Raw genomic sequence first — 114,221 nt, forward strand, 5'->3', positions numbered from 1 at the left:
CGGCAAGGACCGCCACGTCAAGTACACGCGGAGTTCGCTCTACATGGTGGTCGAGCAGCTCACGAGGGTGGGCTTCATCGTCGAGCGGGAGACGGTGCGCGATGGCCAGCGGCCGGAACGCACGGTGTACGAGATCACCGACGAGGGTAGCCAGGAGTTCCATGACTGGCTGCGTGCGCTGCTGGCGCAGCCGCGGGAGGAGTATCCGCACTTCGCCGTCGCGCTGTCGCTGCTGAGTCTGCTTCCGCCCGACGATGCCGTCGAGGTGCTCCGGAAGAGGCTGGCGGCGCTGGCCATCAAGATCGACGAGAGTCGCGTCGCCACCGACGACGCCCTTGCCCAGGGTGTCGACTGGTACTTCCTCGTCGAGGAGCGGTACGCGCTCGCGGTGATGGAGGCGGAGAGTGCCTTCGTCGCCGACCTGATCCAGTCGCTCGCCGCGCCGGGCTACGTGAAGTCGTGGCAGGAGGCCATGGCGAGTCGGATGGGACGACCGTGACGAGGGCGGCACGTCGGGAGGCGGCTCCGTCCTGACGTGCGAGATTTCGACGTCATGATGACGTCTAGCCTGCTTGACTGACGTCAGTGATGACGTCAATATGGAGTCACGCACCTGATCCAGTTGCCCACCACGCCGGGTTGTGTGAAGTCCTGGCCGGAGACCATTGGGAGTCGTACATGACAGCCGCAAAGAGGGCGCTGGTCGTCGGGGGTGGCGTTGCCGGCCCGGTGGCCGCGATGGCGCTGCGCAAGGCCGGCATCGAGGCGACGCTGTACGAGGCATATCCATCGATGGCCGACGGCATCGGTGTCACCCTGACGCTCGCGCCCAACGGGGTTGCGGCCATGCGCCTGGTGGGTGCCGACGATGCCGTCCGGGGCATCGGCCTGCCGATGAACCGCACCGTGGTCAGTGACGGCTACGGCGTGCGCATCGGCGAGTTCCCGCACGTCTCGGTCCAGCCGACCACGCTCGGGCTGTGGCGTGACGAGCTGTCCCGGGTGCTGCACGAGCAGGCCGAGGCGCAGGGCCTGCGCATCGAGTACGGCAAGCGTCTGGTGGACGCCGAGGAGACCGCGGACGGCGTCGTCGCCCGTTTCGAGGACGGCACCACCGCCACCGGGGACGTGCTGGTCGGGTGTGACGGCGTGCGCTCACGGGTGCGGACGCTGGTCGACCCGGACGCGCCGCGGCCCGCGGTGATGCCGTTGCTCAACTTCGGTGCGGCCGCGGAATACGCGGTACCGGAGGCGGATGCGGACTCGATGTACTTCGTCTTCGGCAAGAAGGCCTTCTTCGGCTACTGGGTGCAGCCTGACGGCCGGACGGCCTGGTTTGCCAACGTGCCGGACAACCGCCCGATGACGTACGCCAAGGCCAACGAGATCTCGGCGGCCCAGTGGCTGCGCGAGTTGCGCACCACCTTCGCCGACGACGTGCCGGCCCGGCAGGTGGTGGAGCACACCAACCCGGACGCCCTGGTCGCGATCGGATCGATCGAGAGCATGCCGCCTGTCCCGCGCTGGTACCGGGGTCGGATGGTGTTGGTCGGCGACGCGGTCCACGCCCCGTCGCCCTCCTCCGGGCAGGGTGCCTCGATGGCCGCCGAGAGTGCCATCCAGGTGGCCCGCTGCCTGCGGGACTTCGACGACCTGCCGGGCGCGTTCGCCGCATACGAGAAGCTGCGCCGGGAGCGGGTGGAGAAGATCATTCTGCGCGGGAAACGGACCACGAACAGCAAGACGGTCGGCCCGTTCGCCAAGACGATGATGCGGATCATGATGCCGCTCGCGCTGAGGACCTTCCTCAACCCGGAGAAGACCCTCGGCCCCGAGCAGCGGTACCGCATCGACTGGGACGCTCCGGTCACGTCGGAGCTGCAGACTCCCGTCCGAGCCTGAGCGCGCCAGGACGTGGGGAGGCGGTCGGACCGGCGACGGTCCGACCGCCTCCCCACGTCGAGTGGAGTCACCAGTGACGTCATTATGACGTCAGAAATCCTTGACTGAAAGATGGCATGACGTCATCATGGTGTCATGAACCTCGCTCCATACCTCGCCGACCTCGACACCGCCCTGAACCGCGCGGCGGGGGTCGGGGACGACGAGACCCGCCGCATCGCCGCACTGCTGGCCGCCGCGCTCGAGCCCGCCGCCCGGCTGGCGCTGCTCACTGCCCTGTCCGACCTTGCCGCCGAGGTCACCGATCGGCTGGCGGGGCCGGTCGTGGAGGTTCGGCTCGACGGCCGCGACGTCTCGGCCGTCGTCACCGAACTGGCCGCGGTCGAGGAACCCGCCCCCGAGCCCCCGGCGCCGGACGCGCCGGGGAGAGCAGCCGGGTGACCCTCCGGCTGCCGGAGGCGCTGAAAAGTCGGGCGGAGGCGGCCGCCTCCGCCCAGGGGGTCTCGCTCAACACCTGGCTCGTCCGGTCCGTGCAGGAGTCGCTGGCGCCGCCGGGCCGGCGGTCCGGTCTGATCCGCAGCCGGGTCAGCGGCTGGATCGTCGGCTGACCGCAGAACACCGTCCCACCGACACGCGGTGCCCGTGCGCCGCCCCGATCGAAGGAAGGGTCCGCCATGGCCGACATCGACTCCACCGTCCGCACCGAATCGTTCAACTGTCCCGACCCGGCCGACATTCAGGTCCATCTCGGTGCCGGTGAGGCGCTGGTAGAGCTGGTGGACACCGTCGCGGTGTCCGTCGCGGTGTCACCGCTGTCCGCAGACGCCCCAGCCGACGCCGTCGCCGATCTGCTGCGTGGCACGACCGTCCACTTCACCCGCGGGCGACTGGTCGTGCAGCCGCCTCGCCGGCGGCCGGTGCCGGTGCGGGTCGTCGTCCAGGCCCGACCCGGCTCGACGGTCCAGCTGACCGGCGGTGACGCCCATTTCACCGTCAGCGGGCGGGCTGGCTCGCTCGAGGTTCAGTCGAGCGGCGGCGGCCTGACCGCCGACCAGGTCGACGGCAAGGTCAAGATTCGGTGCGGGGACGGGCCGCTGCGGCTTGCCGAGAGCGCCGGTCGGCTCGACGCCCGGATCGGGCAGGGCAACGTCGAGATCGGCCGCGTCGCCGGCGGCGGCGCCCGGCTCACGACCGGCAGTGGCACGGTGAACATCGGCACCGTCGAGGCGGACCTCACCCTGACCACCGGGGCCAACCGGATCGCCATCGCCGAGGCGGCCGCCGGTCGGATCCAGGTCCGGACCGGGCCGGGTTCCATCCGCGTCGGTGTTCGCGCGGGGGTCACCGCCCGCGTCGAGTTGTCCAGCCGTAGCGGTGCGGCCCGCAGTGACCTGCCGGTCAGTCAGACCGCGGGCGGCAACTCCGCCCTGCGGATCGAGGCGGCGAGCACCAGCGGCGACATCTTCGTCACCACGGCCTCCTGACGGGTAGCGCCCGCGCGTCGTCGCGACGGCTCGGCGGGCGGCCGCCCGGCGCGGATGTGCCGGCCACCCGCCGGCGGGTGGCCGGCACATCCGGCATGGCGTGGGAAACCGGTCAGAGCGCCGGGATACCCACGACAGCCTCCTTCGTCGGATGTGGTGTGCTGTCGACCGTGCTCTGTACCCCACCGGCTCGCTGCGCAACCCACCGTGAGTGGGGTGCCCGGCCGGGCGATCTTGTCGTCGGGTAGGGTGATGTCGTTGCCGGAGCGGTCCGGTGGCACGCGGACGTAGCGCAGCTGGTAGCGCATCACCTTGCCAAGGTGAGGGTCGCGGGTTCGAATCCCGTCGTCCGCTCGCGACCATCCCACCTCATCCCCGGGCAGGGTGGCTATCCCGGGCGATTGGCGCAGTGGGAGCGCGCTTCCTTGACACGGAAGAGGTCACTGGTTCAAACCCAGTATCGCCCACCACAACGGCTACACGTGCCAGTGCTGGGCCGCCGTCCCCCGTCGCAGCCACGCTCCGGCCGCAGATCCTCGCCTGGTACGACGACCTCGTCGTGCTGATCGGAAACCCGGTGCGCCAAGACCCGCCGTGGTGCTCGGTCGCGCGGTCGCGGTCGGCCACGTCTTCGGTGCCGCCGCCGGACTACGCGAGACGGACCGGCTGCGCGAGGTGGTCGGCGGGCGGCACCGGTGGTACGCCGTGCGCGGGTACCTGCATGGGTTCGACGGCGACCTGCCCGCCGCCGCCACGGCGTACGCCGAGGCCGCCGACCGTGCCACGAACCTGGTCGAGCGCGACCACCTGATCCGTCAGGCCGCTCGCGTGCGGGCCGCCTAGTACTGCAACGGCGGGTCGTGGCTTCGGGTGCTGATCATTCGTTGGTTGGTTGTGGTGGATGCGCGGGTGGTCGGGTCGTGGGATGCCGGGTTGGAGGAGTTGTTCTTCCGGTTCGCGCATCGGTTTGAGCGGGTGGAGCCGCGGCGGCGGGCATGGGCGTATGTGCGGGGGCTACTGGCACCGTTGGAGCGGCGTAACGGCTGGACCCTCGCGGAGCAGGCTGGGCATGTGTCGCCGGACGGGTTGCAGGGCATGTTGTGCAGCGCGGCGTGGGATCGGGACGCGGTCCGCGATGACGTGCGCGATTACGTGGTGGACCAGATCGGCGATGCGGCCGGGGTGCTCATCGCTGACGAGACGGGGTTCGTCAAGAAGGGCCGTGCGTCGGCGGGGGTCCAACGGCAGTATTCGGGTACGGCGGGCAAGACCGAGAACTGCCAGATCGGCACGTTCCTGTGCTACGCCACGCCGCGGGGTCGGGCGTTGATCGATCGGGAGTTGTACCTGCCCAAGTCGTGGACCGGTGATCGGGACCGGTGCCGGCGCTCGGCGATCCCGGACGCCGTCGGGTTCGCGACCAAGCCGCAGCAGGCGCAGGCCATGCTGGAGCGGGCGGTCACCGCGGGGGTGCCGTTTTCGTGGTTCACGGCCGATGAGGCCTACGGGCAGAACCCTGGCCTGCGGGGCTGGTTGGAGGATCGGGACATCGCGTACGTGATGGCCACCCGACGCGACGATCGGGTGCCCTCCGGGCTGCACACCACCACCGGTGTCGACGAGCTGATCGGCAGGGTGCGTGCGGGCGCGTGGCAACGACTGTCGTGTGGTGACGGCGCGCACGGGCCGCGCCGCTACGACTGGGCTCGGCTGCCGATCCGCCGCACCTTTGCCCACGGCCGCCGCGGCTGGGTCCTGGCCCGACGCTCGATCACGGATCCCGGCGACATCGCCTACTACGTCTGCTTCGGCCCCCGCGGCACCCGACTACGCGACCTGGTGCGGGTCGCCGGTAGCCGTTGGTCGGTGGAGGAATCGTTCCAGACCGCGAAGAACGAGGTCGGCCTGGACCAGTACCAGGTCCGCCGCTACGACGCCTGGTACGCCCACATCACCCTCGCGATGGCCGCCGCCGCGTTCCTCGTCGTCACCCGCGCCCTCGAAGCCGCAAAGGGGGCACCACCGCAAACGAGCGCAGCCAGATCCCGCTGAGCAGCAACGAAATCCGCCGCCTGTTCGCCCACCTCGTCCTGACCACCCGCCGTCGAGCCGACCACATCCTGCGCTGGTCCGACTTCCGCCGTCGCCGCCAGGAACAAGCCCGAGCCGCCCACTACCGCAAACGACTCAAACCGCCATAAGTCACGACCCGCCGTTGCAGTACTAGGCCTTTTCGTCAGCGGATCGGCTTGCGGAGCGGTCCAACCTGGTGAGTGCCCCGAAGCCGGCGACGAAGCGCGGCAACAGGTGGGCCAGCGCCGCGCGGTCGTCGTCGCTCCAGTCGTTGGTCACCTCGGCGACAACCCGTCTGCGAAAGTCGTGGATGCGGGCGATCACGTCCTCGCCGCCGGCGGTGAGGACGAGCAACGAACGGCGTCCGTCACGTTGGTCGGCGGCGCGGCGGATCAGCGCGGCCCGCAGCGCCAGGCCGGCGAGTCGGCTGGCGCGTGGCTGGTCCACGTCGAGTTGGGTGGCGACGTCGGTGACGGTGAGGTTGTCACCGCGTTCGGTGGCCGCCGCCAGCACGTCGAGGAACTCGAACACGGCGTCAGGCAGGTTCGTGAGGTCGTCGGCCCGCCCGCCGCGGCGGCGCGACAGGCCCGCCAGGGCGCGGCGCCGCTGTGCCCTCCTGAGCGCCACGAGCGCGGCCTCGATGGCGGCTATCTGGGTGGCCTTGTCCGTCACGATCACCTCATGCATAATCTTCGACAAGTTCATGTCATAGTACATGTAGTTGGGGGTCTGATGGGCACGCCCAAGCCGCTCGGATACTGGCTCCAGCATCTTCACAACCTGCTCGAGACCCACGTCGCCCTGGTCCTGTCCGACCTGGCCACCGAACGTAGGGGCTGGCAAGTGCTCAACACGCTGGCGCGGGGCTCGTGCACCCGCTCCGAGCTGGAGCGGGCCCTGACCCCGTTCTGGGCCGACGGCCAGCCGGGCCCGGGGCGCGTCCTGACGAGCCTCGCCGCGCGGGGCTGGGTCGAGGATTCCGGCGGCGCGGTGGCGCTGTCTCCGGCCGGCGCGGCGATCCACGTCGAACTCTCGCGACGGGTGGAGCGCGCTCGAGCCGTCGTCCTCAACGGTCTGACCCCGGAGCGGTACCAGGAAACCATCCGGGTCTTGACCCAGATGGCGGGCAATGTCGAAGCCGCCATCGCCCACCTGCGACAGGATGGCACGCCGCCACCCGAGTGACGCGGGCCGTCGACGTGAGCCCGGCCGGCGGCACCGAAAGGTTGATCGAGTTCGGCACCGGAGACGCCGGCACCATCCAGCTGCACCCCGCTCCGCCGGGTGCTACCGGAGCTGCCGCCCGGCTCCGCCCGGCTCGGACCGGTCGGTGCCGTCAACGAGGTCGTCAACGAGTGAATCCGGGGCGCGCATGCGCCACGCGTCAGTGACGAGTTCCGTCAGGCGATCGACGTCGACCTGCGCCAACCGCAGCATGACCAGGGGAAGTCCGTCGTACGCGGGTGTGGTGAAGAAGACCTCGGGCTCGCCGAGGAGCAGCGCCTGCTTCTCCGCCTCGTCGCCGACGTACAGCACGGCGACGTCGGTCCGGATACGGCGAGGCGAGCCCGGTCCGCGCTCCGGGTAGGACCAGACGAACCCCTTGTCGGCGCCCCGGAAGTCGAAGCCGTCACTGTCGACTTCGACCACGTGCGGCAGCGCCAGCACCAGGCGGCGGACGTCGTCTGCGTCAGCCATCGTGGTCGCTCCAGGACACCGCCGCCGTCATGTACACAGGCTAGCCGCCGCGGCGAACGAACTCACCCTCGTCTCGAGCGGCTCCGTCTACGCCGAGCCGGTGGAGCCCGGATCGGCCGAGGACGCGCCCGTCGTCGACGCCGCGCCGGACGCGGACGACGCCGACTACCCGGCCAACAAGGCCGGCGCCGAGCGGGCGGTACGGGAGGTGTACGGGGAGCGCACCCTGATCGCCCGTGCCGGTTTGATCCTCGGCCCCGGCGAGGACATCGGCCGGCGGCCCTGGTGGCTGCACCGGGTCGCACGTGCTGGCGCCGGGCCCGACCGACCTGCCCGTGCAGTACGTCGACGCGCGCGACCTCGCCGGCTTCCTGCTCGATCCGGCAGTACCCGGCGGGACGTACAACGTGGTCAGCCGCACCGGACACACCGCCATGGGCGGTCTGCTGGCCGCCTGCGTCGCCGTCACCAGGGCCGACGCCCGGCTGTGTTGGACCGACCCCGAGGCGATTCTCGCCGCCGGTGTGGAACCCTGGATAGCCTGCCGATCTGGATTCCGGTCGGGCACCCGTACCGCTGGCTACAGGAGCGCGACGTCGGCCGCGCGTACGCCACCGGCCTGACCTGCTGCCCGGTGGCTGACACCGTCACCGACACGTGGACCTGGCTGCGGGCGGTCGGCGCGGTGCCGCCCCCGGGCCGGTCGCCCGCGACGTGCCCCGGTCGGCATCGACCCGGCCCGCGAGGCGGCGCTGCTGGCCGCGTGCTGACCGCGCCGGCCAAGGCCGGCACCGGGCCCCGGTCGTTGGCCTGAGGCCCGGCCGCCCCGGGGGCTCCCGATCGTCGGCCCGGCCCGGTCCCCGACCGTCGGCCCGCCCCGGGATGCGTCGTCACGCCAGTGAGACGGGTAGATCGAGCACGTCGTCGACCGGACGGCGCGGGGTGGGCCAGCCGGGCTGGCCGAAACCGATCCGCATCACCATCTGCGGGGTGCCGAACCGGCCCAGCGACAGCCGCAACTGCTCGCGGGCGGTCGGTACCTCGATCGGCTGGGACAGCATCGACACCGCGAGGCCCGCGTCGGTGGCGGTGAGCAGCACCCGCTGCAGTGCCTGCCCGGCAACCACCTGGTCGACAGCGGTGTTACCGGTCGAGCCGAGCACCGCGACAAGTGGCTCCGGCTCGAAGTCCCGCCCGGGAGCCCGGTCCCGACCGCCGAAACCGCGCGACGGCAGCAGGTCCTGCGGCTCGTTCTGCGGTCCGCCGGCCGCCGCCGGTATCCCGTCCGGCGCGTGCTCGGTCGTCCGGACCCACTCCTCGCGCTCGGCGCGGTAGGCCGGGTCGCGCTCCAGCACCCGGTGTGCACTGTGAGCGATCTCGGCGAACGCGTTCACCGCGCTCACCCCGATCAGCAGCTCCAGCCAGCACGCCTCGGCCCGGGCCGCCTCAGCCAGCCGCCACCGGGCGTCCGCCGGGACCGGGTCGGGCCAGAACGGGGCGCGGTTGCTGAACCGGCGGGGGATGGCCCCGTACAGGGCCTGCTCGGCGGGGGTGGGGCGGCGCGGTACGTCCGGGACCAGCCGGGCGACCACGTCGGGCTCGGCCGGGTACGGGCGTAGCCGTACCGTCGCCGGCGTACCGGCCGTGGCCAGGGCGAGCCGCAGGTTGAACAGGGCCGCCCCACAGGCGACGCGGAGACCCCACCCGCTCGGGTCGGTGGCGGGCAGCCGCCGGGTCGGGTCGACCTGCACCTCGATCCCACCGCCGCGCAAACGGAATCGCCACGGCTGGGTGTTGTGCAGCGAGGGCGCCCGTACGGCGTCGGTCGCGGCGGTCCGCAGGTGCTCGACGGTGTAGCCGGCGTCCATGGCGTCGCTCCTTCCGCGGCGGTTCGTGCCGCCCTCGGTGGGGTCTATCCACCACGGTGCGGCACCTCAGCTGTCCGCGAGCAGGGCCGGACGTCCCGTCCCGCCGGGCAGACCGCCCCTGCCGCAGCTCAGCGGTCCGGGACCTTCGGCCCGTGTTGGCGGGGGCCGGGGGAGGGTAGAAAGAAGGGATGATTCGCGTGTTCCTGCTCGACGACCACGAGGTCGTTCGTCGTGGCCTCGCCGACCTGCTCACCGCCAGCGGTGACATCGAGGTGGTCGGCGAGTCCGGCCTGGCCCAGGAGGCGGCGCGGCGCATCCCGGCGCTGCGCCCTGACGTGGCGATCCTCGACGCGCGACTGCCCGACGGCAACGGCATCGACGTGTGCCGTGACGTCCGGGCCGTGGACTCGTCGATCAAGGGGCTGATCCTCACCTCGTACGAGGACGACGAGGCACTCTTCGCGGCGATCATGGCCGGCGCGGCCGGGTACGTGCTCAAGCAGATCCGCGGCACCGACCTGGTCGACGCGGTCCGGCGGGTGGCCGCGGGGCAGTCGCTGCTCGACCCGGCGATCACCACGCGGGTGCTGGAGCGGATCCGCAGCGGCGTCGAGCAGCCGCGCGAGCTGCAGTCGCTGACTGATCAGGAGCGGCGGATCCTGGAGTACGTGGCCGAGGGCCTCACCAACCGTGAGATCGCCAGCAAGATGTTCCTCGCCGAAAAGACCGTGAAGAACTATGTCTCCAGCGTGCTGGCCAAGCTCGGCCTGGAGCGCCGCACCCAGGCTGCTGTACTCGCCACCCGCCTGCTCGGCAAGACCCACTGACCGGCCCGGGGTCCCCGGGGCCCACTGCTTCCAGTGACCCGGCAACCACTGCGTGTCAGCGCCTCGGCGCTCGGGGCTGAGTCCACCTCCGCGGGCTGAGTCCACCTCCGCGCTGACCCGGCACAGCCGCGCCGCCACCGGGTGTGCGTCCCACGCCTCCGACTTCTCGTAGCGGGGCGACCGGTGCGTGGTTCTGGTTTGGGGTGCAATGGTTTTGGGCGGGGTGCAGGGTTCTCGGGCTGGCCGGTATGTCGGTGAGGCATATTTATGCCTGCCAGGAATACCGTTCGCGGGCGGACCGTGCCTCGGCGCGGGGCGCGGCGTCAGCTCCTCAACGGCACACACCAGTGTAGGCGGGTGCCGTGCGGGGCGACCGGCTGCACCTCGAAGGTGCCGCCGTGGCGTTCGGCGCGTTCACGCAGGTTGACCAGACCACTCCGGGCGGCGGCCGGGTCGCAGCCCACCCCGTTGTCGGTAACAGTCGCCGTGACCTGACCGGCGTCGACGCGGACGGCCACCGCGACTCGGTGGGCCCGCGCGTGGCGTACCGCGTTGGACAGCGCCTCCCGCAGCACCGCCGTCAGATCGGAGCGGACCTCGTCCGGGACGGCGCTGTCGATCGGGCCGGCCAACTCCAGCGCGGGCCGGAAGCCGAGCGACTCGGTCACCACCTCCACCGCCTCCCGGATCTCGGTGCGCAGCGCCGCGCTCATCGGCGTGCGCAGCTCGAAGATGGTGCGTCGGATGTCCTTGATCGTGGCATCCAGGTCATCGACCGCGGCGTTGATCCGCTTCCCGACCTCCGAGCGCGCGGTCAGCGGCACCGTGCTCTGCAACTGCAGGCCGGTGGCGAACAACCGCTGGATCACCACGTCGTGTAGGTCGCGGGCGATGCGTTCGCGATCCTCCAGGACCACCAGCAGCTCGCGCTCCTCCTGGCCGCGGGCCCGCTCCATGGCCAGCGCGGCCTGCCCGGCGAAACTGCCCAACAACGCCAGGTCGTCCTCGCTGGTGCCGACGTGGTCGGCGTGGTGCGCCACCACCAGCACACCGTGCAGGGTTTCGGCGGTGGCCAGCGGGGACACCACGGCCGGCCCGGTATGCAGCAGCGCCGGCCAGGGGGCGGCGTGCGCCAGGTCGGCCACCCGGTCCTGCCGGCCCTCGGTGACAACGGTCGCGAAGCTCGTCGCCGCGGCGGGTAGGACCGTGCCGACCAGTGCGTCGGCCTGCTCACCTGCCCCGTCGACCACCTCGACGGTGAACTGGTCGGCGTCGTGGTCGTACAGCAGCACCAGCGCCAGCGCGGCCTCCGCGACCTCCCGGGCGCGCCGCGCCACCAGCGTCAGCGCGTCGGTACGGTGGACCTCGCCGAGCAGCAGTGTGGTGATCTCCGCGGTGGCGGCGAGCCACCGTTCCCGTCGGTGCGCCAGCGCGTAGAGGCGCGCGTTCTCGATTGCGACGCCGGCCGCCGCGGCGAGCGCCACCACGATCTCCTCGTCATCCTCGCTGAACTCGGTGGCTCCCCGCTTCTCGGCGAGGTACAGGTTGCCGAAGACCTGGTCGCGGATCCGCACCGGCACGCCGAGGAAGCTGTGCATCGGCGGGTGGTGCGGCGGGAAGCCGTACGACTTCGGGTGCTGGGTGATGTCCGGCATCCGCACCGGACGTGGATCGTCGATGAGGAGGCCGAGCGCGCCGCGGCCGTGCGGCAGGTCGCCGATCCTCGTGTGCGTCTCGGCGTCGACGCCGTGGGTGACGAAGTCGTGCAACGTCCGGTCGCGACCGATCACCCCCAGCGCGCCGTACCGGGCGTCGGCCAACTCGCAGGCCGACTCCACGATTCGTTGCAGCGTGCTGCGCAGGTCGAGGTCGGTGCCGATACCGACCACCGCGTCGAGCAGCGCACGCAGTCGTTCCCGGCTGGTGACCACCTCGCCGACCCGGTCCAGCATCTCGTGGAGCAACTCGTCGAGGCGCACCCGGGACAGCGGGGTCAACCCGAGTGAAGGGGGCGTCTGCGGTTCGTGTCGGGGGATGGGTGCGGTGCTGGCCACCGGCCGATGTTATCCGGCGGGTCTGGGACGGCCCCGGCGGCCGCGGCTGCCGTCCGGCCTGGCACCCCACGGAGCGGGTCCACCCCCGTCAGGCGCCGTGGACGGCCGAGGTGTCGACCACCTGCGCGACGTCCAGGCGGGGGGTGTGCGGTGGGCCGGCGTGTGCCGGGTCCGCGATCCCCAGACGCAGGACGAGGTACGGGTGCCCCATGCCAGCCAGCAGCCCGCGCAGCGTCTGGCGGGTACCGGGGACCTCCACCACACCGCTCAACGGCACCACCGACACCCCGAGCCGGGTCGCGGTGAGCCAGCCCGCCGACAGCGCCTCGCCGGCGCGCACCCAGTCGATCGGCTCGTCCTCGTCGCCGTAGAGCATCGCGTACCCGGCGGCGCGGTCGTGACCGGGGCCGACCGGTAGGGTCCCGGGGCGGCCGAAGTCGCGGGCCGGCACGGTCGTCTGCGGCGCCGACTCCGGCAGCACCGCCGGCGGTAGGCCGGCGGCGCCGGACCGGCTCGTCCAGTACGCCAGCTCCTCGCTCAGCTGCGGATCCTCCGCTGCCACGGCGGCGGCGTGCGAGGCCGCAGCCGCCAGCTCCAGCACCTGGTCATGATCGAGTAGCTGGAGCTGGGCACCCTCTTCGACGACCGCCTTGGTGATCTCGTCGATCGCGGCGGTCGGGACGGGTTCCTCGCTGACCGGCCGCCGGTCGGTGTGGCGGACCCGCATGCACTGCACCAGGTGCATCGCGCCCGGATCCGCCCCGATGTGGGTCGGCTCGGTGAGACGCGCCACTAGGTCCGGCTCGGCGGGCTCGGGCATCCGCTCGACAACCGTCCGCCAGCCCTCGGCGGCCAGCGCCACCCGGGCGTGGTGCAGCGCCGCTCCGCAGCTCAGGGCGAGCAGCCGACCCTCCGGGTCGGTGGCCGCGAGTTGCCGGTCCCGGACGACGCGTAGCTCCAGCGTGTCCGGCAGCACCCGCCAGCGCCACGGCTGCGTGTTGTGCACCGAGGGGGCATCACCGGCGGTCGCGGCGGCCTCCGCGAGCGCGGTGGTCAGCGGTCGGTTCGTCGCCGGCGTCTCCTGGCCCATCCTCACGACCTTTCCGTCTCGTGCCCATCGTGCCCCATGCCGACGGTGACCCGGGCTGGGTTGCCGCTCCATCCTGCGACATCACCGGTACCGTCGCACGGAGCGCAGGTCCCGACCGGGGCGGGTCCTTCGTCCCGCCCGATTCCCGGATGCGGACCACCCGGCCCGGGCGCGCTGAGACGATCCGCAGGTGGGGGCGGAGCCGCGGGAGTGCGCACCGGAGCAGCCGGCGCGTCCCGGGCGTGGGCGCCGCTTGCTGCTGTGGGCGCCGCTGACCGGCCTCACCGCGCTGGTGCTCGTCGGGGCCGCGCTGCGGCTCGCCGGCCGGCCCGGCGCCGGCGACCTGCTCTGGGTGGCCGCCACGGTGGCCGCTCTGGTGCCGGCGGTCGTGGCGATGCTGCGTGACCTGCGCCACCGGCGGTACGGCGTGGACGTCATCGCGGTCCTCGCGCTGGCCGGCTCCCTCGCCGTCGGCGAGTACCTCGCCGGGGCGGTGATCGCGGTGATGGTGGCGACCGGACGGGCGCTGGAGACGTACGCCCAGGGCAGGGCGACCCGCGACCTACGTGCGCTGCTCGCCCGCGCTCCGCGTACCGCGCGCCGGCGGGCTCGGGACGGGACCATCGAAATGGTTCCGATGGACCGGGTGGCGGTGGGGGACGAGCTGCTGGTCGGCCCCGGTGACGTGGTGCCGGTCGACGGTCGGCTCGACGACCCGGCCACGCTCGACGAGTCGGTGGTGACCGGCGAGTCGCGCCTGGTCCAGCGTGCGGCGGGCGAACCGGTCGCGAGCGGCGTGGTCAACGCCGGTGCCGCCGTGGGGATACACGCGACGCGGGACGCGGCGGCCAGCACGTACGCCGGGATCGTCCGGCTGGCGCGGGAGGCCACCGCCCGCAAGGCGCCGACGGTGCGGTTGGCGGACCGGTACGCCGTCGCGTTCGTCCCGTTCACCCTCGGGCTCGCCGGCCTGGGTTGGCTGCTCTCTGGCGACGTCGTCCGGGCGGTGGCCGTGCTGGTGGTCGCCACGCCCTGCCCGCTGCTGCTGGCCACCCCGATCGCGATCGTCTCCGGACTGTCCCGGACCGCCCGGCGCGGCGTGTTGGTCCGCGACGGCGGTTCCCTCGAAATGCTGGGCCGCGCCGCCACGCTGCTGCTGGACAAGACCGGCACGCTCACCGTGGGTCGGCCCCGCGCCGCCGAGACGCTCACCGCGCCCGGAGTCGACGGGAAGGAGGTGCTCCGGCTCGCCGCATCGGTGGAGCAGCTCTCGCCGCACGTGCTCGCCCGGGCCCTGGTGGAGCAGGCCCGGGAGCGTGGGCTGGCGCTCGCCGAACCGGTGGACGTCACCGAGGAGCCAGGTCGGGGGGTGCGGGGTCGGGTCGACGGACGGGAGGTCCGGGTCGGTCAGCTCGACGGCCCGTTGCCCGGTTGGGCGGAGACCGCGCGGTCCCGCGCCGAGCGGACCGGCAGGTCGGTGGTCTGGGTCGGCGGTGAGGCCGGACCGCTCGCCGCGATCCTGCTGGAGGATCCGGTACGCCCGGACGCTCCGACGACCGTGCGTCGGCTGCGGGCGGCGGGACTGCGCCGGATCGTCATGGTCACCGGCGACCGTCCCGAGACCGCCCGCCACGTCGCGCGGGCCGTCGGCGTGGACGACGTGCTGGCCCGCTGCTCACCCGCCGAGAAGGTGGCGCGGGTCCGCGCGGAGGCGGACCGGGCGGTGACCGTGATGGTCGGCGACGGGGTGAACGACGCGCCCGCCCTGGCCACCGCGCACGTCGGGGTTGCGATGGGTGCCACCGGGGCGACCGCGTCGGCCGACGTCGCGGACGCGGTGCTCACCGTCGATCGGCTCGACCGACTCGCCGACGCCGTGGAGATCGCCCGGTACGCGCGCCGCATCGCGGTGCAGAGTGCCCTGGTCGGGATGGGCCTCGCCGTGCTCGCGATGGCTGTGGCCGCGCTCGGTCGGCTCCCTCCGATCGCCGGCGCCTTCCTGCAGGAGGGCATCGACGTGCTGGTGATCCTCAACGCCCTTCGTGCCCTCGTCGGACCGGGGCCCGGTGACGCGCGCGACAACGGAGATCGTGGATGATCCAGGCCCCTTCCGGGCTCGTGTTCCGCCAGGATCTCCCGTATGACCGTCGACCCCGCGGGCCGGGCGGTCAGCGCTCGCGGACGACCGCGACCGGGCAATACGCGTGGTGCAGCAGCTGCTGGCTGACCGACCCGAGCAGCATCCCCGCCAGTCCGCCCCGGCCACGCGTGCCAACCACGACGAGCTGGGCGTTGCGGCTCGCCGCCACCATCAGGGCGCCCGAACTCCCTTCGGCCACCTCCACCGTCACGTCGACGTTCGGGAACGCCCGCTCCCAGCGGGCCAGCGGATCGGCCAGCTCGGCCCGATCGGCCCGGGCAGCCGCCCGGGCGTCCGGGCCGGCCGGCGGGCGTTGCCCCGGCGGCAGGTGCCAGGCGCGGACCACGTGCAGCGGTACCTTCCGGGCTGCGGCCTGCTCGAACGCGAAGCCCAGCGCCAACAGCGACTGTTCCGAAGCGTCCACGCCGACCGCGATGTGCCGGCCCCGCGCGGCGGTGTTGCCGCGCACCACCACCACCGGGCAGTGCGCGTGCGCGGTGACCGACACCGTGGTGGAGCCGGCGAGCAGCCCGCCGAACCCGCCGTGTCCCCGTGTTCCGAGCACCACCAGGCCGGCCCGGGCAGACTGTTCCTGGAGCACCAGGGCCGGCGGGCCGTCGTACACGACGCCGGTGACGGTGAGACCCGGGCGGGCGGCGTCCGCAGCCGCCCGCCGGACCAGTTCCTCCACCCGCTGCCGGGCCCCGTCGTCCGGCCAGACGCCGGGCGCCACCCCAGGCCCGATCCAGTGGGCCACGGTCAGCCATTCGAAGACGTACGCCAGCCGCACCGTCCGCCCGCTGCGGCCAGCCTCGTCCAGCGCCCAGTCCAACGCCCGCCCGGCGTCGGGGGAGCCGTCGTAGCCAACCAGGATCTCCGTGCCGCTCACTGGGCTGGCCTTTGGTTCGCGGCTGCGGGGCTCGCAAGCTCGCTCCTCGCGCTCACTGGGCTGGCCTTTGGTTCGCGGCTGCGGGGCTCGCAAGCTCGCTCCTCGCGCTCACTGGGCTGGCCTTTGGTTCGCGGCTGCGGGGCTCGCAAGCTCGCTCCTCGCGCTCACTGGGAGCTGCTTGGGACTGCGGGATTGGTCTCGCGGATCCAGCGCCACTCCGACACCCGGGGTCGTCCGCACCGTGCTCGCGGGTGTAGTCGCGGCAGGACTGGCGGAGGTCGACCATCTGTTGACGCAGCGCCGCGGCCCGGGCGGCGAGCCCCGGAACCCGGTCGATCACGTCGATGACCAAGTGGAACCGGTCCAGGTCGTTGAGCATCACCATGTCGAACGGCGTCGTGGTGGTGCCCTCCTCCTTGTACCCGCGAACGTGCAGGTTGTCGTGGTTGGTGCGTCGGTAGGTCAGCCGGTGGATCAGCCACGGGTAGCCGTGGTACGCGAAGATGACCGGCTTGTCCTCGGTGAAGATGGTGTCGAACTCGGATTCGGAGAGTCCGTGCGGGTGCTCCGACGCCGGCTGAAGGCGCATCAGGTCGACCACGTTGACCACCCGCACCTTCAGTTCGGGCAGGTGCCGGCCCAGCAGGTCGGCCGCGGCGAGGGTCTCCAGCGTCGGCACGTCACCGGCGCAGGCGAGCACCACGTCCGGCTCGGAGCCGGTGTCGGTGCTGGCCCACTCCCAGACGCCGATGCCGCGCCGGCAGTGCTGGATCGCCTCCTGCATCGACAGCCAGTTCGGGGCCGGCTGCTTGCCGGCGACCACCACGTTGATGTACTGCCGGCTGCGCAGGCAGTGGTCCATCGTGGAGAGCAGGGTGTTCGCGTCCGGCGGCAGGTAGACCCGGACCACCTCCGCCTTCTTGTTCATCACGTGGTCGATGAAGCCCGGGTCCTGGTGCGAGAAGCCGTTGTGGTCCTGTCGCCAAACGTGGCTGGAGAGCAGGTAGTTGAGCGAGGCGACCGGCTGCCGCCACGGGATGTCCCGGGTCACCTTCAGCCACTTGGCGTGCTGGTTGACCATCGAGTCAACGATGTGGATGAACGCCTCGTAGCTGGTGAAGATGCCGTGTCGGCCGGTCAGCAGGTACCCCTCCAGCCAGCCCTGGCACAGGTGCTCGGAGAGCACCTCCATCACCCGCCCGTCGGGGGAGAGATGGTCGTCGCCGGGAACGGTGCCGGCCACCCAGGCGCGGTCGGTGACCTCGAACGCGGCGCCGAGCCGATTGGAGGCGACCTCGTCCGGGCCGAAGAGCCGGAACGTCTGCGGGTTGGCGGCGATCACGTCCCGGACCCACTTGCCCAGTTCGCCGGTGGAGCCGGTGACCGTCTGCCCGGGGCTTGGCACGTCGACCGCGTAGTCGCGGAAGTCCGGCAGCGTCAGATCGTGCAGCACCAACCCGCCGTTGGTGACCGGGTTGGCGCTCATCCGACGGTCCCCGGTCGGCGGCAGCGCCGCCAGCTCGGCCACCGGCGCGCCGGTGGCGTCGAACAGCTCTTCCGGCCGGTAGCTGCGCAGCCACCGCTCCAACTCGGCCAGGTGCTCCGGGTTGGAGCGAACCTCCGACAGGGGCACCTGGTGCGACCGGTAGGTCCCCTCCACCTGCCTGCCGTCGACGTCCCGAGGGCCGGTCCAGCCCTTCGGCGTCCGGAGGACGATCATCGGCCAGCGGGGACGCTCGACCGGTCCGCCGGAGCGGGCCCGTCGCTGGATCGCGGAGATCTCGTCCAGCGCCCGGTCCAGCGTGCCGGCGAGCGCCTGGTGCACGGTCGCCGGGTCGTCACCGGCGACCACGTGTGGCTGGTACCCGTATCCGCGCATCAGTTCGAGTAGGTCGGACTCGGGGATCCGGTCGAGTACCGTCGGGTTGGCGATCTTGTAGCCGTTGAGGTGCAGGATGGGTAGTACCGCCCCGTCCCGGGCCGGGTTGAGGAACACGTTGGACAGCCAGCTCCCGGCCAGTGGTCCGGTCTCGGCCTCGCCGTCGCCGATGACGCAGGCGACCAGCAAGTCGGGGTTGTCGAACGCCGCACCGTAGGCGTGGCTGAGGGCATACCCCAGCTCACCGCCCTCGTGGATCGAACCCGGCACCTCCGCCGCCACGTGGCTGGGGATGCCGCCTGGGAAGGAGAACTGGCGGAACAACTGGGTCATGCCGGCCTCGTCGCGACCGGTGTTGTGGTAACGCTCGCTCCAGGTGCCCTCCAGCCAGGTGTTCGCGACGATCGCCGGACCACCGTGGCCGGGACCGGTGATGAACATGGCGGACAGGTCACGGGCGACGATGACCCGGTTGAGGTGCGCGTAGAGCAGGTTCAGGCCGGGGCTCGTGCCCCAGTGCCCGAGCAGCCGGGGCTTGACGTGCTCCGGCGCGAGGGGCTCGCGGAGCAGTGGATTGTCCAGCAGGTAGATCTGCCCGACGGTGAGGTAGTTCGTCGCACGCCAGTACGCGTCCAGCCGGCGCAGCTCTTCTTCGGTCAGCGGGCTGTGCAGGTCGGTTGCGGTGTCCATCTGCCTGAGCCTCTCGCGGGTCGGGGAGTGGCGTATCCGGGAAGGAGTGTCTCGGGTCATCAGCGTCGCCGAAGCGGCCGTGCCGGATCAGGGTCCTTGGTCCCTTACGTCCGGGGCCTCCGTCGCGGCGAGGCCCCTTACCACGATCACCGGCGCCGGTGAGTGGTAGAGCACCGACTGGCTCACCGAGCCGAGCATGCCTCGCCCGGGCTGGTCGCCTCGCGTGGCCACCACCGACACCTGCGACGAGCGCGACTGCTCGACGAGGACGGTGCCCGGGTCGCCGCGGACGGTGTGGCACTCCACCGGCACGTCCGGGTGCCGCCCGCCGATCCGGGCGACGATCCCGGCGAGCACCGCCGGGTCGGCGTCCGCGCGGTCCGGCTCCACGACGCGGACGGCGACCAGCCGCGCCCCGCGGCGGGCGGCGCAGCCGAACGCCCATGCCAGCGCCTGCCGGGAGTCGGCGGAGCCGTCCACGCCGACCAGCACCGGGCCCTCCGGCGGCGGCCCACGGCGGGTCACCAGCACCGGGCACCCGGCCCGGGCGGCGACCTGCACGGTCGGTGTTTCGGCGGACACCCAGCCCGGGGCGGTGCTCATCCCGCCGTCGCCGACGACGACCAGGTACGCCGACCCGGAGCGGCGGATCAGCGCCTCCACCACCGGGCCCTCGGCGATCTCACCGTTGATTGTCAGGGTCTCGTCGACATCCCGGGCCACCTCCTCGGCTCGGGTGAGGAGTTCCTCCGCCGCGTCGTGCGGCCCGACCACCGACGGCGCCGCCAGCGCCGCCGCCCAGTCGAACGCGTGCAGCAGGCACAGCGGCCTGTCGTGCGCGGCGGCCTCCTGAGCCGCCAACCGGACCAGCGGCAGACTCCACCGCGAGCCGACCCCGGCGAGCACCGGCGCGTCGGTGGCCACGGCCATCCGGCATCACCTCCGCAGGCGTCGCGCCGGCCCTCCACCCAGGCTAGTCCCAGTGACACGGTGGCGGGGCGGCTCAGTGGAATCCCACACCACGTGCAGGACGTCGTCTCCGCGGTGCGGGTGGTGTCGAGCGGGGTGCGATGGCCTGGGTCTGGGTCTGGGCCGGCGGAGCCGGTGCCGGGGCGTGCGGGTGGTTCGGCCAGCCCCGCCGGACCGCGGGGACCGCGGCGCGGGTACTGCCCGCTGAGGCGCGTAGCCAGGTCGGTGAGTTGATGGTCGTCGACTCGATCGCGATCTGACCGTGCGACGGAATCAGCCGGGCCGGTCGGGGCGTCGGTACCCACCGTTGATGGCGGTTCACCCAACCAAGCATCGCAGCACCCGCATGGCAGCTGGTGGCTGACGTGGCATCGGTGGAACACTTTCAGCGACCTCACAGCGGCATTCGATACCGTGCACCCGTAACCCGTCCCGCTCCCCGGAGCGCGGGCACCAGACCCAGCGGGAGTTCCGATGGTCTTCAAGAAGATGTTGAGCGCGTTCGGTGTGGGTGGTCCCAGCGTCGACACCGTCCTGGCGAATCCGAACACCCGACCCGGCCTGGCCCTGGACGGTCAGGTAAACCTGCTCGGGGGTGAGGCGCCGGCCAACATCGAGCAGATCGTCGTCGGCCTGGTCACCCGGGTCGAGATCGAAGGGCACGACACCGAGTACGCGGGCGTCATGGAGTTCCACCGGATGCCGGTCTCCGGGCCGCTCCAGCTCGCCCCGAAGCAGCAGCTGTCGATCCCCTTCCAGCTGCCGGTACCGTGGGAGACGCCGATCACCGACGTGTACGGCCAGCGCCTGCACGGCATGACCATGGGCCTGCGCACCGAGTTGGCGATCGCGCGTGCCGTCGACAAGAGCGATCTGGACCAGGTCAACGTGCACCCGCTGCCGGTGCACGAGCGGATCCTGGAGGCGTTCCAGCGGCTCGGTTTCCGGTTCAAGCACGCCGACCTGGAGCGCGGCCACATCCACGGCACGCAGCAGACGCTGCCTTTCTACCAGGAGATCGAGTTTTTCGCCGCCCCGCAGTACGCGCAGACGATCAGCGAGGTGGAGCTGACCTTCGTCACCAGCCCGCACGGGGTCGACGTGATCCTGGAGTGTGACAAGCGCGGCGGCTTCTTCACCTCGGGGCACGACGTGTTCGGCCGCTACCAGGTCTCGCACGCCGACGCTGACCGGGTCGACTGGACCCAGGTGGTCGACGGCTGGCTGCGGGAGACCACCTCCCGGTACGGGAGCCTGCGGGCGCAGGGCTTCGGCATGCCACACCAGCACGGCCGCGGCCACGGCCACCGCGGGATGGGCATCGGCGGTGTCGTGGCCGGTGCCGCGCTCGGCGTGGCCGGCGGCATGATCGCCGGCGAGATGATCGAGGACGCGTTCGAGGGCGACGTCGCCGAGGACTTCGGCTTCGACGGGTAGCCCCGGAGACGTAACGGTGCCCTCCGGGAGGAACATCCCGGAGGGCACCGGTCGTAGCGGGGCGGTTAGCGTCGGGTCATCCGCCGCTCCTCACCGGAGCGCCGTGCCGTGCCGGCCTTCGCCAGCCCTCGGCTGACCAGGTACGCAGCGGTCAGGACGGACAGGTACCACCACGCCAGGGTCGGGTTGTTGATGTTCAGCCCGTCGATGGCAGAACCACGCCAGAAGGCGGCGATGACGACGACCACGACCGCGGCGGCGTAGATCCAGAACTCGGTGGTCAGGAACGACTGCTTCGTCTCCGTACCCGGGACGGCATCTGCTCCCGGTGTCCGTCGCCCGCCGTCGGCATCTGCCGGGTGGGCGCCTCCTGCATGGCCGCGCGTTTCTGGATGTCCGCCGCGGGACGGTTCATCGGCCTGGTGGATGCAGCCTGCGTGCTCATCTGGTCCTCCCTCAAGGATTTGATGAGTGCCGCGACCCCTCGCCCCGCTACCGCGTATCGGCCACGGCACGGTTCGTGTACTTGGCGGGGGCACCCCGCGTCTACCCGATCGGCCGGGGGCAGTAACCCCGCCCCCGGCCGGGAATTGGGGTCTCCGCTCAGCGCAGGCCGTTGCGGATCGCCACACCGACCAGCTGGTCCGGGTCGTCGGTGAGAACGCCGTCCACGCCGAGGTCTATGACCCGCTGCAGCACCGCCGGGTCGTTGACGACGTATGGGATCACGTCCAGCCCGTACCGCCGCTGAAGGGTGCGGACGTCCGGTCCGTGGAAGTACGCCGGGTTCTCCCGCAGGTACCAGTCGGCGGACGCGACCACGCCCTGCTTCGGGTCGTGGACCTGCCAGTTCGACGACACCGTCGTCGCCCCGGCGGCCCGGACCAGTTTGCCCAGGTCGCGGTGCTTCCACCAGTTCAGTCCGCCGAGCCACGGGCTCGGCACGGCCGGGTCGTCGTAGACGGTCCGCAGCGAGCACTCGTCGGCGAGGCCGGCGCACTCGGCCGGGCCGTACTGCCAGACCAGGGCGACGGTGTCGATGCGCCGGTCCAGCTTCCGGGCGTACCGGATCGTCCGCCAGTCGAACGACTGGATCGTGGCGCGGTCGGTGAAGCGTGCCCGCTGGAGCGCGGTGACCAGTTTGCGGGTGAACACGTCGTACGGGGCGGTGTCGGCCACCAGCGGGCTGATCTTCGTCTCGATGTTCATTCGGACGTCGCTTCGGCCACTGGCCCGCACCAGGGCGAAGACCTCGTCCAGAGTGGGGATCCGGGCGCCCGGCACGGCGACCTGATCAGGCGCGTCGGCCGGGGTCTTCGAACCGCAGTCCAGCGTTCTCAGCTGGGCCAGGGTCAGGTCGTGCACCCGCTTGCCGACGTACGGGAACGTCGGGTCACCCGGCCACGCCGGAGCGGTGTCAGCGCAGTTCGAGCCGTTGACGGTGCGGTCGTGCAGCACGACCAGGTGCCCGTCGGCGCTCACCCCGGTGTCGAACTCCAGCGTGGAGATCGCCGGGTTCGCCAGGGCGTGCGCGAACGCGGGCAGGGTGTTCTCCGGCCGGGCGGCCCGACCACCCCGGTGCGCCTGAACGTCGAACGGCGACGCGTACACCCTCGGCAGGCGCATCCCACGCTGCGCGAGCAGGCCGCGTAGCCGGTCCGGGTAGTCGGTGATGATGCCGTCCACCCCGTCGTCGAGGAGCTTGGCCATGGTCGGCACGTCGTTGACGGTCCACGGGATCACCGTGATGCCGCTGCGGTGGGCGTGCGCGACCATCTGCCTCGTCACGTACGGCCGGTAGTCGGGGTCGGTGACCGTGCCGTTCTGCGGGAACCCGTGCACCGGTGAGAAGGTCTTCACGCCGAAGCTGCGGATCGCGGCGATCGGGTCGCCGTCGAAGTCGTCGATGTCCAGCCCACCCAGCCACGGCGAGGCGCCTGGCTGTCCGGTCTGGAGGAAGTCGTAGTTGGTCAGTGCCACCAGTGGCAGCCGTGGCTCGACCTGGCGCATCCGCATCAGCGCGCCCCAGTCGAAGCTCTGGATCGTCACCCGCTTCAGCATCCCGGCGGAGCGGATCTCCGCCGCGGTAACCTGCACGAACTGCTCGCGCGGGGCGGTCTCGGCCGGGGCGCCGGCCTCCACCTTGGTCTCGATGTTCAGCATCACGTCGTCCGCGCGGTACCTCTTGACCAGGTCGAACACCTCGCGCAGCAGCGGCATCCGGGCGCCCGGCACGGCGAGCTGGCCGGGTCGGTCGGGCAGGGTCCGCGCCCCGCAGTCCAGCGTCCGCACCTGCGCCAGGGTCAGCGTGTTGACGTACTTCCCGACGTACGGGAACTCCGGGTCGCCGGGCGTCGGGGGTGCGGTGTCGACGCACTTCGCCCCGTTCACCCGACGGTCGTGGGTGACGACCGCCTGGCCGTCCTCGGTGATCTGCACGTCCAGTTCCAGGGTGTCCACACCCAACTGCAGGGCATTGCCGAAGGACGCGAGGGTGCTCTCCACCCGCAACCCCAGGCCGCCGCGGTGGGCCTGTAGGTCGATCGTCCGGTCTGGACGTGGCCGCGCCTGGGCGGGTGCGGTGAGACCGACTGTCGCGGTCGCCGCCACCAGGGCGGCGACGGCGGTACGCCGTACGGTGCGCAATCTCCTTCTCCCCTCCCGCCGGGTTTCCCGCAGGTCCGTCGTTCAGCATCGGCAGCGGGGACGGCGGGCGGGCGAGCACCGGGCGACGTCCGGGTGAACCGGCCGTGCGGGTTTGACCGGCCGGGTGCCGGGCACGCGGGGGAGACCGACGAATTCTGCGAGGTGAGACAGCATGCGTGAGGACGACATGCGGAACGAGGCCGCCCGGCGGGCCGAGGAGCGGATCGCCGGTGGCAGGTACGGCGAGGGCGTCCTGGACGAGGTGACCGTGCCCCGCACCGACGTGCAGCGGGTCATCCAGGACGAGGACCCGGACGATCCGGCGCACGTGCGCGTCGATCCCCGGGTGCTGCGCGACGGTGGCCCCACCCGCGGTCAGGGCGCGGTCACGACCACCGGCGGTACCGCCGGCCCGGCCAGCGTCCGCCGGGTGGCCAGGCAGCCAGAACGGCACCCCGGCAGGGTCGCTCCCACCACCACGGGCGATGCCACCACCGGTGGCCTCAGCACCCCGACGGCCGGCTCCACCAGCGACCAGTCGGGTCCGGCGGTCCACACGGCCAACCTGTCCAACGACTGACCCGACGCCTGTTGATCATGAGGTTGGCGGCGAAGCGGGCACGCCAACCGCCGCCAAACCTCAAGATCAGTCCTGCTCAGGTAGTGGGCCGGAGGACCGTGAGACGTTGGGTGGCGCGGGTCAGCGCCACGTAGAGGTCGTTGCGGCCGCGGGCGGACTCACCCGTTATGCCCTGCGGGTCGACCACCAGCACCGAGTCGAACTCCAGGCCCTTGGCCTGGGCGACCGTGAGGACCACGACGCGGCTCTCCAGGTCCGGGTCGGCGCCGACGGCCGCCTCCGGAAGCGCGGACGTCAGGGCGGCACCCAACTCGTCGACCCGGGCCGCCGGCACGATGATGCCGAGGCGGCCGTCGGTGAGGGCGGCGGCTGCCCGCGCTGCCGCGTCGACCACCTCCGCCGTCAGCCGCCGTGACGGCACCGCCCGGTCGACGGGCGGCACGCCGGTGGCGCGGACCGAACGCGGCGGGCGCAGAGTCGGGTCGATCCCGGCGAGCACCTCGGCCGCCACGGACATGATCTCGGCGGGGGTTCGGTAGCTCACGGTCAGCTCCGCCAGCCGCCAGCGCTGCGCCACGTACGGCTCCAGCGCGTCCGCCCAGGACGCGGTGCCGGCCAACGCGCCGGTCTGTGCCACGTCCCCGACGATCGTCATCGACCGGCCCGGGCAACGCCGCATCAGCAGTCGCCACGCCATTGAGGACAGCTCCTGCGCCTCGTCGACGATGACGTGGCCGAACGCCCAGGCCCGGTCGGCAGCGGCCCGTTGGGCGGTGGTCAGCCGGTCCGCCTCCTCCTGCCGTTCCAGCAGGCGGTCGGCGTCGAGTAGGTCGGTCACGCCGAGGATCTCGCCGCCGTCAGCCTCGTCCTCGACGTCGATCGAGCGGGAGCCCCGCGCGATCTCCAGCACCCCCTCGGCGTACTCCCGTTGCAGCGCCCGGAGTCGCTCCCGGCGGGCCGCGGCGGCGCGATCGTCCTCACCCAGCAGTTCGGCCGCCTCGTCCAGCAGCGGCACGTCGGCCGGCGTCCACCCGCCTGGTTCGCGGTGCAGCAAGGCCCGATCGACCTCGGTCAGCATCGGCGCGGCGGTGGCGATCCGGTCCGGGTCCGCGTACAGGTCGGTGAGCAGGTGTTGCGGGGTGAGCAGCGGCCAGAGCTGGTCCAGCGTCGCCCGGACCTCCGGATCCTCCCGCAGCTCGCGGCGGATCTCGGCCACGTCGGCCTCGTCGAGCAGGTTCTCCCCGCCCAACGGGTCCGCGCCGATACGCTCGGCCACCTGGGTGGCGAGCGCGTGCACGATCTCGACATCGAACAGCGCCCGGGCCAGGTTGTGCGGCCGGCCGGAGCGGCGGACCCGGTCCCGGGCCACCCGGATGGTCGCCGGGTCGAGCACCAGGATCTCCCGCTGCGGTTGCTCGATCTCCACCGGCTCGTCGGGCACCCACTGCCGGTCGCGGACGGCGGCGGCGAGCACGTCGACCATCACCTCACGGCCCTTCAGCGCCGCCACCTCGGCGGACTCGGTACGCCGGGCGCTCACCCCGGGGAAGAGGTCAGCCTGGGTGCGCAGCAGCACCCCGGTCTCGGCCAGCGCGGGCAGCACCTGGGAGATGTAGCGCAGGAACGTGGCGTTCGGCCCGACCAACAGCACGCCCCGGGTGGAGAGCTCGCGCCGGTGGGTGTAGAGCAGGTACGCCGCGCGGTGCAGCGCCACCGCGGTCTTCCCGGTGCCCGGCCCGCCCTGTACCACCAGGACGCCCGGCAACTCCGCACGGATGATCTGGTCCTGCTCGGCCTGGATCGTCTCCACGATGTCCCGCATCCGGCCGGTCCGGCCGGCACCGAGCGCGGCGAGCAGGGCCGCCTCACCGGTCACCTCCTCGTGCGCGGTGGGCGAGGCGGCGGCCAGGTCCAGCACCTCGTCGTTGAGCCCGACCACCTTCCGGTGCCGGGTGCGCAGGTGCCGCCGGCGGCGGACGCCCTGCGGGTTGGCGGCGGTGGCCAGGTAGAACGCCCGGGCCGCCGGCGCCCGCCAGTCGATGAGCAGCGGGTCGTAGCCGCCGCTGGTGTCGAAGATGCCGATCCGGCCGATGTAGTGCCGCGCGTCGTCGTCGGTGTCCAACCGGCCGAAACACAGCCCGTTCTCCACCGCGGAGAACTGCTCCACCTGTTCGTCGTACATCCGCACCGCGCCGTCGCGCTGGGAGCGGGCCTGGAGGGTGCCGCCCGGGTTTCGCAGCTCCTCGGCCAGCCGCCGGGACGCCTGCTCGCGCAGCCCGTCCAGCCGGTCGTACAGCATCGAGACGTACTCCTGCTCGTGCCCGATCTCGTCGTCCGTGGGCAGAGCACCGAAATCGCCGGAGTGCCTTGACAAGCCGTCTCCCAATTGGCTAGTATTCTTTTCAGAGCGGCCATTGAGCCGTTCTTTTTTGTTGCTCTCGAACTGAGAAAGATACCGCGCAGCGACCCGCCGACCCAATCACATCGGCTCGCCTGGTGAGTCCTTGGCGGATCAGCGGCGCGGCGAGCAGGCGCGTCGCGGGCGCCCGGGCCCGGTCACCCGCGACGAGTCGGGGCCCGCGCGACGCGCGGGCCCCGACTCGTCGCGGGTGAAACTCAGTCTTGGGCCACCTCGTAAAGCCGCTCCGGGGTCACCGCCCCGGCGATCAGGCGGCCGTCGTCGGTCAGCAGCGCGGTCACCAAGTCGCTGCGGAACAGCCGGCCGCTGCCCCAGTCACCGCTGACCGCCGGCAACTGTCCGGCCAGCCCGCCCAGGTCCGGCCGGTCCGCCGAGGCGTCACTGCGAGCCGCGTCGTCGACCCGCACGACCACCACCGTGGTCCAGCCCTCGCCGACCGTACGAACGTCCGGGCGCTCGCCGTCCGCCGGCTTCTCCAGTGTCTCCGGGCGGGCCCGCCCGGCCCCCTCCTCGGTGATCTTCACCCCCGGCGGCGGGTTGAAGGTGAACTGGTCGGCGTCCGGCCGGGCGTAGTCGACCTGGGTGAACGCCACCTCGAACGCGGGCCGGTCGCCGCCGTCGGCGAACACCTCGAACCGCAACGGCAGGTGCTCGGTCGCGTCGATGGCGATCCGTACCTGGTGCACCAGGGAAGCGGCGTCGCGCGGCGTGAGCACCAGCTCGTACGCGTTCCGCCCGGCCACCGTGGCGGCCCGACCGACGCTCACCTCGGTGGTCGGGTCGATGGCCTTGAGAGCGGCGTCGGCGGCCTCCTGCGGGGTCGCCGGCACCTCCGGCGGGGCGTCGTGTCCCCGCTGCTCGGGCAGCGTGCGGTGGGTAGCCGTGTTGGTCCCGCTGCGCCACGTCCACAGGTCACGCCCGTTGCGGACGATGTCCCGCTCGCCGAGCGTGTCGACCAGCGCGACCCGCTGCCGGTCCGGCCCCGAGTGCCAGACCCGCAGGGTGTGGGTGCCGGTCAGCAGATCGGCCGGGCCATCACCGGCGACCAGCCCGGCGATCGGCGGCAGACCCAGCTCGGCGCGCTGCACGACGGTGCCGGAGAAGCCGTCGTGACGGGCGGTTTGCAGGTCGACCAGGAGTTGGGCGACGGTGCGGGGCGGCAGGCTGGGCTCGGCCTGGGCGGCGAACCTGCCGATCGCGGCACCCCCGCCGACGACGATCACAACGGCGGTCACCGGGACCAGCCAGCGCAGGGCGGGACGGCTTGTCAGGACAGACATGGTGTGGCACCTCCTGCCGACCATCCTGCCCGCACCACCCTGTGAGCGTGCTGAGGACAGCGGACCGGGCACGGGCGCCGGGGTGGCACCCTTGACCTGTGCGGTTGCTGGTGGTGGAGGACGAGGCCCGGTTGGCGTCCGCCCTGCGGCGCGGGCTCCAGGCGGAGGGGTTCGCCGTCGACGTGGCGGCGACCGGCCCGGCGGGCCTGGACGCCGCCCGCCACGGCGACTACGACGCGATGATCCTCGACGTGATGCTGCCCGGCCTCTCCGGCTACGAGTTGGTGCGCCGGCTGCGGGCCGAGCGTCGGTGGCTGCCGGTGCTCATGCTGTCGGCCAAGGACGGCGAATACGACCAGGCCGACGGGCTGGACTGCGGCGCAGACGACTATCTGACCAAGCCCTTCTCGTACGTGGTTCTGCTGGCCCGGCTGCGCGCGCTGCTGCGCCGCGGTGCCCCGCAGCGGCCGACCGTGCTGGCCGTCGGCGACCTACGACTGGACCCGGCACGGCGGCGGGTGACCAGGGACGGCGCGGAGGTGGCGCTGACCGCCCGGGAGTTCGCGGTGCTCGACTACCTGATGCGCCGCCCAGGCCAGGTGGTCTCCAAGACCGAACTGCTCGACCACGTGTGGGACGCCGCCGTGGACACCGCCCCGAACACGGTGGAGGTCTACGTGGGCTACCTGCGCCGCAAGCTCGGTCGGGAACGCCTGGAGACGGTCCGCGGCGTCGGCTACCGGCTCGCCACGTGACCCGGGAGGGAAGGGCCCCCGCCCGTCGCCTCCGGCCGGGGAAGGGCCCCGGTGGACCCGGCTTGACCCGGGCGCTCGTCTGGCACCGGCGACCGTGGGCCGCCCTCGGCCTGCGCGGCCGGCTGATGGTGATCGGGGTGCTCGGCGTGTCCGCGGGCCTCGCGGTCGGCGGCCTGGTGTTGCTCGTGGTGCTCAACTGGGCCCTGCACCGCAACGTGGACACCGAGGCGCTGCGTACCGCCGACGCGATCGCACTGCTCGCCGCGGAGGACGCCCTGCCCGACCCGCTGCCCGTGGCGGGCGGGCAGACCCGGGTCCAGGTGGTCGACGCGGCGGGGCGGGTCCGGGCTGCCTCGATCGACGCCGATCGACTCGTGCCAATGGTCCGGCCCGAGCGCCTCGACCCGGGCGCGCGGCAACGACTCACCGTTGCGGGCGAGCGGATCGGCCTGACCGGGCCGGTCCGGATGGTGGCCGTGCCCGCCGGCACCGACACCGACCCGCTCACCGTGCTGGTGGCCCGGTCGCTGGCGGACGTACGGCAGAGCGCGCACGTCCTGCGGACCGTCCTGCTGGTCAGCTTCCCGCTGCTGGTGGCGGTGCTTGCCGCCGTGGCCTGGCGGGTGGTCGGCGCCACCCTACGACCGGTGGAGGCGCTGCGTCGGGGCGCCGAGGAGATCACCGGGCGGAACGGGGGCGGGAGGCTACCGGTACCGGCGTCCCGGGACGAGATCCACCGGCTCGCGGCCACGCTCAACGACATGCTGGGCCGGCTGGAGTCGGCCCGTGCCCGCCAGCGGGCGTTTGTCGCCGACGCCGCGCACGAGCTGCGTAGCCCGCTGACCAACATCCGCACCGAGTTGGAGGTCGCGCGGCGGCTGGGGGACCGGACCGACTGGCCGGCGGTGTCGGCGGACCTGCTCACCGACACCGAGCGGCTCGGTCGGCTCGTCGACAATCTGCTGCTGCTCGCCCGCCTCGACGAGGCACCGCCTCGACGCGCCACCGGTCCGGTCGAACTGGGTGGGTTGCTCACCGCGGTGGCCGCCCGGTATCCGACACCCCCGGTCGAGGTGCTGACACCCCGGGAACCGTTGTGGGCCGACGGTGATCCGGACCAGCTGCACCGGGTGCTGACCAACCTGGTCGACAACGCCGTTCGGCACGCACGTACCCGGGTCGTGCTCGCCACCGAGCCGGACGGGACCGCGTACCACCGGGTGACGGTGACCGACGACGGGCCGGGCATCCCGGTCGTGGACCGGGAGCGGGTCTTCGGCCGGTTCACCCGACTGGACCCGGCGCGCGACCGGGACGCCGGCGGAGCCGGCCTGGGCCTGGCCATCGTGCGTGAGCTGGTCCACCGGGCCGGTGGGCGGATCGAGCTCGGCGACGCGGACCCGTGGCCGGGGCTGCGGGTCCGGCTGCTGCTGCCGGCCCTTCTCGAGGAGGCCGATCCGGGCTGACCGCTCGGGGCGCCCGGCGGGACGCCCCAGGCCGGCGCCAGCATCACCCCGGCCGTCGTTCGGGGCACTGACCTGGCCCGGACACCGGCGATGTCCCTGGCCGACCCCCCTAGCCGCGGTCCGTGCAGACTAGCCGCGGTCCGTGCAGACTAGCCGCGGTCCGTGCAGACCTGCTTCGACCGGGCGATCGTGTCGGTCGACCAGACCACCGCCACCGTGAAGCAGTAGTCGGTGCTGCGGTTCAGGCCGTACACGACGAAATCGGTGGTGCCGGCGGGCAGGTTCGCGAAAGCGGTCTGCTGCTGCCCGGCCCGGCCACCGGAGATGACCACCGGTCCCTCGCCGCCGGCCGGGTAGGTCCAACGCAACGTCACGTTGTCGCTGCCGTCTCGCAAGATCAACGCCCCGGGCGGGGTGCCGGGTGAGGCCGCCACCGTGGTCGCGGGCGTACTCCGGCCCGTGGTCGGGGCCGGCGTGCCGGTGGCGTGCCCCGAACTGTTGGTGACCGCTGGCGGCGCGCCGTCGAACCGGGACACTCCGGCGATCACCGCGGCCGTGCCGAGCAGCACCACCGCGACTCCGCCCACGACGAGCGGCAACAGCCGGTTGGCCGGTGGGGGTGCTGGACGGTGCACCGGTACGGGCAGCAGCCGGGACGGCTGGTACGGCGGGTCGTCGGGCACCGCGTGGTGCGCTACCCGGTGCACGCCGGCGGCCTCCTCCGCGCCGGTGAGGGGTAGCACCGACGGGGGAACGGCGGTGGCCCGTTCCGCGGCCGGCGTGCCGGGTCGCCAAAGCTCGTCGGTGTCGGGTTCGCCGGCCCAACCGTGGCTGGTTGCGGGCGGCCAACCGTGGCTGGTTGCGGGCGGCCAACCGTCGTTGGTGTCGGTGCCGGTCCACGAGTGGTCGGCGGCGTCGCCGCCGGGTGGCCGGTAGCCTCCGCTGTCCTGCTCGGGACGCCAGGTATCGCCACCGGGTTCCTGCTCGGGTCGCCAGGTCTCGTCGGTGATGTCGGGCCCGGTGTCCCATGCCTCGCCGGCGACCGGCGTACCTCCGGCCGCTCCGTCCAGCGGCTGACGGGGCGTCGGGACCGACGGTGGCGGCGCGTACCCGGCCGCGGGGTGCTCCACCACGTCGGGCCCGTCCAGGCCCGGCTCAGCCGGGGCGTACGGGCCGGCAGGCCGGTAGCCGGGCTGCGACGGGTGGTACGGGGAGTGCTGCGGCTCGTCGCCGGGTGGGGGCGTGCGGGCGGTCGGCACGATCGGCGTCTCCCGGCCGACGGGCATTGTGTCGGTGCAGGTGTGGTCCGGGCTTGCCGCTGCCCGCGTGAGCGCGGTCACCTGCCCGGTGAGCGGGTCGTCCGGGGGTAGGTGCCGGTGGCACAGCTCCTCGGCGAGGGCGAGATCGTCGTGGGCCTCAGCGAACCGGCCGCAGTCGCGCCGCATCGCGCCGAGCCGGGCGAGCATCTTGATGCCGCTGGGGTACCCGTCGCCGTACACCTCGCGGTGCAGCTCCCAGGCGTCGGCCAGCCGATCGCGGGCGACCTGGCACTGGCCGCGCGCGTATTCCACAGTGGCGAGGTCGGCGTGCGCGGCGAGGACACGTCGGGACTCGGGACCGTCCAGGGCGGTCAGCTCGAGGATGACCATCTGGTAGAGCCGTGCCGCGCGGGACCAACTGCCGACCCGGTGCAGCACCGCGGCGAGAGCGGCGGCGGCGGCCACGGTGCGCTCGTCGGAGCGGCCGTGCAGCCGGGTGGTGGCCGCGTACGCGTAGGCGGCCCAGCCCCGGGCGGCCTGCGGGTCGCCGAGCGCCACCAGCACCCTGGCCTGCAGGCTCGCCGCCTCGGCCAGCTCCGGGGTGGCATTGGCGGGGCGTGGATCGACGTCGGTAAGCGCGTCGGCGAGCAGCCGCCGGGCGCCGGCGAGGTCGCCGGTGGACACCAGGTGGTGCGCATGGTCAGCGAGGTCACCGAAGCCGGAGGGCACGCCCCATCGTGCTCATCCGACAACGGTATGTACAAGTCCCGCGCCGGTCAGGTTTCCTGGAGATGGTCCACCTGGGCTCGCCGATCAGGCGCAGCCGCGGTCCGTCTGTCACCAACCCGAACTTCCGGTCGACGGAGTGGGGTAGAAAGCGGGTGTGGTTGACGCGGTGTTGCGGGAGATGCTGGTCCGGTACGCCGAGGTGTGGTTGCCTCGGGTGTTGGGGCGAGGACGGCGGGGTGTGATCGCGCTCGCCTACGGAGACGGGCCATCCGCGTCCGTCTTTCCCCCGTCCCCGGCTTCGACCCCGGCCCCGACCCCGACCCCGACCCCGGCCGCAGCCGCGGCGGCTGCGGCGGCTGCGGCTGAGGCGGTGCTGGGAGTGGTGGCCGAGCATGCCGACCGGTTGCGCGGGCGGCAGCTGAGCCTGCTTGTGCTCGTCGACGGCACCGAGGAACTGCCGGCCCGGCTCGGTGCCGTCGAGGCGACGCTGCCGCCCGAGGTCGCCGTCCACCTGGTGCCCGGCGGTCCCGCCCGGCTGCCCGTCGCGCTGAAAGCGGTCGGGGCCGCCCGGGCGCCGCTGCTGGCGTACGTGGACGGTTCGGGTGCGGCGGACCCTGCGGTACTTGCGGCCACCGTGTCCGGGCACCCCGCCGAGGTGCTCCTCGTCACCGACGCCGCCGTCCACACCGGGCCGAACGCGTCGCCCCGACCCGCGCGCGACGCGGCGGTGCCGCCCCCGCCCACGGGCGGTGCGGGCGCGTCCCTGCGGGCGGTACTCACCGGCGCGGGGTTCCCGCTGGTGGCCGAGGTCGACCTCGTCCCGACCGACGGGTCGCCGGCCCGTCGGCTGGCCTTCGGCACCGGGTACGACCGGAGCCTCGAGGCGTTCAAGGACCTGCTCTGGGCGGTCGACGAGCACGCCGGGGCGCGCTACCGCGACCCGGCCGACCCGGCCGGCCGGCTGCTGGACATCGCGCTCGACCCCGAGCCCGGACCGCTACGCCGAGAACTGCTCGCCGAGCTCGTCCGCTCCGGTTCGCGTACGGTGACCGAGCTGCGCCGGCACGCACTGACCGCGACCGTGTACCGCTCCGCCGACGTGCCACGGGCGTTGACCGGTCTGCTGCAGGCCGGCGCGGTCAGCCGTGACCCCGAGCACGGCCGCCTCGGCGGGGACGTGGTCATCGCGGCGGCGTCGCCAGGACCGGCGTAGGACCGCTGTCCTCCCACGACCACTTCAACCGCGGCCGGTTCTCTTCAACCGGGCTCGACTCAACCAGGCCGGACGCGGCGTCCGGTCAGGCTCACCGTGCCGGATCGAGCCGGCGTTGGTTCAACGCCGTCCGGACCGCGCAGTTGCCGCCCGACATCTGTACTAGGCCATCATGCCCGGGGCCGGTTCGTCGGCGACGTCGGCGGGTGGGCGTGGCCGGACGACCCGTGCCGCGGGTGGGCGGTGGGCGGGTGCGTCCGCGGGTCCGTCGGTGGGCCGACCGGGGAGGGGCTGCTCCCGGGCGGCACGGAAGGCCCCCGGACTCATGCCGACCTCGCGGGCGAAGAACCGCCCGAAGTTGGTCGGCTCGGAGAAGCCGAGCCGGCGGCCGATCGCGGCGACCGGCTCGTCGGTCGCCGCGAGCAGCCGCCGGGCCTGCAGGGCCACCCGGTCGTCGACGACCTGCTTGGCGCTGCGTCCGGTGACTGCCAGACATGCCCGGGTCAGGGTCCGCACCGAGCAGTCCAGGTTGGCGGCGTAGTCCTCCACTCGGCGGGTGTGTCGGTAGCCGCGCTCGACCTCTAGGCAGAGCCGCTGGAAGGTCACCGTCTCGGCGCGCGGCACGGATGTGGCGGCATCGGGCAGCAGGGAAACCCGCAGCAGCAGCACGGCCAGCTGATGACGGAGCAGGCCGGCGGCGCGGGCCACCCCGCGTTGCCGTTCGCAGTCCACCGCGAGTTGGCTGATCTCGGCGCTGAACACGTCCTCGTCCGCGCCGGCCAGTTGTCGCCAGGCCGGGACGGCGGCCGGGTCGACGTCGAACCCGCGCAGCGCCTCCGGCGCCCAACGCACCACGGTCGCGTTCAGCTCGGAAACCGAACACCGGAGCACCTGGCCGGTCCGGGCCCGCAGCAGTGTGCCGGGCCGGCACGGCTGGGCGGCGAAGTCCAGCTCCAGGCCCCCGTGCCCGTCGGTGACCAGGACGAGCAGGTCCCGGTCCAGCAGCGCCGGACGCCGCCACTCAGGATCAGGTACGAGGTCATCCAGAGCGAGTGTCTCGATCTCGGGCGGCGCGCAGATCGGACCGGCGGAGGGCTGACCAGGAGGAACCATCACCTGCGACGGTAGCCCGCGGCGACGACTGCCGCACCCCGGGCCACGCGCCGCGCCCTCGCGCGGATGATCCGGGCACATATCCGGGGAAGCGCGGGCACGCGCGCTCGGAGACGTCCCACCTCTCGGGAAGGGGCGGGCCCCCGGGACTGGTGCGGGTGGGGTTGTGGGGGCGGGTGGGGGCGGTTATGTTACCGGACGGTAGGCGTGAACTGCGAGGGGATGGGCATGACTGATCTGTTCTCGGTCGACGGAAAGACGGTCCTGGTCACCGGCGGTTCGCGGGGGATCGGTCGGATGATCGCCCAAGGCTTCGTCCGGGCCGGCGCCCGCGTGATTATCTCCTCTCGCAAGGCAGACGTCTGCGAGGCGGTCGCCAGGGAGCTGGCGGCCCACGGCCACTGCGAGGCAATCCCCGCCGACCTGAGCGCCGACGCCGGGGCGGAAGCGCTCGCCGCCGCCGTGCGGGAGCGATACGACCAGCTCCACGTGTTGGTCAACAACGCCGGTGCCACCTGGGGCGCCCCGCTGGAGGCGTACCCGGAGAGCGCGTTCGACAAGCTGTGGGCGGTCAACGTGAAGGCTGTCTTCCGGCTCACCACCGCGCTGCTGCCGTCGCTGCGGGTCGCCGGCACGGCCGATGACCCAGCCCGGGTGATCAATATCGGCTCGGTCGACGGCAGCCGGGTGCCCTGGATGGAGGTGTACGCCTACTCCGCCACGAAGGCGGCCGTGCACATGTTGACCCGCAGCCTCGCCCACCGGCTCGCCGGCGAGCACGTCACCGTCAACGCGATCGCGCCCGGCCCGTTCGAGAGCAAAATGATGGCGTTCGCGCTCGGCGACCCGTCGTCCCGGGCCGCCGTCGAGAAGCAGGTGCCGCTGGGGCGGATCGGCCGCCCGGAGGACATGGCGGGCACGGCGATCTATCTGTCCTCGCGCGCCGGGGCCTACCTCACCGGGGCGGTCATCCCGGTCGACGGCGGCATCACCACGCATGGCTGAACTCGACCGGCTGAGCTCGACGTATGTCTGGAAGGCCGTCCCGTACCCCTGACACGCCGGGGCCGCGCGGACTCGGCAGTTCCGCGCGGCCCCGAAGTGACCGTTTCCTCCGGCTTAGCGACCGGCGAGCAGCCGGTTCACCGCCGTGTCGACGTCCAGGTGCTCGGCCTCGCGACCGCGCGGAACGACGACGTAGGTTCGCCGCAGAAAGCGCACCAGGACGCTCCGAGGCACCTCGAACAGGGCATTGCCGTCCGGGGACGACAACGCCAGCGCGACGAAGTCCCCGCGTGGGGTGGCCCAGGGCCAGACCCGCACGTCGCCGATGCCGGCCGGCTCGTCGAGGCCGGTCACCAGCAATTCCCGCGCAAACGACCAGCTAACCGCCTCGCCACCTGCCGATTCGGCATGGAACAGGACATGGACGGCATACGGGTCAGCAGGGTCGTAACGCAGACTGGCACGCACCGGCAAGGCCGTGGCGTCAGGTGCGACGAGCCTTAGCGACGTCTCGACCTCGACGGTCGTCGGTCGGATGACACTCATGGACGTTCTCCCCCCGGCACCGCTGCGGAACGCGCGTGTCCCGCTTTTCCCATACTCAGGTGCTGCTCCTAGCTGCGCTCCGCCATACGCTGACTTCACCCGGTGGTGGGATGGGGGTCGGAACGTCCTTGAGAATTTGAATGATCCTGTAGGATTTCCGGTTCTGCCCAGTACGCGTTCCCGCCCGGCATCGGGTGGTTCAGTCGTCGACTTACTCCGGTAACGTCCAGTCCACGCTTGCAGTGACGGGCGCGCGCCACACTGGGGGAGGAATTGGTGACGAAGCGATCCGCTATGGATCCGGTCACGCTGCCTGGCACGCCGAACGTCGTGGTCCGGGCAGCCGAACAGCGGGGGTACGGGGTGCCGAACGAGCAGCGTGACCGACCCGGACGACCGGCACCGGACGGGCATGGACCGGTCGGGGGCACGGCGCTGGCCGCGCGCCGGGAACGGCCGCGCTGGCGACAGCGGGTGTCCACCACCCTCGCGCTCATCCGGGCCAACCCCACCGGCCGGGTCGCCCTCAAGATCTTCGTCGCTGTTGCCGGCGCGCTCGTCGTCACGATCGGCGTCGCACTGATCCCACTTCCCGGCCCCGGCTGGCTCCTCGTGATCGCCGGCCTCGGCATCTGGGCGGTCGAGTTCCACTGGGCGCGGCGGCTGCTCACCTTCACGAGGCGGCACGTGCACAACTGGACCGACTGGGTGAGACGGCAGTCACTCGGAGTGCGGTTCGCGCTCGGCTCGGCCGGCCTGGTGTTCGTGTCGACGGTGGTGTGGCTGTCGCTCAAGTACAGCCTCGGGATCGACGTGGTCGCCCGGGTGCTGCACTACCTCGCGACGCACTGAGCCGCGTCCACCCGGGTTTTTGGTCTGGATGCGCGATCAGGTAGAGTCGTCCGCGCTGAGGGCGATTAGCTCAGCGGGAGAGCGCTTCGTTCACACCGAAGAGGTCACTGGTTCGATCCCAGTATCGCCCACCCAGGTAGAGGCCCAGATCACATTGATGATCCGGGCCTCTTTCGATTCCTGAGTGACTAACTGAGTGACTACGACTCAGCGCCGAAGATCGCATCCATGACCTGTGCCCCGCCGAGGAGAACCGGCCGGAGTTGATGACGGTAGACCTTCTCCGTGACGGTCGTCCCCGCGTGGCCGCAGAGGTCCGCGATGTCTTCAAGGCTTACTCCGCTGTCAGAGAGCAGGGACACGAAGCTGTGCCGTAGCTCGCGGGGCGTCCAGGCGATCGGGTCAAGCCCGGCGAGGGTGACGACTCGGCGGAAGGCCCGGCGGCGGAAGGTGTCAACCTTTTTGGGGCGGTCGGTTCAGGGGTTCGTTGACTGAGTCGTGGTGTCCTCGGGCTTGTTGATCCACGCGGTGGTGGGCAGGGCGGGTGGTTGCGGGATGCCGCGGACGAATCGTTCGGGGTTGCGGGTGTAGGCGGCGGTCAGGACGTCGGCGCGGACATCGCGGACCTGCCGGGCGTGGCCGTGGTGGACGTCGTGTGGGGTGTGCCAGCCGATGCCGGAGTGCCGGTGGATGGTGTTGTACCAGGTGAAGAAGGCGCGGCAGTGAGCTCGGGCGTCCTGGACGCTGCCGAAGCGGTCGGGGAAGTCGGGCCGGTACTTCAGGGTCTTGAACTGGGCCTCGGAGAACGGGTTGTCGTTGCTGCACCTGGGCCGGGAGTGGGACTTGGTCACGCCGAGGTCGGCCATCATCTGCGCGACCGTCTTGGACGCCATTGAGGTGCCGCGGTCGGCGTGGATGGTCAACTGCTCACGCGCGACGCCCTGCTTGGTGATCGCGTCGGACAGCAGCCGTTCGGCCAGGGCGGCGTCCTCGCGCTCGGCGAGCAGCCACGCGACGGTGTAACGGCTGTAGATGTCGATCACGCTGTAGAGGTGGTAGAAGTCCCGCTTGGCCGGGCCGCGCAGCTTGGTGATGTCCCACGACCACACGCGATTGGGGGCGTCGGCGATCAGTTCGGGCTTGACCTTCGGCGGGTGCACCGCGTGACGGCGGCGCTCCCTGACTTCGCCGTGGGCACGCAGGATCCGGTACATGCTCGACACCGACGCCACGTACACGCCCTCGTCGAGGAGGGTGTGGTAGACGGCCGCGGGGGCCATGTCGGCGAAGTCCGGGCTGTTGAGCAACGCCCGGACGCTGTCACGCTCGGCTGCGCTCAGGGCACGTGGCTGCGGCCTGGGTTCACGCCCCGGCCGCGGTGGCGCAGGCGTCTGGCGGTGCCGGCGGTAATGGTTGGCCTGCGGCCGGCCGGTGGCTCGGCACGCCGTCCGGATGCCGATCAGCGGCGTCAGTTCGGTGATCGCAGCGTCGATCATGGTGTCGGCTCGCTCCCGCTGTGCTGGCTGTCGGTCGCGAGTTGCCCCAACAGCGCGGAGAGTTTTCCCTGCACCTCGATCACCTTGCGGGCCTTGTCCAACTCGGCGCGCAGCCGCTCGTTGTCTGCCCGCAACCGGGCTGCCTCCAGCACCGCCGGATCGGTCTTCGGCCGCCCGGCCGGCTTGGCCAGGGCCTCGCGGGCGCCGGCGTCACGCTGATGCTTCCACGCCGCGAGCAGCGACGTGTACAGGCCTTCCCGACGAAGCAGGGCGCCCTTGCCGGCCTTATCGAGGGTCTCGTACTCGGCCAGGATCCGCGCCTTGTACGCGGCGGTGTATGTCCTTGTTCGGGGCTTTGCTGGTACCTCGGGGTCGGGCACCGGGTGATGCGATGTCACGGGGGTGGATCTCCTTGCACGCCCTCACGGGTCAGAGTTTCAGCAGGTCAACCTGCCTTCCCCAAGGATGACACAGAGGGCGGACGTTGGCCGCGTCGAGGGCGGTGCCGAGGGTGGTCGTGAAGACCAGGCCGAGGGCTTGCCAGTCCTTGCCGGCCTTGGCCCGGTGCCGGTTCTGCTGCTCTCGGTGCAGCCGCAGCGCGGTCACGCACCGCTGGGGGAGTGCGAGCGTGCGTCGCGACTTCTTGGTCTTGGTGTCACCGCCAGCCCGAACAGAGTGCCAGACCTGCACAGGGGACTGTACAAATAACGGCCTGTCTCGGGAGTGTCAAGTTAACGGCTGATCTTGGTTGTTGAGGTGGTCAGTTGTTGGCCGGGGTGAGCCGGCCTTCGAAGGCGATCTGGAAGGCGTTCAGTGGTGCTTTCCAGCGCATGGTCCAGCGTCGGCGGCCGGCTCCGGTCGGGTCGAGGCTCATCAAGGCCATGTAGACGCACTTGAGTGCGGCCTGCTCGTTCGGGAAGTGGCCACGAGCTCGCACGGCCCTGCGGATACGGGCGTTGACGGACTCGATCGCGTTCGTGGAGCAGATGACCTTGCGGATCTCCACGTCGAAGGCGAGGAACGGCACGAACTCCGCCCACGCGTTCTCCCACAGCTTCACGATCGCCGGATACTTACGGCCCCACGCCTCGGCGAACTCGAGGAACCGCTCGGTGGCGGCGTCCTCGGTCGCCGCGGTGTAGACCGGCCGCAGCGCTTTGGCGATCTTGTCCCAGTCCTGCCGGGCGGCGTAGCGGAACGAGTTGCGCAGCAGGTGCACCACACACGTCTGCACGATCGTGCGCGGCCACACCGTCTCCACCGTCTCCGGCAGTCCCTTGAGCCCGTCACAGACCAGCATCAGCACGTCGGCCACGCCGCGGTTCTTCAACTCGGTGAGCACGTGCAGCCAGTACTTGGCGCCCTCGCCGCCGTCACCGGCCCAGATACCGAGGATGTCGCGGTGGCCGTCGACGGTGACCGCCATCGCGAGGTAGATCGGCCGGTTCGCGACCTGACCGTCCCTGATCTTGACGTTGATGGCGTCGATGAACACGACCGGGTAGACCCGGTCCAGGGGCCGGTTCTGCCACTCGGCCATGCCGTCCATGACCTTGTCGGTGATCGTGGAGATGGTCTGCTTCGACACCTCAGCGCCGTAGACCTCAGCCAGGTGCGCGGCGATCTCGCCGTGGGTCAGGCCCTTGGCCGACAGCGACAGGACCATGTCGTCGACGCCGGTCAGACGCCGCTGCCGCTTACGCACGATCTGCGGCTCGAACGTCCCGGCGGCGTCGCGTGGGACCCGCACCTCGACCGGCCCGACGTCGGTGAGCACCGTCTTGGTCCGGCTGCCGTTACGGGTGTTCCCGCTACCCCGACCCGCCGGGTCGTGCTTGTCGTAGCCGACGTGGTCGGTGATCTCCCCATCCAACGCCGACTCGAGGACCCGCTTCGTCAGCTGCTGCAGCAGCCCACCCTCGCCGGTCAGCTTCAACCCGTCACCACGAGCCCGATCGACCAGCATCGCGATCAACTGCTCATCCGTGACCGCACCCACCGGCTCCACGGCCGGCTGTCCCACGGTGGTCTCGGTCGTCATCTGGCGTCTCTCCCTTGATCGGTCGATCAGCCGTTATTTGTACAGTCCCGCTGGGGTCTGCCGCTGTGGGGTCGAGCTGCCCTGTCGTCGCCGGCACCGCATCCCGATCAACCGGGGGCACTGGCCCGCCAAGGAGGAGCAATGAGACACCCTTTGTCAACCCCCGGGTCAAGCAGCGAGTTTCGAGGGCTGGTTGACCCGGCCGAGGGCGCGGTTGCGGTTGGCGACGTGGAGGTTCTCGTTGTAGGGCACGTCTTTGGTCAGGCAGTGCCACAGGATCTCCAGCCAGCGGTTACCCAGGGCGCGCAGGGCGGCGTGGTGCTTCTTTCCGCGGCTACGTTGCGTGTCGTAGAACTCCCGTGCCCAGCCGGAGGTGCGGAGGCTGGTGAAGGCCCACTGCTGTATGGCGTCGGCGAGGTAGCGGTTGCAGGCCAGCCGGGTGGCCACGACCAACTCGCTCTTGCCGGAGCCCTCTGTGTCATCCTTGGGGAAGGCAGGTTGACCTGCTGAAACTCTGACCCGTGAGGGCGTGCAAGGAGATCCACCCCCGTGACATCGCATCACCCGGTGCCCGACCCCGAGGTACCAGCAAAGCCCCGAACAAGGACATACACCGCCGCGTACAAGGCGCGGATCCTGGCCGAGTACGAGACCCTCGATAAGGCCGGCAAGGGCGCCCTGCTTCGTCGGGAAGGCCTGTACACGTCGCTGCTCGCGGCGTGGAAGCATCAGCGTGACGCCGGCGCCCGCGAGGCCCTGGCCAAGCCGGCCGGGCGGCCGAAGACCGATCCGGCGGTGCTGGAGGCAGCCCGGTTGCGGGCAGACAACGAGCGGCTGCGCGCCGAGTTGGACAAGGCCCGCAAGGTGATCGAGGTGCAGGGAAAACTCTCCGCGCTGTTGGGGCAACTCGCGACCGACAGCCAGCACAGCGGGAGCGAGCCGACACCATGATCGACGCTGCGATCACCGAACTGACGCCGCTGATCGGCATCCGGACGGCGTGCCGAGCCACCGGCCGGCCGCAGGCCAACCATTACCGCCGGCACCGCCAGACGCCTGCGCCACCGCGGCCGGGGCGTGAACCCAGGCCGCAGCCACGTGCCCTGAGCGCAGCCGAGCGTGACAGCGTCCGGGCGTTGCTCAACAGCCCGGACTTCGCCGACATGGCCCCCGCGGCCGTCTACCACACCCTCCTCGACGAGGGCGTGTACGTGGCGTCGGTGTCGAGCATGTACCGGATCCTGCGTGCCCACGGCGAAGTCAGGGAGCGCCGCCGTCACGCGGTGCACCCGCCGAAGGTCAAGCCCGAACTGATCGCCGACGCCCCCAATCGCGTGTGGTCGTGGGACATCACCAAGCTGCGCGGCCCGGCCAAGCGGGACTTCTACCACCTCTACAGCGGATCGACATCTACAGCCGTTACACCGTCGCGTGGCTGCTCGCCGAGCGCGAGGACGCCGCCCTGGCCGAACGGCTGCTGTCCGACGCGATCACCAAGCAGGGCGTCGCGCGTGAGCAGTTGACCATCCACGCCGACCGCGGCACCTCAATGGCGTCCAAGACGGTCGCGCAGATGATGGCCGACCTCGGCGTGACCAAGTCCCACTCCCGGCCCAGGTGCAGCAACGACAACCCGTTCTCCGAGGCCCAGTTCAAGACCCTGAAGTACCGGCCCGACTTCCCCGACCGCTTCGGCAGCGTCCAGGACGCCCGAGCTCACTGCCGCGCCTTCTTCACCTGGTACAACACCATCCACCGGCACTCCGGCATCGGCTGGCACACCCCACACGACGTCCACCACGGCCACGCCCGGCAGGTCCGCGATGTCCGCGCCGACGTCCTGACCGCCGCCTACACCCGCAACCCCGAACGATTCGTCCGCGGCATCCCGCAACCACCCGCCCTGCCCACCACCGCGTGGATCAACAAGCCCGAGGACACCACGACTCAGTCAACGAACCCCTGAACCGACCGCCCCAAAAAGGTTGACACCTTCCGGAGCGGCGGGTGACTGGGGCCTTGCCGGCGTAGCATTGCAGCGCGTTCGGTGTGTCGAACTGTCCGATCGCGTCGCCGATTTCACCGGCGATCCTGGCGGCGAGTCGATCTCCGAGCCCTGGAAAGCTGAGGTAGATCTCGCCGCCAGGCACCGCCGGTCCCCGGTCATCACCGGGCTGTTTGGTGCGTCCTCGGCGCCGATCGCCGAGCAGCAGTTCACCCATGCGTCGTTCCCAGCTGCGGCGTTGCTCGCGCAGCAGCAGCAACTGGGCGCAGGCCAGCCGGATGGTGTCGGCCTTGGCGCGGACGAGGTAGTCGCGGGCCTGGAAGTGGTCACCGGCCAGGGCCTGGGTGACGCGGTCGGCGAACCGCTGCGGCCAACCATGCTTGGCCTGCCGAGCCAGGGCCTCGACCTCCTCACGGCCGGCGGCAGCCAACTCTCCGGCGGTGGGCCAGCGTTGCAGCAGCTTGAGCACGACCGGGCTGCCCAGGTCGTCACCGGCGAGGACCATAGCGGCGGGGAACGTGGCGGCCAAGTCGGCGCGCAGCCGGTTGAGCAGCCTGCGTTCGTCACGGGCGGCGCGCACGTCGTCACGGGCGATCGCCCGCAGCTCCCCGGCCAACTGTCCGTGCGGGACCAGGGCGCGCAGCTCGGTGTACTGGTCCAGAGCCAGCAGGCAGGCGATGCGCGCGTCCTCGGCGTCGTCCTTCTTGCGCGCCGGCCCACGCCGGCGGGCCACCAGATCCGGGTTGACCGGCAACACCGTGTACCCGGCGTCGACCGGCGCCTCGACCAGCAGCCCGTGGCGGGTCTCGATAACCACCCGCACCTCGGCCGGGTCCGCCTCCAACCCGGCGATGCGGGCAACCAACGCCTCCACCGCGGCCGGGGTGTGCTCCACCCGGGCCACCTCGACCACGCCCTCACCCGGACGGCCCACGGCGACCAGGTGGAAGTCCTCCGCCCAGTCGATACCAACTCCCAGCACCGCATCACCCCTTCGCGTCGTAACAGTGCGTATCCGGTGAAGGCGCGGCGCCGTGCTGATGGACCAGTCCTCGCGGGACGACACCCTTGTGGGCGTCGGGCCTTCAAGGCCACCCTCCCGGGACGCCGTCTCATCTCAGTCCTCAAGGGACAAGCAGCGAAAGCGTTCCCGGAAGGGGACCTCTGATGATCGAAGGTAATGCCATCAGCAACGAGGCGGAGCAGCGGATCCTGGTCGTGCATCTGCCGGGCAAGGACGGCCTGTGCACCGGCTGTCGGGCGTGGTGGTCGCGGCTGACGCCGTACCCGTGCTGGCAGGTGGATTGGGCGACCAGCCGGCAGGCGCGGTCCCTGACGGCGGCGTTGCTCGGAGGCAACGCATGACCACGCACGGTCCGGTGCTGCCGATCTGGAGCTGTGGTGGCTGCGATGCGCCCTGGCCCTGCCGTACCCGGCAGCGCGAGCTGCGTGCGGAGTTCGACGGCGCTCCGATTTCCCTGGCCCTCTACCTGGGCGCCCAACTGGTGCGTGCCTCCGAAGACCTGACCTGGGTGCCGGCGGGGGCACTGCATCAACGCTTCCTCGGCTGGCTGCGGTGAGCATCCTGCGCCCAGGGGACGAGAAATTCCACTACAGCGACGGCTCCCACAAGTGGATCCCACCGGACCCGGACTACGACCAGGAAGTCTGGGACGAACAGGTCCGCCAGCACAAGCAGGGCCACCTCAAGAGGGAACGCCCGAAGGTCCGCATCCGGCGCCTCGTCTGATGCCAGCAGTACAGCAGCGAAGTACAGCAACCGTGCCAGCCGAACCGAGCCGAGAAGCGCGCCAGCAGGCCGTTTGACCTCGCATCAAGCCCGATCCGACCCGCTCGCCGAGAGTTCACACCGAAGAGGTCACTGGTTGTCAACGGCGGACTGGAACTGGCTCTGGCACACATTCTGTGATTGATCTTGACGGCAGCTCATGGGGTGGCGAGGACGCGTTTGCGGAGGAGGTCGAGGTTCGCGCGGCCGTACATCTGCCGTTTGATGGTCTTGATGCGGTTGACGTGGCCCTCGACGGGGCCTGAGCTCCAGGGTTGAGTGAGTCCGGCGACGACGGCGTCGCGGTCGTTGGCCAGGCCGGCGGCGAAGCCGCGTAGCTCGGGATATCCGGCGTGCCGGGCGCGGTCGATCCAGGCGTCGAATTGCTGTCCGGTGCCTTGGTGGCGGACCAGTGCGGCGAATCCGCGGGCGAGTTCGGCGACGGTGTCGAGGTCCGGGCAGCGACCCCGGGCGTCAGCGAGGTCGGTGCGGTCGTCGTCGGTGAGTTTGTGGCCGGGGCGCATGATCCAGGCGGTGATCCGCCGGGCGGACGGCAACTGGACGGTCACAGGGGTAGGGCGGGTGCGGTTCGTGGACAGCCAGTCCCGCAGCACGCGCAGGCTGCCCTGGAAGCGGCGGGCCAGGATCTCGGCGTACAGGGCGGCTGCCTCGTGGACGCCGTCGGTGAGGCGTTGCCGCAGGTAGGCGTGGAACGGGGCGAGGATGCTGGGGCGGCTGCTGGCGTTCGGGCCGATCAACGCCTCGGCGGTGGCGGCGTGGGCGTACTTGCGGGCGGTTCTGACGTTCATGTCGAGCCGACGCGCGGTCGCCTTGATCGACAGTCCTTCGGCCCGCAGGGCGTGCACGGCCGCGTGACGCTGGTGGGTGTTCGCCGCGCGTCGTCCTGTCCTGACCGGCTCGACCGGAGGAGGCGTAGCCAGGGCAGGTATCGGACCGCTACGTTCCCGCAGGCAGCGGCGGTGCCCACGGACGACCTTCTCGACGGTGTCGCTGAGGTTCTTCAGCAAGTGCCACCGGTCGGCGACCTGCACCGCGTCGGGTGCGCCCTTGCGGACGCCGTCGGCGTAGCTGCCACCACGGTCCCGGCAGATGACCTGGACCCCAGGGTGTCCGCGTAGCCATGCGGCGAGGGTGTCGGCGGTGCGGTCGGATAGGACGTCAACGCAGCGGATCCGCCGGGCCCAGGAACTGCTGGAGAACACCGAGAACAGCATCGACGCCATCGCCCAGGCGGCTGGCATGGGAACCGCCACGACGCTACGCCGACACTTCAACCGCACCGTCGGCGTACCCCGGAGACCTACCGGCGTACCTTCCGCACCGTTGACCGCTACCAGAATCGTGATCGGTGGTGGCCGGCAACGCGAACGGTGTTTTCGGCGCGCCGGCCAAGGGCCTGGTCAAGGGGTCCAAGTGGTGGTGTGCGAGACGCCCGCTGACCGGTATTCGAAGTGGGTGCCGGACGGCGGTAGCTTCCTCATTGGGATTGTGGTGCGGGTGCGGGTGCGGGTGCGGGTGCGGGTATGTGGACATGGGCCGGTGGCGCTTGCCGCACGTTCAGCTTCCAGCGGGTGCGTTATGCGAAGTCTTTTGCTACCTCCTTGTAGGGGTCCGCGGATACGACTATCGGCCCCCTGAAGGGCTCGTCCACCGACTCGACGACGAACAGTAGCAGGGAGATCATTCCCGCGACGGCGCATACGAGGATCAGGTGAGCGTGACGCGTCTGGGTCGGGAGGAGGCACGACAGGAGGATGACGACCACCGCACCGAACAGGAGGGCGAACCACAACGTCGATGGGAGTGCGGCAGTGGCGTACGTGTATCGGATCTGGCGGGCCTCGCTCCATTTCTCGAGTTCCGACAGGGCGAGGTTGCTCAGCTGTTGTTCCTTGTCCGAATTTGGAGTGAAGTTGAGCATGATGTGTGAGATCTCGTTTTCCACCTCCAGGTCGCCCTTCACGCTGTCGCCTCGCTGGTAGGCTGGCCACGCTTCGTTGACCATGTATTCGGAATATTCGCGCAACAGGCTTTGAAGTTGACTTCGAGTAGGCTCCGGATACTCGGATACCACGCGGTAGAGTGCGCCCATGTCCGCCGCCTCCGTCGCGACCGAAAGGCCGGCCTGGGCGTATGTCTCATACACGGAAAAGGCGGTCAGGACGAGCAGGAGTGCGTAGAACGTGCCGGCGACCATGATGGTGTGGGTGATGAGGGTCAGCCATGTCGGCTCGACGCCGACCCCTCGTTTGACTCGTTCATGCAGCAGCCGTACGCCCAACACGGCTATTCCGGTCGAGAATGCCAGGAAAATGAGGAACAGCGCCCAAGCTGGCACCATAATGGCCCAGTGAAGTAATCTCAGCGACTTTGCGGTAGGTACTTGTACTCGAAATGGGTCAGGTGGAGTGCGGCGGCGAGGATGTCGCTGATCCGGTGTGGGCTGGCGGTGGTATGCCGGAGGGTTTTCCAGCGTCCGACCAGGATCGCGAAGCCGCGTTCGCCCTGCCAGCGCAGTCCGCGTAGCAGCCGGTTGTAGGCGCGGTTGTCGGGAGCGAGCCGCTGCCCGTCGGTGGGCTGCTTGACCGGGACTTTGACGCCTTGACCTGCGCCTTCGTAACCGGAGTCGGCCAGGGTAGGCAGGTCGAGTTCGGAGGCGGCCCAGTTCAGGGCAGCCGTGATGCCCTGCTGTTGGGCGCAGGTCAGATCGTGCAGATGCCCCGGCATCGCCGCGGAGGTCCACACCGGCAGGCCGTCCGGGCGCATGACCGCTTGAACGTTTCCGCCGAAGTCACGATGCTTGCCGGAATACCAGGCGTCGATCGTGTCGCCCTTGACGCTGAGGGTGGTCTCGGCCACCCGGTCGCAGTCGAACAGCTTTCCGTCCAGGATCACGTACGACCAGCCGTCGTCGGCGACCCGGCGCAGGGCTGTGTGTAGATCCTGGGCCTGCGCGGCCAACACTGCGACACCCTCGGCCATATACCGGTACGCAGTGGCCCGGGAGATGCCGAACCCGGCGCCCAGCAGGGTCGCGTCCTCGCCTTTGCGGAACCAGACGAGCACCAGGAGTGCCTGGTAGAAGCAGGTCAACGCGCGGGTGTCGCGCCGTGTCCCCTTGGCTCGGCGTTGCGCGGCAAGCAGCCGGCCGAGGTACTGCACGAGTTCCCTGGGGACGTCGACCATGGCACGATAGGCAATCACGTGGAGCCCTCTCGAAGACGTGGATCTTGTCGCAAAGACCTGTCTATCGATGGCTCCACGCCCACTTCCAGCACCGTCCGGCGTGACCCGGTTCGCCCGTGTCGTACCAATCAACACATTCGCGTCGCTGAGATCAGCTCAGTCGCGCATGTGACCGCTCCTTGTAGGACAAGTACGATTTCTGGTCTGATGCGTGAAGTATGCCAGTCTGTCGCCCCAGTCGAGGGACGTCTCGCGACATGGTGAGGGAGTTGCTGGGGCGGCGGACCGGCAGCGAGTCGGCCGGCCCGCCGCTGGCCGAGATGCTCAGGCCGGAGTCGAGGCTCGGCTACGGCCTGGGGCTGTTCGTGCGGGACGGCATGTGATCATCGCCTTTCCGCCGCCAAGCTGTGGTGTCGCCATCCTCATCCCCGACCGAGTACGTGATCGATCGAGACGTGCCCCACCGCAGCAGCCGTGTCAACCGGACCCGGGCTCGATCCGCGATCGGGACACCCGTACGGCGTATCGCTCGACGTCGTGCTCTACCCGACCTCCAGCAGATGCGCGCCCCCCTCCGTCGAGGTCGGCACCCCGCGACAATTCGCTGAACACTCCACCTGAGTTGTCGTCGGCCGGGGCACGCCCGCTGATCATCCCTGCCGTGGCCGGCCGGCCACATATGGCCGGTGCGGTGGCCTGTCGTCCGACCTGTGCGGACACCATCGTCGGTGGCGCCTGGCCGACGCGCCGGCACGGGGTGGGGCGCTCCACCGACGTCCGGCGGGCAGGCGCCGCATCTGTCCAACGACGAAACGACGGTGATCGCCCGCCCGCGCACACCGAGGCCCGACACCAAGCAAGCCAGTAGCAGCCGGCCCGACACCAAGCAAGCCAGTAGCAGCCGATTGCCCGCGGATCGTCCACTTTCCTGAGCCTCGGTCAGTCCATGCAGCCCGCCAACCGAACCGACCATTCCCTGCCGGAAGGAACGTGCCCCATGGGACCCCTGTTATCCATCCGCCGGACCGGCGCGATCGTGCGCAGCGCAATGGCCGCCGCGACAGCGGCGGTGGTGGCCATGACCGGGTTTGCGGGCTCGGTCGCACACGCCGACCCGCCAGAGATCCCGAGCTTCACCGACGGCTACGGCCTGACCCTGGTCGGCAGTGAGGTGCACTCCAGCACCGACTTCACGATCACTGTTACCACCGGTCAGCTGTCCGGCCAGCACAAGATCCGTATTTTCCTCCCCGCCGACTACGCCACAGACCCCGGCCGGCGGTGGCCCGTCGCGTACTTCCTGCACGGCGGAAGTGGCAGCCCGGACGATGCCGCCGCCGCCCCGGCGCTGCGCTCGAATTCGATGATCACCGTGGCGCCGGACGGCGGCCGGAAGGGCTGGTACGCCGACTGGGTCATGCAGAACACCGCACTGGGCGCGGCCAACTGGGAAACCTTCCACACCAACCAGGTCATCCCATACATCGACGCTAATCTACGCACTCTCACCGACAGAAGTCACCGAGCCGTCATCGGCCTGTCGATGGGCGGATACGGATCTCTGCACTACGCCGAGGCCCGTCCCGACCTGTTCGGCCATGTCGCCGTCCTGTCCGGCGGCATCGATTTCGGCATGGCGGAGATCCGCGCGATCGTCTTGGCGATGGAGCTCAGCCTTACGGGCCCGCTGTGCAGCTCCGTCCCATCCGGCCAGTGTGCCGACCACGGCCCGTACGTGGACAGTGACGCGATCTTCGGCTCCCCGTACCCCATCTTCAACGCCGACCGGATCTGGAACGCGGTCAACCCGGCAGCCCCGGCAAATCTGGCGAGGCTCGCCGAAACCGACGTCACGCTCTACACCGGCGACCAAGGTGCCATCGACCACTTCACCGCGATCGCCACCAGTACCGTCGAGGACCGTCTCACCGGGCTGGGAATCCCCAGCCGTGTCGTCAACTACGGAGACGGCTCCGCGCTGGCCCCCACCTGCGACGGCGGACACAACTACGAATGCTGGGCCCCCGCCATCGCCGACTACGTCCCCCGACTCGAGGCTTCCTTTGCCTCAGCGAACTGACACCACTTCGGCCGGACGGGCACGGACCAGCAGACAGCCGTCGCACCAACCTCGGCACCACGACGTCGACCCGTATCCGCGCAACTCTATTCCCCGTGACAAGCCCGAGCAGAGGAGGATTCCCCATGAGCGACGTCGGCATTCGGCGGGCTAGACCAGGGATCACGGTTTTGCTGGCGGTGACATCCCTCGCCGCCGCCATCGCCCTGGGTGGCCCGGCGCGGGCACAGGGCCCCGAGGGTATTCCCGGCCCCCTGAACCACACCGATCCGGCCTCGGCGTTTTGCTACATCCCGCCGGAGCGGGACATCGCGGTCACCCGGAAGGTCTACGAGGTGGGCCAGCGTCGGGGTGTGTCGGACAAGGTCATGCTCGCCGGCTTCGAGGCGGGCTGGGTCGAGTCCCGGATGAACAACCTGGCGTGCGGCGACCGGGACTCGCTCGGTGTCTTCCAGCAGCGTCCCTCCCAGGGATGGTGTGAGCCCGATCAATGTCTGGACGTCAGTTACGCGGCGAACAGGTTCTTCGAGGTAGCCCAGCAGATGGAGCCAGGGATGGAGGGCAGCACGGCCGGCCAGCTCGCCCAGGCTGTGCAACGCTCCGCCTACCCGTTGCGGTACGACCAGGCGGAGGGAGTCGCCCGAGCCCTACGGGAGGAGGCCTTCCAGCCGTACGGCACGATCGGTACCAAGTACCACAGCATGGGCGGAGCGGGCGGCGTGCTCGGCCAGCCGATCCGCGCCGAAGAGGACGCCCTGCTGGGTGGCCGGTTCCAGCAGTTCCAGAACGGAATCATCCTCTGGCGTCCGGATGTCGCCCACGCGATCTACGGCGACATCCTCACCACGTTCTGGGCCACCGACGCGGAACGACGCTGGGGCTTTCCCACGATGGACGAGGCGGATGCCGCGCGAGCGCCCGACGGAACCCGGGGCCGCTTCCAGTTCTTCGAGCGTGGGCTGTTCCTGTGGTCACCACAGACCGGTACGCACACCGTCCACGGCGCCATCTACGACGCCTTCCACGCTGCCGGCCACGAGAGCGTCCTGGGCTACCCGCTCACTGACGAACTCGACGAGACCGGCGGCGGGAAGTACCAACGCTTCCAGCAGGGCACCATTCACTGGCACCCGGACAAGGGCACCTGGACCACCACCAACTGACGGGGAAAGAGCCATGAGGCCGATGCTGTTCAAACGCCTGATCGGGGCGGCGACGCTGATGCTGGCAACAACGATCGGGCTTCTGGTGTCCACGGCGCCGGCCGCGAGCGCATCAGAGCCCGGCGGGAGGATCGGACGAGGGGAGGTAATGGAACGATCCTGGTCGTGGATCGCCGAGCGGGTGCCGTACAGTTGGACCGGCTGCCACAACAATCAGTTTGGCTGCTACCGCCCGGACTGTTCGGGCTTCGTGTCGATGGCCTGGAACCTCGAAAGGTCTCTCACCACCTGGATGTTGTGGGATGTCACCTTCCCGATCCCCACCGACGACCTGCAACCCGGTGACGCGCTGCTCCGGGACGACGCGGACCCCAACGGTACGCACCATGTGGCGTTGTTCGTCCGCTGGGCGGACCCGGCGCACACGCAGCCGGTGGTCCGCGAGGAGTATGACGTCGGGCAGGTAGCCGAGGAGCGGGTGTGGAGCAATGGGCTCCGCGGATTCTCGCCCCGTCGTTACCACCAGTTGGACGACCTTATGCCGTACGGCACGATCGCGGCCAAGTACGACAGCATGGGTGGGCCGGGCAGCGTATTGGGGCCGCCAGTTCGTGGCGAGCGCGATGCCATGCTGGGTGGCCGGTTCCAGCAGTTCCAGAACGGAATCATCCTCTGGCGTCCGGATGTCGCCCACGCGATCTACGGCGACATCCTCACCACGTTCTGGGCCACCGACGCGGAACGACGCTGGGGCTTTCCCACGATGGACGAGGCGGATGCCGCGCGAGCGCCCGACGGAACCCGGGGCCGCTTCCAGTTCTTCGAGCGTGGGCTGTTCCTGTGGTCACCACAGACCGGTACGCACACCGTCCACGGCGCCATCTACGACGCCTTCCACGCTGCCGGCCACGAGAGCGTCCTGGGCTACCCGCTCACTGACGAACTCGACGAGACCGGCGGCGGGAAGTACCAACGCTTCCAGCAGGGCACCATTCACTGGCACCCGGACAAGGGCACCTGGACCACCACCAACTGACGTGCCTGCACCGCATGTGGCCAACGGCCACGTGAGCGAGCAGCGGCCACCGTGGAGGCGGCTGAGATCCGTAGCCGGACTGTCCGCAGCGGGTGCTCACGGCGACGCCGGCATCCAGCCGGCGCCGACGCACCGCCAGCGAGCCAAGAATCCCGAACCACCGACCTGGGGAGACCAACAGTGACTGTTCATCATCCGCCTGTGCCCGTCAGCCGGCGCCGCCTGCTCACCGGTGCGGCCGCCGTGGCCGCCGCCGGGGCGTTCGGCGGCGCACTTACCGCACCGACCGCCGCGCGGGCCGCCGTGGACGGGTTCGGGCTGCGTGTCGTCAGCCCTCCCAACAACCACGGCGGCCGGCTCCAGTACTACCGCTTCGCCACCGACGCGATCGGCTGGGACCCTGCGGTGAACGTGCTGCTACCGGACGGCTACCACACCAGCGGCAAGCGCTACCCGGTGCTGTACCTGCTGCACGGCGGTGCGCAGGACTTCCGCCAGTTTCATATGCACGAGAACATCATCAACCTGACCGCGGGACGGGAGATCATCGTGGTCATGCCCGACGGGGGCACCGGCTGGTACTGCAACCCGGTCAACAGCCTCGTTGGTCCGCGGGACTGGGAGACCTTCCACATGTCCCAACTGCTGCCGTGGATCGACGCGAACTTCCGCACCTTCGCCGAGTACGACGGGCGTGCGGTCGCGGGCTTCTCGATGGGTGGCTTCGGCGCGCTGAAGTACGCCGCCAAGTACTACGGGCACTTCTGCTCTGTCAGCTCCCACTCCGGGCCGGCCAGCCTGCGCCGAGACGGCCACCTCGTCGTGCACTGGGCCAACCTCACCTCCGCCGCCAAGGAACTCGGAGGCGGCACAGTCTACGGAGCTCCCGTGTTCGACCAGGCTCGGATCAGCGCCGACAACCCGATGGAGCGTATCCCGAGCTACCATCACAAACGAGTCTTCCTGGTCGCCGGCACCGCACCAGAACCAATCAACTGGTTCGACGTCGCCAACGAGACGCAGGTGCTCGCCGGACAACGCGAGTTCCGCGCCGCCCTCAGCCAAGCCGGCATCCCCCACGAAGGGCGCGAAGTGCCAGGAGGCCACTTCTTCCGGCACGACATGTTCATTGACGATCTCAACGGAATGTTGGGACGCCTGCGCCGAGCTGGTTGACCAGGCAGCACACCGGCGGGTCGGTCTGCCGCTGCGCCAGACCAGAATCGCGCGGCGGCTGACCCGCCCCCGCACTTCGAAGGCTCTCGCCGTGACGGCGGCGGTGCACCGCCCGGCCCGTTCCAGTATCGACCTGGCGCGGACCAGTCCGAGCTGCACGACGTGCAGCCGAGTCTCTGGGTTGTTGCGGGAGCACGCCCCCAGCCGGGCGCAGCCGGACCCGGCGAGCACGTGACCGGGTCGGCGGCGGTCGTCCATCGACTGCGCGGGAATGCCCGCGGCTGCGGATCATCGCGACGATCAGGGAACCGCTGGCAGCCGTGGACCGCGTTGCCCCGTCAGTCATCAGTCGATGACTGACCACATTCACAAGGGTTTTTCATCTTCGGTGCGTAGCCTGCGACGTCGATGGCTGATCGGGCTGGCGCCGCGGTCGGCCGGCCCTTGACGTGTAATGAAAGGGGTAACGCCTTGACCCGAAGGAATCATTCCCTGCGGCGGGCGACGAGAGCGCTGAGCGCAGTGCTTGTGGTTGGACTGGGTGTGGTGTCCGTCAACGGGCCCGCCCGGGCGGCGACGCCGAGCGGCTCGCCGATACTCGAAACGACGACGGCCTATGTCGAGACGTTCTACCCTCGATGGTTCACTCACCGGCAGGGATCGCTGATCCAGCGCAACACCCTGCTCGCCCCGAAGAAGATGAGTCCGCTGTTCCGGTCGGTCGTGGCGCCGAACGATGACACCCTGTACGCCCAGTCATGGGTAGACGTCTCCGCGCAGCCGGTCGTCCTGACGATCCCGAGCACCACGGTGTCCTCGTACTCGCTGCTGGTCACGGACGTCTACGGAAATGTGATCAAACCAGCTGGCCCCGACATGAAGCCCGGCGCCTACGCACTGACCACCAGCGACTGGCCAGGCGGACTGCCCGCGGGAGTCACCCAGGTCCGACTCCCGGACGCCCTCACCATGTGGACCGTTCGGGCTCCGAAATACGCTCCCGATGGCACGGACCAGGTCGAGCTGGCCGACGAGTTCCGGCGGTCACTGCGCTTGGCCAGCCTCGCCGACTATCAGCGGGATCCGTCGTTCGGCGCCACGAGGGTCAAGCCGACGGTGCTGTTTGCCCAGAGCTACAAGCTCAAGGCCGACAACATCATCGCGGATGATCCCATGGCATTTCTTGAGCAGCTGCAGGCGGCCGTGCATGATCCGTCGACGCCGCCGCTGACGGGAAACACCAAGGAGCTGTCGGACACCTTCGACGGCCTGTTCGACGACGGAGACGTCACGCCCGAGCAAGAGGCCAGGTTTGTTGAGGGAGCCCAGGAAGCGCACTCCGCGATCGTGGACAACTACCTCGACAACACCGACGAGAACCAGTGGATCCACTTCCGCGACATTGGCAACTGGGGCACCAGCTACCTCGACCGGGCGTCGATCACCGAGTACATCCAGTTTGGTAACGACATCAGCCGGGCCGCGTATTATCACGCGTTCGCTGATGGTACGGGCGCGCAACTCGATGCCCGTGGTAGGGGCTACGTCCTGACCTTTCCGAAGGATCAGATTCCGCCGGCCGGCATGTTCTGGTCGGTCACCGCGTACACCCCGGACGGAGTGACCCTGGTTCCGAACATCGCCAGCAAGTATCTTGTGGGCAGTTACACGCCTGGCTTGAAGACCAACTCCGACGGATCGCTGTCGATCTACATGTGCGCCTTTCCGCCCGCCGGGGTGGACAAGGCCAACTGGCTCCCGGTCCCGGCGGGGCCCTTCAACGTCATGCTCCGGGTCTATGGTCCCGAGGGAAGTGTCGCCGCCGGCACGTACGTTCCACCGAGCATCCAGGCGACGCGGTAGGCACCGTCGGTCCTGACTCTTGCGGCCTGGGCTCCGGCTACCAGGCAAGGGCCGGGTAGCCGGAGGGCACAGTCCTCCGGCTACCCGGGTTGATCGAACGAGCGGGTGCTCAGGCGCCGTGCGGCAACACGGCGCGCAAGGGGTTGTTCTGCACCCCGCCAGTCCTCACAGGTCGCGGGAGTCGGGTCGGCGACTCGGTGCGCGACAGCGGGACTCGTGCCCGCACCATGGGGAAATGAGGCGCCTGCTGGTCATCCTGACCGCTGTCACGGTGTCGGCCACGACCGGGGCCGCCGCGCCCGCGCACGCGGTGACGGGTCTGACCTTTGTCACGGCGCGGAGCGCGACGGATTCGACGGCGGACAAGGTGGGGGTGACCGTGGCCACCTTCGGCGGTGCGGTCCCCTCGCCCGTCCCGTGGTCGCTGGAGGTCCACGCGGTGTGCGTCAACCCACTACCGGGCCAGAGGCGGGTGCCGGCCGTGTCGCCGGGCGACTCGGCCGACAAGACGGTATCTGTCGGCTGCCCGTCCGGCACGAGGGTGCACGGCCTGGGCATGGACCTGCTCAACTCCTTTGGCGAGGACGCCCCGGTCGCGCTGTTCCCCGGCCAGCCGCTGACCTCGGGCACTCTGATCGCGCGTGAGCTCGGCGCTGGCACCAAGGCCACCTGGGGCGCCGAGATCTATGCCGTGTGCGTCGGCTAGCCAAGCCGCCGGTCCGCATGCAGCAGGTTTCGCCCGGCGCCCACGATCACCACGCGCTGGCGCGGACCGACGGCGCGCGGTTACCCTGCGGCGATGGCGGTCGGTGAGGACGTGGAGCGGCTGGCGGCGTCGCTGGCCGACCGGCTCGGCGCGCTCAGCTTCTCCGACCTCACCACCGACCAGGTCACCGCCCGGCTGATCGACGTCGTGGCCGGCTGGGCGGAGAAGCAGGGCTGGCGGGTCTACCGACGGGCGCCCAGCGTGCTGCCGCTGCCACCACCGATGTCCGCGCAGCAGTCGGTGCTCGACGTGGCCTGTGCCCGCCCGGGCGGGCCGCCGATCGTCGTCGAGGTCGATCATGGCACGCGCCGCCGTACCTGGCGGAAGTTGCTCGCCGAGGCGGAGGCGGGCCGGGTCCCGGTCTGGGTGCGCTGGGGGGCCGGCCGGTTCACCGCGCCGCCGCCGCCGATCCTGATGGTGACGTGTGAGGTGACCGGGCGATCCGACCCGACCGGCAGAGGTCGGTTGCACAGTCGCTCGCCGTGGGCCGGAAAGCCGCCACCGGCGCATTCCGCTGTGCGGGTCGGGGATGTGGTCGCCGTGGAGCTGCCGCTGCCACCCCCGGGGTCAGCCGCCGCCAACACCTGAGACGGGGCCCTGTCCGGGCCGACGGCAGCGCCGTCGCAGGTCTGCTGCCAGCGGGTTCGACTGGCTCGAGCCGGCCGGGGAACGGCGCGCCGCCAGCGTAGCCGAACCGTCCAGGTTGTCCGCTCTGTCGGGATCGCTGCGAAGGCGGCGTGGGTCAGGCGCCGACATAGGCAGCGAGGTATTCGCCGGTGAGGGTGGAACGGGCGGCGACGAGGTCGGCAGGGGTGCCCTCGAAGACGACCCGGCCGCCGTCGTGGCCGGCGCCGGGACCGAGGTCGATGATCCAGTCGGCGTGCGCCATGACCGCCTGGTGGTGCTCGATGACGATGACCGACTTGCCGCCGTCGACGAGCCGGTCGAGCAGGCCGAGCAACTGCTCGACGTCGGCGAGGTGGAGGCCGGTGGTCGGCTCGTCGAGGAGGAAGACACCGCCCGTCTCGCCCATGCGGGTGGCGAGCTTGAGCCGCTGCCGCTCGCCGCCGGACAGCGTCGTGAGCGGCTGGCCGATGGTGAGGTAGCCGAGCCCGACGTCCGAAAGCCGCTCGAGCACCTTGTGCGCCGCCGGCGTGCGAGCCTCGCCGGCACCGAAGAACTTCTCGGCCTCCGTCACCGACATCGCGAGCACCTCGCTGATGTCGCGGCCGCCGAGGTGGTATTCCAGCACCGACGCCTGGAACCGTTTCCCGTCGCACTGCTCACAGGTGCTGGCGACGCCGGCCATCATCCCCAGATCGGTGTAGGTGACGCCGGCGCCGTTGCAGGTGGGGCAGGCGCCCTCGGAGTTGGCGCTGAACAGTGCCGGCTTCACGCCGTTGGCCTTCGCGAAGGCCTTGCGGATCGGGTCGAGCAGCCCGGTGTACGTCGCCGGGTTGCTCCGCCGTGAGCCGCGGATCGCGGCCTGGTCGACCGCTATGACCCCATCCCTTCCGGCCACCGAGCCGTGCACCAGCGAGCTCTTGCCGGAGCCGGCGACACCGGTGACGACGACCAGCGCGCCGAGCGGGATGTCGACGTCGACGTCGACGAGGTTGTGCGTCGACGCGCCGCGGACCGCCATCGTGCCGGTGGGCGGGCGCACCGACGTCTTGAGCGTCGCCCGGTCGTCGAGATGGCGCCCGGTGATCGTGTCGCTTTTCCGCAGCCCCTCGACGGTGCCCTCGAACACGACCTGGCCCCCCGCCGTCCCCGCGCCCGGGCCGAGGTCGACGACGTGGTCGGCGATCGCGATGGCCTCGGGCTTGTGTTCCACGACGAGCACGGTGTTGCCCTTGTCCCGCAGCTGCCGCAGCAGGTCGTTCATCCGTTGGATGTCATGCGGGTGCAGGCCGATCGTCGGCTCGTCGAAGACGTAGGTGACGTCGGTGAGCGAGGAGCCGAGGTGACGGATCATCTTGGTGCGCTGCGCCTCGCCACCCGACAGCGTGCCCGACGGCCGGTCGAGTGAGAGGTAGCCGAGCCCGATCTCGACGAACGAGTCGAGGGTGTGCCGCAACGCCGCCAACAGCGGACCCACCGTCGGCTCGTCGAGGCCACCGACCCACTCGGCCAGGTCGCTGATCTGCATCGCGCACGCGTCGGCGATGTTGACTCCCTCGATCTTCGAGGACCGGGCCGCCTCGCTGAGCCGGGTGCCGCCGCACTCGGGGCAGACGGTGAACGTCACCGCCCGTTCGACGAAGGCGCGGATGTGCGGCTGCAACGAGTCGACGTCCCTGGACAGCATCGACTTTTGGATCTTCAGGATCAGCCCCTCGTACGTCAGGTTGATCCCCTCGATCTTGACCTTGGTCGGCTCCTTGTAGAGCAGGTCGTGCAGTTCCTTCTTGGTGTATCCGCGGATCGGCTTGTCCGGGTCGAAGAAGCCACAGCCGCGGAAGATGCGGCCGTACCAGCCGTCCATGGTGTAGCCGGGGATCGTGAGCGCACCCTCGTTGAGGGATCTGCTGTCGTCGTACAGCGCGGACAGGTCGAAGTCGGTGACCGATCCCATGCCCTCGCAACGCGGACACATGCCACCGGTGATGGTGAAGCTCCGCCGTTCCTTCGTGGTGGTGCCGCCGCGCTCGATGGTGACCGCTCCCGCGCCCGAGATCGAGGCCACGTTGAACGAGAACGCCTGCGGCGAACCGATCTGCGGCCTGCCGAGTCGGCTGAACAGGATCCGCAGCATCGCGTTGGCGTCGGTGACGGTGCCGACCGTGGAGCGGGGGTTGCCGCCCATCCGCTCCTGGTCGACGATGATCGCGGTGGTCAACCCCTCGAGCACGTCGACGTCGGGCCGCGACAGAGTCGGCATGAAGCCCTGGACGAAGGCGCTGTAGGTCTCGTTGATCAGCCGCTGAGACTCCGCGGCGATCGTGCCGAACACCAGCGAACTCTTGCCAGACCCGGAGACGCCGGTGAACACCGTCAGCCGACGCTTCGGAAGGTCGACGCTGACGTCCTTGAGGTTGTTCTCGCGCGCGCCGTGCACGCGGATCAAGTCGTGGTAGTCGGCGACGTGCGGCGCAGCCGACCGCGGATCTGTCCTCATGGCCTCGCTCATCGTGTCTCCATCTATATGGGGTTTGGCCGCCTCGGCGGTCGTCGTCAGCGTTGACGCGACCGAACAGTTCAGTGAAGCACGCTGATGCGGATCAGGTTGCCCCATGGGATCGCGGACGGCGCAGTCGCGAAGGGGCGTACACGGTCGGCTCCCGTCCTGGGGCGGTCACGCTGGTTATGGATCCGTGACCCGCTTGTGGGCGCGCTCACGCCACGGGCCAACGCCTCGACGTCCAGCGGCTGTGCGTGCTCCCGGTCGATCCGGTCCCGGACGCGCCGCAGCCGCGCCGCCGCTGCGTCGCGACGGGGGCAGCAGGTCACCGGCGAGATTCTACGTCGCGCCGGAGTTGCCGGGCTTCCGCTGGCCCACGGGCGCTGCGAGGACCGGCCCGACCCCGCGAGCCCCCATGGTTGGTTGGCGTCGGGCGGTGCGGGTGGGCGGGGCCACACCCGCGGCGGCAACGGCTCCGGGAATTGCGTCCGCTACCGTAACATTGGGATGTTTCTATCCTGGGCGGTGCGGAGGAGACCGCATGAACGACGTGACCCTCCGGGCCCTGGGCCTCCTTGAGGAGGCGCAGGCTGGCGGTGCGGCCCAGGTGCTGACGGTCGCCGAGGCGGCACTTCGCGAAGCCACCGGGGAGATCTGTGACGGCCCGGCGGCGATGCACTTCGCGCGCGTCGTGGCGCTGACCCGGCTGGGTGACCTGCCTACCGCGATCGCCGCGGCTGATCTGATGTTGGCGGCGGCAGACCGCGAACGCAGTGTCGGATGGCGCTCCTGCGCGCTGTCGCTTCGGGCCAACAGGCGGTTACGCCTCGGCGACCAGGACATCGCCGAGTACGACATCGAGGTTGTCCTCCGGGATCTCGTCAGCGCGGAGACCGCCCTGCTCGCCGGTGAGCCCGATCCGATGATCGCCTCCAACGCGCGCACCGGGATCGCGATCGGTTACGCCCAGTTGCGCCTCTACGAGCTGGCCGTGCCCCAGTTCCAGGCGGCGTACGAGGCCGCCTGCGGGCCCTCGTATCCGGACAACGGTAACCGCGCGATGTGGCTGTGCAACCTGGCGGAGCTCAACCTGCTCTGGGCGCTGGAACTGCACCAGGTCGATCAGGCCGCCGAGGCGACGAAACACACCACCGCCGCCGAGGAGCACGCGATGCGGGCGGTGGCGGAGGCCGCCGGGCCGCAGATGGAGGTGTGGCGGCTCTGGGCGCTGCTGTTTGCCGCGTGTGCCCGTGCCGACGGTCAGGACGCGGCCGGCTCGGCGGCCGACATCCCCCGGCACATCGCCGGCCTGAAGGCCCACGGTCTGGCACAGCAGCAGCACGAGCTGTTGCTGTGTCGACCCTTTCACGCCGTCGCGCTCAGTCGATCGGGGCGGCCGGGCGAGGCACTGCGCGTCATCGAGAACGCCATCGCCTGCCGGCCACCCGACGCCGACTGGCTGATCTCGGCGACGCTGCACCGGACGCACGCGGTGCTGCTCTCGGCGAACGGGTCGCGCGACGCCACGCCGGGGCTCACCTACGGGGACGCGCTCGCGGAGCTACTGTGGCGCCAGCGGCACCGCTGGCTGCACGCGGCGGTGACGATGCAGTCGTACGACGTCCTGCGCTGGCAGCACGAGCAGGCCGAACTGGCGGCGCAGACGGACCCGCTGACCGGAGTGGCGAACCGCCGCGGTCTCGACGACTTCCTGCGGAACCTGGCCTCCCCCGGCGCCAACCACGCTCCGGTGGCGGTGTTGATCGTGGACATCGACCAGTTTAAACACATCAACGACTCGCTGGGGCACGCCACCGGTGACGACGTGTTGCGGGCCGTCGCGCAGGTGCTCACGGCCAGCGTTTGCAAGGGCGAGTTCGTGGCTCGGCTGGGCGGAGATGAGTTCGTCGCCATCCTGCCGGGCGCCGACTCCGCGGCCGCCAGGCAGGTGGCCCAGCGGACCGTGGATGGTGTGGCCGGCCTGACGGCGTGGCCGGCGCAGGTCAGCGTCGGGGTCGCGAGCGGCCCCGCATACTCGCTTCGGGACACCCTCACCCACGCCGACCGCGCGATGTATGCCGCGAAGCGCGCGGGCGGAAACCGGGCGACCTGTGCTGTCCCGCCACGGTGCGACCGAGAAGCCGCGGCCGGCGGATGATCCCGGCCCCGGTCGCTGGCTGCGGCCGCGCCGCAGCCCGCCCTGCGCCGTCGCGCTCGGGCGCGTCCGCGGTGGTGGGCCGGGTGCGTCCGCGGTGGTGGGCCGGGTGCGGCTCAGACGCCATGGGCGAACAGGGCCAGACGTACCCGGTTCGGGCTGTTGGTCTTGGCCATCAGGCTGGTGACGTGGGTCTTGACCGTGGTGACCCCGATGTGCAGCCGGTCGGCGATCTCCATGTTGGACAGGCCCTCGGCGACCAGGTTCAGCACGTCCTGTTCCCGGGCGGTCAGGCCGTGGGCCGGCTGCGGTGCATCGGCGCGGGCGTGCATGGCGCGTTGTACCAGACGCCGCAGCACGTCCTGGCTGAACGGGCTGTCGCCTGCGGCGGCCCGGCGCACACCGTCCAGCAGATCGGCCGGTGGTGCGTCCTTGAGCAGGAAGCCACAGGCGCCGGCGGCCAGCGCCGGATAGAGGTGGTCGTCGTCACCGAACGTGGTCAGCACCAGGACCCGGGTGGCGGGGCGGTCGGCGAGGATGCGGCCGGTGGCGGTGATCCCGTCGACGCCGGGCATGCGCAGATCCATGACGACGACGTCGGGAACGAGTCGCGCGGCGAGGGAGATCGCCTCGCGGCCGGTGTCGGCCTCGCCGACGACCTCGATGTCGGGCTGGGCGTCGCAGAGCATGCGTAGGCCGGCGCGGATGAGATGCTGGTCGTCGACCAGCAGGACGCGGATCACGCCGGCTCCGGCGGGTGCGGCGCGGCTGGGGCCGTCCGCTGGTGGAGCCTGGGCGGGGCGACGCCCGAGCGGGGTGCGGCTGTCGGCGGTGAGGCGGGGAACGCCGCCGGGAGGACGGTGCGGACGCGCCACCCCGCCCCCGTCGGGCCTACCACCAGCCGGCCACCGAGGACCTCGACACGTTCCCGCATGCCGGTGATGCCGTGGCCGCCACCGGGCGGCACCGCCGCCGGTACCCAGCCGTTTCCGTCGTCCGACACCTCCCAGTGGACGGCGTCGTCGACCACCGAGACCACCAGGCGGGCCAGTGCGGACGAGCCGGCGTGCTTGGCCACGTTGGTCAGCGCCTCCTGGGTCAGTCGCAACACCGCTTGGCCGCGAACCGCGTCGAGCGAACCGACCCCGGGGTCGATGTCGACCTCCACCGTGACACCGGACCGCCGGGCCCGGTCGACCGCCGCGCCGAGCGCCGCCGGAAGCGCCGATGGCTCGATCGCGGTCAGCGTCGCGTCACCACGTACCCCGTCGGGGTCGCGCAGGACCGCGACCAGTCGCCGTAGATCCGCCAAGGCCGCGGTCCCGGTGGCGTGCACGTCGTCGAACACCTCGTCGACCCGTGGATCCAGATCCGTGAGCACGTGCCGGGCCACGCCGACCCGCAGCACCATCGACGCCACATGATGCGCGACCACGTCGTGCAGCTCGCGGGCGATGGCGCTGCGTTCGTCCGCCCGCGCGGCCCGGCTGTCCGATTCGCGCCGCCGCTCCTCCGCCGCCGCCCGCTCCTCGGCCTGCCTGCCGAGCTCCCGGGTGGTCCGGATGACCAGACCGAGCAGCAACGGCACGCCGACCTGCACGGTCAGCCCGAAGACGCCCGAGAGGAACCGTCCGAACGGATCGCCGATCGAATCGGCCACGTCGACCGCCGCCAGCAGCCCGGCGGCCAGCCAGATCCGCCACGGCCGGCGCTCCCACAGGGTCAGCTCCAGCAACGCCCAGCTGGCGCCCACCTGGTTGATCGTCACGTCGTCGACGAGCGGGAACGCGACCGCCAACAGGGCAGCCTGCACCAGCAGGTTGACCTGCGGCCGGCGGTGGAACGCCAGCGCGACGGCGAACGCGACCACCGCGAGGATCCACTGCGTCGCCGTCGGCGGATGGCCGGCCTGGATGCCGAAGACCAGGTAGCCGACACCGCTGAGGTCGAGCAGCAGCATCCGTGCGAGCGTGTCGCGAGCATCGAACAGGCGCCCCACCCACCCCATGGGATCAGCCTAGGCGCTGCGACGCGGGGGCCGGCGAGCCCACCACCGGCCGGGCCCATCCGCTCCGCACACCGAGGTACACCAGAACGATTCGGCCACCGCCCAACGTCATGCACGGCATCCCGGTCATGCGACCAGCACCAGGTCGGGGCGGCGCCGACGGGCCACGACCACGCCGACCGCGGTCGCGGTCGCGGTCACCAGGGTCGCCGCCGCTGCCACCGTGAGGACGTCCGGACGCAGCAGCGGCTGACCACGCAGCGCCTGCCAGGTGAGCAGTACCGTCAGCGCGGCGTAGGAGCCGCCCGCGACGACGAGCAGCCGGATCCGAGTGCGCTCGTCCAACCGCGTCCCCAGGAAGCGGTTCAACAGGATCGCCAGGATCGGCAGCACCTGCAGGGCGTGCAGTCCCACGAAGTGTCCGATCCGCAGATCCCCGCCGATGGTGCTCCAGCCGACCAGCGGCAGCCCCGGCCCGCCGTCCGGTACGCCCACGCTGTGCGCCCCGGTGATCCCCGGGGTTCCCGGCGCCTGACTCGGCCGCACCATCGGCACCGCCACCAGCATGCCCAGCAGGGACCCGCCGAGCCCCAGCCCGACCGCGTACGCGGCGACCCGGTCCGCGGTCGGCCGGAGTAGTACCACGATCCCGATGACGAAGTGCGCGGCGAACAACACCATGATCGACGTGCCCATCACCCCCCACAGGACGGCGTTCAGCGGCGTCGTCGTGTTGTAGTGGCTGGTCGTGCCACGCAGCATCTGCCCGGTGATCACCACCATCTCCGCCAGCGCCGTCGCGACGACGACCGTGCCCGCCCACTCCGCGACACGGCTGCGTCGTGGCAGCAGGGAGAGCGCCCAGGCAAGGGTCGTGCCGTACAGCGCGAAGGACACGGCGAACTTGAACGGCTTGAGCCAGATCGGTACGCCGGTGAGGATGCGCGGGTCGGCGAAGACGCCGACCGCGCAGACGACGGCGAGCACCGCCATCGCCGAGACGAAAATCATCAGTGGGCGGTGCCAGTGTGCCGCCCGACGCAGCGCGGTAGTCATACCTGGGATGCTGCCGAGCCCGGCACCGGAACACGCCCGACCCCAAGCCCCGGTCCGCGGCCGGCGGTCGGAACGCCGTCTCCACCCCCGGGAGGAGGAACCGCGGGTCGCGTGACCATCGAGGCGTGCTACCGACCCGATCCGGCCGCCGACCCGGGTGGTGGACCGGGCCGGGGCGTTGGTGCCATCGGCAGGCGACCGGCCGCGCGCGGTTAATCCGCCGTGCGAACGCGGTTCGTCCGCCAGCGGTGTGCCAGCCCCCTGGCCCGGCTACCGTCCCACGCAAGGGTGGCCTTCGTCGGGACCTCGGACCTTTCTCGTGCTGGGCCACCCGGGGTCAACGAGTCGACCGGATCGGGGACGCCATGCGGATCACCGCTGCTGCCACGAGGAAACCACGGCCACCGCGTGCCGGGCGGAAGCCAGCGACGCTCTTGGGCGGGCGGCGGTCGTTGCCGGCACACGTGGCGGTGTACCTGTTCGTGATCGTGCCGTTCGTGGCTCTGGCCGCCGCACTCCCGGTCGCCTGGGGCTGGGGTCTGACCTGGGTGGACGTCGTCCTGGCGACCGCTTGGTACGGCTTCACCTGTCTGGGGGTGACGGTCGGCTACCACCGCTACTTCACCCATGGTTCCTTCAAGGCCCGGCGCGGAACGCGGATCGCGCTGGCTGTGGTCGGGAGCATGGCGGTGCAGGGCCCGATTCTGCACTGGGTGGCGGACCACCGCCGGCACCATGCCTACTCGGACCAGGAGGGTGATCCGCACTCGCCCTGGCTCTTCGGCACGTCCCCGGCGGCCCTCGCGCAGGGCTTCTGGCACGCGCACCTGGGCTGGGTGCTGGATCGGCGGCTGACCGATCAACGCCGGTTCGTGCCCGACCTGCTGGCCGACCGGGACATCCGGGTCGTGCATCGCCTCTTCGGCGCGTGCACGGCGGTCACGCTGATCGCGCCTGCGGTGATGGGAGGCCTCATCTCCTGGTCCTGGTGGGGCGCGTTGACCGCGTTCTTCTGGGCCGGGTTGGTTCGGGTGGCCCTGCTGCACCACGTGACCTGGTCGGTGAACTCGATCTGTCACATGATCGGCGAGCGGCCGTTCGCCGCCCGGGACCGGTCGGCGAACTTCTGGCCGTTGGCCCTGCTGAGCATGGGCGAATCGTGGCACAACCTGCACCACGCCGATCCGACCTGTGCCCGGCACGGTGTGCGCCCAGGTCAGATCGACATCTCCGCCCGGGTCGTCTGGCTCCTTGAGAAGACTGGCCTCGCGTACGACGTGCGCTGGCCGACCCCGGCCCGGCTCGCGCGTCTGAGCGCCGCGTCCTGACAGCCGAGGCCCAACCGATCGGTGGACCGCCCGTCGCCCGCGGAGGGAGGCGAGCCCGCCGGCGAGCACCGTGCCCCGCGAACCGGCGGTGTCACCGAGAGCGGGCCTTTGGTAGGGCACGGCACAGCGGCCCGTGGCGTCAGGCGAGGTCGAACCGGTCCAGGTTCATGACCTTGACCCACGCCGCGGCGAAGTCCTGGACGAACCTCTCCTGGCCGTCGGCGCTGGCGTAGACCTCCGCGATGGCGCGGAGCTGGGAGTTCGAACCGAAGACGAGGTCGACGGCGGTGGCGGTCCACACCAGCTCGCCGGTGGCCCGATCCCGGCCCTCGAACACGTTCTCGGCCGCGGCGGAGGCCGTCCACTCGGTGCCGATACGCAGCAGGTTCACGAAGAAGTCGTTCGTCAACGTCCCAGGCCGGTGGGTGAGGACGCCGTGTCGTGCCTGGCCCACGTTGGCGTTCAGCGCCCGCATGCCGCCGACCAGCACCGTCATCTCCGGGGCGCTCAGCGTCAACAGGTTGGCCCGGTCCAGCAGCAGGGTCTCCGGCGACAGCTTCTGTCCGGCTCGCAGGTAGTTGCGGAACCCGTCGGCCTTCGGTTCGAGCACCGCGAACGACTCCACGTCGGTCTGGTCCGAAGAGGCATCGGTGCGGCCCGGCGAGAACGGGACGGTGACGTCGTGCCCGGCGTTCCTGGCAGCCTGCTCGACGGCCGCGCATCCGCCGAGGACGATCAGGTCGGCGAGCGAGACCCTCTTCCCACCGGGTTGTGCGTCGTTGAATTCCTGCTGGACGTGTTCCAGCGCCCGCAACACCGTGGCGAGCTGGGCCGGTTCGTTGACCTCCCAGTTCCGCTGCGGGTCGAGGCGGATTCGGGCCCCGTTCGCCCCGCCGCGCATGTCGGTGCCGCGGAAGCTCGCCGCCGCCGCCCACGCGGTCGTTGCCAGCTGCGAGATGGACGGCCCCGACGCGAGGATCCTGACCTTGAGGGCGGCGATGTCCTCATCCGAGATCAGCTCGTGGTCGACGACCGGGACGGGGTCCTGCCACAGCTGTGGCTCCGGGACCCAGGGACCGAGGTAGCGCGAAACGGGGCCCATGTCGCGGTGCAGCAGCTTGTACCACGCCTTGGCGAACGCCTCCGCGAGCTGTTCCGGGTTCGCCAGGAACCGCCGCGCGATCCGCTCGTAGGTCGGATCGGCGAGCAGTGCGACGTCCGTCGTCAACATCATCGGGGCGTGCCGGACCGAGGGATCGTGGGCGTCGGGCACGGTGTCCGCCCCGGCGCCGCCCTTCGGCCGCCACTGTTTCGCGCCGGCCGGGCTCTCGGTGAGTTCCCACTCGTAGCCGAGGAGGGTCTCAAGGTAGCTGTTGTCCCACGTGATCGGGGTGGGTGTCCACGCGCCCTCGATCCCGCTGGTGATCGTGTCCCGGCCCTTGCCGCTGCCGAAGGTGTTCCGCCAGCCGAGGCCGTTCGCCTCGAGGGGGCAGCCCTCGGGCTCGGGGCCGACCAGGCCGGCGTCGCCCGCACCGTGGCATTTGCCGAACGTGTGACCGCCGGCGATGAGCGCGACGGTCTCCTCGTCGTTCATCGCCATCCGCCGGAAGATGTCCCGGATGTCCCGGGCTGCGGCCAGCGGATCCGGAGTGCCGTTGGGCCCCTCCGGATTCACGTAGATCAGCCCCATCTGCACGGCGCCGAGGGGCTCGGCGAGCTGACGGTCTCCGCTGTAGCGCTCGTCGCCCAGCCAGGTGTCCTCGGGCCCCCAGAAGATCTCCTCGGGCTCCCAGATGTCCTCGCGTCCGAAGCCGAAGCCGAAGGTGGTGAACCCCATCGACTCCAGCGCGCAGTTGCCGGCGAAGACCAGGAGGTCGGCCCAGGAGATCTTCTGCCCGTACTTCTGCTTGACCGGCCAGAGTAGTCTGCGCGCCTTGTCCAGGTTCGCGTTGTCCGGCCAGCTGTTGAGCGGGGCGAAGCGTTGGGCGCCGTCACCGCCGCCGCCGCGGCCGTCCTCGATGCGGTATGTGCCCGCGGCGTGCCAGCTCATCCGGATGAAGAGTGGTCCGTAGTGGCCGTAGTCGGCCGGCCACCAGTCCTGCGACGTCGTCATCACCTCGACGAGGTCTCGCTTCAGCGCGTTGACGTCGAGGGCCTTGAACGCCGCCGCGTAGCTGAATGCCTCGCCCACGGGGTTGGCCCGGGGCGAGTGCTGGTGGAGGACCTGAAGGTTCAGCTGATTCGGCCACCAGTCCTGGTTGGTCCTCGGCCGGGTCGGCTTCGGAGTCGGGGCGGGGATCGCTGGGCTTTCGCTCTCGCTGCCGCGCTGAGACACGTCCGTCCTTCTCCTGTCGGTCTCTCGTTCGGTCACCGTTAGCTGGTGCGGCGACACACCCGAGTACGCACCAATAGGTGGCATAGTGCGAAGTATGCCCCAACTTATTCTTGACTGCCCCACCAATTCGACGGTGCGGCGAGTGGGAGGTGCCGTTTCGTTGCCTGACCCCCGCCGCTATCGGCCTGGCCGGAGATATTGCGTGGGTCGTGGGCGCGGGAGGCCGTCCCGGCCAGGCTGATGCCGCGGACGCGGCCCACCGGCCTCGACGGCCGTTGGGTGCGACGCGATCAACTCGACCTGGTGGGCCGGTCGGCGAAGACACCCTCCAACATGCCGGTGGCCTGCCCGACCTCGATGAGATAGCCGTCCGGGTCGCGGAGGTAGCAGCGCAGCTCGGCCTTGCGGTCGAGCGGTTCGGTCAGGAACCGTGCGCCCTTCGACCGGGCGTTCGCGTAGAAGGCGGCGAGGTCGGCCACCCGGACGTTGAGGAACGCGGAGATCGGATCCCCCGGCTCGGGCGGAGTCAGGGTGACGTCGGGCTTGTCAGGAGTGGGACCCCCGCCGGGGTTCATGATGATCCAGCTGTTGGCGATCCGGACGATCGCGGGGTTCTCGGCCAGGACAACCTGCCCGTCGAAGACGTCGGCGTAGAACCTCCGCGACACCGCGACGTCCCGCACCGTCAGGAACTGCGTGACGACCAGGCCCTGCTGCGGTGCGGGTAGGTCGGCACGGTCCACCATCGGGGTCTCCTCACGGTCGCCGGGGCCCGCCGACACGGCGTCCCGGCCGGTGCGGGTTCGGTCGCCGGCTCCGGCGCGGTCCCAGCCTCCCAGTTCCAACCGCCACGGTGGGGGCGCTCTCCGGAAAAACCGGCAGGTGACAGCCCGGATCACCCGGATGATTCGGCCCGGGTGATCAGTCGACGGGGCGGGTTCCGGCGACGACGTGCACGTGGCCGCCCCGGAGAGACTGGTGCGACACGTCCACGGCGCAGTGGGCGACGAGCGTCCACGGGTGCCGTCGCGGATCGGCCCCTCCGGCGAGGCAGGCCAGTCGGGCCAGGGGTGACATCACCCGCCAGGGGCCGACCGGCAGGGCCAGGTCGACGATGGCCACCCGCCCACCCGGGCGGAGCGCCGCGTACGCCCGCGACCAAGCACGCCGCCAGTCGCCGATGACGCTGAGCGCGTACGTGAAGAGCACGGCGTCGAAGGGCTCCCCGGCCGTGATGGCCGGTGGCGGGTCGGCGGCGTCGGCGGCGTACACCCGGACGTTGGTCCACCCGTGGCGGTCGATCCGGAAGCGCGCCTGCTGGAGCATGTCCTCGCTGGCGTCCACGCCGACGACGGCACCGTCGGTCCCGACCGCGGCCCGTGCCGGTGGGAAGTTGAGGCCGGTGCCGCACCCCACGTCGAGGAGGCGGTCGCCGTGATCGAGCCGGAGAGCGGCGATGCCTGCGTGTCGACCGATCCGGTAAACGGGCCGCTCCAGCGAGAGCAGGTCGTAGTAACGCGCCGCCCGACCGTAGCGGTTCGGACGCCACATCAGCGGTCGGCACCGACGGGCCCGACCTGTCGGTCGTCGCGCGTGTACCACCGCCCGGTGCGCACATCCATGTCCACCCCTCCGGGGCACGCCGTGCTCCCGCTCCTCGCGACGTCGCCCCAGGGTGTGCCGCGCCGGCGATCTGGCCGGGTGCGCCGTTCGTCCACGCCGGCGCCCGCCGCAGCGGCGTGGGGCGCGGTGCCCAACGCCCGGTGCTGGCTGCGGCACGCGACGCGGCGGCTACCGGATGGCCAGCCCGAGACTGATCGTCCTGGTCAACGTGGCGTTGTCGTCGTCGCCGTCCAACGACCACATCATCGCTCCGGCCAGGCCGGTCCGCCGGATATAGCGCGTCTTCCGCAACACGACCGCCGGATCGTCGTACGTCCACAACGTGGTGCCGTCGAACAGCCAGGCGTGTCCGGCGCGGAGGTCGCGGTGCACGGTGAAGCCGCTGTCGGTCAGGGGCTTGAGCCGCCGGTAGTCCTCGTATCCGGGGCCGAAGGTGGCCGGCGCGGGCCCGGCCGCGGGTTGGAACAGGCCGTTCCCGCCGCCGGTGACGCCGGTCCAGCCCTGGCCGTAGTACGGGATGCCGAGGACCAGCCTGCCCCGCGGCGCGCCGCGGGCGATCCAGCTGTCGATCGCCACCTGAACGGAGAAGTCCGGGCCGTCCGGCGCCCCCGCCGGTACCCGTAGCGCCGACTGCTGGTTGGTCACCGTCTCCCAGGCACCGTGGAAGTCGTACCCCTGCACGGTGGCGAAGTCCAGGTACCTGAAGATCTTGCGTCCCTCGTAGCCGGCGTCCATTGCGGCCGGGTTGGCCGGCAGGAAGGCGGTCAGCGAGTAGTACCTGCGGTTCTGGCGGCCGTACGCGTCGAGTTGCCGACGGAACTCCGCGAGCAACTTGGTGAAGTTCTCCCGGTCCTCCGGGCGGACCACGTTGCCCGGTTCACCCGGCCAGTTCGGCCACTCCCAGTCCAGGTCGACGCCGTCGAAGACACCAGCCGCTGCGCCCGGGCCGCCGCTGCCGCCATCCAGGACCGGGAGGTTGCCCTTCAGGTAGAGGTCGATGCAGGAGGCGACGAACGCCCTGCGGGAGGCGTCGGTGCGGGCGGCGTTCGAAAAGTACGTCGACCAGGTCCAGCCACCCAGCGAGATCATCACCTTCAGGTCGGGGTGTCTGGCCTTGAGCTTGGCCAGTTGCCCGAAGTTGCCGTTGAGTGGTTCGCCCCAGGTGTCGCCGACGCCGTCGACGCTCTCCTCCGCCGGGACGGGACGCTGGTAGTCGGCCCAGGCGTCACCCTCGCCCGGCCCGCCGTCGACCTGGCAGCGCCCGTCCTCGCTGACGTTGCCGAAGGCGTAGTTGACGTGGGTGAGGCGGCTCGCGGCCCCCGAGGTGTCGAGCTTCTTGACGGGGAAGGCCCGGCCGTAGATGCCCCACTGGGTGAAGTAGCCGACCCGGTGGTATCCGGCCCGGCGGCCGGCGTCCGCGCTCGCGGCGGTCGGCGGGGCGGCGGTGACCAGTATGGCTGTCAGGGCGACGAGGGTGGTGAGGCGGCGGTGGCGGAACGATCGCATCGGCACTCCCACAGCGGACGGGGAAATCAGTAAAGAGACCTTCCTGATTGATGAAGTTAAGCCGATCGTGTTCGGTGGTCAAGCGTGGTCCCGCGCGCGGACGACGCGCCCTGCCCGTGCCCACCCGGGACGCAGCAGCATGTACAGCCGCCCGGCGGCTTCCTCAGGTCGAGTAGCTGTTCCCGGGCTGCCGCGAACAGGCCTGGCCCGGCGTGCCCGCTGACCGGGGGTACGTCGGACCGCGACGCCGGCTGGTGTCCCGACCGATTGGCCGGGTTTCCGTGCGGCACGCTCCGCGGCGCAGCAGAATCGCTGGCAGCCGGAGCAATCGCCGATAGCCGCCTGGTCGGAGCGCAGCGGCCCGGAAGACGGCAGGTGGCAGCGCCGCCCTGGTGGTGGCAACCGGAACGGACGGTACCGGCCCGTGATAGGACGATGAGGAGCGGCGGGACCTCCGTTGACAGGGGGACGGCCTCCGTGGCGTCCGGAATCCGGATGGGGGCGCGATGTATGCAGGGGCGGCCGGTATGGCGCTGGTCGCGGTGCTCGCGGTCGCCGGGCTGTACCTGGCACATCGGGCGTTCGCGATCGCCGCCACACCCCTGGCCGGACTGCCCTTCCAGTCCGGCTGGCGCCCGGCGGAGCACGCCCTGTCCAGGTACCACGTGCGGTGGTACCTGGCGACCCTGCTCTTCCTCGCGTTCGACGTGGAGATGCTGTTCATGTACCCGTGGGCGGTGGTGGTGGTCGAATTGGGTAGTGCGGCGATCGTGGAGATGTTCGTCTTCCTCGGGGCCGTCTTCGTGGCGGTGCTCTGGGCCTGGCGAGAGGGTGCGCTGCGATGGGTGTGAACACCCTGCTGGCCACTGCTGCCACCCGGAGTGCCCATGTGCTGGTGGTGGAGGCACCCGGGTGGTGGATGACCCGGGCCGCCGTCGAACGGCAGGTGCTGGCCCGCGGATGGTGCCTGGCCCGGTCGCCGGCGGACGCGGACGTCCTCGCCGTGTGCGGACCGCCCGGGCCGGAGCTGGTCCTGGTGGCGGCGCGGCTGTGGGATCAGCTGCCCGGGCCGCGGTGCCGGGTCGACATCCGCTCGCCGGATGTCGTGTCCGCCGCCCTTGAGGCGGCCACGGTCGATCTGTGCGACCAGGCACGGCAGCGCAACGACAGCCGCGACCGGCCCGGCGGCGGGCCCGGCGGCACGCAGCACGGCGGTGTGGGCCACGGGCACATGGACATGGCCCCGGACGGCGTCCCGCTCGCCGGTGGCGAGCCGGACCGTGACGGCCTGGAGCTGGACGTGCTGCACGTCCGGCTGGGACCGGTCCTGCCGTACTGGCCGGCCGGGCTGGTGCTGCGCTGCTCCCTGCACGGCGACCTGCTCGCCGAGGTGGCGGCCAGCGTCGTCGACGCGACCGTTCGCCCGCCCGCGGCCGGGGACGAGCGACCCCGCCGGTTCGCGGCCCGGCGGTGCGACAACGCGAGCAGTCTGCTGGCGCTGGCGGGGTGGGAGGATGCCGCCTGCCATGCCCGCCGGCTCCGGGACGCGCTGCTCGGCGACGACGGTGGCGACCCGGCCGATCCGGTGGTGGAGCTCGGCCGGTTCCGCCGCCGGATACGACGGTCCTGGCTGCTGCGCTGGTCGCTGCGCAGGCTCGGTCAGCTCACCGCGGGGGAGCTGACTCGTCGGCAGCTGCCCGCGCACCTGCGCGGTGACGCTCGGGACCGGCTACTCACCATGCTGGACCGGGCTGGCGCGGTTCTGGCCGGTGCGGGTCGGCCCGACGCGGGGCCGGCGATCCCGCTGCCGGCGATCGCCGACCTGGTGCGCGGGTGGGACATCGCCACCGCCCGGCTCATCGTCGCCAGCCTCGATCTCGAACCGCCGACCGCTGACCGGACGCCGAGCCATGCCTGAGGCGGCGGTCACCGTGGTCTCCGCCGGCTGGGCGCCGGCCGCGGCCGTCCTGCTCGGCGTGCTGGCGATCGCCGCCGCCACGCTCGACGGGGTGCTGACCGCCCGATCCGCCGGTGCCGCGCGATCGGGGCTGGCCCGGCCGATCGGCGAGGTGGCGAGGCTGATGCGACAGCGGCGCCGCACCACGCTGGCAGCGGACTCCCTGCTGTGGCGGATCGGCGGGGCGGGGCTGCTGCTGATGGCACTGATGATCGTCACTGTGGTGCCGCTGGGCGAGTGGACGTTGTTCGACCTTGATGTCGGGGTGGTCTGGTTCACCGCGATGGACGTGCTGGCCTGGGCATTCGTCTGGCTGGCCGGCTGGGGCGCCAACTCGGCCCACGCCCTGGTCGGTGGGTACCGATTCCTCGCCCACGGGTTGGCCTACGAACTGCCGCTGATGTTCGCGCTGGTAGCCCCGGCGACCGCGGCGTCGAGCCTGAACGTCGGCACGATCGCGGCGGCGCAGCAGGGCCTGTGGTTCGTGGCGTGGATGCCGGTGGCGTTCCTCGCCTACTGCGTGGGTGTGCTGGCGGTCGCGGTCTGGGGGCCGTTCTCCCCAGCCGTCGGCGCCGACGTGGCCGGCGGGGTGACCACCGAGCTCGCCGGCGTCGACCGGCTGCTGTTCCAGGCCGGCCGGTACGCGCTGCTGGCCGCCGGGTCGGCGTTCGCGGTGCCGATGTTTCTCGGCGGTGGCGCGGGACCGCTGCTGCCCGGCTGGGGCTGGGTGCTGGTGAAGACGCTCGCCCTGCTGGCCGTGCTGGTCTGGCTGCGTCGCCGGTTGCCCGCCGCCCGACCGGACCTGTTCATGGAACTGGGGTGGGTGGTCCTGCTGCCGGCCGTTCTGGCACAGGACCTGCTGGTCGCGATCGTCGCCGCCGGGCGGGGCTGATGATCACCGCGGCCGCGTTCTGGGTGCTCGCCGTCGTCGGGGTGTGCGCCGGGATCGCCGTGTTCGTCGTCGACTCGATGGCCCGCGCCAGTTACGCCCTCGCCGTGTCGTTCGTCGCCGTGGGCCTTCAGGTGCTGCTGTTGCAGCAGAACTACGTCGGGGTCGTGACCATCCTGATGATGATCATGGAGATGGCCGTCATGGCCGTCTACATGGTCATGTTCATGGGCATGAATCCGGCGTTGATGCCGATGGACATGGTCCACGACAAGCGTCACGCCCTGGCCGTCTCGGTCGGCGTGTTCGTGCTGCTCGCCGCCGGCGTGCTGCTCGTGCCCTGGCCGGACGGCCGGGCCGCGCCGCCGCCCGACGTGACGGCGGCGCTGGGGGTGGAACTGATGGGCCCGAAGATGCTCGTCATGACCGGCGTCGGCGCGGTCATGGCGGCCACCATCGTTGCCGGCGTGGTGCTTGCCGCGCACCGCACCCGGTACGACCGGTTCGGCGACGACCTGCGCCGTCGCCCGGCGGACGACCCGCAGCCCGGTGGGGTCGGCCGATGACCCTGCGGACCGTGCTGCTGGTGGCGGCGGCCTTGTTCAGCGTCGGCCTCTACGGAGCGCTGTCCCAGCAGGTCGTGGTCATGGTGATGATGGGCCTGGAGTTGATGCTCAACGGCCTCATCCTGGCCGCCGCCGGCTTCTGGTGGTTCCTCACCCCAGACCCGTCCGGGCAGGTGCTGCTGCTGGTGATCATCGCCGCGATGACCGTGGAGATGGCGACGGGCTTCGCCGTGGCCACCCTGCTGCACCGGATCCGCCGTACCGACATGACCGACCTGGTCGCGGACCTGTCGAGATGAGGTCGTACGCGCAGGCGGCACTGTGGGCCCTGGTGGGCCTGCCCGCCACGGTGGGTGCCCTCCTCGCGGGGGCCCGGCGCGGTGACCGGCTGGCCGCACCGGTCGCGCTCGCGGTGGCCACCGGGTGGGTGGCACTGTCGGTGGTGGTCGCGGTGGCGCGGCCGACCGTCGCGGTCCCGTTTCTCGCCGACACCGACCTCGTGCTGACCGTGGACGGACTGGCCGCCCTGATCCTGCTGATGGTGACCGCGGTCACCCTGCTGGTGCTCACCGCCGCCGCCGGGGAGATCCACCAGTCCCCAGCCAGGTTCCACGGTCTGATGCTTCTGTTCGCCGCCGCGGTCGCGCTCACCGTCACGGCGGGCACCCTGCCCGTCCTGCTCTTCGCCTGGGAACTCATGGGGGCCGCCTCGTACGCGCTCATCGGGTTCTGGTGGCGCGACGCCGACCGGGTCGCCGCCGGCCGCACCGCGTTCGTCACCACCCGCACCGCCGACCTGGGCCTCTACCTCGCCGCCGGCGCGTCCCTCGCCGGCGGCGCGGGCCTGGCCCTGGCCGAGCTGCCCGACGGCAGCCCGGGGTGGCGGCACGTCGTCGCCGCCGGGATCCTCGTCGCCGCGCTGGGCAAGGCCGCCCAACTGCCGTTCTCGTTCTGGCTGTCCGGGGCGATGGCCGGCCCCAGCCCGGTCAGCGCGCTGCTGCACTCCGCGGCGATGGTCGCCATGGGCGGCTACCTGCTGCTTCGGGTGCAGCCGCTGCTCGCCGCGACCGGCTGGGCGGGACCGGCGACGATGTGGGCCGGCGCCACGACCGCGCTCCTGCTGGGCGCCGTGGCGGTGGCCCAGCGGGACCTGAAGCAACTTCTCGCCGCCTCCACGTCCGCCCAGCTCGGCTTCGTGGTCCTGGCCGCCGGGGCCGGTGCGGTCGCCGGTGGTGCCGCGCACCTGGTCGCCCACGCCGCCACCAAGGCGCTGCTGTTCCTGACGGCCGGGGCGTGGCTGACGGCGCTGGGCACCAAGCAACTCGCCGGGCTGCGGGGGGTGGCCGGGCGGTGGCGGTGGGTCGGTTGGTCGGCGACCGTGGGGCTGCTCGCCCTGGCCGGGATCGCACCGCTGTCGCTCTGGGCCACCAAGGACGCCGTCCTCGCCGTGGTGCTCGACCGATCGCCGTGGCTCTACGCGGCTGGTCTGCTCGCTTCGGCGCTCTCCGCGGCGTACGCCGGGAAGGCGCTCGTCGTCATCTGGCGCCGGATGCCCGCCCACGGGCGGACCGGGGGCGACGGCGGTCCGGTCGGGGAGGGGACCGGTACCGGCCGCGTCGACCCGCTCCAACAGGTGCCGCTGGTGGTCCTCGCGGTCGGTGCCGCGGTTGCCGGTCTGCTGGCGCTGCCTCCGGCCGGCGCGCTGGTCGCCCGGATGGTGGGGGAGCCGGCGGAATTCCACACCCCGGTGACGGAGTTGGCGGTGTCGGCGGCCGTCGCCCTGGTCGTCGTCGCGGCCGTCGCCCGCTGGGCGGCCCCGGCGCCGCGGTGGGCACGGCGGTGGCTCGGGCTGGCGACCGTCACTCGGGTGCTGGTCGTCCGGCCGACGTTGCGGTGCGCCGAGACGCTGGCCCGGTTTGACGACCGGGTTCTCGACCGGGGCGTCGACCGCGTGTCGGGCGCGGTGCTGGGGGCGGCCCGGCGGGCCGGCCGGTTCGACGAGCGCTGGTTGGACGGCGCGGTGGAGGGCTTCGCCGCCGGGGTGCGTCGGCTGGGACACTGGGCCCGTCGGCCGCAGAGCGGCCAGTTGCACCGGTATTACTTCCAGGCCGTCGTGGTGCTCGTCGTCGGCGTCGTCGTCCTCGTGCTGGTGGGGTGACCGGTGCTCAGCGTGATCGTCTTCCTGCCCCTGGTCGCCGCCGTGGCCCTGGCGGCCGTGCCCCGCCTCGCCGATCCGGTGGCGCGGTGGGCATGGGTCGCGGTGGCGGCAGCCGACCTCGCGTTGATCGCTGTCATCTGGACGCGCTACGACCCTCCGCCGCCCGGCGAGTTGGCCTTCGACGAGCGGGTGCCGTGGATTCCAGGAGTGAACAGCAGCTACCACGTGGGGGTGGACGGCTTCTCCCTGCCGCTGGTCGCGATGACCGCCGTGATCTTCCTGGCCTGCGCGGTGTACGCGGTGCGGGAACGACACCGGCCCCGTGGCCAGGCGGCGCTGTTCCTGTTCCTGCAGAGCGTCAGCCTCGGCCTGTTCGTCGCCGCCGACCTGATCCTGTTCTTCGTCTTCTTCGACCTGTCCATCGTCGGCATGTACTTCGTCATCGCCGGCTGGGGCCACGGTGACCGGGGCCGCTCGGCGCTGAAGTTCTTTCTCTACACCTTCCTCGGCTCGCTGGCGCTGCTGGTTGGTTTCATCGGCCTCTACATCGCCGCCGATCCGCACACCTTCGATATGCCGGAGCTCGTCGCGGCGACGCCGTTGTCCGATCGGGCGCCGGCCGGCGGGCTGGTGCTCGCCGCGATTCTCGTCGGGCTGGCGGTGAAGACCCCCACCGTCCCGTTTCACACCTGGCTGCCGCCGGCGCACACGGACGCGCCGGCCGTCGGCTCGGCCGTGTTGGCGGGTGTCCTGCTGAAAATGGGCACGTACGGTTTCGTGCGGATCGCCATGCCGATGCTGCCGGGCGCGTGGCGTGCCTGGGCGTGGCTGATCGTCCTGGTCGGCGTCGGGTCCGTCCTCTACGGGGCGCTGGTGGCGTTGGCACAGTCCAACCTCAAGCGCATGATCGCCTACACGTCGGTCAATCATATGGGCTACATCGTCCTCGCCGTCGGTGTCGCCGGTCTGGCGGCCGCCGACACCGCACAGCCAAGGGCGGTCGCGGTCACCGGCGCGGTCACCCAGATGGTGAGCCACGGACTGATCACCGCCGCGCTGTTCCTGCTCGCCGGGGTGCTGCGCGACCGCGCCGGCAGCTACGACATGACCGGGTACGGTGGGCTCGCCGGTCCGGCGCCGGCCTTCGCCACGCTGTTCGCGATCGGCGCGTTCGCCTCTCTCGGCCTGCCGGCGTTCTCCGGTTTCATCGCCGAGTTCCAGATCTTCACCGGCAGCGTCGCCGCCGCTCCGGTCACCGCGGTGGCACTGCTCGGCATCCTGGTCACGGCGGCGCTGTTCCTGGGTGCGCTGCAACGCGTCTTCACCGGGGAGACCCGCGGCAGGTCGGCCGGCTTCGCCGACCTGACCGCGCGGGAACTGTGCTCGGTCGGGCCGTTGCTGCTGCTCTCCCTGCTGATCGGCGTCCTGCCCCGCCCGCTGCTCGACGTCGTCGAGCCTGCCGCGAACCGCCTCGTCGACCTGGTCGGGCGGTAGGCGGTGGAGACCGGGATGATGCGTCCCGCGCTGCTGCTGCCCGAGATGCTGCTCGCCGGCGGAGCGCTCGCGGCACTCCTCGGCGGTTCGTTCCTGCCCCGGCACCGGCAGTGGCTCATCCGGATCCTCACCGTCGGCGTGCTCGCTGGCATGATCGTCGCCGCGGCGGTGCGGCTGACCGCTCCGGCCACGACCGCGTTCGACGGGTCGTTCGCCGTCGACACCGCCACCGGGGTCGCCCGGATCCTGGCCGGGACCGGCACCCTGCTCGTGCTCGTGCTCGCCGCCGACGAGATCGCGGGTACCGCGCGGGAGAGCGAGACGTACGCGCTTCTGCTCTTCGCCACCGCGGGCGCCGTGCTGCTCGCCGGTGCCGACGACCTGCTCGTCCTCGCCGTCGGGTTCCTGCTCGCCAGTATCCCGCTCTACGCCCTGATCGGGCTCGCCGGCACGGCCGGCGGCGCCGAGGCGGCCATGAAGACCTACTTCCTGGGGGCGCTGTTCGGCATCGTACTGCTGTCCGGGGTGACCGTCCTGACCGGGCTCGCCGGCACCACGTCGTACGCGGAACTTGCCGGCCGGCTCCCCGAGACACCCCGCGCGGCGGTCACCGTCGCCGCCGTCGCGGTGATCGCTGGACTGATGTTCAAGGCCGGCGGAGTGCCCGCGCACTTCTGGGTGCCGGACGCGGCCGAGGGCTCCACCGCGCTCACGGCGACGTTCCTGACCACCGTGCCGAAGATCGGCGCGTTGGTGGCGGTGCACCGGATCGTCGGTGTGTTGCCCGAGGCGACCCGGTGGCCGGTTGTCGTGGCGGCCCTCGCCGTGGCCAGCATGACGCTGGGCAATCTCGCCGCCTACTGGCAGTCTGACCCGCGGCGGCTGCTCGGCTGGTCCACCGTCAGCCAGGTGGGATTCCTCCTCGTACCGGTGGTCGTGGCCGATCGGTCCGACCTTGCCCTGCCGTCGCTGCTGGTCTACCTCACCGGCTACACGGTGACGAACGTCGCCGCGTTCGCGGTCACCGCCGCGCTGCCGGACCACCGCGACCTGGCCGACTGGCGGGGGCTGGCCGCCGGACGGCCGTGGCTTGCCGCGGCCCTGCTGGTGGCGCTGCTCGGGCTGGTGGGCACCCCGCCCACGGGCGTCTTCGTCGGTAAGCTCACCACCGCCAGCGCCGCGTGGGACGGCGGGTATGCCTGGCTCGCCGTGGTCGCGGTCGGCAACAGCGTGGTCAGCCTCTTCTACTACCTGCGCTGGATCAGCCCGGCCTTCCGCGCCGCCGGTGCGGAGGGCCCGGCCGGTCGTGGCGCGCGAATCAGGGCCGGCGCGGGCGGACGGGCGTGGTCGGCGCGGATCGCGGTGACGGCCGCTGTGCTCAGCCTCGTGGTGGGCGTCGGCGCCGGTCTGCTCTGGGCGGTCGTGGCAATGGCGTAGCGGCGCCGACGGCCCCGGCGACTCCCTCCTGGCCCCGGCTCCTGGGGAACTGCGTGTCGGCTGACGCCGGCGTGCCGTGTTCGGTCGGCGGCCCGCGCGTGGACCCAGGGCGGCCACCGGCCCGTCCTCGGCGGGTCGGCACCGTCAGTGGCCGCCGCCCAGCCGGCCGGCGAGGGAGCCGTGGATGGCGGCGCTGGGCCGGTTCAGCTCGATGATCTCGACCGTCTTGCCACGGGCGGCGTACTTCGTGGTGATCGCGTCCAGCGCCGCGACCGATGAGGCGTCCCAGACGTGGGCGTTGGTCATGTCGATGACCACGTGCTGCGGGTCGTCGGCGTAGTCGAACTGGTAGACCAGGTCGTTGCTGGAGGCGAAGAACAGCTCACCGTGCACCGAGTAGATCCGGGTACCCCCCTCGGGGTCCAGGACACTGGTGACCTCGACCAGCCGGGCGACCCGCCGAGCGAAGATCACCATGGCGGTGAGGACGCCGGTGGCGACGCCGACCGCGAGGTTGTGGGTGACCAGGGTCGTACCGACGGTGGTGAGCATGACGAGGGTCTCGCCGAGCGGCATGCGCCGGAGGGTGGCGGGGGTGACGGAGTGCCAGTCGAACGTCGACACCGCAACGATGATCATGACGGCGACGAGGGCGGCCATCGGGATCGCGGCGACCACGTCGCCCAGGGCCACGACGAGGACGAGCAGGAACACACCGGCGAGGAACGTCGACAGGCGGGTCCGTGCGCCGGACGCCTTCACATTGATCATCGTCTGACCGATCATGGCGCAGCCGCCCATGCCGCCGAAGAGGCCGGTGACGATGTTGGCCACGCCCTGACCCCACGACTCGCGGGTCTTGTCCGAGTGGGTGTCGGTGATGTCGTCGACCAGCTTGGCGGTCATCAGCGACTCCATCAGCCCGACCAGTGCGATGCCCGCGGCGTACGGGGCGATCAGGACGAGGGTGTCCAGGGTCCAGGGGACCTGCGGCAGGCCGAGGGCCGGCAGCCGGTCGGGCAGTTCGCCCTGGTCGCCGACGGTGGGCACGGTCATGCTGGCGGCGGCGGTGACGACGGTCAGCACGATGATCGCGACCAACGGTGCGGGAACGGCGCGGGTCAGGCGGGGCAGCCCGATCATGATCGCCAGTGCCAGGGCGGCGAGCGGGTAGACCAGCCACGGCACCCCGAGCAGGTGCGGAATCTGGGCGGCGAAGATGAGAATGGCCAGGGCGTTGACGAAGCCGACCATCACGCTTCGCGGGATGAACCGCATCAGCTTCGCCATGCCGAGGGCGGCGAGGACCACCTGGAGCAGCCCGCCGAGGATCACCGCCGCGATCAGGTGATCGAGACCGTGCTCCCTGGCGAGAGGAGCCACCACCAGGGCGATCGCGCCGGTCGCGGCGGAGATCATCGCCGGACGGCCGCCGCAGACGGCGATGGTGACCGCCATGGTGAACGAGGCGAACAGGCCGACGCGTGGGTCGACCCCCGCCAGGATCGAGAAGCTGATCGCCTCCGGGATCAGCGCCAGGGCGACGACCAGGCCGGCGAGCACCTCGGTGCGGAACACCTTCGGCGACAGCCAGGACGGGCGGGACAAGCGCGGCCGGGTGACCGCGGGCAGCACAGAAGACATACAGCCGTTTCCGCTCGGGGTGTGCGCCGCGCGCACACGCGATTCCGCGCCCGCAGGGGCGCGGCGTTACCGGTGATCAGTGACGGTCCGACGGTTCCGGACGTCCACCCGGCAGCAGACCGCGAAGGGCCGGCGGTCGCGCCTCAACCCACATCGAACCTACCCTCCGATGCCGGTGGGCTTCCCCCTTCGTGATGATCATCACTGTGGGTGTGGTAGCTCACAGTGCGGCTCTGCGGCCCGACCCCTCCGGCGCCGACCGGTCGGCGCCGGAGGTCAGCCGCCGGGCAGCTGGCCGCCCGTCGTCGTGCCGCCCACGGCCCACGACGGTGTTACGCAGGACCGGCAGCACGGCGTACATGGGTGCGCTGCCCGCCTCGTCGAGGCCGGTTCACCCGGCCGGGGTGAACCGGCCTCACCCGCGCCGGTGCGAGCCTTGCCAGGGACAGGAGGGAGCGGGCGATGAGCACGTCGGCGCCGGAGCTGCTGCGACGGCTGGGGCTGGACCGGCATCCGGAGCTGCCCGAGACCACGGCCGGCACGGTGCGCCTGGACTCCCGCGGCGGCGGGCGGACCGAACACTGGTACCTCACCATCGCCGACCAGCGGGTCACCGTGACCCGGCGCGCGGACGACGCCGACCTGGTCGTACGCGCCGACCGCGCGGTCTTCGACCAGATCGCCGCCGGGGTTCTGCACCCGGCCGCGGCGCTGGGTCGCAACGAGCTCACCGTCCGCGGTGACATCCGGCTGTTCATGACACTTCGCCGGCTCTTTCCCGGTCCGCCCGGCGCGCACCACCCCCGTGAGGTGGCGGCCCGTACGCTGACGGCCGACGGCGAGCCGGGTGCGGCCGAGCAGGCCACCGGGGGTGCCCGGGGTGAGCGGAGTCACCGATGAGGCAGCAACGGGTCCACGTGATGGCGGGCAACGCCTTCGCGGTCAGCGACGCGCAGGGCGACGTCGAGACCGATCCCGGCGTGCCGGTCGGGCTGTTCTCCTTCGACACCCGGTTCCTCGCGCACTGGGTGCTGCGGGTCGACGGAGACCGGTTGCAGGCCCTGTCCCGGGACGACATGACCTACTTCGAGACACGGTTCTTCCTCGTCCCCGGAACCGTTAGCCACTACGTCGACGCCGACGTGTCGGTGATCCGGCACCGGTCCCTCGACGACAGCTTCAACGAGAGCCTCACCGTGCTCAACCACTCCGGCGACCCGGCCGAGTTGACCGTGCGGATGGAGATCGGCAGCGACTTCGCCGACTTCGCCGAGGTCGCCGACGCCGCCCAGCCACCAGCGCGCCGGGTGCGGGCCACCCCGGATCCGGCGCGGCGGCAGCTCCGGCTCCAGTACCGGCGGGAGCGGTTCAACCGCGAGACGATCGTGACCAGCACCGCGCCGGTCGACGTGGACGAGCGAGGAATGACGTTCCAGATCCGGGTGGCCCCGCACGGGCAGTGGGAGACTGACCTGCACGTCAGCATGATCGTGCGCGGCGAGGGCGGCCAGGACATGCGGGCCGACCTGGAGACCCATCGTCAGCACATCCGCCGGGACATGCGCGACGACCTGCGCGAGTGGCTGGACCGGGCCCCGACGCTGGTGGCCGGGGACGAGGCGTTGGCCACGGCGTACCGGCGCAGTCTCGTCGACCTGGCCGCGCTTCGGTACGAGCCGCTGTCGACCGTGCGCCGGATCCCGGTCGGCGGGCTGCCGTGGGCGATGTCCCTCGTCGGACGGGACAGCCTGGTGACCTGCCTACAGACGTTGCCGTTCACACCGGAGTTGGCCCCGGTGACGCTGCGCCTGCTGGCGCTGCTCCAGGGAGGGCGGCTCGACGACACCCACGAGGAGGAGCCCGGCAAGATCCTTGCCGAGCTGCGGTACGGGGAGGCCGCAGCGTTCGGGGAGATGCCGACCAGCCTCTACTACGGCGCGGCCGACACCACGCCGCTGTTCGTGGTGCTGCTCGACCAGTACGAGCGCTGGTCCGGAGACACCGCGTTGGCGCGGGAACTGCGCCATGCGGCCCGGATGGCACTGGACTGGATCGACGAGTACGGCGCCTCCACGGGCGACGGGTACGTGCGCTACCAGCGCCGCAACACCCGTCAGGGCACGGTGAACCAGTGCTGGAAGGACTCGCCGGGGGCGATCACCGACCGGGACGGGCGGCAGCCCGATTTCCCACGCGCCACCTGCGAGGTGCAGGGTTACGTGTACGACGCGAAGGCGTGTGGTGCCCGCCTCGCCCGTGAGGTGTGGGGCGACCCCGCGTACGCGGACCGGCTGGAGCGGGAGGCGGCGGCGCTGAAGCGGCGGTTCAACGACGACTTCTGGCTGCCGGACCGGGGCTACTACGCACTGGCGCTCGGCCCGGACGGACAGCCGGTCGACGCGCTCACCTCCAACATCGGCCACCTGCTGTGGAGCGGAATCGTCCCCGACGACCGGGCCGGGACGCTCGCCGAGCAGTTGGTCGGCCCCGACCTGTTCTCCGGGTGGGGTGTCCGTACCCTCGCGACGGGGCAGCCGGTCTACAACCCGGTCGCCTCGCATTTGGGCGCCGTGTGGCCGTGGGACAACGCCGTGATCGCCACCGGCCTGCGCCGGTACGGGCGCGCTGCGGAGGCGGCGCGGATCGCCCAGGGGATCTTCGACATGGCCGAGATGGTGGGCGGGGCGGTGCCGGAGGTCATCGCCGGCTACCCGCGCACGCTGACGAAGTATCCCGTCCAACTGCCGATCGCCGGGCGTCCGCAGGCGTGGTCCTCCGGGGGGCTGCTGATGCTGCTCGCCGCTGTGCTCGGGCTGGAGCCCCACGGTGACAACCTGCTGGTCGACCCGGTGCTACCGGAGGGTCTCGGGCGGATCGAGTTGCTGGACATCCCCGGCCGGTGGGGCTACTCCGACGCCTACGGCCGGGACCGGGCCGCCGGTGTCCACGGTTACCGGTCCCGGCTGCGTTGACCTGCTTGCCACCGTCCCGGCGGGCTCCGGCCCTGCGGTGGCCGCCGGCCCCTCGGCCGCCGCGGATGTGCCGGACGGCGTCGTGGTCGGTGGCCGCCACCGGGCCAGCCCGCGGTCCACCCCGACGAGTCCGAGCCCGAGCAGCCAGAACGCGACGGCGAAGGCGACCGCGCTGATCCCGACGCCGCGGTAGCCCAGCGCGCCGGCGTCGACGAACGGGTACGGATACTCCTCGACGATCAGGCCGCGGACCAGCGCGAAACCGAGGTAGCCGAGCGGGAACGCCAGCCACCACACCGCGTACCGTGGGCGCAGCCGGCCCCGCCGGTCGAACAGGGCCCAGTCCGTCACCGCCAGCAGCGGCACCACCGTGTGCAGGAACTGGTTGCCCAGCACCTCGCCGAACGCCCGGTCGGCCTGGGGCATCGCGAACGGGCTGGCCGGATTGGCCAGCACGAGGTGATAGACCACAGCCGTGATGGTGATGTAGAGCGTCACCGCCCCCTGAGCGCCGACGGCGGTTCGGGCCGGCCCGGTCGGGCCTGCCAGACCGCGTACCCGGCGACGAGACCCACGGCGACGTTGCTCTGGATGGTGAAGTACGGCAGCAGGCTGATGATCGTCGTTGGGCCGAGGGCGGTCAGCAGGATTCCGGCCAGCACACCGATCACGATCGCGAGGCGGAGGGCCACCGCCGTGCGGCGGCGCCGCAGGCTCATCGGGGCAAGCTACCAGCTTGGTCCCGCGACGGTCACCAGTCGTGGACGGCCGGGTTCAGTTCAGGCGGTTGGCCGGCGACGGTGTCCGGCCGGCCGGTCAGGACCGGCGGCCGCGCGTGCGGAGCGCGTCCTCGGCGCGCTCGTCGATGTCGGCGTCGTCCGGGAACGGCCGGCGCGGCGGTGCCGGGTCCGGGGGTGCACCGGGCCCCGCCACCGGTGTACGCGTCGGCTCCACCGCCCCGAACCCGTGCCGGCCCGCGGGGCCGGAGGACGCGGCCTGCTCACCGGCGCGCCGCTCGCCCCGCCGCCCCTCCGGGACGGCGTTCTCCTCGCTGCCCTCGTTCATCGGGTCGTCGTCGCCGGCACCCCACGGTGGATCCGCGTCGAAGCCGTCCCGGGTGATCCACGGCGTGGCCGCCTCCGGCTGCCGCCCGTCGCCGCGCCCACTGCTACCCGTCATCGCCCACCTCGCTGGTCTCCTCCGGCGGTACCGGGTTCGATTCGCCCGCCCCGGCCGTCACTTCTCCGCAACCCGGCGCGCCCTGCCGGGGCCGGTGGGGCACGACGCCGGCGTCAGTGGCCGGACGTCGTCGTCCGTCGGCCGGTGGCGCCCATCGTTCCCCGCTTGCCCATGCTCTTGCCGGTGCCCATCGAGCCGGCCCGCGCGAGTATGCCCCGTAGGACCTGTCCGGGCTTCTGCTGCTCGCCCATGTACGCGGTGACCACGATCAGCGCCCCGGTCAGGGCCGGGATCGCCCACTGGAGCATCTTCATCTGTCGTTGACAGGACGCCACGTCCGACGGCGTGGAGTGGTTCGGCTCGGTCGTGCCGTCGACCGGCGGGTTGCCTGCCTTCTCCAGCCGCATGCCGAGCAGTCGGCTGTAACCCGTCACCGCGAGCGCGCTCACCGTCAGGGCGGTCTTGACCGTACTGGCCCTGCCCACCCCCGCCTGGACGGCCATCCGCGGGCTCTCGGTCACCAGTTCGCCGACCGCGCCGGCGAGGTGGGCGCCGATTGCCGCCGCGTTCACCGGCGTCCACCTGGCCCAACCCGCCGACGCCGCGGGCAGCCGCTGGGTCGAGTCGCTGATCTGTGCTGCGCTGCCGTTGACCCCGAAGGCGCCCATCAGGGAGCCCCCGAACCAGGCCGCCAGGCCCAGATCGTGCATCGAGCGCAGCGCGGTGTGCCGTTCGGACATCTGCTCCCCTTCCACCATGTCGGGCGCCGCGGCATACCCGCCGCCCGTGCCGCTAATCCCGGCACTGATCTGCCGATACCTCGCGGGAGTGGGGATCCGGCCGCAGATCGCGGGCGTGGAGACCCGGCGCCGGGATCCGCCCGGATTGGATCGCGCGACGTCCCCCGGGCGGGCGGGGCGCCGGGCGGCAACGCGACGCCGGCCTCAGTGCGTCGGCAGCCGGGCGGCGAACCGGGCCACCCGGCCGGCCAGCGGGCTCGCCGCGCGTACCCAGGTGAAGTGGTCCATCCGGGCTCCGGACTGCGCCGCCGTGTAGCGCTCCCGTGCGACGGGAGCCGTGACCAGCTTGCCGCAGAGGTGGTCGAGTGTCTCGTGCGGTGTGTACTGGTCGTCGTCCACGCTGACCGCCAGGACCGGGGTGCGGACCGCCCGGATGGCCGCTTCGGCGTCGACGCCGTCCAACTGCGGGAACCGGCCGGTGCGGGCGGTGTACGCCCAGTCGTGGATGACCCCGCGTGCCTGCCGGCCGCCGAAGCCCCAACCGGGCCAGACGCCGAGCAGTCGGGCGGTGGCGGCGATCCCCTGCGTGAATGGCAGGACGCCGTACCGCCGCGCGCCAGGGTAGCTGCGCCACCAGGGCAAACCCACGGCGACCAGGGCCAGTCCGTCGACGTCGTGCCCCTCGTGCAGGGCGAGGTGCAGCAGCGCTGCCTGACCGCCGAGAGAGTGCCCGAGCACGACGGTCCTCCGCCCGTCCCGCCGGGCCTTGAGCGCCGCCAGCACCACACCGACGTCGGTGGCCAGCTCGGCGTAGCCGTAGCTGCAGTCGCGGCTCGGCCGCGGCGTGCTCGCACCGGTGCCCCGCAGGTCGGCGACCGCGACGGCCAGCCCGGCGGCGCGCAGCGCCGTGGCGAACGTCCGGTAGTACCGCGCCGGGACTCCCATGGCGGGCGAGATCAGCACGACCGGGGCGTCGGCGACGCCCTCCGGTTCCGGGTAGATCTGGAGGCCGAGGCGGGCCCCCTCGACGTCGACGAACTCCTGTTGGTACTCCGCGTTCACGGAATCAATCTACGACCCTTTCCTACTGGCGGGTAACCTGCGGGTGACCGGCGTCACCCCGGACGTCGTCGAACGCCCGCTGCACGTTCAGGTAGACCAGGTCGGTGCCGGGGAGCTCGGCGGTCAAGGCGTACCGGGCGAGACCCCACCAGCGTGCCGAGCCCGACGCGAAGCGGTGGCCGGCGGCAGGGGGTGTCGCCCGGGTCACGGGGGGAATCTGCCAGCCGTCGGGTCGGTTGCGCCGGTTGTGGCGGGTCGAGCGGGGCTGTCGGGCATTGTCAGGACGTCCCGCTAGGCTCGCTGCGGCGCGCCGCTTCCGGCCGATGCCCGCCGTCCGCGGCACCACACCGCCGAGACCCGGCGGCACCACACCGCCGAGACCCGGCGGCACCACACCGCCGAGACCTGGGAGTACGACCAGTTGACCGCAGAGCCTGAGACCCTGTATGGGGCCGACGACCTCACGCACCTTGAGGGGCTGGACGCTGTCCGTAAGCGTCCCGGCATGTACATCGGCTCGACCGACAGTCGTGGCGTGGGCCACCTCGTCAACGAGATCCTCGACAACTCCACCGACGAGGGCGTCGCCGGCCACGCGACGACGATCGAGGTCACGTTGCACGCGGACGGCTCGGTCCAGGTCGACGACGACGGTCGGGGCATTCCCACCGACGTGCACGCGAAGTCCGGCATCTCCGGCGTCGAGCTGGTGCTCACCCGGTTGCACGCGGGTGGCAAATTCGGTGGGTCGGGCTACAAGACGTCGGGCGGCTTGCACGGGGTGGGCGCCTCAGCGGTCAACGCGCTCGCCCGTCGGTTCGACGTGACGGTTCGCCGGGGCGGCAAGGTCCACGCGATGTCCTTCCGGCACGGTGTTCCCGGCGTCTTCGACGGCGACGGGCCGGACGCCCGGTTCACCGCCGGCCCCGGGCTCCAGGTGTCCGGCGCGATGAAGCGTGGCCAGCGAACCGGCACCTCGATCCGGTACTGGCACGACCCGCGCTATTTCGAGACCGGTGCGTCGCTGGACGCCGAGGCAGTGCGGATGAAGGTGCGCAACACCGCTTTCCTGGTGCCCGGCGTCCGGTATCTGCTGCGCGACCACACCGGGACGGAGCCGGTCGAGGAGCGGTTTCACTACCCGAACGGCCTGGCCGACATGGTGGATTTCCTCGCCCCGGCGGGGGACCGCGCGGTGTCCGGCACGCTGCTGGTGACCGGTGAGGGGGCATACCGGGAAAACGCCGCCGACGCCAACGGCGTCATGCAGTCCAACGTGCAGCGGCGCGCCGAGGTGGAGGTGGCCTTCCGGTGGGGCACCGGCTACGACCGCACCGTGGAGTGCTTCACCAACACGATCCGCAACGCGCACGGCGGCACCCACCGCAAGGGCTTCGAGCGGGCCCTGACCCGCGCGCTCGTCGACGCCGTCCGCAACGCCCGCGGCCTGCTCAGGGCCAAGGAGGAGCCGCCCACACTGGACGACATCCTCGAGGGGATGACCGCGGTGGTGCACGTGCGGATCCCGGAGCCGCAGTTCACCTCCCAGACCAAGGACGAGCTGTCCACCGCCGGTATCACCAAGGTGCTGCAGGGCCTCGTCGAGCAGCATCTCAAAGGCTGGTTGGAGGACCGGAAGACCAAGGCCGAGGCGCGGACGGTGCTGCAGAAGATCGTCGACGCGGCGCGGGTCCGGTTGACGCAGAAACAGCAGAAGGACGCCGCGCGCCGCAAGACCGCCCTGGAGGGCGCGTCGATGCCGCCGAAGCTGGTCGACTGCCGTTCCACCGGAGTCGACCGCAGCGAGCTGTTCATCGTCGAGGGGGACAGCGCTCTCGGGACGAGCCGGATGGCCCGTTCCTCGGAGTACCAGGCGCTGCTGCCGATCCGCGGCAAGATCCTCAACGTGCAGAAGGCGAACCTCCAGCAGGTGCTGGACAACGCCGAGTGCGCCGCGATCGTGCAGGTGCTCGGCGCCGGATCCGGGCGGACGTTCGATCTGTCCGCGATGCGGTACGGCCGGGTGCTCATCATGGCCGACGCCGACGTGGACGGCGCGCACATCCGTACGCTGCTGATCACGCTCTTCGCCCGCTACATGCGGCCGTTGATCGAGGCCGGCCGGCTGTACGCGGCGATGCCGCCCCTGCACAAGATCACCACGAGGGGGCGCAGCCCGCAGACGGTCTACACGTACACCCAGGCGGAGATGGAGGCGACGGTCCAGCGCCTGGAGAAGGCCGGCAAGCAGGTCGCCACCCCGATCCCGCGGTTCAAGGGCCTCGGCGAGATGGACGCCGACGAGCTGTGGGAGACCACGATGAACCCGGCTACCCGGGCGGTCCGTCGGATCACCCTCGACGACGTCGAGGAGGCCGAGGGGATCCTGGAGCTGCTGATGGGGGAGAAGGTCGAACCCCGCCGGAACTGGCTGATCAACTCCGCCGACCGCGTCGACCGCGAGGCGATCGACGCATGAGCACACCGGCCGCCGAACACGGACAAGGACACTGAACGATGGCACGCCGCAAGGAAACGAAGGTCGACCTCTCCTCGTTCGACCAGGCCGGCGCGCGGGTCTTCGACAACCCGCTGGTCACCGAGGTTGCCGACTCCTACCTGGAGTACGCGTTCTCGGTCATCCACTCCCGCGCGCTGCCGGACGCGCGGGACGGGCTCAAGCCGGTGCACCGCCGCATCCTCTGGTCGATGGCCGAATCCGGCTTCCGGCCGGACCGTTCGCACGTCAAGTCGGCCCGTGTCGTCGGTGACGTGATGGGTCGGTACCACCCGCACAGCGACGCGGCGATCTACGACGCGCTGGTCCGCCTGGCGCAGGACTTCTCGCTCAACGCGCCCCTCATCGACGGGCATGGAAACTTCGGAAGCCCGGACGACGGACCGGCGGCGGCGCGCTACACCGAGTGCCGGCTGTCCCGGGAGGCGATGCAGCTCGTCGGCGAGCTCGGTGAGGACACGGTCGACCTGGAGCCGAACTACGACGGCTCACTGACCCAGCCCACCGTGCTGCCGGCCGCCTTCCCGAACCTGCTGGTCAACGGCGCGTCCGGGATCGCGGTCGGGATGGCGACCAACATGATTCCGCACAACCTCGGCGAGGTGGTCTCCGCCGCCCGCTGGCTGATCAACCACCCGGACGCCACGCTGGACAAGCTCATGGAGTTCGTGCCGGGTCCCGACCTGCCCACCGGCGGGCTGCTGCTCGGCCTCGACGAGGTGCGTCGGGCGTACGAGTCCGGCCGTGGTGTGGTGCGGATGCGCGGCAAGGTGGAGATCGGCCCGGTGGAGGGCAGCCGTGGCCGGCAGGCGATCACCGTGGTCGAGCTGCCGTACGGCGTCGGCGCGGAGAAGATCATCGCCGCCATCACCAACGAGGTGACGAAGACCAAGCGGCTCACCGGCATCGCCGACGTCAAGGACCTGACCGACCGGGAGAACGGCACCCGGCTCGTCGTCGAATGCAAGGTCGGGGTCAATCCGCAGGCGCTGCTCGCCGACCTCTACCGGCTGACCCCGCTGGAGCAGTCGTTCGGCGTCAACAATCTGGTGCTGGTAAACGGGCAGCCGCAGACGCTGGGGTTGAAGGCACTGCTGGAGGTCTTCCTGTCCCACCGGTACGAGGTGGTGACCCGGCGCAGCGCGTACCGGAAGCGCAAGCGCGAGGAGCGGCTGCACCTGGTCGACGGTCTGCTGATCGCGTTGCTCGACATCGACAAGGTGGTCAGACTGATCCGGGGCAGTGAGGACGCGCAGGCCGCGAAGAGCGGCCTGATGCAGCGGTTCAAGCTGTCCGACGTCCAGGCCACGTACATCCTCGACACGCCGCTGCGCCGGCTGACGAAGTACGACCGGCTGGAGCTGGAGGCCGAGCAGGAGAAGCTGCGCGGCGAGATCGCCGAGCTGTCCCGGATCCTGGACGACCCGAAGGTGCTGCGGAAGGTCGTCTCCGGCGAGCTCGCCGCGGTGGTGAGGCAGTTCGCGACACCGCGCCGCACCACACTGGTCGACGGGGACCTCAAGGAGGTGCTGGCCGCCTCCGTACCGGCCGGCCCGCTGGAGGTCGCCGACGACCCGTGCCAGGTGATCCTGTCGGCGACCGGCCTGGTCGCGCGCACCGCGGCTGAGTCGGAGGAGGCAGCCGAGGGGCGCCGCCGGCGCGGCCGGGTCCGGCACGACGCGGTACGCGCCGTCGTCCACTCGACGGCCCGCGGCCGGGTCCTGCTGGTCACCAGCGCTGGTCGCGCGATCAAGGTGGACGTGCTGCCGTTGCCGGTGCTGCCCGAGCAGTCCGGCACCGTCTCGCTGCGCGGGGGGATGTCCGCCGCCGAGCTGGCGCCGCTGGAACCGGGGGAGATCGTGGTCGGCCTGGCCCCGCTCGGGCCGACTGCCGAGGGGTCGCCCGGGCTCGCGTTGGGAACCCGGCAGGGTGTGGTCAAGGTGTGCGCGCCGGAGTGGCCGGTGCGCTCCGACGAGTTCGAGGTGATCAGCCTGCGGGACGGTGACGAGGTGGTCGGGGCGACCTGGCTCACCGACGGTGCCGAGAGCGTCGCGTTCATCACCTCCGAGGCGTCGCTGCTGCGGTTCCCGGCCGGGCTCGTCCGTCCACAGGGGATTCGGGGTGGCGGCATGGCCGGAGTCAACCTGACGGCCGGGGCGCGGGTGGTGTTCTTCGGCGCGGTTCGCACGGACGACCCGACACGCGGCGCGCCGATGGTGGTCACCTCGACCGGTGCCACGGTGAAGGTGACGCCGTTCGCGGCGTACCCGGCGAAGGGGAGGGCGACCGCTGGAGTGCGCGTCCAACGTTTCCTCAAGGGCGAGACCGACGTGGTCGCCGCCTGGGTCGGCCCTCGGCCGGTGGGCTCGACGGCCAACGGTGAGCCGGTGGAGCTGCCCGCGGCGGATCCGCGCCGGGACGGCAGCGGCTTCGCCGTGCTGCTCGGGCCCGCGGTGGTGGGCCACCAGGTCGAACGCGACTGATCTGTCCGCTGACGGCGCCCCGGACCAACCGGTTGCGGGCCCGTGGGCCGACCCGCCGCCACCGCCGCGGGCGGACCTCAGGCGACGTTCGCGGGACGGAACTGGACGCTGACCCGGGGGCCGACCGGACGGGCGGTCTTGGGGATCGCGTGTTCCCAGGTGCGTTGGCAGGAACCGCCCATCACCACGAGGTCGCCGTGGCCGAGTGAAAAGCGGAGGCTGGTGCCACCGCCGCGGGGTCGGAGCAGCAGCGCCCGGGGTGAGCCGAAGGACACGATGGCGACCATCGTGTCGGCGTGCGCGCCGCGACCGATGGTGTCGCCGTGCCAGGCGACGCTGTCCCGCCCGTCCCGGTAGAGGCACATGCCGGCGCTGACGAACGGTTCGCCCAACTCGGTGGCGTAGTGCCGGGTCAGCACCGTCCGGGCGGCGGTGAGAACCGGGTGGGGCAGCGGCCGGCCGGCCGCGTACCAGCAGAGCAGGCGGGGCACGGCGACCTGAGCGTCGTACATCGTGCGGCGTTCGGCCCGCCACGGCACGTTCCGCCGGAGCGTGTCGAGCACCTGGTCGGAGCCGCGCACCCAGCCGGGCAGGTGGTCGATCCAGGCGCCCCGGGTGAGCTGGTGCCGGGTGGCTGCGCCCGCGAGCGGCTCGAGCGTCGGGTCGGCCTCGACGAGATCCAGCATGGAGGGCTGATAGGCGGTGTCCGGCACGTCCCGAGCGTACCGCACCATCGAACACGTGTACGATTCGTGACCCGGTGCGGCGCGGCGGCGGCCGGCCCGGCGGGTAACGTCGCGGGTCGGTGTCTACCGGGCCGTCGAGCCCGCCCACCCCGACAAGGAGATGCCCGTGCTGGTACCCCCCGCCGACCGGCCAGGATCCGCGGTGGAGGACGCCGCGCCCGCCCGCGTCGGCCGGCTGCCGTCGCTGACCGGGCTGCGGTGGATCGCGGCACTGCTGGTTTTCGGGTTCCATGCCGGGACGATGGGCATCGTCGCCGAGCCAGACCTCAAGACGGTCGTCGACCGGACGTTCACGCTGGGCCTGTCGGGCGTGCAGTTCTTCTTCATCCTCAGTGGATTCGTGCTGGTCTGGTCGGCCCGGCCGGGCGAGGCGAAGCGCACCTTCCTGCGTCGCCGGATGGCCAAGATCTACCCGAACCACCTGGTCATGTTCGTGGCGGCACTGCTCGTGGCGTACGGGTTCGGCGACCCGGTGAACCCCCGCGCCGCGCTGGAGAACCTCCTTCTCGTGCAGGCCTGGGATCCCACCCCCGGCATCTTCTACAGCGTCAACACGGTCAGCTGGTCACTCTCCTGCGAGCTGTTCTTCTACGCCTGTCTACCGTTCGCGCTGCCCTTGATCCACCGGGCACCGACCGGTGGGCTGTGGGCGGTGATCGGCGCGGTGCCGCTGTTCATCCTCGCGCTCTGGCCGGCGCAGGTCCTCGTGCCGGAGGAGAACCGGTGGTGGTTCACGCAGATCTTCCCGGTGGTGCGGTCGCTGGAGTTCTGGCTGGGCGTGGCTGCCGCGGAGCTGCTGCGCCGGGGCCGGTGGCGCGGCCCTGGGCTCGGCTCGGCCAGCGTCCTCTTCCTCGTGACCTGGGTGGTGGCTGGCAACTGGATCCGGGCCGAGCTGTGGGCGGCGTCGCTGTCGGTGGCGTACGTCCTGGTGATCGTGGCCGCCGCGGACGCGGATGTCCGTGGCCTGCGGACTCCGTGGCGTACCCGCCCGATGGTCTGGCTCGGTGAGGTCTCGTTCGCCTTCTACGTGGTGCACGTCCTGGTCATGGTGACCGTTCTCCGGCTGACCGGTCACCACGGTGTTGGTGTGCCCGGCTGGTGGGGGCCGGTCGCGGTGGTGGGCTTGTTGCTGGTGAACCTGGCACTCGCGGCGCTGCTGCACCGCTATGTGGAGACGCCGATGACGCGGCGCCTCGGACCTCCCCGTGCGCCGCGACGGACGGCGTTGCCCGCCGGGACCGCGCCGTCCCCGTGGGCCGCCACGCCGGAACACCCGCGGGCGGCCGAGGCTGCGCTGGTCCATGTCGGATCGTCGAGTGGTCGGGACCCCGACATGCCTCGGACGGATGCGGTGGAACGCCCCCGGCGGTAGCGTATAACTGTGCTTCCGGTCGCGCTCACCTGTCCGTTGTGGTGGGTGGCGCGCTGGGCCTCCCGGCTGCTCGCCGGTCTGGCGCTGACCGCCGGCCTCACCGTCGGCGTCGCTCCCGCCCACGCGGCCGGGCCGGCCCTTGTTCCCGCCCACGCGGCCGGGCCGGCCGCCGGACCGGCGCTCCGGGTGCTTCCGAACCTGGTTGGCGCCGACTGCGGTGCGCTACCCGGTCAAGGAACGCCGGACGCCGCCGCGCCGGACCCCCGGGCCGACACGGTGTCGGTCGGGGTGGTGACGGACGCCGCGCCGGCCCACCGGGGCGCTGTCGTTGCCGCGTCCACCACGCGGACGGCGGTGGACGCCGTCGGGTCTGCCGTGGCGGTGCCGCCGGGTGCCGGGGTGCGCCACGGCAGCGCGGGACGGCCGCTGGCGGGTCCGGGGGACAGCCCGGTGGCCGGGCAGTTGCCCGCCACGGCGGGCTCGCGGGCCCCGCCGCTGGACTGAGCATCCCGCCGACCGGCCGGACCGGCGCTTCCTCGCCGACCGGCAGCGCTCCCGGCGCCGGCCCGCCAGCTCTCCGCGCCGTCCCCGTACCTGCCCGCACGCCGCCGTAGCCCCGACTCCCGTGCCCACACGGTGTCGGTCTCCTGCGGTGCCCCAGTCTTCCGTCGAGGTTGCCGACATGAACAACGTCCTCCACGAGTTCCTCACCGACGTTCCCCGGGCGAGTGCCATCTGGTCCGCGCTACTCGTCCTCGCCCTGACCACGCTCACCGTCATCGCCGCCCGGCCCGAGCCGGATCGGCCCGAGCGGGATCGGCCCGCCGACCCGCCGCTGGCGGACGAAGCCGCCGACCTGCGCCGGTACGCCGAGGAGGTGGCGGTGGCGGCAACCGGCGCGATCCGGACGGCGCGGCGTCGGCGGGAGGCCTGGCTCACGGCGCAGGAGGAGGCCGACCAGGCCTGGCAGGCGTACGACGAGGCGGAGGTCGCCGCCCGCCGGTTCGTCGCCGCCGCGGCTCTGCACACCCCGCGTACGCCCCGCACGCCCGCCGAGTACGCGGCACGGGAGCGCTGGCTGCACCAGGCGGTGGTGGCCGCCCACTGGCGAGGAGACCTGTCCGCGCGGCAGCTCGGCGACGTGTTCGGCCACCGGGATGGCTGGAACCCGCGCCTGCACCCGGCGGAGCAGGAGATCGTCTTGACGCGGGCGGTGCGGAACGGCAAGCTGGCCGCTTACCGGGCCGCGACCGCGCGGGAACGGGCGGCCTGGCGGGACGCCGAGGTGGCCGCGGAGGCGGCCCGCGCGCTCCACGCCGAGGCGTACGCCGCCAGGAAGCGACTGTCTCCGGTGCCGTCGGTGCGAGCCCGGGCGGCTTCCGCGCGAGGCCCGGTGCTCGCCGCTCGCTGGCGCCCGGCGCGGGGCGGACTGACACTATTTCAGTGACGCCGGTCACCTTGGTGTCGAACCGGTCAGTGGTCGCATTTCGGCCGACTTTCGCGGGCGGTTCCCGGCGATCGGCCACCGCTCGTCCGCTTGTCGACCTGCCGTGCCGTTACGGCCCCTCGTCCCATTGAACTGCGCCAGTGCATAAGTGCCCGCAAAATTGCTGCATGATCGATGTTTAAGCAGCTCAACGCCGGTTGGCAGGTCGTTGACCGGCCAGTAGTGTCGGCGCGTCCGGTGCGGTACCCGATCGCAAGAGGCGACGCCGCACGGACCCGCTCAATCGTCGAATGACGAGCCGGGGACCCATTGCACCTGGGGTGAATCCGCGATTCCGCGGTAGGGCGTACTTCCCGCCCGAATCCGTCAGCTAACCCGGTCGGCGGTGTCGGAAGGAGTTCGATCCTCGTGCAGCACGACCGCATCTCCCGGTTCCACCGCCGCCTCCACGGCATCGCGGTGCCCGCGCCCGTCCGGCTCACCGCCGGGCGCTGACCCACCGCCTCGCTCGGTCCCGCCGGGCGCCTTCTCTCGTGGCCCCCGCCGCCGGACCCGGTCCGCGCGGTCGGCTCGGTGCGCCACCAGCCTGACACTCCGTGGAGGATCCCGTGAAGCACCACCTCAGGCGACAGCTCCGTCGCATCGTCACCGAGCGGCCCTACCAGGTGGCCGCCGCGTCCGCCGCCGCGCTCGTGCTGGCGACCGGTTCCGGCGCCTTGGCCGCCGGCGCCGACGAATCTCCCGCTGTGGGGCAGACTCCGGCGTCAACGGCGGAGCTGGGCAGCGAAGCCGTCGGGTCGGCCAGCACCGTGGCGGCTGCCCCGTCGAGTGCTGCCCCGTCGAGTGCCGCCCCGTCGAGTGCGCCGGTCGAGACAGCTGCGGACCCGGACCTAGACCAGAAGCCGGAGCCGCCGACGTCCAAGCTCCTGGAGTACGACTACCAGGCGCAGACCAACTTCTACTACTGCGGTCCGGCCGCGGTCCGTAACGCCCTGAGCGCCACCGGCGTCGAGCGGACCCAGGATCAGCTGGCCGGCCCGTTGGGGACCGACCAGTTCGGCACCGACTCGGCCGAGGACACCACCCGGGTGCTCAACGCCATGGTCGAGGGCGACCCGTACCAGACCCGGATGTTCTCGGGCGGTGCGGCCACCCCGGCCCAGATGGACCAGCTCCAGTCCGACATCGTCGCCGCCGTCGCCGACGGCCGCGGCGTCGTGGTGAACGTCGCCGGCAGCGCCACCGACACCGACGGCGGCTGGCACTCGTTCCCCGGCGGTCACTACGTCGCGGTGGTCGGGTACGACGACGAGGGGCGGCTGGCACGGATCGCCGACTCGGCGAACCCGGCGGCCGGGTCGTACTGGATGACCACGATCGCCCTGGCGAACTGGGCCGCGACCCGCGGCTACTCCGCCTGAGACACCGGCGCGCCCGCCACCGTTTGACCCCCGCCGCCGGCTGAGAGCTTCTCGGGAGCAGCACAATTGTGCCCAGCGACTCGGCATGCCCAGCGACAAGGCGACGCTCCGCTCACGACGCGGCCGCTGCCCACCTCGCTGGCCGGAGGCCAGGCCGTGGCGGAGCGCGACGCAGTCCACCCTGGTTGCTTTCGCTTTTCCCGCTGATGCGCCACCCGCACGCCGGTCAGGTCGCGTCGTCTCGCCTCATGTCGGTACGGGTGGTGAGCACACGGGCGATCGCCGTGCCTGCCAACCGGTCGTCGTCCAACTGTTCGGCGACGTAGTTGACCGTACGGCGAATGTGGCCCACTCGTCGGCGAAAGCGTCTGGCGAGTTCTCCCTAACGGCCGTGGGGGCCGAATACAGCGCGTACCGGGCGCCCGGCCCCGGTGGGCAGGTCCTCGCTGTCACCGGCTGGCCATGTACTCCTCGTACGCCTTGGTCACCTCGTCGGTGGGACCGTCCATCCGGATCTCCCCGGATTCCAGCCAGATGGAGCGGTCGCAGGTGTCGCGGATCGAGTTGATCGAGTGGCTGACCAGGAAGACCGTACCGGCGTTGGCGCGCAGTTGACGGATCTTCTGCTCGCTCCGCCGGCGGAACCGCGAGTCACCGGTGGCAAGGGCCTCGTCGATCAGCAGCACCTCGTGCTGCTTGGCCGCGGAGATGGAGAAGCGCAACCGGGCCTGCATGCCCGAGGAGTAGGTGCGCATCGGAAGGGAGGCGAAGTCGCCGCGTTCGTTGATGCCGGAGAAGGTCAGGATTTCCGGGACGGCCGTGCGGACCTGCGCGGGGGTCATGCCCATCGCCAGGCAGCCGAGCGCCGCGTTGCGCTCACCGGTCAGCTCGCCAAGCAGTGCGGCGTTGACCCCGAGCAGCGAGGGCTGGCCCTGGGTGTAGATCGCCCCCTGGTTGGCCGGCATGAGCCCGGCGATCGCCCGCAGCAGTGTCGACTTGCCAGAGCCGTTACTGCCGATCACGCCGATCGCCTCGCCCCGGTAGGCGGTGAAGCTGACGCCCTTTACCGCATGGACCTTGCGCAGGGTGGGGCGTTGCTTCTGTCGGGTAACCATGCGCTTCAGCGCGGCGGCTGGGGAGGAGGCGACGCCGGTGCCAGCGCCGTAAACCCGGTAGACCAGGTGCACGTCGTCGACGATGACGGTCGGAATCCGCTCGCCGTGCGTCGTGGTGGTGGCGCTCGCCGGGAGAGTGTTGGGGTCAGCCACGTCCGTACTCCTGCTCGCCTCGCCAAAAATAGACATAACCAGCCACCCCGACGACCACCGCCCAGGCGGTCGCCAGCAGCCAGAGTCGCGGCGTGCTTGAGGTCAGCGGGGCGCCCTCGAGAAGCGCGTGCCGGACCAGCTCGATATAGATCAACAGCGGGTTGAGCTGGATCAGGGTGGCGGCAGCCGCCGGCAGGTTGTCGGCGAAGGCCTTGACGCTGTAGAGCACCCCCGACCCGTACATCCAGGTCCGCATGACGAAGGGCATGACCTGCTTGAGGTCGGTCATCTTCGAGCCGAGCCGGGCCAGCGCCAGGGCCAGCCCGACGCTGAACACCGTCTGGAGTATCAGTGCCGGTATCACCAGCAGCCACTCCATGGTGATCGGCTCGCCGGTGACCAGGACGATGACGACGAGCACCGCCATCGCGGAGAGCAGGTGCCGGAACTGGGTCGCGGTGATCGCGAAGGGCAGGGCCGCCCGGGGGAAGTGCAGCGCCCGGATCAGGTTGAGGTTCCCGGTGATAGCCGAGGTGCCGCCCATCGCCACGCTCGAGGTGAAGCTGAAGACGAACAGGCCGACGCAGAGGTAGGCGATGAAGTTGGGGATGTTTCGATCCGTGTTCAGAATTACGCCGAAGATCAGGTAGTAGACTGCGGCGTTGGTCAGCGGTGTCAGGACCTGCCACAGCTGACCCAGCCGGGCCTGGCCGAACGAGGCGGTCACCTTGGCGTTCGCGTACGCCGTGATGAAGTGCCGGTAGGCCCACAGTCGCCGCGTGTACGCGGTCAGCGTGGGCCTCTCGCCGGCGACGGTCAGGCCGTACCGAGCGGCTAGCTCCGCCCCGGTCAGTCCTGAGTCGGCGTCGGCCACCGCCGTCTTGGCCATGGTTTGGGCGCTCCGATCTTCGTGGCGTGGAGAGAGTGATCGACGGCGGAGAGCGTGGTCGCCCAAGGGTGCCAAGCGCCGTCGCTGGCGTGGAACGTAGTCGAAAACACGTCGGGACGCAACCGTACCGTCGCTGCGGTACGTTGTCTCACGTGACGACCGAGAAGAGGCGCGCTCCGGCGGGTGCGGCCGTGCTCCGTGGCGAGATCACCACGGCCATCCGTGGTGCCGTCATGGAGGAACTAGCCGCGGTCGGATACGGCCGGCTCTCCATCGAGGCGGTCGCCCGGCGGGCCGGGGTTGGCAAGACGGCCATCTACCGCCGGTGGAGTTCGAAGCTGGACCTCGTCGTGGAGGTGGTCTCAGCCGCCGCCGGTCGGCGGTTCCCCCTGCCGGACACCGGCGCCCTCCGCGGCGACCTGGAGATGGTTTTCCTGATCATGACCCGGGCGTTGGGGCACCCGCTGGCCGTTCAGATCGTCCCCGACCTGCTCGCCGAGGCCGCTCGTAACCCGCAGATCGCCCAGGCGCTCCAGCAGGTGCTGCGGGCCAACCAGCGCGACATCGGCGGCCAGGTGGTCGGCCGGGCCATCGCCCGCGGTGAGCTCGCCCCGGGCACCGACCTCGACATCGCCGTCGACCTGATCGTCGGTCCGCTCTACTGGCGGCTCGCGGTCTCCCGTACGCCGCTGGAGGCGGCGGACTTGCCGCGACTGGCCACTGCAGTCGCGGCGGCGCTGGAGGTAGCATCTCAACGATCCGTTCGTGACGAGCCGGACACCGAGATGTCCGGCGTGGTCACCAGCGCCGATCCCGGTGGGTCATGAAGGTTGATCCGCTACCGCCCACCCTGGGCATATCTGAACCCGTTAGCATCGCGTCCCGAACGGACTCCCTGTCGACAGGAGGAAGCCCATGGCTGGGCTGACCGGAGATTTCATTCCACCAGCGAAGCCGGTGATCGGCGAGGCTGAAATCGAAGCGGCCGTCCGGGTGCTGCGCAGTGGCCTTGTCGTGCAGGGGCCCGAGGTCAAGGCGTTCGAGGAGGAGTTCGGCGAGCTGGTCTCGGGCCGGCACTGCGTCGCGGTGAACTCCGGCACCTCGGCGCTGCAGCTCACTCTGATGGCGCTGGGCTTCGGCCCGGGTGACGAGATCATCGTGCCGTCGTTCTCCTTCGCCGCGAGCGCGAACGCCATCCGGCTCGTCGGTGCCGAGCCGGTCTTCGTCGACATCGAGCCGGGTACCTTCTGCCTCGACCCGGAAGCGGTGGCGGCCGCAGTCACCCCGCGCACCGTCGCGATCATGCCGGTGCACCTCTACGGGCACCCCGCCGCGATGGACAAGATCATGAAAGTGGCCGAGAGGCACGGCCTCGCCGTGGTCGAGGACGCGGCCCAGGCGCACGGCGCGAGCCTGAACGGCCAACCGGTGGGCTCTTTCGGCACGGCCGGCTGCTTCAGTTTCTACCCGACCAAGAACATGCACTCACTCGAGGGCGGTATGATCAGCACTGCCGACGCCGGGCTTGCGCGGACCCTGCGGCTGCTGCGGAACCAGGGCATGGAGCAGCGGTACGCCAACGAGATCGTCGGCGCGAACATGAGGATGACCGACGTGGCGGCGGCGATCGGCCGGGTGCAGCTGCGCCAGCTGCCGGAGTGGACGGCGCAGCGCCAGGCGAACGCCAAGTTCCTCGACTCCAACATCACCGGCATGACGACCCCGTCGGTCGCCGACGGCGCGGTGCATGTCTACCACCAGTACACCGTCCGGGTCAGCGGTCACCGGGACGCAGCCCAGAAGCGCCTGACCGAGTTGGGTATCGGCAACGCCGTCTACTACCCGACCCCGATTCACCGGCTCACGCCGTACCTGGCCGAGGACGGGACGCCCGGCCCGTGGGAGCTGCCGGAGACCGAGCGCGCCGCCGCCGAGGTGGTCTCACTGCCGGTGCACCCGTCGCTGACTCAGGCCGACCTGGAGCGGATCGCCGACGGCGCGAACCTGGCCGGAGGTGCCCGATGAACGAGCGTCGCAAGCTACGGGCCGGCCTGATCGGCCTCGGCGCGATGGGCCGCAACCACGCCCGCGTCCTTTCCGGTCTCGACGGCGTGGAGTTGGTCGGCATCGTCGACCCGGCGGGCGACCCGACCGGCGTGCTGCGCGCCCCGGTTGTCCCCGAGCTGGGCGACCTGATCAAGCTCGGCCTCGACTACGCCGTGGTGGCCTGCCCGACCGCCCTGCATGAGCAGGTCGGCCTGGAGTTGGCGGCGAACGGGGTGTCCGCGCTGATCGAGAAGCCGCTCGCCCAGTCGGTCGAGGCGGCTACTCGGCTGGTCGAGGCGTTCGAGGCTGCCGGTCTGGTGGCCGGCGTCGGCCATATCGAGCGGTACAACCCGGCCCTCCAGAATCTCCGCACCCGGCTTGAGGCGGGCGAGCTGGGCGAGGTGTTCCAGGTGGTGACTCGCCGGCAGGGCCCGTTCCCGCACCGGATCGCCGACGTCGGCGTGGTCATGGACCTCGCCACCCACGACATTGACCTGACCGCGTGGGTTACCGGTCAGGAATACATCTCGGTCGCGGCTCGCACCGTGTCCCGCAGTGGTCGGTTGCACGAGGACATGGTCGCGGTCGTAGGGCAGCTCGCCGACGGCACGATGGTCAACCACCTGGTGAACTGGCTGAGCCCACTCAAGGAGCGGTCCACGGTCATCACCGGTGACAAGGGCTGCTTTGTCGCCGACACGCTCACCGCTGACCTGACCTTCTACGCCAACGCGGCTATCGACACCGAGTGGGAGGCACTGCGGGCGTTCCGCGGCGTAGCCGAGGGCGACATGGTCCGTTACGCCATCCCGAAGCGTGAGCCGCTGCTGGTCGAGCACGAGCGGTTCCGGGACGCGGTGGAGGGTAAGGAGAGTGACATCGTCACCCTCCGACAGGGCCTGCGCACCGTGCAGGTCGCCTCCGCGTTGCTCGCATCGGCGGGCGACGGCAGCACGATCGACGTCGCGACCCGGCGTGGGGGTGCCAGCAGCGCACCGAGCCCGGAACAGGCACGGGTCTAGCCCCGGCCGTCCGCGGGCCTCCCGGCGGTGGCGCACAGCGCGGCCGGCATCAGCGTCAGCTCTATCTCTCCCGGAGGATCTGCCAGAATGACACCGGCCGTTCGTCAACCCAAGCTCGCGGTGATCGTCGCCAACGGGATCACCGGCGACTCCCGGGTGCAGAAAATCGCCATCGCCGCGGCCCGGGACGGGTGGGACGTCACCCTGATCGGCGTGGGCGGGGATCGCGTGAAGCGGACGAAGATGGGGCCGATCGACGTGGTCCGGGTCCCGGTCCGGACCCACATGCGGCAGGAGTTCGCGCCGCACCGGCTCCGCCGCAAGATCACCCAGTTCGGGATCGCGGACAAGCAGGGGCTGGCTCGGCGGCGCGCCGCGCACCAGGCCTGGGTCCGGCAGGTCACCGCCCAGATGGGTTGGCTCCGTGGTGAGCAGGATCAGTCGGGCGTGCGGCGGATGCTGGCGTTGCCCCCGAGGCGGGCGTTGGGCGCGGCGGTGCGGTTCGGCCGCGCCACCCACCGCCTCCGCGAGCGTGCGTTCGGCTGGGAGCAGGCGCAGCGGGAGAAGGGAAGGCCGAGCGGTGACTGGCGTCGGGACTGGCCGCACCTGCTGGATCTCGACCTGGCTGTCGGGCCGGTGCTTGAGGCGCTGAAGCCAGATTTGATCCACGCCAACGACGTCACGATGATCAACACGGCGGCGCTCAGCGTCGCCCGGATGCGGGCTCGCGGCGAGCGTGTGTCGTGGATCTACGACGCCCACGAGTACGTGCCCGGCGTCGACTGGCCCAAGCCCGCCATGGACAGCGCGTTCCCCGCCGTGGAGCGGACGTTCATCCGCCGGGCCGATGCCGTGGTGACGGTCTCGCCGGAGATCGCGGAGAGGCTGCGGCAGGACTACCGGCTGTCGGAGCTTCCGCTGGTCGTACGCAACACGCCGATCCGCGAGTCGGTGGGCGCCTCCGTTGCTCCGCCGTCGGTCCGGGTGGCCTGCGGGCTCGCTCCGGAGATTCCGCTCCTGGTCTACTCGGGGTGGCTGTCGGCGGAGCGGGGCCTCGGTACGGCGGTGAACGCGTTGCCGCAGCTTCCCGGACATCACCTCGCGATCGTCTCCGGCCGTACCAGCACGGAACTGGAGTCCCTGCTGGCCCGCGCCGAGGAACTCGGGGTACGGGAGCGGATCCACGTCGTGCCGTACGTTCCGCAGCACGCAGTTCCGGACTACCTGTCCTCGGCCGACCTTGGGTTGATCTGTTCGAAGCGCACGCTCAACTATGAGCTCTCCCTGCCGACCAAGCTCGCCGAGTACCTGCACGCTGGGCTGCCGGTCGTCGCCAGCGACGTCAAGACGCTCGGGGAGTACGTGTCGCGGCACGGTGTGGGGGAGTCGTTCCGCGCCGACGACTCGGCGACATTCGTCGCGGCCGTCGAGCGGGCGACGGCTCGGCGTGCCGAGCTGGCGGCCCGGATCACGGAACCGATCCTGCGGGAACTCTCCTGGGAGGAGCAGAGCGCCGGCCTGATGGCCCTCTACCGCGAGGTGACTGCGCTGGCTCCCGTGACACCGTCCGTCGAGGTCCCCTGGACCGTTGACGAGCACGCCGCCCCGCCGGAGAAGATGGCGGACAGCCCGCCGTTGGACAGGTGGCGGCCGCTGGGGCAGACCCGGGTTCGGTTGGGCCTCGGACCTGCCAACTATGCCGGGCAGGCGGCGGCGTTCGCGCAGGCGATCTGCCGAAGCAATTCGGACGTCTCGGCGGAGGTGGTGATGCGCCGAGGGACGTCCACCTTGCAGTACCCGGCCGACGTTTATCTGGACGTCGACCGGCTGGGGGAGCTTGCGGTGCAGGTCGAGCAGGTCGAGCGGGTGATCGGGCGATACACCCACCTCATCGTCGACGCCTTCATGCCCGTGTTCGGTTTTCTCAACGGGGACAGCATCCAGGGTGACCTGCCCGCCCTTCGGCGAAGCAAGATCAAGGTGGCCGTTCTGGCGCACGGCAGCGAGGTCCGCCACCCGCTGCGGCACCTGGAGCGACACGAGTTCTCGCTCTTTCGCGACTCCCCTGAGGGGACCGTGGAGCGGTTGACGGCACGGGTGGAGCGCAACCACCGGATCGCAAAGGAGACCGAGCTGCCGCTCTTCGTCACCACACCGGACCTGTTGGCGGATCTCCCCGGCGCCACCTGGGTACCCCAGGTGGTCGACGTGCACGCGTGGGCGAGCGACGAGCCGGTGATGGAGCGTCGCCGGCCGGTCGTGCTGCACGCGCCGTCCAGCCGGTGGACCAAGGGCACGGACCGGATCCTGCCGGTCCTCTCCGAACTACATGAGCGGGGTGCGATCGAGCTGCGGCTGATCGAGAACACAACGTGGTCCGAGGTTCGGGATCTGGTGAAGTCCGCGGACATCGTCCTCGACCAGTTCGCCACGGGCGCCTACGGCACGTTCGCCGTGGAGGCCATGGCTGCTGGCCGGCCGGTCGTTGCGTACGTCGACGAGAGCATGCACCTACGCCTTGGTGCGAATCCGCCGATCGTTAGCGCCACACCCGGCACCCTGCGGGAGGCGATCGGGTCTCTGATCGACGACCGTGACCGGGCGGTCAAGATCGGTGCGGAGTCAGTCGTGTATGCCCGCGAGGTACACGACGGTCGCCGGACGGCCAGCGCCTTCGCCGACTTCCTGAGCTAGTACTGCAACGGCGGGTCGTGACTTATGGCGGTTTGAGTCGTTTGCGGTAGTGGGCGGCTCGGGCTTGTTCCTGGCGGCGACGGCGGAAGTCGGACCAGCGCAGGATGTGGTCGGCTCGACGGCGGGTGGTCAGGACGAGGTGGGCGAACAGGCGGCGGATTTCGTTGCTGCTCAGCGGGATCTGGCTGCGCTCGTTTGCGGTGGTGCCCCCTTTGCGGCTTCGAGGGCGCGGGTGACGACGAGGAACGCGGCGGCGGCCATCGCGAGGGTGATGTGGGCGTACCAGGCGTCGTAGCGGCGGACCTGGTACTGGTCCAGGCCGACCTCGTTCTTCGCGGTCTGGAACGATTCCTCCACCGACCAACGGCTACCGGCGACCCGCACCAGGTCGCGTAGTCGGGTGCCGCGGGGGCCGAAGCAGACGTAGTAGGCGATGTCGCCGGGATCCGTGATCGAGCGTCGGGCCAGGACCCAGCCGCGGCGGCCGTGGGCAAAGGTGCGGCGGATCGGCAGCCGAGCCCAGTCGTAGCGGCGCGGCCCGTGCGCGCCGTCACCACACGACAGTCGTTGCCACGCGCCCGCACGCACCCTGCCGATCAGCTCGTCGACACCGGTGGTGGTGTGCAGCCCGGAGGGCACCCGATCGTCGCGTCGGGTGGCCATCACGTACGCGATGTCCCGATCCTCCAACCAGCCCCGCAGGCCAGGGTTCTGCCCGTAGGCCTCATCGGCCGTGAACCACGAAAACGGCACCCCCGCGGTGACCGCCCGCTCCAGCATGGCCTGCGCCTGCTGCGGCTTGGTCGCGAACCCGACGGCGTCCGGGATCGCCGAGCGCCGGCACCGGTCCCGATCACCGGTCCACGACTTCGGCAGGTACAACTCCCGATCGATCAACGCCCGACCCCGCGGCGTGGCGTAGCACAGGAACGTGCCGATCTGGCAGTTCTCGGTCTTGCCCGCCGTACCCGAATACTGCCGTTGGACCCCCGCCGACGCACGGCCCTTCTTGACGAACCCCGTCTCGTCAGCGATGAGCACCCCGGCCGCATCGCCGATCTGGTCCACCACGTAATCGCGCACGTCATCGCGGACCGCGTCCCGATCCCACGCCGCGCTGCACAGCATGCCCTGCAACCCGTCCGGCGACACATGCCCAGCCTGCTCCGCGAGGGTCCAGCCGTTACGCCGCTCCAACGGTGCCAGTAGCCCCCGCACATACGCCCATGCCCGCCGCCGCGGCTCCACCCGCTCAAACCGATGCGCGAACCGGAAGAACAACTCCTCCAACCCGGCATCCCACGGCCCGACCACCCGCGCATCCACCACAACCAACCAACGAATGATCAGCACCCGAAGCTACGACCCGCCGTTGCAGTACTAGGGCGGTGCCTGACCCGAGCCGCATGCCGGTGCCACCAGATCGGCGGTGGCACGGCATCGGTGGTCGGGTCAGTCAGCCGAGCGGCGTGTCGCGATCGTAGGTGATCCGCCCGCCGTCGACCGCCGGTGGGCGGCTACGAGTATTGAGTACGGACCGCGGATCACACTACGTCGAACGCGGTCTTCGCGGGGACGATACGCCGCAGCAGTCGGTGCCGGTTGACTCCTGCGTGGCCCCGCGTTGCCGGTCGCCACCGAGTGCGCGGAAAACGGTTCTCCCGGTTGTGGTACTGGCCGTTCCGTGCGCTGCAGTGGCTGCCACGGCGTCCGGGTCGGCGGACCAGGCGCGGTGATGCGCCATGGCCACGGCGTCGTAGCCGTAGCGGACAACGCATGCCGGGCCAGGTCCAGGGCGAGACGACGGCGAACCGAGCACGAAGCCGACGGAACCCGTCGGCGAGAGAGGCCGGGTCGGTCTCGACGGCGACGAACTCCGCGGTGAGGAATGGGCGGTGGCGGCTTGGGTGCCAGGGCGTCACCACGGCGACGTCACTGGAGAGAGCTATGTCCACACGCGTCTGTCCCCTCGAGACGTTGGGCCGCCGGGCACCACTACGCATCCCGGCTGTTGTCGGTAAGGCGGCTGTCTTCGGGATGGTCGCTGTGGGCCGGTCCGACGTGCCAGACCTGGCCCACAGCGCCTCGGCTTCGTGACGAATCGAGCCGGGTGGTGAGGTGGCAGGGCGGACGTGTCAGCCGAGGTGTTCGGCGAGGATCCGTACGACTCGCTCCGCCGCGTGACCGTCGCCGTAGGGGGTGCCCCGATCGGCCTCCGGCGCGGTGCGGGTGGCCGTGGCGACCCACTGGGCCGAGCCGAGCGCAGCCGGGTCCGGCACCAGACGGTTCCAACCGTATGCGAGGGTCTCTACCCATTCGGTTTCCGAGCGCAGAGTCGTGCACGCCCGGCCCAGCAGGTAGGCCTCCTTCTGCAGGCCGCCCGAGTCGGTCACCACGCCGACCGAGCCGAGCACGGCCGCGATCAGGCCCGTGTAGCCCAGTGGTTGCCCGACGTGCACCGCACCTTGGCCGACCTTAAGACCGAAGTGGTCGGCGCGGGCGAGTAGCCGCGGGTGCGCCAGCAGGGCGACCGGCACAGGCAGCTCCGCCAGCGCCGCCAGCAGTGCGGCCAGTCGCACCGGGTCGTCGGTGTTCTCCGCCCGGTGCAGCGTCGCGAGCAGGTAAGGGGCGTCCGGGTCGATGCCTTCCGGGAGGGCGGGCCGGGGGTGCTGCCCGCTCAGTACGGCGTCGCGGATCCGCAGACACACGTCGACCATCACGTCCCCTGCCAGCACCGTGCGTTCGGCCAGCCCTTCGGCGGCGAGGTGGCGCACGGCCTCCTCGGTGGGGGCCAACAGCAGGTCGGCGCAGTGATCGGTCAGAACCCGGTTGTGTTCCTCGGGCATCCGGCGGTTGAACGACCGCAGCCCCGCCTCCAGGTGGGCCACCCTGATGTGCTGCTTCACTGCGGACAGGGCGCCGGCGAGGGTCGAGTTGGTGTCGCCGTAGACGAGCACCCAGTCGGGGGCACCCTCGGCGAGGACCGGGTCGATGGCGGCGAGCACCCCGCCGGTCTGCGCGCCGTGTGATCCCGAGCCGATGCCCAGGTGGACGTCCGGGGCGGGAATCCCCAGGCCGGAGAAGAACACGTCGGAGAGATTGGCGTCATAGTGCTGGCCGGTGTGCACGATGACGTGTTCATGATCGGTCTGGGCGAAGGCGGCCGCGATCGGCGCCAGTTTGACCAACTGTGGACGTGCTCCGACGACGCTGACTACCTTCACAGCTCTGACTCCTGCACTTTCGGACGCTGGACGAATGGTAATCGCCCTTATGGGCGGTTGGGAGAACGCCTGGACGGCGAGGGACTATTGGGCCATCACGAGGCTCAGCGGGACCACGATACGTCACCTTGGTCCCTTCCGGCGGTGGCTCCCGCCCGGTATGGGCGGGCATCGGAGGGCTGGCAGCCGGTTCGACCGGGGGAGGGCTAGCGTTGGATCATCCGTTGCGTGCGGCGACCGTTCGACTCACCCGCACCACCGGTTCCGTGGCCAGATGCGGGCTCCTGGCGATTCGCCGGCGCTGCCGTACACTCGCCGGGGTTTCCGGTGCAGAGGGGCCTGGGTGAGAGGGAGGTCTGCCGTCATGAGCGGTGACGAAGCTGTTGGCTCACACGGTGGGCGGGGCCGGGTGGTGATGCTGGTTGACAACGCGGTCAAGGGCGACTCTCGCGTGCAAAAGGCGGCCTGGTCAGCGGCGGAGGCGGGATGGGACGTCATTCTGCTCGGCCGCGGCCGGGCTGGTCAGCCGGAGAGCTGGGAGCTCGGGCAGGCCGAGGTGCGGTTGGTGCCGATGGTGGCTCCCATGGCGAAGCGTCGGCGGGAACTGCGCCGGGTGTGGCAGCGGGGCCTGCTGGCCTATCCCCCGAACGGTGTCGCTTCATACCGGCAGCAACAGATGAAGGCGTGGCGGGCGGATCTGCGCGTGCGTGCCGACCAGCTTCGCCTGGCCGCCGCAGCGGGCGGGAACGATCAGCGTCTACGGCTGCAGCAGCGGATGCTGCGCGCCGAACGCGCTGCGGCCCGTATCACACAGAAATGGGTTTCGTTTCGCTTCTGGCAGTTGACGCAGGGACAGAACGCCCGACGCAACAGCATGGGCCCGTTGTCCCGCGTGTCGACATGGTTCTGGGAGGCGGTCAAGGGTGACGGTGCGTGGCGGCGGCTGGAACCGGGGCTGTGGGACTACGAGTTGGCCTACGGACCGGTCATCGACGAGCTGCGCCCTGACCTGATCCACGCGAACGATTACAAGATGCTCGGGGTGGGCGCCCGTGCCACGATCCGGGCGCGTGCCGCCGGCCGTGACGTCAATCTCGTCTGGGACGCCCACGAGTTCCTCCCTGGCCTCAACCCGGCGCTGGCCAAGGGCTCGTGGCTGCGGGCGCAGTGCGCCCACGAGCGGGAGTACGCTCCGTTCGCCGATGCGGTTGTCACTGTGTCCGAGGCGCTGGCCGAGCTGCTCCGGCAGCAACACTCGCTGTCCGAGCGACCTGCGGTGGTCATGAACGCTCCCAGCGTCAGCGGAGCCGACGACGCCGACAGCCGCGAGTTCCTGGACCTTCGCACGCGCTGTGGCATTGGCGCGGACACTCCGCTGCTCGCCTACTCGGGTGGCATCGCTCCGGTCCGGGGGGTGGACGTCATGGTCGACGGGCTGCCCCAGCTGCCCGGGGTGCACATCGCCCTGGTGTCGCTGCCGCCGGGTCGCCCCTCCACGCCGTTCATCGACAAGCTGCTTGCCCGAGCTGCGGAGTTGGGCGTCGCCGGGCGGGTGCACGTCCTGCCGTACGTCGCACACAATCAGGTCGCGCGGTTCCTCTCGGCCGCCGACGCTGCGGTGAGTCCCCTGCACCACCTGCCCAACCACGAGATCGCGCTGAGCAACAAGTTCTTCGAGTATTCGCACGCTCGGCTGCCGATCGTGGTCAGCGACGTGAAGACGATGGCCGAGATGGTACGGACCACGGGCCAGGGTGAGGTGTTCCGGGCCAAGGACGTGGACGACTACGTCCGGGCGGTCCGTGCGGTGCTCGCCGATCCAGCGCGTTACCGGGCGGCCTACGACCGGCCGAGCCTGCTGGAGGAGTGGACCTGGGAGACGCAGGCGAAGGTCCTCGATGAGGTCTACCGCCGATTGGCGCCGGAAAAGGCGCCGACCGTGGCGCGAGAGAACGAGAGCCTCATGCTGGAAGTCGGTGCGTGATCCGTCCGGGAGCCGGTGGAACACCCTGGTCGCGGGCAGCTTAGCGTCCTGCCGATGGAGAACCGGACGGGTGTGGTTGCCGTAGACTCGCCGCGTTCTTCAGCGGGACCGGTGCAGCGGAGGGGCGGAGAATGAAGGGCGATGGTGCTGGCGTGGCGTCGGGGACCGGTGGCCGGGTTGTCATGTTGGTCGACAACGGTGTGCACGGCGACTCGCGGGTGCAGAAGGCGGCCCGATCGGCGGCAGAGGCCGGGTGGGAGGTGATCTTGCTGGGTCGTTCGCCCGGCGGACCGGCGCAGAGCTGGCGGCTCGGTGGGGCCGAGGTGCGCCTGATTCCCATGTCGGATCCGCTCCATCGCCGGCGGCACGAGTTCCGGCGGGCCTGGCTGCGCTGGCCCCTGGCATACCCGCCGAACGGCATCGCCGCGCATCGGCAGCAGAGCGTGAAGGCTTGGCGGGCGGACCTTGCGGTCCGCGCCGCGCAGCTTGCCGTGGCCAACCAGGCAACGCCCCGGCTGGAGCTGCGCCGCCGGGCGTTGCGTGCCGAGGAGATGATCGCCCGGGTGGCCGGCAAGTGGGTGTCGGCCCGCCACTGGATGCTGACCCAGGCCCGTCGCCGGCGGCGCCTGCGCAACCCGTGGGACCGCGCGTACACGACGTTCTGGCAGGTGGTCAAAGGGGGTGGCGCCTGGCGGAAGCTGGAGCCCGGTCTGTGGGACTGGGAGCTTGCGTTCGGCCCGGTGCTCGATGATCTACGCCCTGACCTGATCCACGCCAACGACTTCCGGATGCTGGGCGTCGCCGCCCGCGTGAAGATCCGCGCCGCCGCGCGTGGCCACGAGATCAAGGTCGTGTGGGACGCCCACGAGTTCCTGCCGGGCCTGCGGCCCCGGCAGGACAACGCCCGCTGGCTGCCTGCCAACCGGGCGCACGAGCGGGAGTACGCGACGGTCGCCGACGCGGTGGTCACGGTCTCGGAGGCGCTGGCCGACCTGCTCGTGCGGGAGCACGGGCTAACCGAGCGTCCTGCGGTGGTGATGAACGCGCCCAGTATGGGCGATGCTCACCTGGGAGATGTGGGTCATGTTCCGGACTTGCGTTCGCTCTGCGGGATCGGCAGCGGCACGCCGTTGCTGGCCTACTCCGGTGGCATCGCCCCGGTGCGGGGGGTGGACGTCATGGTCGACGGGTTGTCTCAGCTTCCGGGGGTGCACATCGCCCTGGTCTCCCTGCCGCCGGGGCAGTCCTCGACGCCGTCGATCGACGGGCTGCTGGCCCGGGCTGTGAGGCTCGGTGTCGCTGACCGGGTGCACGTCCTGCCGTACGTGCCGTACGACCAGGTCGCGCGGTTCCTGTCGGCTGGGGACGCTGCGGTGAGTCCGCTGATTCACCTGCCCAACCACGAGATCGCATTGAGTAACAAGTTCTTTGAGTATTCGCACGCTCGGCTGCCGATCGTGGTCAGCGACGTGAAGACGATGGCCGAGATGGTACGGACCACGGGCCAGGGTGAGGTGTTCCGGGCCAAGGACGTGGACGACTACGTCCGGGCGGTCCGTGCGGTGCTCGCCGACCCGGAGCGTTACCGGGCGGCCTACGACCGCCCGGGCCTGCTGCAGAGCTGGACGTGGGAGGCGCAGGCCGCGGTGCTGGACGCCGTCTACCACCGGCTGCTGCCGATGCGTCCTCCCACGCCAGGCAGGGCGGGCGAGCCCGCTCTGGGCGATCCACGGTCCGCGCTCGCGGTGGACACGTGACCTGGTGGGTTCCGGCGTGGCAACTGCGACTACTGCCGGAACCGGTGCCGGCCGTCCGGCTCATCGGCGGCGATGCGACCGGCGATACCGTCTCGGTGGTTCCGGATGCCACGGGCGCGACCGTGCGGGCCCGGATTCCGTTGGACCGGTTGCCGGACGGCGCCGGCCCGGTTGGCGAGCTGCGCACCATCCGGGCGCACGCGGACGCGTCCGGCGCCACCGGCGTGGCTGCGCTGCGCGGTGCCCCGCGGGCGGTGCTGCGCCGGGGCGCCCGGCTGCACCTCCTGACCACCACCGACCACAAGGGCCAGCTTGTCATCGCCGTAGCACCCGTCACGCCGCGCCGGTTGATGGCCGGCCTGCGGCGCAGGCTTCCACTAGGAGGAAAGTAGTAGTCATGAACATCTGCGTCGTAGCGCTCGGGAAGATCGGGCTGCCGCTGGCCGTGCAGTTCGCGACGAAGGGGCACCGGGTGCTCGGTGCCGACGTGTCCGAGCGGGTCGTCAACCTGGTCAACAACGGGGCGGTGCCGTTCCCGGGCGAGGCCGACCTGGACGACAAGCTCAAGGAGGTTGTCGCCGCCGGTCTGCTGTCGGCCACCACCGACACCGCCGCGGCGGTCGCCGAGTCCGAGGCCGTCGTGGTCGTCGTTCCGCTGTTCGTCGACGCCGAAGGCGTGCCGGACTTCGGGTGGATGGACGACGCGACCCGGGCGATCGCGCGCGGGCTCAAGCCGGGCACGCTGGTCAGCTACGAGACCACGCTGCCGGTGGGTACCACCCGCAACCGCTGGGCGCCGATGCTCCAGGAGGGCTCTGGCCTGACCGCCGGCACGGAGTTCCACCTGGTCTTCAGCCCTGAGCGGGTGCTCACCGGCCGGGTCTTCGCCGATCTGCGCTGCTACCCGAAGTTGGTCGGCGGCATCGACGAGGCCTCCGCCGCGCACGGCGTGGAGTTCTACCAGTCCGTGCTCGACTTCGACGAGCGCCCCGACCTGGCCCGCCCGAACGGCGTGTGGGACCTCGGCTCCGCCGAGGCCTCCGAGCTGGCCAAGCTCGCCGAGACCACGTACCGGGACGTCAACATTGGTCTCGCCAACCAGTTCGCCCGGTTCGCCGACAGCGTCGGGGTGGACGTCCTCAAGGTCATTGAGGCGTGCAACACCCAGCCGTACAGCCACATCCACACCCCGGGCATCGCCGTCGGCGGGCACTGCATCCCGATCTACCCGCGGATGTATCTGTGGAACGACCCGGCGGCCACGGTGGTCCGCTCGGCTCGGGAGGCGAACGCGATGATGCCGCAGTACGCCGTCGACCTGCTCGCCGCCGCATACGGCGAACTGGCCGACGCCGAGGTGTTGGTGCTGGGCGCCAGCTACCGGGGCGGGGTCAAGGAGTCGGCGTTCTCCGGCGTCTTCCCGATCGTGGAGGCGTTGCGCGCCCGCGGTGCCAAGCCGTACGTGTCGGACCCGATGTACACCTCGGAGGAACTGGCCGCGCACGGCCTGCCGCCGCACGAGGGTCAGGAGGTCACGGCTGCGGTGATCCAGGCTGACCACGCCGAGTACCGCACCCTGGCCGCGAGCGACCTGCCGTCGGTGCGGGTGCTGGTGGACGGCAGGCGGGTCACCGACCCGGCCCGCTGGGCGGACGTCCGTCGCGTCGTCATCGGCGGCTGACCCGGCTCACCCACGCGACCGGGCCCCGACCGTACGGTCGGGGCCCGGTCGCGTCTCGCCTCAGCCCTCGGCGAGCCCCGGCGGCGGGTTGTCCACGTCGCGGGAGATCACCTCGCCCTTGGCGTCGACCCAGCCCCTGGGGCGGGCGGGGTTCCCGGCCACCAGCTGGTACGGCTCGACATCCTTGGTCACCACCGACCCAGCGGCGATCATGGCGTACTCGCCGACCTCGATCCCGCACACCAGAGTGGCGTTGGCGCCGATGGAGGCGCCCCGGCGGACCAGCGTCGGGGTGATGGTCCAGTCCGGGTTCTGCGCGCGGGGCCGGAAGTCGTTGGTGAAGACCGCGCACGGGCCGACGAAGACCTCGTCCTCGATCGTCACACCCTGGTACACCGAGACGTTGTTCTGGATCTTCACCAGGTCGCCGACGGTGACCCCGGCGTCGACGTACACGTTGCGGCCGATGACGCAGCCCGCGCCCACCATTGCGGTGGACCGGATGTGGGCCAGGTGCCAGACCTTCGTGCCGTCGCCGACCTGGGCGCCGGACTCCACGTCGGCGCTGGGGTGGACGAAGACCGGCGGCCGGTTGTTGGTGTCAGTCATGTCAACTCGCATCGGTCGGAGGACGCGGCGTCGCGCCGCTCGGGGAATCGCCCGGAACCACCAGCCGCGGCCGTCGGAGCGCCGCCAACCGGCACCGCCCGCAACGTCGCCGTCCGGGCGGACGGACTCGGCGTAGCATAGCGATCCGCTCAGCCGAGCAGCGCCGCGACCGCGTCGTCGGCCGGGTCGGCGGCCGGCAGCGTTGCCGCGGCCACCACCGCCGGCACCGGCAGCGGTCCGGACAGGTGAACGAGGCCGTCCTCGTGGTCCGGGGACGGCGCCGGCGAAGGGCCGCCCCTCCCGCTTGTCGCCGCCGTCTGTCACCATTCGTGGTCGGCGACG

General features: G+C 71.1%; 93 protein-coding genes, 3 tRNA genes, 11 pseudogenes and 1 riboswitch (1 of these 108 cut by a window edge). Of the genes and pseudogenes, 60 read left to right on the forward strand and 47 right to left on the reverse strand.

Annotated features, from left to right (window positions below):
- The 9 genes from QTQ03_RS00825 to QTQ03_RS00865 form a co-directional block, all read left to right on the forward strand.
- Nucleotides 1-499, forward strand: the 3' portion of a protein-coding gene (locus QTQ03_RS00825) for a PadR family transcriptional regulator (RefSeq protein ID WP_289276248.1). Its footprint begins 104 nt before the window's first position; 499 of the gene's 603 nt are visible here — the last part of the coding sequence; its start codon lies off the left edge, out of view; its stop codon occupies nt 497-499.
- A gap of 179 nt (nt 500-678) precedes the next feature.
- Nucleotides 679-1,902 carry an FAD-dependent monooxygenase gene (locus QTQ03_RS00830; protein WP_289276249.1) on the forward strand — a complete coding sequence of 408 codons (1,224 nt, stop codon included), beginning with the start codon at nt 679-681 and terminating at the stop codon, nt 1,900-1,902.
- A 135-nt stretch (nt 1,903-2,037) separates the two neighbouring features.
- On the forward strand, nt 2,038-2,343 hold the full coding sequence (locus tag QTQ03_RS00835; RefSeq protein ID WP_289276250.1) for a hypothetical protein: 306 nt from the start codon (nt 2,038-2,040) through the stop codon (nt 2,341-2,343).
- Nucleotides 2,340-2,510 (forward strand): toxin-antitoxin system HicB family antitoxin, encoded by a 171-nt coding sequence (locus QTQ03_RS00840; RefSeq protein ID WP_289276251.1) that lies wholly within the window; start codon nt 2,340-2,342, stop codon nt 2,508-2,510. Before QTQ03_RS00835 ends, QTQ03_RS00840 begins: the two co-directional genes overlap by 4 nt.
- Nucleotides 2,511-2,576: 66 nt before the next feature.
- Complete coding sequence (locus QTQ03_RS00845) at nt 2,577-3,386, forward strand: DUF4097 family beta strand repeat-containing protein (protein ID WP_289276252.1); 810 nt, start codon at nt 2,577-2,579, stop codon at nt 3,384-3,386.
- Nucleotides 3,387-3,667: 281 nt separating this feature from the next.
- A tRNA-Gly gene (locus QTQ03_RS00850) sits at nt 3,668-3,740 on the forward strand.
- 41 nt (nt 3,741-3,781) lie between these two features.
- Nucleotides 3,782-3,856, forward strand: a tRNA-Val gene (locus QTQ03_RS00855).
- Nucleotides 3,857-3,980: 124 nt separating this feature from the next.
- On the forward strand, nt 3,981-4,229 hold the full coding sequence (locus QTQ03_RS00860; RefSeq protein WP_289276253.1) for a hypothetical protein: 249 nt from the start codon (nt 3,981-3,983) through the stop codon (nt 4,227-4,229).
- A 66-nt stretch (nt 4,230-4,295) separates the two neighbouring features.
- Nucleotides 4,296-5,438: an IS701 family transposase gene (locus QTQ03_RS00865; protein WP_289279559.1), complete on the forward strand. Its 1,143-nt coding sequence runs from the start codon at nt 4,296-4,298 to the stop codon at nt 5,436-5,438.
- 171 nt (nt 5,439-5,609) lie between these two features.
- Here the strand turns inward: QTQ03_RS00865 and QTQ03_RS00870 are convergent, their stop codons facing one another.
- Complete coding sequence (locus tag QTQ03_RS00870; RefSeq protein WP_289276254.1) at nt 5,610-6,164, reverse strand: MarR family winged helix-turn-helix transcriptional regulator; 555 nt, start codon at nt 6,162-6,164, stop codon at nt 5,610-5,612.
- Nucleotides 6,165-6,191: 27 nt separating this feature from the next.
- Between QTQ03_RS00870 and QTQ03_RS00875 the strand changes: the two genes are divergently transcribed.
- Entirely contained in the window at nt 6,192-6,644 is a 453-nt protein-coding gene (locus QTQ03_RS00875; protein ID WP_289276255.1) for a MarR family winged helix-turn-helix transcriptional regulator, read from the forward strand.
- Nucleotides 6,645-6,746: 102 nt separating this feature from the next.
- On the opposite strand, the gene QTQ03_RS00880 is transcribed toward QTQ03_RS00875, so the two are convergent.
- Nucleotides 6,747-7,157, reverse strand: a complete 411-nt coding sequence (locus QTQ03_RS00880) for an MmcQ/YjbR family DNA-binding protein (RefSeq protein WP_289276256.1) — start codon at nt 7,155-7,157, stop codon at nt 6,747-6,749.
- Between the two features lie 67 nt (nt 7,158-7,224).
- On the opposite strand from QTQ03_RS00880, the pseudogene QTQ03_RS00885 reads away from it, so the two are divergent.
- Nucleotides 7,225-7,927 (forward strand): annotated as a pseudogene (locus tag QTQ03_RS00885) (Rossmann-fold NAD(P)-binding domain-containing protein); the annotation flags it as partial.
- Between the two features lie 120 nt (nt 7,928-8,047).
- Here the strand turns inward: QTQ03_RS00885 and QTQ03_RS00890 are convergent.
- On the reverse strand, nt 8,048-9,025 hold the full coding sequence (locus QTQ03_RS00890) for an Acg family FMN-binding oxidoreductase (protein ID WP_289276257.1): 978 nt from the start codon (nt 9,023-9,025) through the stop codon (nt 8,048-8,050).
- Between the two features lie 188 nt (nt 9,026-9,213).
- On the opposite strand from QTQ03_RS00890, the gene QTQ03_RS00895 reads away from it, so the two are divergent.
- Nucleotides 9,214-9,852 (forward strand): response regulator, encoded by a 639-nt coding sequence (locus QTQ03_RS00895; RefSeq protein WP_289276258.1) that lies wholly within the window; start codon nt 9,214-9,216, stop codon nt 9,850-9,852.
- A gap of 323 nt (nt 9,853-10,175) precedes the next feature.
- Here QTQ03_RS00895 and QTQ03_RS00900 read toward each other — a convergent pair whose 3' ends face one another.
- Complete coding sequence (locus tag QTQ03_RS00900; RefSeq protein ID WP_502889831.1) at nt 10,176-11,849, reverse strand: sensor histidine kinase; 1,674 nt, start codon at nt 11,847-11,849, stop codon at nt 10,176-10,178.
- A gap of 145 nt (nt 11,850-11,994) precedes the next feature.
- Complete coding sequence (locus QTQ03_RS00905; protein ID WP_502889671.1) at nt 11,995-12,996, reverse strand: Acg family FMN-binding oxidoreductase; 1,002 nt, start codon at nt 12,994-12,996, stop codon at nt 11,995-11,997.
- 190 nt (nt 12,997-13,186) lie between these two features.
- On the opposite strand from QTQ03_RS00905, the gene QTQ03_RS00910 reads away from it, so the two are divergent.
- Nucleotides 13,187-15,094: a heavy metal translocating P-type ATPase gene (locus tag QTQ03_RS00910; RefSeq protein WP_289276260.1), complete on the forward strand. Its 1,908-nt coding sequence runs from the start codon at nt 13,187-13,189 to the stop codon at nt 15,092-15,094.
- A 70-nt stretch (nt 15,095-15,164) separates the two neighbouring features.
- Here the strand turns inward: QTQ03_RS00910 and QTQ03_RS00915 are convergent, their stop codons facing one another.
- The 3 genes and pseudogenes from QTQ03_RS00915 to QTQ03_RS00925 all read right to left on the reverse strand — a co-directional run bounded on the left by QTQ03_RS00915 (nt 15,165) and on the right by QTQ03_RS00925 (nt 19,524).
- Nucleotides 15,165-16,025: a universal stress protein gene (locus QTQ03_RS00915; RefSeq protein ID WP_289276261.1), complete on the reverse strand. Its 861-nt coding sequence runs from the start codon at nt 16,023-16,025 to the stop codon at nt 15,165-15,167.
- Between the two features lie 164 nt (nt 16,026-16,189).
- A pseudogene (locus QTQ03_RS00920) lies at nt 16,190-18,594 on the reverse strand (phosphoketolase family protein).
- Nucleotides 18,595-18,681: 87 nt separating this feature from the next.
- Nucleotides 18,682-19,524, reverse strand: a complete 843-nt coding sequence (locus QTQ03_RS00925) for a universal stress protein (protein ID WP_289276262.1) — start codon at nt 19,522-19,524, stop codon at nt 18,682-18,684.
- 140 nt (nt 19,525-19,664) lie between these two features.
- Here QTQ03_RS00925 and QTQ03_RS00930 point away from each other — a divergent pair, with 140 nt between their 5' ends.
- Both QTQ03_RS00930 and QTQ03_RS00935 read left to right on the forward strand, forming a co-directional pair.
- Nucleotides 19,665-19,823 (forward strand): hypothetical protein, encoded by a 159-nt coding sequence (locus tag QTQ03_RS00930; protein WP_289276263.1) that lies wholly within the window; start codon nt 19,665-19,667, stop codon nt 19,821-19,823.
- Between the two features lie 214 nt (nt 19,824-20,037).
- The gene (locus QTQ03_RS00935; protein WP_289276264.1) at nt 20,038-21,000 is read left to right on the forward strand and encodes a sporulation protein; all 963 of its coding nucleotides are present in this window, start codon (nt 20,038-20,040) and stop codon (nt 20,998-21,000) included.
- Nucleotides 21,001-21,065: 65 nt separating this feature from the next.
- Here QTQ03_RS00935 and QTQ03_RS00940 read toward each other — a convergent pair.
- Nucleotides 21,066-21,352: pseudogene (locus tag QTQ03_RS00940) on the reverse strand (hypothetical protein).
- Nucleotides 21,353-21,603: 251 nt separating this feature from the next.
- Nucleotides 21,604-23,646, reverse strand: a complete 2,043-nt coding sequence (locus QTQ03_RS00945; protein WP_289276265.1) for a glycerophosphodiester phosphodiesterase family protein — start codon at nt 23,644-23,646, stop codon at nt 21,604-21,606.
- Nucleotides 23,647-23,818: 172 nt separating this feature from the next.
- Between QTQ03_RS00945 and QTQ03_RS00950 the strand changes: the two genes are divergently transcribed.
- Nucleotides 23,819-24,226, forward strand: a complete 408-nt coding sequence (locus tag QTQ03_RS00950) for a hypothetical protein (protein ID WP_289276266.1) — start codon at nt 23,819-23,821, stop codon at nt 24,224-24,226.
- Between the two features lie 76 nt (nt 24,227-24,302).
- On the opposite strand, the gene QTQ03_RS00955 is transcribed toward QTQ03_RS00950, so the two are convergent.
- Together QTQ03_RS00955 and QTQ03_RS00960 are read right to left on the reverse strand one after the other, a co-directional pair.
- Nucleotides 24,303-26,600, reverse strand: a complete 2,298-nt coding sequence (locus QTQ03_RS00955) for a HelD family protein (protein ID WP_502889672.1) — start codon at nt 26,598-26,600, stop codon at nt 24,303-24,305.
- Nucleotides 26,601-26,842: 242 nt separating this feature from the next.
- On the reverse strand, nt 26,843-27,925 hold the full coding sequence (locus QTQ03_RS00960; protein WP_289276267.1) for a LolA family protein: 1,083 nt from the start codon (nt 27,923-27,925) through the stop codon (nt 26,843-26,845).
- A gap of 98 nt (nt 27,926-28,023) precedes the next feature.
- Between QTQ03_RS00960 and QTQ03_RS00965 the strand changes: the two genes are divergently transcribed.
- Nucleotides 28,024-28,680 (forward strand): response regulator transcription factor, encoded by a 657-nt coding sequence (locus tag QTQ03_RS00965; protein ID WP_289276268.1) that lies wholly within the window; start codon nt 28,024-28,026, stop codon nt 28,678-28,680.
- Nucleotides 28,681-28,805: 125 nt separating this feature from the next.
- On the forward strand, nt 28,806-30,146 hold the full coding sequence (locus QTQ03_RS00970) for a sensor histidine kinase (protein WP_289280618.1): 1,341 nt from the start codon (nt 28,806-28,808) through the stop codon (nt 30,144-30,146).
- A 149-nt stretch (nt 30,147-30,295) separates the two neighbouring features.
- Here QTQ03_RS00970 and QTQ03_RS00975 read toward each other — a convergent pair whose 3' ends face one another.
- Nucleotides 30,296-32,134 carry a tetratricopeptide repeat protein gene (locus QTQ03_RS00975; protein ID WP_289276269.1) on the reverse strand — a complete coding sequence of 613 codons (1,839 nt, stop codon included), beginning with the start codon at nt 32,132-32,134 and terminating at the stop codon, nt 30,296-30,298.
- A gap of 178 nt (nt 32,135-32,312) precedes the next feature.
- Here QTQ03_RS00975 and QTQ03_RS00980 point away from each other — a divergent pair, with 178 nt between their 5' ends.
- Nucleotides 32,313-33,347 carry a hypothetical protein gene (locus QTQ03_RS00980; RefSeq protein ID WP_289280619.1) on the forward strand — a complete coding sequence of 345 codons (1,035 nt, stop codon included), beginning with the start codon at nt 32,313-32,315 and terminating at the stop codon, nt 33,345-33,347.
- 162 nt (nt 33,348-33,509) lie between these two features.
- Here the strand turns inward: QTQ03_RS00980 and QTQ03_RS00985 are convergent, their stop codons facing one another.
- The gene (locus QTQ03_RS00985) at nt 33,510-34,460 is read right to left on the reverse strand and encodes a helix-turn-helix transcriptional regulator (RefSeq protein WP_289276270.1); all 951 of its coding nucleotides are present in this window, start codon (nt 34,458-34,460) and stop codon (nt 33,510-33,512) included.
- A 228-nt stretch (nt 34,461-34,688) separates the two neighbouring features.
- Here QTQ03_RS00985 and QTQ03_RS00990 point away from each other — a divergent pair, with 228 nt between their 5' ends.
- The gene (locus QTQ03_RS00990) at nt 34,689-35,465 is read left to right on the forward strand and encodes an SDR family oxidoreductase (protein WP_289276271.1); all 777 of its coding nucleotides are present in this window, start codon (nt 34,689-34,691) and stop codon (nt 35,463-35,465) included.
- A gap of 114 nt (nt 35,466-35,579) precedes the next feature.
- Here the strand turns inward: QTQ03_RS00990 and QTQ03_RS00995 are convergent, their stop codons facing one another.
- Entirely contained in the window at nt 35,580-36,011 is a 432-nt protein-coding gene (locus QTQ03_RS00995) for an SsgA family sporulation/cell division regulator (RefSeq protein WP_007457244.1), read from the reverse strand.
- A gap of 294 nt (nt 36,012-36,305) precedes the next feature.
- Here QTQ03_RS00995 and QTQ03_RS01000 point away from each other — a divergent pair, with 294 nt between their 5' ends.
- Both QTQ03_RS01000 and QTQ03_RS01005 read left to right on the forward strand, forming a co-directional pair.
- Nucleotides 36,306-36,863 carry a TIGR02611 family protein gene (locus tag QTQ03_RS01000; RefSeq protein ID WP_289280620.1) on the forward strand — a complete coding sequence of 186 codons (558 nt, stop codon included), beginning with the start codon at nt 36,306-36,308 and terminating at the stop codon, nt 36,861-36,863.
- A gap of 59 nt (nt 36,864-36,922) precedes the next feature.
- Nucleotides 36,923-36,994: transfer RNA gene (locus tag QTQ03_RS01005), tRNA-Val, on the forward strand.
- 69 nt (nt 36,995-37,063) lie between these two features.
- On the opposite strand, the pseudogene QTQ03_RS01010 reads toward QTQ03_RS01005, so the two are convergent.
- The 5 genes and pseudogenes from QTQ03_RS01010 to QTQ03_RS01030 form a co-directional block, all read right to left on the reverse strand.
- Nucleotides 37,064-37,318, reverse strand: a pseudogene (locus QTQ03_RS01010) (tyrosine-type recombinase/integrase); the annotation flags it as partial.
- 21 nt (nt 37,319-37,339) lie between these two features.
- Nucleotides 37,340-38,757 (reverse strand): IS3 family transposase gene (locus QTQ03_RS01015; RefSeq protein ID WP_502889673.1). Its coding sequence is split into 2 segments (ribosomal slippage): nt 37,340-38,427 and nt 38,427-38,757, totalling 1,419 coding nucleotides; the frame shifts between segments, so codons are not numbered across the junction.
- A 79-nt stretch (nt 38,758-38,836) separates the two neighbouring features.
- A pseudogene (locus QTQ03_RS01020) lies at nt 38,837-39,049 on the reverse strand (site-specific integrase); the annotation flags it as partial.
- A 70-nt stretch (nt 39,050-39,119) separates the two neighbouring features.
- Nucleotides 39,120-40,325 carry an IS256 family transposase gene (locus tag QTQ03_RS01025; RefSeq protein WP_289280611.1) on the reverse strand — a complete coding sequence of 402 codons (1,206 nt, stop codon included), beginning with the start codon at nt 40,323-40,325 and terminating at the stop codon, nt 39,120-39,122.
- A 243-nt stretch (nt 40,326-40,568) separates the two neighbouring features.
- Nucleotides 40,569-40,877 (reverse strand): annotated as a pseudogene (locus tag QTQ03_RS01030) (IS110 family transposase); the annotation flags it as partial.
- A 72-nt stretch (nt 40,878-40,949) separates the two neighbouring features.
- Between QTQ03_RS01030 and QTQ03_RS01035 the strand changes: the two are divergent.
- A pseudogene (locus QTQ03_RS01035) lies at nt 40,950-42,366 on the forward strand (IS3 family transposase).
- Nucleotides 42,367-42,385: 19 nt separating this feature from the next.
- On the opposite strand, the pseudogene QTQ03_RS01040 reads toward QTQ03_RS01035, so the two are convergent.
- Nucleotides 42,386-43,387: pseudogene (locus QTQ03_RS01040) on the reverse strand (IS110 family transposase); the annotation flags it as partial.
- An 86-nt stretch (nt 43,388-43,473) separates the two neighbouring features.
- On the opposite strand from QTQ03_RS01040, the gene QTQ03_RS30550 reads away from it, so the two are divergent.
- From QTQ03_RS30550 to QTQ03_RS01055, 3 genes are read left to right on the forward strand one after another with little or no spacing between them, the layout of a single operon-like run.
- On the forward strand, nt 43,474-43,770 hold the full coding sequence (locus QTQ03_RS30550) for a hypothetical protein (protein WP_502889674.1): 297 nt from the start codon (nt 43,474-43,476) through the stop codon (nt 43,768-43,770).
- The gene (locus tag QTQ03_RS01050) at nt 43,767-43,985 is read left to right on the forward strand and encodes a hypothetical protein (protein ID WP_155333136.1); all 219 of its coding nucleotides are present in this window, start codon (nt 43,767-43,769) and stop codon (nt 43,983-43,985) included. Before QTQ03_RS30550 ends, QTQ03_RS01050 begins: the two co-directional genes overlap by 4 nt.
- Nucleotides 43,982-44,155 carry a hypothetical protein gene (locus tag QTQ03_RS01055; protein ID WP_289276274.1) on the forward strand — a complete coding sequence of 58 codons (174 nt, stop codon included), beginning with the start codon at nt 43,982-43,984 and terminating at the stop codon, nt 44,153-44,155. Before QTQ03_RS01050 ends, QTQ03_RS01055 begins: the two co-directional genes overlap by 4 nt.
- 197 nt (nt 44,156-44,352) lie before the next feature.
- On the opposite strand, the pseudogene QTQ03_RS01060 reads toward QTQ03_RS01055, so the two are convergent.
- The 3 genes and pseudogenes from QTQ03_RS01060 to QTQ03_RS01070 form a co-directional block, all read right to left on the reverse strand.
- Nucleotides 44,353-45,384 (reverse strand): annotated as a pseudogene (locus QTQ03_RS01060) (ISL3 family transposase); the annotation flags it as partial.
- 407 nt (nt 45,385-45,791) lie between these two features.
- Nucleotides 45,792-46,556: a bestrophin-like domain gene (locus tag QTQ03_RS01065; RefSeq protein ID WP_289276276.1), complete on the reverse strand. Its 765-nt coding sequence runs from the start codon at nt 46,554-46,556 to the stop codon at nt 45,792-45,794.
- A gap of 20 nt (nt 46,557-46,576) precedes the next feature.
- Nucleotides 46,577-47,419, reverse strand: a complete 843-nt coding sequence (locus QTQ03_RS01070; protein ID WP_289276277.1) for a transposase family protein — start codon at nt 47,417-47,419, stop codon at nt 46,577-46,579.
- Between the two features lie 239 nt (nt 47,420-47,658).
- Here QTQ03_RS01070 and QTQ03_RS01075 point away from each other — a divergent pair, with 239 nt between their 5' ends.
- From QTQ03_RS01075 to QTQ03_RS01110, 8 genes and pseudogenes are all read left to right on the forward strand, one after another.
- A complete protein-coding gene (locus QTQ03_RS01075; protein WP_289276278.1) occupies nt 47,659-47,784 on the forward strand; it encodes a hypothetical protein in 126 nt (41 codons plus the stop codon).
- A gap of 665 nt (nt 47,785-48,449) precedes the next feature.
- A complete protein-coding gene (locus QTQ03_RS01080; RefSeq protein ID WP_502889832.1) occupies nt 48,450-49,481 on the forward strand; it encodes an alpha/beta hydrolase in 1,032 nt (343 codons plus the stop codon).
- A gap of 125 nt (nt 49,482-49,606) precedes the next feature.
- The gene (locus QTQ03_RS01085; RefSeq protein ID WP_289276280.1) at nt 49,607-50,644 is read left to right on the forward strand and encodes an LGFP repeat-containing protein; all 1,038 of its coding nucleotides are present in this window, start codon (nt 49,607-49,609) and stop codon (nt 50,642-50,644) included.
- A 496-nt stretch (nt 50,645-51,140) separates the two neighbouring features.
- A pseudogene (locus tag QTQ03_RS01090) lies at nt 51,141-51,680 on the forward strand (LGFP repeat-containing protein); the annotation flags it as partial.
- Between the two features lie 180 nt (nt 51,681-51,860).
- Complete coding sequence (locus QTQ03_RS01095; protein ID WP_289276281.1) at nt 51,861-52,856, forward strand: alpha/beta hydrolase; 996 nt, start codon at nt 51,861-51,863, stop codon at nt 52,854-52,856.
- Nucleotides 52,857-53,402: 546 nt separating this feature from the next.
- Nucleotides 53,403-54,719, forward strand: a complete 1,317-nt coding sequence (locus tag QTQ03_RS01100) for a DUF1214 domain-containing protein (protein ID WP_289276282.1) — start codon at nt 53,403-53,405, stop codon at nt 54,717-54,719.
- A gap of 235 nt (nt 54,720-54,954) precedes the next feature.
- A complete protein-coding gene (locus QTQ03_RS01105) occupies nt 54,955-55,425 on the forward strand; it encodes a hypothetical protein (protein WP_289276283.1) in 471 nt (156 codons plus the stop codon).
- A 93-nt stretch (nt 55,426-55,518) separates the two neighbouring features.
- Nucleotides 55,519-56,073 (forward strand): hypothetical protein, encoded by a 555-nt coding sequence (locus tag QTQ03_RS01110; RefSeq protein WP_289276284.1) that lies wholly within the window; start codon nt 55,519-55,521, stop codon nt 56,071-56,073.
- Between the two features lie 154 nt (nt 56,074-56,227).
- Here the strand turns inward: QTQ03_RS01110 and QTQ03_RS01115 are convergent, their stop codons facing one another.
- Nucleotides 56,228-58,618 carry an ATP-binding cassette domain-containing protein gene (locus QTQ03_RS01115; RefSeq protein WP_289276285.1) on the reverse strand — a complete coding sequence of 797 codons (2,391 nt, stop codon included), beginning with the start codon at nt 58,616-58,618 and terminating at the stop codon, nt 56,228-56,230.
- Nucleotides 58,619-59,150: 532 nt separating this feature from the next.
- On the opposite strand from QTQ03_RS01115, the gene QTQ03_RS01120 reads away from it, so the two are divergent.
- The gene (locus QTQ03_RS01120) at nt 59,151-60,767 is read left to right on the forward strand and encodes a GGDEF domain-containing protein (protein WP_289276286.1); all 1,617 of its coding nucleotides are present in this window, start codon (nt 59,151-59,153) and stop codon (nt 60,765-60,767) included.
- 113 nt (nt 60,768-60,880) lie between these two features.
- Here the strand turns inward: QTQ03_RS01120 and QTQ03_RS01125 are convergent, their stop codons facing one another.
- The 3 genes from QTQ03_RS01125 to QTQ03_RS01135 all read right to left on the reverse strand — a co-directional run bounded on the left by QTQ03_RS01125 (nt 60,881) and on the right by QTQ03_RS01135 (nt 63,828).
- On the reverse strand, nt 60,881-61,507 hold the full coding sequence (locus QTQ03_RS01125) for a response regulator transcription factor (protein ID WP_289276287.1): 627 nt from the start codon (nt 61,505-61,507) through the stop codon (nt 60,881-60,883).
- The gene (locus QTQ03_RS01130; protein WP_289276288.1) at nt 61,504-62,772 is read right to left on the reverse strand and encodes a sensor histidine kinase; all 1,269 of its coding nucleotides are present in this window, start codon (nt 62,770-62,772) and stop codon (nt 61,504-61,506) included. The genes QTQ03_RS01125 and QTQ03_RS01130 overlap by 4 nt, the downstream gene beginning before the upstream one ends.
- A 126-nt stretch (nt 62,773-62,898) precedes the next feature.
- Complete coding sequence (locus QTQ03_RS01135; protein WP_289276289.1) at nt 62,899-63,828, reverse strand: hypothetical protein; 930 nt, start codon at nt 63,826-63,828, stop codon at nt 62,899-62,901.
- Between the two features lie 365 nt (nt 63,829-64,193).
- Here QTQ03_RS01135 and QTQ03_RS01140 point away from each other — a divergent pair, with 365 nt between their 5' ends.
- The gene (locus tag QTQ03_RS01140; protein WP_502889675.1) at nt 64,194-65,156 is read left to right on the forward strand and encodes an acyl-CoA desaturase; all 963 of its coding nucleotides are present in this window, start codon (nt 64,194-64,196) and stop codon (nt 65,154-65,156) included.
- Nucleotides 65,157-65,295: 139 nt separating this feature from the next.
- Here the strand turns inward: QTQ03_RS01140 and katG are convergent, their stop codons facing one another.
- From katG to QTQ03_RS01160, 4 genes are all read right to left on the reverse strand, one after another.
- A complete protein-coding gene (katG, locus tag QTQ03_RS01145) occupies nt 65,296-67,491 on the reverse strand; it encodes a catalase/peroxidase HPI (protein ID WP_289276291.1) in 2,196 nt (731 codons plus the stop codon).
- A gap of 290 nt (nt 67,492-67,781) precedes the next feature.
- Complete coding sequence (locus QTQ03_RS01150; protein WP_289276292.1) at nt 67,782-68,237, reverse strand: VOC family protein; 456 nt, start codon at nt 68,235-68,237, stop codon at nt 67,782-67,784.
- A gap of 175 nt (nt 68,238-68,412) precedes the next feature.
- A complete protein-coding gene (locus tag QTQ03_RS01155) occupies nt 68,413-69,042 on the reverse strand; it encodes a class I SAM-dependent methyltransferase (protein ID WP_289276293.1) in 630 nt (209 codons plus the stop codon).
- A gap of 240 nt (nt 69,043-69,282) precedes the next feature.
- Entirely contained in the window at nt 69,283-70,620 is a 1,338-nt protein-coding gene (locus tag QTQ03_RS01160) for a glycoside hydrolase family 18 protein (RefSeq protein WP_289276294.1), read from the reverse strand.
- 527 nt (nt 70,621-71,147) lie between these two features.
- On the opposite strand from QTQ03_RS01160, the gene QTQ03_RS01165 reads away from it, so the two are divergent.
- From QTQ03_RS01165 to QTQ03_RS01200, 8 genes are read left to right on the forward strand one after another with little or no spacing between them, the layout of a single operon-like run.
- Nucleotides 71,148-71,471 (forward strand): NADH-quinone oxidoreductase subunit A, encoded by a 324-nt coding sequence (locus QTQ03_RS01165; RefSeq protein WP_289280621.1) that lies wholly within the window; start codon nt 71,148-71,150, stop codon nt 71,469-71,471.
- Nucleotides 71,462-72,538: a hypothetical protein gene (locus QTQ03_RS01170; RefSeq protein ID WP_289276295.1), complete on the forward strand. Its 1,077-nt coding sequence runs from the start codon at nt 71,462-71,464 to the stop codon at nt 72,536-72,538. The genes QTQ03_RS01165 and QTQ03_RS01170 overlap by 10 nt, the downstream gene beginning before the upstream one ends.
- Nucleotides 72,531-73,469: a complex I subunit 1 family protein gene (locus QTQ03_RS01175; protein WP_289276296.1), complete on the forward strand. Its 939-nt coding sequence runs from the start codon at nt 72,531-72,533 to the stop codon at nt 73,467-73,469. The genes QTQ03_RS01170 and QTQ03_RS01175 overlap by 8 nt, the downstream gene beginning before the upstream one ends.
- Entirely contained in the window at nt 73,469-74,032 is a 564-nt protein-coding gene (locus QTQ03_RS01180) for an NADH-quinone oxidoreductase subunit J (RefSeq protein WP_289276297.1), read from the forward strand. The genes QTQ03_RS01175 and QTQ03_RS01180 overlap by 1 nt, the downstream gene beginning before the upstream one ends.
- Complete coding sequence (locus QTQ03_RS01185) at nt 74,029-74,331, forward strand: NADH-quinone oxidoreductase subunit NuoK (RefSeq protein WP_289276298.1); 303 nt, start codon at nt 74,029-74,031, stop codon at nt 74,329-74,331. The genes QTQ03_RS01180 and QTQ03_RS01185 overlap by 4 nt, the downstream gene beginning before the upstream one ends.
- On the forward strand, nt 74,328-76,190 hold the full coding sequence (locus QTQ03_RS01190) for a proton-conducting transporter transmembrane domain-containing protein (RefSeq protein ID WP_289276299.1): 1,863 nt from the start codon (nt 74,328-74,330) through the stop codon (nt 76,188-76,190). The genes QTQ03_RS01185 and QTQ03_RS01190 overlap by 4 nt, the downstream gene beginning before the upstream one ends.
- Before the next feature lie 3 nt (nt 76,191-76,193).
- Nucleotides 76,194-77,684: a complex I subunit 4 family protein gene (locus tag QTQ03_RS01195; RefSeq protein WP_289276300.1), complete on the forward strand. Its 1,491-nt coding sequence runs from the start codon at nt 76,194-76,196 to the stop codon at nt 77,682-77,684.
- Between the two features lie 15 nt (nt 77,685-77,699).
- Entirely contained in the window at nt 77,700-79,121 is a 1,422-nt protein-coding gene (locus QTQ03_RS01200; protein WP_502889676.1) for an NADH-quinone oxidoreductase subunit N, read from the forward strand.
- 144 nt (nt 79,122-79,265) lie between these two features.
- Here QTQ03_RS01200 and QTQ03_RS01205 read toward each other — a convergent pair whose 3' ends face one another.
- Nucleotides 79,266-80,765 carry a SulP family inorganic anion transporter gene (locus QTQ03_RS01205; RefSeq protein ID WP_289276302.1) on the reverse strand — a complete coding sequence of 500 codons (1,500 nt, stop codon included), beginning with the start codon at nt 80,763-80,765 and terminating at the stop codon, nt 79,266-79,268.
- Nucleotides 80,766-80,985: 220 nt separating this feature from the next.
- Nucleotides 80,986-81,126 carry a hypothetical protein gene (locus QTQ03_RS01210; protein WP_289276303.1) on the reverse strand — a complete coding sequence of 47 codons (141 nt, stop codon included), beginning with the start codon at nt 81,124-81,126 and terminating at the stop codon, nt 80,986-80,988.
- 101 nt (nt 81,127-81,227) lie between these two features.
- Here QTQ03_RS01210 and QTQ03_RS01215 point away from each other — a divergent pair, with 101 nt between their 5' ends.
- Together QTQ03_RS01215 and QTQ03_RS01220 are read left to right on the forward strand one after the other, a co-directional pair.
- Complete coding sequence (locus QTQ03_RS01215) at nt 81,228-81,665, forward strand: SCP2 sterol-binding domain-containing protein (RefSeq protein ID WP_289276304.1); 438 nt, start codon at nt 81,228-81,230, stop codon at nt 81,663-81,665.
- Entirely contained in the window at nt 81,662-83,737 is a 2,076-nt protein-coding gene (locus QTQ03_RS01220) for an amylo-alpha-1,6-glucosidase (protein WP_289276305.1), read from the forward strand. Before QTQ03_RS01215 ends, QTQ03_RS01220 begins: the two co-directional genes overlap by 4 nt.
- Here the strand turns inward: QTQ03_RS01220 and QTQ03_RS01225 are convergent.
- The 6 genes from QTQ03_RS01225 to QTQ03_RS01250 all read right to left on the reverse strand — a co-directional run bounded on the left by QTQ03_RS01225 (nt 83,618) and on the right by QTQ03_RS01250 (nt 86,926).
- A complete protein-coding gene (locus QTQ03_RS01225; RefSeq protein ID WP_289276306.1) occupies nt 83,618-84,235 on the reverse strand; it encodes a Pr6Pr family membrane protein in 618 nt (205 codons plus the stop codon). The genes QTQ03_RS01220 and QTQ03_RS01225 overlap by 120 nt on opposite strands.
- The gene (locus tag QTQ03_RS01230; protein WP_289276307.1) at nt 84,232-84,456 is read right to left on the reverse strand and encodes a hypothetical protein; all 225 of its coding nucleotides are present in this window, start codon (nt 84,454-84,456) and stop codon (nt 84,232-84,234) included. The genes QTQ03_RS01225 and QTQ03_RS01230 overlap by 4 nt, the downstream gene beginning before the upstream one ends.
- 97 nt (nt 84,457-84,553) lie before the next feature.
- Entirely contained in the window at nt 84,554-84,916 is a 363-nt protein-coding gene (locus QTQ03_RS01235) for a hypothetical protein (RefSeq protein WP_289276308.1), read from the reverse strand.
- A gap of 113 nt (nt 84,917-85,029) precedes the next feature.
- Entirely contained in the window at nt 85,030-85,656 is a 627-nt protein-coding gene (locus QTQ03_RS01240) for a hypothetical protein (RefSeq protein ID WP_289276309.1), read from the reverse strand.
- Between the two features lie 204 nt (nt 85,657-85,860).
- The gene (locus QTQ03_RS01245; RefSeq protein ID WP_289276310.1) at nt 85,861-86,718 is read right to left on the reverse strand and encodes an alpha/beta hydrolase family protein; all 858 of its coding nucleotides are present in this window, start codon (nt 86,716-86,718) and stop codon (nt 85,861-85,863) included.
- Nucleotides 86,719-86,740: 22 nt separating this feature from the next.
- Nucleotides 86,741-86,926, reverse strand: a complete 186-nt coding sequence (locus tag QTQ03_RS01250) for a hypothetical protein (protein WP_289276311.1) — start codon at nt 86,924-86,926, stop codon at nt 86,741-86,743.
- 213 nt (nt 86,927-87,139) lie between these two features.
- Between QTQ03_RS01250 and QTQ03_RS01255 the strand changes: the two genes are divergently transcribed.
- Together QTQ03_RS01255 and QTQ03_RS01260 are read left to right on the forward strand one after the other, a co-directional pair.
- Nucleotides 87,140-89,197 carry a DNA gyrase/topoisomerase IV subunit B gene (locus QTQ03_RS01255; RefSeq protein WP_289276312.1) on the forward strand — a complete coding sequence of 686 codons (2,058 nt, stop codon included), beginning with the start codon at nt 87,140-87,142 and terminating at the stop codon, nt 89,195-89,197.
- A 38-nt stretch (nt 89,198-89,235) separates the two neighbouring features.
- A complete protein-coding gene (locus tag QTQ03_RS01260) occupies nt 89,236-91,719 on the forward strand; it encodes a DNA gyrase/topoisomerase IV subunit A (protein ID WP_289276313.1) in 2,484 nt (827 codons plus the stop codon).
- Nucleotides 91,720-91,796: 77 nt separating this feature from the next.
- Here the strand turns inward: QTQ03_RS01260 and QTQ03_RS01265 are convergent, their stop codons facing one another.
- A complete protein-coding gene (locus QTQ03_RS01265) occupies nt 91,797-92,453 on the reverse strand; it encodes an alpha-ketoglutarate-dependent dioxygenase AlkB (protein WP_289276314.1) in 657 nt (218 codons plus the stop codon).
- Between the two features lie 118 nt (nt 92,454-92,571).
- Between QTQ03_RS01265 and QTQ03_RS01270 the strand changes: the two genes are divergently transcribed.
- The 4 genes from QTQ03_RS01270 (at nt 92,572) to QTQ03_RS01285 (ending at nt 96,705) form a co-directional block, all read left to right on the forward strand.
- Nucleotides 92,572-93,837 carry an acyltransferase family protein gene (locus tag QTQ03_RS01270; protein ID WP_289276315.1) on the forward strand — a complete coding sequence of 422 codons (1,266 nt, stop codon included), beginning with the start codon at nt 92,572-92,574 and terminating at the stop codon, nt 93,835-93,837.
- A gap of 9 nt (nt 93,838-93,846) precedes the next feature.
- Nucleotides 93,847-94,341: a hypothetical protein gene (locus QTQ03_RS01275; protein ID WP_289276316.1), complete on the forward strand. Its 495-nt coding sequence runs from the start codon at nt 93,847-93,849 to the stop codon at nt 94,339-94,341.
- Between the two features lie 178 nt (nt 94,342-94,519).
- Entirely contained in the window at nt 94,520-95,284 is a 765-nt protein-coding gene (locus QTQ03_RS01280; protein WP_289276317.1) for a hypothetical protein, read from the forward strand.
- Nucleotides 95,285-95,550: 266 nt separating this feature from the next.
- A riboswitch (cyclic di-AMP (ydaO/yuaA leader) is annotated at nt 95,551-95,684 on the forward strand.
- 196 nt (nt 95,685-95,880) lie between these two features.
- Nucleotides 95,881-96,705, forward strand: coding sequence for a C39 family peptidase (locus tag QTQ03_RS01285; RefSeq protein WP_289276318.1), 825 nt, complete (start codon nt 95,881-95,883; stop codon nt 96,703-96,705).
- 226 nt (nt 96,706-96,931) lie between these two features.
- Here the strand turns inward: QTQ03_RS01285 and QTQ03_RS01290 are convergent, their stop codons facing one another.
- The 3 genes from QTQ03_RS01290 to QTQ03_RS01300 form a co-directional block, all read right to left on the reverse strand.
- Nucleotides 96,932-97,057, reverse strand: a complete 126-nt coding sequence (locus QTQ03_RS01290; RefSeq protein ID WP_289276319.1) for a hypothetical protein — start codon at nt 97,055-97,057, stop codon at nt 96,932-96,934.
- Nucleotides 97,058-97,154: 97 nt separating this feature from the next.
- Nucleotides 97,155-98,009, reverse strand: a complete 855-nt coding sequence (locus tag QTQ03_RS01295) for an ABC transporter ATP-binding protein (protein ID WP_289276320.1) — start codon at nt 98,007-98,009, stop codon at nt 97,155-97,157.
- Nucleotides 97,966-98,862: an ABC transporter permease gene (locus QTQ03_RS01300; protein ID WP_289276321.1), complete on the reverse strand. Its 897-nt coding sequence runs from the start codon at nt 98,860-98,862 to the stop codon at nt 97,966-97,968. Before QTQ03_RS01300 ends, QTQ03_RS01295 begins: the two co-directional genes overlap by 44 nt.
- Nucleotides 98,863-99,053: 191 nt before the next feature.
- On the opposite strand from QTQ03_RS01300, the gene QTQ03_RS01305 reads away from it, so the two are divergent.
- From QTQ03_RS01305 to QTQ03_RS01320, 4 genes are all read left to right on the forward strand, one after another.
- Nucleotides 99,054-99,689, forward strand: a complete 636-nt coding sequence (locus tag QTQ03_RS01305; RefSeq protein ID WP_289280622.1) for a TetR/AcrR family transcriptional regulator — start codon at nt 99,054-99,056, stop codon at nt 99,687-99,689.
- Nucleotides 99,690-99,777: 88 nt separating this feature from the next.
- Nucleotides 99,778-100,887, forward strand: a complete 1,110-nt coding sequence (locus tag QTQ03_RS01310) for a DegT/DnrJ/EryC1/StrS family aminotransferase (protein ID WP_289276322.1) — start codon at nt 99,778-99,780, stop codon at nt 100,885-100,887.
- Complete coding sequence (locus QTQ03_RS01315; RefSeq protein WP_289276323.1) at nt 100,884-101,930, forward strand: Gfo/Idh/MocA family protein; 1,047 nt, start codon at nt 100,884-100,886, stop codon at nt 101,928-101,930. Before QTQ03_RS01310 ends, QTQ03_RS01315 begins: the two co-directional genes overlap by 4 nt.
- Nucleotides 101,931-102,017: 87 nt before the next feature.
- Nucleotides 102,018-104,624, forward strand: coding sequence for a glycosyltransferase (locus tag QTQ03_RS01320; protein ID WP_289276324.1), 2,607 nt, complete (start codon nt 102,018-102,020; stop codon nt 104,622-104,624).
- A 171-nt stretch (nt 104,625-104,795) separates the two neighbouring features.
- Here QTQ03_RS01320 and QTQ03_RS01325 read toward each other — a convergent pair whose 3' ends face one another.
- Together QTQ03_RS01325 and wecB are read right to left on the reverse strand one after the other, a co-directional pair.
- A complete protein-coding gene (locus QTQ03_RS01325; RefSeq protein WP_289280623.1) occupies nt 104,796-105,938 on the reverse strand; it encodes an IS701 family transposase in 1,143 nt (380 codons plus the stop codon).
- An 821-nt stretch (nt 105,939-106,759) separates the two neighbouring features.
- Nucleotides 106,760-107,848 (reverse strand): non-hydrolyzing UDP-N-acetylglucosamine 2-epimerase, encoded by a 1,089-nt coding sequence (gene wecB, locus QTQ03_RS01330; RefSeq protein ID WP_289276325.1) that lies wholly within the window; start codon nt 107,846-107,848, stop codon nt 106,760-106,762.
- 364 nt (nt 107,849-108,212) lie between these two features.
- Here wecB and QTQ03_RS01335 point away from each other — a divergent pair, with 364 nt between their 5' ends.
- The 4 genes and pseudogenes from QTQ03_RS01335 (at nt 108,213) to QTQ03_RS01350 (ending at nt 113,270) form a co-directional block, all read left to right on the forward strand.
- A complete protein-coding gene (locus tag QTQ03_RS01335) occupies nt 108,213-109,832 on the forward strand; it encodes a glycosyltransferase family 4 protein (protein WP_502889677.1) in 1,620 nt (539 codons plus the stop codon).
- 182 nt (nt 109,833-110,014) lie between these two features.
- On the forward strand, nt 110,015-111,589 hold the full coding sequence (locus QTQ03_RS01340; protein WP_289280625.1) for a glycosyltransferase family 4 protein: 1,575 nt from the start codon (nt 110,015-110,017) through the stop codon (nt 111,587-111,589).
- A 32-nt stretch (nt 111,590-111,621) separates the two neighbouring features.
- Nucleotides 111,622-111,981: pseudogene (locus QTQ03_RS01345) on the forward strand (glycosyltransferase family 2 protein); the annotation flags it as partial.
- Between the two features lie 5 nt (nt 111,982-111,986).
- On the forward strand, nt 111,987-113,270 hold the full coding sequence (locus tag QTQ03_RS01350) for a nucleotide sugar dehydrogenase (RefSeq protein ID WP_289276327.1): 1,284 nt from the start codon (nt 111,987-111,989) through the stop codon (nt 113,268-113,270).
- Between the two features lie 60 nt (nt 113,271-113,330).
- On the opposite strand, the gene QTQ03_RS01355 is transcribed toward QTQ03_RS01350, so the two are convergent.
- A complete protein-coding gene (locus QTQ03_RS01355) occupies nt 113,331-113,879 on the reverse strand; it encodes an acyltransferase (protein WP_289276328.1) in 549 nt (182 codons plus the stop codon).
- Nucleotides 113,880-114,221 lie beyond the last annotated feature (342 nt).

The organism is Micromonospora sp. WMMA1363, from assembly GCF_030345795.1.
Taxonomy (GTDB): Bacteria; Actinomycetota; Actinomycetes; order Mycobacteriales; family Micromonosporaceae; genus Micromonospora.

Bases quoted from the DNA above. Each gene is read 5' to 3' on its own strand.
- QTQ03_RS00830 (WP_289276249.1), top strand. From the start codon at position 679: ATGACAGCCGCAAAGAGGGCGCTGGTCGTCGGGGGTGGCGTTGCCGGC.
- QTQ03_RS00835 (WP_289276250.1), top strand. From the start codon at position 2,038: ATGAACCTCGCTCCATACCTCGCCGACCTCGACACCGCCCTGAACCGC.
- QTQ03_RS00845 (WP_289276252.1), top strand. From the start codon at position 2,577: ATGGCCGACATCGACTCCACCGTCCGCACCGAATCGTTCAACTGTCCC.
- QTQ03_RS00870 (WP_289276254.1), bottom strand. From the start codon at position 6,164: ATGAACTTGTCGAAGATTATGCATGAGGTGATCGTGACGGACAAGGCC.
- QTQ03_RS00875 (WP_289276255.1), top strand. From the start codon at position 6,192: ATGGGCACGCCCAAGCCGCTCGGATACTGGCTCCAGCATCTTCACAAC.
- QTQ03_RS00880 (WP_289276256.1), bottom strand. From the start codon at position 7,157: ATGGCTGACGCAGACGACGTCCGCCGCCTGGTGCTGGCGCTGCCGCAC.
- QTQ03_RS00890 (WP_289276257.1), bottom strand. From the start codon at position 9,025: ATGGACGCCGGCTACACCGTCGAGCACCTGCGGACCGCCGCGACCGAC.
- QTQ03_RS00895 (WP_289276258.1), top strand. From the start codon at position 9,214: ATGATTCGCGTGTTCCTGCTCGACGACCACGAGGTCGTTCGTCGTGGC.
- QTQ03_RS00905 (WP_502889671.1), bottom strand. From the start codon at position 12,996: ATGGGCCAGGAGACGCCGGCGACGAACCGACCGCTGACCACCGCGCTC.
- QTQ03_RS00925 (WP_289276262.1), bottom strand. From the start codon at position 19,524: ATGGCCGTGGCCACCGACGCGCCGGTGCTCGCCGGGGTCGGCTCGCGG.
- QTQ03_RS00930 (WP_289276263.1), top strand. From the start codon at position 19,665: ATGGCCTGGGTCTGGGTCTGGGCCGGCGGAGCCGGTGCCGGGGCGTGC.
- QTQ03_RS00935 (WP_289276264.1), top strand. From the start codon at position 20,038: ATGGTCTTCAAGAAGATGTTGAGCGCGTTCGGTGTGGGTGGTCCCAGC.
- QTQ03_RS00950 (WP_289276266.1), top strand. From the start codon at position 23,819: ATGCGTGAGGACGACATGCGGAACGAGGCCGCCCGGCGGGCCGAGGAG.
- QTQ03_RS00960 (WP_289276267.1), bottom strand. From the start codon at position 27,925: ATGTCTGTCCTGACAAGCCGTCCCGCCCTGCGCTGGCTGGTCCCGGTG.
- QTQ03_RS00970 (WP_289280618.1), top strand. From the start codon at position 28,806: ATGGTGATCGGGGTGCTCGGCGTGTCCGCGGGCCTCGCGGTCGGCGGC.
- QTQ03_RS00980 (WP_289280619.1), top strand. From the start codon at position 32,313: ATGCTGGTCCGGTACGCCGAGGTGTGGTTGCCTCGGGTGTTGGGGCGA.
- QTQ03_RS00985 (WP_289276270.1), bottom strand. From the start codon at position 34,460: ATGGTTCCTCCTGGTCAGCCCTCCGCCGGTCCGATCTGCGCGCCGCCC.
- QTQ03_RS00990 (WP_289276271.1), top strand. From the start codon at position 34,689: ATGACTGATCTGTTCTCGGTCGACGGAAAGACGGTCCTGGTCACCGGC.
- QTQ03_RS00995 (WP_007457244.1), bottom strand. From the start codon at position 36,011: ATGAGTGTCATCCGACCGACGACCGTCGAGGTCGAGACGTCGCTAAGG.
- QTQ03_RS01000 (WP_289280620.1), top strand. From the start codon at position 36,306: ATGGATCCGGTCACGCTGCCTGGCACGCCGAACGTCGTGGTCCGGGCA.
- QTQ03_RS01025 (WP_289280611.1), bottom strand. From the start codon at position 40,325: ATGCTGGTCGATCGGGCTCGTGGTGACGGGTTGAAGCTGACCGGCGAG.
- QTQ03_RS01050 (WP_155333136.1), top strand. From the start codon at position 43,767: ATGACCACGCACGGTCCGGTGCTGCCGATCTGGAGCTGTGGTGGCTGC.
- QTQ03_RS01065 (WP_289276276.1), bottom strand. From the start codon at position 46,556: ATGGTGCCAGCTTGGGCGCTGTTCCTCATTTTCCTGGCATTCTCGACC.
- QTQ03_RS01075 (WP_289276278.1), top strand. From the start codon at position 47,659: ATGGTGAGGGAGTTGCTGGGGCGGCGGACCGGCAGCGAGTCGGCCGGC.
- QTQ03_RS01080 (WP_502889832.1), top strand. From the start codon at position 48,450: ATGGCCGCCGCGACAGCGGCGGTGGTGGCCATGACCGGGTTTGCGGGC.
- QTQ03_RS01085 (WP_289276280.1), top strand. From the start codon at position 49,607: ATGAGCGACGTCGGCATTCGGCGGGCTAGACCAGGGATCACGGTTTTG.
- QTQ03_RS01105 (WP_289276283.1), top strand. From the start codon at position 54,955: ATGAGGCGCCTGCTGGTCATCCTGACCGCTGTCACGGTGTCGGCCACG.
- QTQ03_RS01110 (WP_289276284.1), top strand. From the start codon at position 55,519: ATGGCGGTCGGTGAGGACGTGGAGCGGCTGGCGGCGTCGCTGGCCGAC.
- QTQ03_RS01115 (WP_289276285.1), bottom strand. From the start codon at position 58,618: ATGAGCGAGGCCATGAGGACAGATCCGCGGTCGGCTGCGCCGCACGTC.
- QTQ03_RS01120 (WP_289276286.1), top strand. From the start codon at position 59,151: ATGAACGACGTGACCCTCCGGGCCCTGGGCCTCCTTGAGGAGGCGCAG.
- QTQ03_RS01130 (WP_289276288.1), bottom strand. From the start codon at position 62,772: ATGGGGTGGGTGGGGCGCCTGTTCGATGCTCGCGACACGCTCGCACGG.
- QTQ03_RS01135 (WP_289276289.1), bottom strand. From the start codon at position 63,828: ATGACTACCGCGCTGCGTCGGGCGGCACACTGGCACCGCCCACTGATG.
- QTQ03_RS01140 (WP_502889675.1), top strand. From the start codon at position 64,194: ATGCGGATCACCGCTGCTGCCACGAGGAAACCACGGCCACCGCGTGCC.
- QTQ03_RS01150 (WP_289276292.1), bottom strand. From the start codon at position 68,237: ATGGTGGACCGTGCCGACCTACCCGCACCGCAGCAGGGCCTGGTCGTC.
- QTQ03_RS01155 (WP_289276293.1), bottom strand. From the start codon at position 69,042: ATGTGGCGTCCGAACCGCTACGGTCGGGCGGCGCGTTACTACGACCTG.
- QTQ03_RS01160 (WP_289276294.1), bottom strand. From the start codon at position 70,620: ATGCGATCGTTCCGCCACCGCCGCCTCACCACCCTCGTCGCCCTGACA.
- QTQ03_RS01165 (WP_289280621.1), top strand. From the start codon at position 71,148: ATGGCGCTGGTCGCGGTGCTCGCGGTCGCCGGGCTGTACCTGGCACAT.
- QTQ03_RS01170 (WP_289276295.1), top strand. From the start codon at position 71,462: ATGGGTGTGAACACCCTGCTGGCCACTGCTGCCACCCGGAGTGCCCAT.
- QTQ03_RS01175 (WP_289276296.1), top strand. From the start codon at position 72,531: ATGCCTGAGGCGGCGGTCACCGTGGTCTCCGCCGGCTGGGCGCCGGCC.
- QTQ03_RS01180 (WP_289276297.1), top strand. From the start codon at position 73,469: ATGATCACCGCGGCCGCGTTCTGGGTGCTCGCCGTCGTCGGGGTGTGC.
- QTQ03_RS01185 (WP_289276298.1), top strand. From the start codon at position 74,029: ATGACCCTGCGGACCGTGCTGCTGGTGGCGGCGGCCTTGTTCAGCGTC.
- QTQ03_RS01190 (WP_289276299.1), top strand. From the start codon at position 74,328: ATGAGGTCGTACGCGCAGGCGGCACTGTGGGCCCTGGTGGGCCTGCCC.
- QTQ03_RS01200 (WP_502889676.1), top strand. From the start codon at position 77,700: ATGATGCGTCCCGCGCTGCTGCTGCCCGAGATGCTGCTCGCCGGCGGA.
- QTQ03_RS01205 (WP_289276302.1), bottom strand. From the start codon at position 80,765: ATGTCTTCTGTGCTGCCCGCGGTCACCCGGCCGCGCTTGTCCCGCCCG.
- QTQ03_RS01210 (WP_289276303.1), bottom strand. From the start codon at position 81,126: ATGTACGCCGTGCTGCCGGTCCTGCGTAACACCGTCGTGGGCCGTGGG.
- QTQ03_RS01215 (WP_289276304.1), top strand. From the start codon at position 81,228: ATGAGCACGTCGGCGCCGGAGCTGCTGCGACGGCTGGGGCTGGACCGG.
- QTQ03_RS01220 (WP_289276305.1), top strand. From the start codon at position 81,662: ATGAGGCAGCAACGGGTCCACGTGATGGCGGGCAACGCCTTCGCGGTC.
- QTQ03_RS01230 (WP_289276307.1), bottom strand. From the start codon at position 84,456: ATGAGCCTGCGGCGCCGCCGCACGGCGGTGGCCCTCCGCCTCGCGATC.
- QTQ03_RS01235 (WP_289276308.1), bottom strand. From the start codon at position 84,916: ATGACGGGTAGCAGTGGGCGCGGCGACGGGCGGCAGCCGGAGGCGGCC.
- QTQ03_RS01240 (WP_289276309.1), bottom strand. From the start codon at position 85,656: ATGTCCGAACGGCACACCGCGCTGCGCTCGATGCACGATCTGGGCCTG.
- QTQ03_RS01260 (WP_289276313.1), top strand. From the start codon at position 89,236: ATGGCACGCCGCAAGGAAACGAAGGTCGACCTCTCCTCGTTCGACCAG.
- QTQ03_RS01265 (WP_289276314.1), bottom strand. From the start codon at position 92,453: ATGGTGCGGTACGCTCGGGACGTGCCGGACACCGCCTATCAGCCCTCC.
- QTQ03_RS01280 (WP_289276317.1), top strand. From the start codon at position 94,520: ATGAACAACGTCCTCCACGAGTTCCTCACCGACGTTCCCCGGGCGAGT.
- QTQ03_RS01295 (WP_289276320.1), bottom strand. From the start codon at position 98,009: ATGTCTATTTTTGGCGAGGCGAGCAGGAGTACGGACGTGGCTGACCCC.
- QTQ03_RS01300 (WP_289276321.1), bottom strand. From the start codon at position 98,862: ATGGCCAAGACGGCGGTGGCCGACGCCGACTCAGGACTGACCGGGGCG.
- QTQ03_RS01310 (WP_289276322.1), top strand. From the start codon at position 99,778: ATGGCTGGGCTGACCGGAGATTTCATTCCACCAGCGAAGCCGGTGATC.
- QTQ03_RS01315 (WP_289276323.1), top strand. From the start codon at position 100,884: ATGAACGAGCGTCGCAAGCTACGGGCCGGCCTGATCGGCCTCGGCGCG.
- QTQ03_RS01320 (WP_289276324.1), top strand. From the start codon at position 102,018: ATGACACCGGCCGTTCGTCAACCCAAGCTCGCGGTGATCGTCGCCAAC.
- QTQ03_RS01335 (WP_502889677.1), top strand. From the start codon at position 108,213: ATGAGCGGTGACGAAGCTGTTGGCTCACACGGTGGGCGGGGCCGGGTG.
- QTQ03_RS01340 (WP_289280625.1), top strand. From the start codon at position 110,015: ATGTTGGTCGACAACGGTGTGCACGGCGACTCGCGGGTGCAGAAGGCG.
- QTQ03_RS01350 (WP_289276327.1), top strand. From the start codon at position 111,987: ATGAACATCTGCGTCGTAGCGCTCGGGAAGATCGGGCTGCCGCTGGCC.
- QTQ03_RS01355 (WP_289276328.1), bottom strand. From the start codon at position 113,879: ATGACTGACACCAACAACCGGCCGCCGGTCTTCGTCCACCCCAGCGCC.